We start from the raw sequence: 115,343 nt of genomic DNA on the forward strand, positions 1-115,343 counted from the left end.
GCCATTTAGATCTTATGTGGTTAAAAATGTAGGTGGTAATCGTATTGCTGTGATTGGTCAAGCCTTTCCAAGGACTTCAAATGCTAATCCGAAAAAATATTTCTTTCCAGATTGGTCTTTTGGTTTGCGTGAAGATGAGATGAGTGAGTTAGTTACTGATATTCGTAAAAATGAAAAACCAGATGCTATTATTGTGATTTCTCATAATGGCATGGATGTTGATATTAAAATGGCATCACGTATTAGCGGCATTGATGCAATTTTTGGTGGTCATACGCATGATGGTATACCCAAGCCAATTGAAGTAAATAACGCAGGTGGTGTTACTGTTGTAACTAATGCTGGTTGTTCAGGTAAATATGTTGGGGTAATGGATTTAAATATTAAAGATCATAAAGTTATGGGTTATGAATATAAAATGCTACCTATTTTGACTAACCTTATTAAGCCTGATATTAATATGATGTCGTTTATTAATCAAATGCGTACTACTAAATATGATAAGAACGTAGTTGAAGCTCGTAGTGATAAAATGTCAAACAACCCTGATCGTATCGGTAAGACTTACGATGCAATTTTGACAGAAAAATTATGTACTACTGAGCAAACACTTTATCGTCGTGGTAATTTTATGGGAACTTGGGATCAAGTTCTAGTTAATTCGCTACGTGAAGAATATAATGCAGATTTTTCAATGTCAGCAGGTGTGCGTTGGGGTACAAGTGTTCCAGCAGGGCATGATGTGACTATGGAAGATTTGATGACTAACACCTCAATGACTTATGGTGAGACTTATGTGAATGAGATGAAAGGCTCTCAACTGAAAGAAATTTTGGAAGGTATTGCAGAGAATTTATTTGTACAAGACCCATATTTACAGTCAGGTGGTGATATGGTGCGTATGGGGGGTATGGATTATACAATTGATCCAGTAGCAAGTCTTGGTAAGCGTATTAGTAATATGAAAGATAATGAAGGAACAGCTATTGATCAAAATAAATCTTATAGAGTGTCAGGATGGGCGCAGGTTGATAGTGTTGGTAATGGTCGTTTAATGTGGGATGTAGCAGCAGATTATTTACGCAAACATAAGCATCTTAATTTGACTAAAATAAATCATCCAATTATTAAGGGTGTGAATAATAATCCAGGTATTGAAAACTATGGCGGTAAACTAATTTAAATTTTTTAATAAAAATTATTTTGATTGTAACGTGTTAGATAATCTAAAAGATACTATTAAAAATCTTTGGTTTCGAAATCTAGGAGAAGAGGTTATATACATTAATAATAATGTTGTTCGTGTTCGTGCTGGTATTTTACTTATTATTCCAATTTATATGATTTTCACCTTAATTGAAGTAGTGTATGGTTCAACGTGGAGTGTAGTACTTAATACTACCTCAGTGGATACTTTTGAGACTGATTGGAATGATCATATTATTTATCAAGTAGAGGCAATAAAAAAAGTGTTTGAATATTCTTTTCAAACAAAATTATTAGTTTATATTCTGTTTGAAATGTTACTAGGAATGTCAATTATTGGTGCACGATTTTCTCCTACAATTTTATTATCAAGTTTTTTAGTTTTAGGTAGGAAGCCTGAATGGAATCCTATTGGTCCAAAACGTTGTGCTTGGATATTGGGAGCGACCTTTATCTCTGTATGTATTGTCTTTTTTAATCCAGATATAGTCGCATTTTGGATTAATGGCTTATTAGGCACTAGTATTCCTATTGATAAAAATTATGTACCTTCTTGGTTGGCATTGAATTTGGTGTGGATATGTTTGTTATTTATGTGGCTAGAATCAATTTTAGGTTTTTGCGTAGGATGTAAAATATATATATTTTTGGTAAAACTAGGCATTGTTAATCGCTATTGTGAAGTTTGTGAAAACATTGATATGGGTGAAAATTTTAAGAAATAATAGTTCGTTTATATAAGAAAAATAAATGCTATATTTTATGTTAGAGGTAGTTAAGCCTTTTTATAGAAAAATCAATTTATTCTAATAAAAATTAAAAGTTATAATTGATTCAATTTTTTAATCTTGATTAATGTTCAGCATAATATAATACATTTATATTTGTAGGGGTAACTAAGCTGATTTTTTAAGTTATATTCTATTGATTTTTAATGGAATATTAACATTTAAAATCTATTTAAGGAAAAATTAATATAGCGTGCTATAAGATAGTTCTATTAACTTATTCAATTAAGTTTAGTAAATGATTAAAAATCCTTATATTGGTAATATAATAGTGCATTATGTTGAACTTATAACTTGATAAATAAAAAATATTGTGCCATTAGATTAGGATCATATTTTATTTATTAGCGTTACTTAGTTAACATAAATTATGTAGTGTTAACTTTACTTTTTATAAAATCATTAAATATGGATTATAAAAAATAGTCATTATTTTAATTTTAATACTCATTTCTTTCATTGAAGTTTGGTGGGGTATAGAGTGATTCACGGGTTAAATAATTTTTGCTTGCATTAGAGTGTGGGTATTAATAGCGCCAAGGATTTGGTTATTATCATCAACTACTGGTAATGAGTTTATATTAAACTTATCCATCATTTGTACTGCTACTATGGCTGGTTTATTTGCTGAAATTGATCGGCAATTATGTGTCATAACTTCACCAACGGTTAAGTTTTGAATATTGGGATGTGTTTTAAGAACTCGCCTTAAATCGCCATCCGTAAAAATACCTTTTAGTGTGTTATTGTCGGTAATTAATACCATACCTAAGGTTTTTTGACTCATTACCAATAAAGCATTTAGTAATTTAATATCAGCACTAACTATAGGTATATCATTACCTGTTTTCATAATGGTACTAACAAAAGTTAACAGGCGACGACCTAGCGCACCTGATGGATGTGATCGGGCAAAATCATCCACACTAAAACCTTTATTAGTTAACAAACTAATTGCTAATGCATCTCCCATTACTAATGCTACTGTAGTTGAAGAGGTTGGGGCTAGGTTATGTGGGCAAGCTTCTTTTTCAACATTTACATCAAGATGTACGTCGCTAATTTTACTAATTGAGGAGTTTACATTTCCTGTCATGCCGATGATAAATACACCAAGGTGCTTAATAATGGGTATTAAGGTCATAATTTCGTTAGATTCACCAGAATAAGAAATGGTAATTACAATATCTTCTTGTGTAATCATTCCTAAATCTCCATGTCCTGCTTCACCAGGATGAACAGCAAAAGCTGGCGTGCCTGTGGAGGCAAGTGTTGCTGCAATTTTTCTTGCAATGTGTCCAGATTTACCCATGCCTATTAATACTACTTTTCCAATACAATTTTGGATTAATTGGCAAGCATCAATAAAGTTTTGATCAAGACTATCAGCTAACATTGTTACGGCTTTGGCTTCAGCTAGAATTATATTTTTTGCAGATTGTAATAATGAGTTAGACATGATTAATGAATACATTTGATATAATATATCAATGATTTTATCAATACATATGACTTGTTAGTAAAGAGAAAATAAATTTTATTTGTTGGTATAATATTTTTAGCTTGCTAATGTAAGTCCTTTTAGGTTATAAGTGCAGAAATTCTATGTTAGATGTTTGTTTGAAGTGGATTTTTTTGATATTTATTCTTATTATAATTAGTGAACAACAGATTTTCTCAAAATTAGTCGTTGAAAAATATCATGTTAATTAATCTACTCAACGAGTGGAATAAGTATATGATTAGTGGTTTTTTATTAAAAAAGCTTGTTACATATTCTCTGTAAATCTTGTTGACATAGTTACTTCTAACAAAGTATAATGCCTGGCTTTGTTGTCTTTAAGAAAAATCATAAAGACGATCAATAGCTTAAATATAATTATAAACTTTAGAGAAATTTGGAGGAATCGCAACATGTCAACAATTAACCAATTGGTACGTAACCCACGTAAAAAGAAAGTTATTAAAAGTGGCGTTCCGGCATTAGATAGTTGTCCTCAAAAACGCGGGGTCTGTACTCGTGTATATACGACGACTCCTAAAAAGCCTAATTCAGCACTTAGGAAAGTCGCTCGTGTTAGATTAACCAACGCTAATGAGGTAACGACTTATATTGGCGGTGAGGGTCATAATTTACAAGAACATTCGGTGATTCTTATTCGTGGTGGACGTGTGAAAGATTTACCTGGTGTTCGTTATCACACAGTTCGTGGCGCATTAGATACAACAGGTGTTGATAGCAGAATGCAAGGTCGCTCTAAATACGGTACTAAAAAGCCAAAAAATAAGTAATTACAATAATTAAAATAAGAGAAATAAAATGAGAAGAAGATCTGCACCTAAAAGAGAAATTTTACCAGACCCTAAATTTGGCGATTTGGTATTGGCTAAGTTTATTAATATTTTAATGTTTGATGGTAAGAAATCAGTTGCAGAAAAAATTGTATATGAAGCTTTAGATACCATTGAAGCTAAGGGTAATGCACAACCAATTGAAGTATTTAAGCAAGCATTAGATAATATTGGTCCTCAAGTTGAAATTAAATCTCGTCGTGTTGGTGGCTCTACTTATCAAGTGCCAATTGAAGTGAGAACTGAGCGTAAGAGTGCTTTAGCAATGCGTTGGATTATTGAAGCATCACGTAAACGTGGTGCAAAAAGTATGAAGCTTAGACTAGCAGGTGAAATTTTAGATGCTATACAAAATCGTGGTAATGCATTTAAAAAGAAAGAAGACTCTCATAGAATGGCAGAAGCAAACAAAGCATTTGCTCATTTTCGCTGGTAGTAATATACATAGGATACAATAAGAATGGCAAGAATAACCCCACTTGATCGTTATCGTAATGTTGGCATTATGGCTCATATTGATGCTGGTAAGACAACCACTACAGAACGCATCTTATTGTATACTGGCCGTACTCATAGAATTGGTGAAGTGCATGATGGTAGTGCAACTATGGATTGGATGGAGCAAGAGCAAGAGCGTGGTATTACTATTACTTCTGCGGCAACTACTTGTTTTTGGAAAGGTATGGATGGTCAATTTGAGGATCATCGTGTGAATATTATTGATACTCCAGGCCACGTTGATTTTACTATTGAGGTTGAGCGTTCATTGAAAGTGTTAGATAGTGCTTGTGCTGTATTTTGTGCAGTTGGTGGTGTAGAACCTCAGTCAGAAACAGTTTGGCGTCAAGCCAATAAATATAATGTACCAAGAATTGGTTTTGTTAATAAAATGGATCGTTCTGGTGCGGATTTTTTACGTGTTTGTGAACAAATTAAAACACGTTTAGGCGGTAATCCAGTGCCAATGCAAATTGCAATTGGCGCAGAAGAAAGTTTTGAAGGTGTGATAGATTTAATCAGTATGAAAGCTATTTTTTGGAATGAAGTTGACCAAGGTGCAACTTATGAAACAAGAGATATTCCTATAGAACTACAAGATTTAGCAAAAGAACAATATGAATTTATGGTTGAATCTGCTGCTGAGGCTAATGATGAGTTAATGGAAAAATATCTTGAAGATAGTAAGCTTAGTAACCATGATATTAAAAAAGGTATTCGTTTACGAGCTATTAAAAGTGAAATTATTCCAATGTTTTGTGGTTCTGCTTTTAAGAATAAAGGCGTACAAGCTGTGTTAGATGCTATGATTATGTATATGCCATCACCATTAGATGTGGATGCTATAACAGGTATATCAGATGACAAAGATGAGACAGTCGTTCCCAGAAAAGCCGATGATAATGAACCTTTTGCTGCATTAGCATTTAAGATTGCTACTGATCCATTTGTGGGTAACTTAACTTTTTTTCGCGTATATTCAGGTGTATTAGAAGCAGGTGATTTTGTATACAACTCATCTAAAGGAAAAAAAGAACGTATTGGTCGTATGGTACAAATGCATTCCAATGAGCGTGATGAAATTAAAGAGGTTCGTGCAGGCGATATTGCAGCAGCAATTGGTCTTAAAGATGTAACGACAGGCGATACCTTGTGTGATATGAAAGAAAAAATCATTCTTGAAAGAATGGAATTTCCTGAGCCGGTTATTGCATTAGCAGTAGAGCCTAAAACTAAAGCAGATCAAGAAAAAATGGGCATTGCTCTTGGTAAATTGGCTGCTGAAGATCCTTCTTTTCGTGTGTCAACTGATGAAGAATCAGGCCAAACTATTATTGCAGGTATGGGTGAGCTTCATTTAGATATTATTGTTGATCGTATGGTTCGTGAATTTGATGTTGAATGTAATGTGGGTGCACCACAAGTTTCTTATCGTGAAGCTATTACAACTATGGTTGAGCATCAACATAAATTCGTCAAACAATCTGGTGGTCGTGGTCAATATGGTCATGTGTATTTGCGGATTGAACCGCAAGAACCAGGCACTGGTTATGAATTTGTGGATGAAATTAAAGGTGGTGTTATTCCTAAAGAGTATATGCCTGCAGTAAATAAAGGTGTTCAAGAACAAATGGAAAATGGCGTATTGGCCGGTTTTCCTTTAGTTGATATTAAAGTAACCGTTTATGATGGTTCTTATCATGATGTTGATTCAAATGAAATTGCATTTAAAATTGCAGCTAGTAAGTGTTTAAGTGAAGGTGTTAAGATGGCCAATCCACAATTACTTGAGCCTATGATGGCAGTAGAGGTTTTAACACCTGAAGACTATATGGGTGATGTAATGGGAGATATTAATAGACGTCGTGGTATTGTTAGTGCGATGGAAGATATGCCTGCAGGTAAGCAAGTCAAGGCAGAAGTTCCACTAGCGGAAATGTTTGGCTATTCTAATGATTTGCGCTCAATTACGCAAGGTCGAGCAAATTATTCTATGGAATTTGCAAAATATACAGCAGCACCAAAAAATGTAGCTGATGAAATAATTGAGAAATTAATTAAGTAAGGAACATACAATGTCAAAAGAAAAATTTGAACGAACCAAGCCACACGTTAATGTTGGCACGATTGGTCATGTTGATCATGGTAAAACTACACTTACTTCTGCCATAACTAAAGTAATGGCAGAAGTTCGTGGTGGAGAATTCAAAGATTATACAGATATTGATAATGCTCCTGAAGAAAGAGAACGCGGTATTACCATTTCAACAGCTCATGTAGAGTATGAAAGTGAGATGCGTCACTACGCACATGTTGACTGTCCAGGACATGCTGATTACATTAAAAACATGATTACAGGCGCTGCCCAAATGGATGGAGCTATTATTGTAATTGCTGCTACAGATGGTCCAATGGCTCAAACCCGTGAGCATATTTTGTTATCTAAACAAGTAGGTGTGCCTTATATAGTTGTTTATATGAATAAAGCTGATATGGTTGACGATGAGGAGTTGGTTGAATTAGTTGAAATGGAAATTCGTGAGCTATTAGATGAATATGATTTTCCAGGTGATGATACGCCAGTTATTTTTGGCTCAGCACTTAAAGCCTTAGAAGGTGATACTTCCGACATTGGTGTTCCTTCTATCTTAAAGCTAGTTGACGCATTAGACTCTTATATCCCAACTCCTAAGCGTGATACGGATAAATCCTTCATTATGCCAATTGAGGATGTATTTTCAATTTCAGGTCGTGGTACTGTGGTAACAGGTCGTATTGAGGCAGGTGTTGTTAATATTGGCGATGAGCTAGAAATTGTTGGTATTAAAGATACTAAAACCACTACTTGTACTGGTGTTGAAATGTTTAGAAAATTACTTGCTTCAGGTGAGGCTGGTGATAACGTTGGTGTCTTGCTTCGTGGTACAAAACGTGAAGAAGTTGAACGTGGTCAAGTATTATCTAAGCCAGGGTCAATCAAACCACATTCAAAGTTTGAAGCAGAAATTTATATTTTAAGCAAAGATGAAGGTGGTCGTCATACACCATTTTTTAACAATTATCGTCCACAGTTCTATTTTAGAACTACAGATGTTACAGGTGCTTGTCAGTTGCCTGATGGTATAGAGATGGTTATGCCAGGTGATAATGTGAAAATGAAAGTAGAGTTATTATCACTAATAGCCATGGAAGATGGTTTAAGATTTGCTATTAGAGAAGGTGGTCGTACAGTAGGCGCTGGTATAGTTTCTAAAGTGATGGATTAAGTTAATTAAAGCGGTAAGATTTATTGTATAATTTTACGTTTTTTATTTGATAAATTTGCAACGCAAATTAGACAGGATATAAAGATACATGAGTAATCAAAATATTAGAATTAAATTAAAAGCATTTGATCATCGTTTAATCGATAAATCAGCGGTTGAAATTGTAGAAACAGCTAAGCGTACAGGGGCTAGTGTTAGAGGTCCAATTCCTTTACCAACTAAGAAGGAACGTTTCACTGTCTTGACTTCTCCTCATGTTAATAAGAAAGCAAGAGATCAATACGAATTAAGAACCTACGTTAGATTAATGGATGTTATTAGCCCAACAGACAAGACAGTAGATGCGTTAATGAAGTTAGATTTAGCAGCAGGTGTTGATGTTGCGATTAAGCTTAATTAAGCAACAAAGCAAGTACTACATAATTTAGGAAAAAATCATGGCAATCGATTTAGTAGGACAAAAAATAGGAATGACACGCTTGATAAGCGATGATGGTTCTATCATGCCAGTAAGTGTGATTAAAATTGAACCTAATCGTATCGTTCAAACAAGAACGATTGATATAGATGGTTATAGGGCTATTCAAGTAACAACAGGAAAGAAAGTAAATAAAAAAGGCGAAGCTAAAGTGCGTCGTGTTTCTGCTGCGATTAAAGGTCATTACGCTAAAGCTTCTCAAGAAATTGGTTTAGGGCTTTGGGAGTTTAAACTGGAAGGTAATGAAACAACTAATGAAACAAGTATTGATATTTCGTTATTTGGCGCTGGTCATTATGTTGATGTTATAGGTAAATCTAAAGGTAAAGGGTTCCAAGGTGGTGTAAAGCTCCATAATTTCCAAATGCAAGATGCTACTCATGGTAATTCAGTTTCTCACCGCGCTATTGGTTCTACAGGACAATGTCAGGATCCAGGTCGTGTATTTAAAGGTAAGAAAATGGCTGCTCATATGGGTAATGAGCAAGTAACACAAGAATGTCTTAAGGTTGTCAAAGTAGATAGTGAGAAAAGGGTTATTCTTGTTAAAGGCTCAATTCCTGGAGCGATTAAGGGTTTTGTTAAGGTTTCATTGTCACCTAAGAAAGATAAGATTAATAAAGAAGTTAGCAAAAATATTCAAAATCAAGTAACTAATGAAGTTGACCAGACTAGGCAAATGTAAGTAAGGGTTTAAGATGGAATTAAAAGTATTAAATATAAGTTTAAATAGTTTAGATACCATTGAGGTGGATGCTACTATTTTTGCAAGAGATTTTAATCAAGCATTGGTCCATCAAGTGACTACAGCTTATATGTCTAGATCTCGTCAAGGTTCTAAGGCACAAAAAAATCGTTCTGCTGTTAGTGGCGGTGGTAAGAGGCCTTGGGCGCAAAAAGGTACGGGTCGTGCCCGTGCTGGTACTACTCGTGGTCCTATTTGGCGTTCAGGTGGTGTTACGTTTGCTACACAACCAAGAAATTATGCACAAAAAGTGAATAAGAAAATGTACAAGGGTGCAATTAGTATTATTTTTTCTGAACTAGTTCGTTCTGAACGTTTAAAAGTAGTGAAAGAATTTGATATTAAAAAAGCTAAAACTAAAAATATTATCGCATTACTTAAAGTGCTTAACGTTAAAGATGCTTTACTGATAACAGATGAGTTAGATGAGAATCTCTATTTATCTTCTCGTAATTTATACCATGTTGGTGTTTGTGATACACAAAGTATTGATCCAGTTAGTTTGATTGGTTATGACAATGTTGTGGTAACTGAGCAGGCATTGAAAAAAATTGAGGTAATGCTATGAATCAAGAAAAGCTATTAAAAACCTTATTAATGCCTATCGTTTCTGAGAAAATAACCACGTTATCAGCGCATAATCAATATGCATTTAAGGTTCGTATGGATAGCTCTAAAAGAGAAATTAAAGCTGCAGTTGAAATATTGTTGGGTGTTAATGTTGAAAATGTAACAACTTTAATTGTTAAAGGTAAGAAAAAAATATTTAAGGGCAGGATTGGGTCGCGTCCAAATTGGAAAAAGGCAATGGTAAAAGTGTCTGCAGGCCAAATAATTGATGTTAGCAGTACTTAAAGAGATTATTATGGCACAAGTAATTAAAAGAAAACCAACCTCACCAGGTAGAAGATTTGTTGTTAACATTGTAGATAAAGAGTTATATAAAGGTAAATCTTATGCACCGTTAACGCAGAATAAAAATAGAATTAACGGTCGTAATAACGCAGGTCGTATTACTATGCGACATAAAGGTGGGGGGCATAAGCGTCGTTATCGTGTTATTGATTTTAAGCGTAATAAAGATGATATTACTGCACGTGTTGAACGTTTAGAGTATGACCCAAATCGTAGTGCTAATATTGCCTTGGTTCTATATGCTGATGGCAAACGCCATTACATTATAGCACCTCGTGGTTTAAGTGTTGGTGATATGATTGTGTCAGGTAATTCTGTTGCCATTCAAGTAGGTAATGTTATGCCATTAAGTAATATACCATTAGGCAGTGTAGTTCATTGTATTGAATTAAGACCTATGAAAGGTGCACAAATTGCTCGTAGTGCCGGTACTTCTGCACAGTTAATTTCTAAAAGAGGTAATTATGTTACTTTAAGACTTCGTTCTGGTGAGGTGCGTAAGGTTTTGACAGATTGTCGTGCAACTATTGGTGAGGTTTCTAGGTCTGAACACAGTTTAAGAAAATTAGGTAAAGCGGGCGCTACTCGTTGGCATGGTATTCGTCCAACTGTTCGTGGCGTTGTTATGAATTCAGTTGATCATCCGCATGGTGGTGGTGAAGGTAAAACCAGTGGTGGTAGGCATCCAGTCTCTCCTTGGGGTACCCCCACTAAGGGTTATAAAACACGTAGTAATAAACGTACAGATAAGTTTATCTTGCGTCATAGAAATAAGGATTAATTATATGGCTAGATCATTAAGAAAAGGACCATTTGTAGATGAGCACTTAATTAAAAAGGTGTTAGCGGCTCAAGATAATAATGACAGAAAACCAATCAAAACATGGTCCCGTCGTAGTGTTGTTGTGCCTGAAATGATTGGACTTACTATTGCAGTTCATAATGGTAGAGTGCATGTTCCTGTGTCTATCAATGAAAATATGGTTGGTCATAAGTTAGGCGAATTTGCTATTACTAGAACTTTCAAAGGTCACTTTGGTGATCGCAAGGCTTAAATAAAGGCTTAAATATAGGTAGGTAATGATGAAAGAAGTTAAAGCAGTACATAAATATGCAAAGACATCCGCTTTTAAGGCAAGATTAGTGGCAGATCAAATTCGTCTTAAATCGGTAGAAGAAGCATTAAATATTTTATCATTTAGCAATAAAAAAGCAGCAGTCTTAGTTAAAAAAGTACTGAATTCAGTTATTTCTAATGCCGAGCATAATGATGGATTAGACATTGATGAATTATTTGTTACTAGTATTTATATTGATGAAGGTTCAACCATGAAGAGAATTCGCCCAAGAGCAAAAGGAAGAGCAAATAGGATTTTAAAAAGAACAAGCCACATTACAGTTGGCATAGGCAAGTAGGTTTAGTATGGGTCAAAAAGTAAATCCAAAAGGTATTAGATTAGGTATTGTTAAGGATTGGGATTCTAAATGGTACGCTAGTTCTAAAGATTATTCTAAGTACTTATTATCTGATATTAAAGTTAGAAACTATCTATTTAAGAAATTAATAAACGCTTCTGTTAGCCGTGTCCAGATTGGGCGTTTGGTAAATAATGCTAAAGTTACTATTTATACTGCACGCCCAGGTATTGTTATTGGCAAGAAAGGTGCTGATATTGAGCAGTTAAAGTTAATTATTTCAAAAATGATGGGTATTCCTGTTCATATTAATATTGAAGAAATTAAAAAACCCGAGCTTGACGCACGTTTGGTGGCTGAGAATATTGCCCAACAGTTAGAAAAACGTGTGATGTATCGTCGTGCTGTTAAACGTGTGCTGGGTAATGCAATTCGTTTAGGTGCTCAAGGTATTAAGGTCATGGTTAGTGGTCGTTTAAATGGTGCAGAAATTGCACGTTCTGAGTGGTATCGTGAAGGTCGAGTGCCATTACATACTTTTAGAGCTGATGTTGATTATGCTTCTTATGGTGCAAAAACACAGTATGGTGTTATTGGTATTAAGGTTTGGATTTTCAAGGGTGAAATTTTAGATCATAAAAAAGGCACACTAGATGAGGTTGCTCATCGTGGTGCAATAAATCAAATCGCTAAAAAATAAAGTGAAGGATTAATAAATGTTACAACCTAAGAGAACAAAATTTAGAAAAATGATGAAAGGCCGTAATCGGGGTCTTGCAACGGGCCATAAGGTTAGTTTTGGTGAAATTGGACTCCAAGCTATGGGTAGATGTCGTATGTCTGCTAGACAGATTGAATCTGCACGTCGTGCAATGACACGTCATGTTAAACGTCAAGGAAAAATTTGGATTCGTGTTTTTCCAGACAAGCCTGTTACTAAGAAACCATTAGAGGTTAGGATGGGAAAAGGTAAGGGTAGTGTTGAATATTGGGTTGCAAAGATTAAGCCTGGCCAAATGTTATTTGAAATGCAAGGCGTTGAAGAAACAGTTGCTATAGAGGCATTTGCATTAGCATCAGGGAAATTGCCAGTTAAAACAACAATCATTAAAAGGACGATAATGTAATGGATGTTAAAGAATTAAGAAATCAATCAGTTTCAGCGCTTAATGAAACGCTTATTAAACTTCTAAAAGAACATTTTGAGTTTCGTATGCAACATAAAAGTTCACAATTAGATAATTTTTCGAAGTTGGGAAGAACAAAGAAATCAATTGCACAAATTAAAACTATTATTAGGCAAAAACAAGAATGAGTGACAAAAAAGTAGAATGCGTATTAACAGGAACTGTTGTGAGTAGCAGTCGTGACAAAACTATTACTGTTTTAATTGAACGTAAAGTAAGACATCCTATTTACAAAAAATATATCAAACGTAGCACTAAAGTGCATGTACATGATGATAATAATGAATGTATATGTGGTGATTTGGTTCGAGTAGTTGAAGCAAAACCATTTTCAAAAACTAAGCATTGGGCATTATTGGAAGTGGTTGAGAGATTAGTTTCTGTTGATTAATGTTAAATTTATTTAAAGAGAGTAAGTCATGATTCAAGTGCAAACAAGACTTAAGGTCGCAGATAATAGTGGCGGCATTAAAGCAATGTGTATTAAGGTAATAGGCGGCTCTAAGCGTCGTTATGCTAATATTGGTGATGTCATTAAAGTTAGTATTAAAGAGGTTGTACCGCGTGGTAAAGTTAAAAAAGGTGACGTGTATGATGCGGTTGTTGTGCGTACCGCTCATGGTGTTCGCCGTAGTGATGGGTCTCGTATTCGTTTTGATAACAATGCGATTGTACTTTTAAATACGAAACTTGAACCAATTGGTACTCGTATTTTTGGCCCAGTGACCCGTGAATTGCGTAGTGCACAATTTATGAAAATTGTTTCACTTGCACCAGAGGTTTTATAATGCAAAAAATTAAATTAAATGATGAAATTATTATTATTGCTGGCAAGGATAAAGGTTCTATAGGTATAGTTACTAAGATGGTAGATTCTAAGGTTCTAGTTGAAGGGTTAAATCTTGCTAAGAAACATGTGAAGCCTAATCCAAATAAGGGTGTTACAGGTGGCATCACAGAGATAGAAATGCCTTTGTCGATTTCTAATGTTGCTGTTTATAATCCAACAACTAAGAAAGCTGATAGAGTTGGAATTCGTACTAGTAAAAAAGGCATTAAAGAAAGATTTTTTAAATCAAATGATAAGTCAATAGCTTGATAAGGTATAAGGAAATATAAATATGTCTAGATTACAAGAGCAATACAAGAATAAAATCTCACTAATTTTACAAAAAAAATTAGGTATGTCTAATCCTATGCAAACACCTAAGATTGAAAAAATTACGATTAATATGGGACTAGGTAATGCGTTAGGTGATAAAAAAATATTGCAAAATGGTTTAGAAGAAATGAGTCTTATTTCTGGTCAGAAACCATTAATTTGTAATGCACGTAAATCGGTAGCAAGTTTTAAATTAAGAGAGGGAAATCCAATTGGTTGTAAAGTTACTTTACGTAAGAAAAAGATGTATGAATTTCTTGATCGTTTAGTTAATATTACCATTCCTCGTATTCGAGATTTTCGTGGTTTAAAAACTACTGCATTTGATGGTCGTGGTAATTACAATATGGGTATTACTGAACAAATTACGTTTCCTGAAATTGATTTTGAAAAAGTAACAAAAATACGTGGGATGGATATTGCTATTACCACCACTGCAAAAAGTGATGAAGATGCTAAAAAACTATTAGCAATGTTTAAATTTCCATTTAAAGGGTAAGAAAATGGCTAAAAAGTCTATGATGAATAGAGATATTAAGCGCACAAAGATAGTTAGAAAATATAAAGCAAAACGTCTTGAGCTTAAGAAAATTATTAAGAGTATTAACGTATCTGATGAAGAGCGTTTCCAAGCAACTATTAAGTTGCAAGCTCTTCCACGTAATGCTTCGCCCACACGCCAACGTAGTCGTTGTAGTTTGACTGGTCGTCCGCATGGTTTTTATCGTAAGTTTGGTCTTGCTAGAAATAAACTTAGAGAATGCACTATGAATGGTGAAGTTCCAGGTTTATCTAAAGCGAGCTGGTAAGGAGAAATTATATGAGTATGTCTGATCCTATTGCTGACATGTTAACACGTATTCGCAACGCACAATTAGTTAAGAAAAAAGAAGTTAATGTTCCAGCATCGAATTTAAAATCTGCTATTGCAGGCGTGATGAAACAAGAGGGCTATATTGAATCTTTTAGTGTTAATGGCGTTGTTGCTAGTAAAATATTAAAAATCAAGTTAAAATATTATGATAATAAACCAGTCATTGAAAAATTGCAGCGTGTATCAAAGCCTAGCTTAAGAGTTTATGTCGGTAATTCAAAGATACCAAGTGTAATGAATGGGTTAGGTATTGTTATTATTTCTACACCTAAAGGCTTGATGACTGGACAAGTTGCGCTTGATCAAAATGTTGGTGGCGAAGTGTTGTGTAGCATTTACTAATATTGGAGAATTAGAATGTCTAGAGTTGCAAAATCATCAATTACTATACCAACTAGTGTTGAAGTTATTATTACTGGTAATTTAATGTCTGTCAAAGGTAGATTAGGACAGTTAAACATGAGTATTCATCCTTGCGTGGCGATTGTAAATAATAATAGTAAACTTAGTTTTAATATTATTTCCATTGAAAAGAAAGAACAAAAGAAAGCTTGGGCTCAGGCTGGCACAGCAAGGGCTAATACTGCGAATCTTATTCGAGGTGTAACAGATGGTTGGAAAAAAAAGTTAACCTTAATTGGTGTTGGTTATCGTGCTAAAGTAATGGGTAAAATATTGGATCTTACATTGGGTTTTTCACATCCAATTAATTATAAATTTCCAGAAGATATTATAGTTGAAACCCCTTCTCAAACAGAAATTATTATTAAAGGCATGGACAAGCAAAAAGTAGGCCAAGTGGCTTCAGAAATTAGATCCTATCGTCCACCAGAACCTTATAAAGGTAAAGGTATTCGTTATATTGATGAACAAGTTATTCACAAAGAAACTAAGAAGAAATAATTGACTGAGGTATTAATATGAAACTTTTTAAAAAACAAGCCCGTTTGAGAAGAGCAACTAAATTTAGAGCCAAGCATGCTAAAAAAGATATTGAACGCTTGTGTATTCATAAAACTGCACAGCATATCTATGCTCAGATTATTAGTTCTTGTGGTACTAAAATTTTGGCTTCTGCTTCAACATTAAAATCTAAGCTTAAAAATGGTGGAAATGTAGATGCAGCAGCTAAAGTTGGTGAGGCAATTGCTAAAGCTGCTACTAGTGCAAAAGTAAAAAAGGTAGCTTTTGATCGGTCCGGATTTAAATATCATGGTCGTGTTAAAGCATTAGCCGATGCAGCAAGAGAAGGCGGTTTGGACTTCTAAGTTATTAATAAAATTAATTAAAAAAATAAAAAGGCGTAAATAATGGCTGGATATAAGGAAAATAACATTATTGATAATAATTATATTGAAAAGTTAGTTAATATTCGTCGTGTTGTAAAAGTAGTTAAAGGTGGTCGTATATTTGGTTTTTCAGCGTTAGTTGTTGTCGGTGATGGTAATGGTAAAGTTGGCTATGGAACAGGAAAAGCTCGTGAAGTTCCTGTTGCTATTCAAAAAGCAATGGATAAAGCTCGTAAGGCAATGAAGAGTGTTCCACTGGTAAATGGCACACTTTATTATTCAATTATCTCAAATGTTGGTGCGGCGAAAGTTTATATGCAACCAGCTTCAGAAGGTACAGGTGTAATTGCTGGCGGCCCAATGCGTAGTGTATTGGAAGCGGTTGGCGTACATAATATCTTGGCGAAATGTAATGGTACTCGTAATCCAATTAGTGTGGTACGTGCTACTGTCGAAGGTTTGACTTCTATGTTATCCCCACAATTGGTTGCTAATAAGCGTGGTATGACTGTTGATCAAATTACTGGAGAGGAATGATGGCTGAAGAAAATAGAACAGTTAAAAAAGTAACAACTATCCAAAAGCCGCAAGTATCTAATAAGCATAACACAGTTAGTGTTACCTTGGTTAAAAGTTTTTATGGTCGCTTACCATCTCATCGTAAAACCATTGTAGGGCTTGGTTTAAAGCGCATTAACCATACAAAAGAGTTTAAAGATACTCCTGAAATTAGAGGTATGATTAATAAAGTGGCTTACTTACTAAAAGTAGAGGATTAGGAAAAATGAATTTAATGCAATTAAATACATTATCACCTGCACAAGGTGAAAAGAAATCAAGAAAACGCGTGGGGCGCGGTATTGGTAGCGGTTTTGGTAAAACTTGTGGTAGTGGTCATAAGGGTCAAAAATCACGCTCTGGTGGTTTTAATAAGATTGGTTTTGAGGGTGGTCAAATGCCTTTGCAACGTCGCCTTCCTAAGGTTGGATTTTCATCAAGAATATCTATTATCACCTCTCAAGTAACACTATCTGAAATTAATAGATTAACTGAGATTGATATTACTATTGAGGTTTTCAAAGCGCATAATTTAATTAATAAAAATATTAAGCATGTAAAAGTTATACTTTCTGGTAAAATAACTAGGCCAGTTATATTGACTGGAATTAAAGTAACTAAAGGTGCAAAGTTGGCTATTGAAGCTGTTAAAGGTTCAGTGAGCGAGTAATTGATGAACCAACCTTTAGGCTTTTCTCAAGATTTATCAAAGCGTATACTTTTTTTATTGAGCGCATTAATTATTTTTAGGTTGGGTACACATATTACCATTCCATTTATTTCAAGTGTAGCATTAGCTTCTCTCGTACAAAATCAGCAAGGCACTATTTTAGATATGTTTAATATGTTTTCAGGTGGTGCACTAGAAAGATTGTCTATTTTTACTTTAGGTATTATGCCTTATATCTCGGCATCTATTATTATTCAGTTGATGACCTCTGTTGTTCCAAAATTAGAGCAATTAAAGAAAGAAGGCGAAACAGGTAAACGTAGAATTACACAATATACACGTATAGGTACAGTGATATTAGCGGTATTTCAATCTTATGGTATTTCTATTGCCTTACAAGAACAAAGTTCTAGTGGTGTTGCTTTAGTGACTCAAGGTGGTTTTACTTTTAGTATGGTTACTGTAGTAACATTAACTACAGGAACTTTATTTTTAATGTGGCTAGGTGAACAAATTACAGAAAAAGGTATTGGTAATGGCATTTCAATGATTATTTTTGCTGGTATTGTTTCAGGCTTGCCTTCGGCATTTGGTTCAACTTTATCGTTAGTATCTACAGGCGAGTTAAGTATTATTTTGGTAGTAATTTTATTAATCATGACATCATTAGTAATAGCTTTTGTAGTCTTTATGGAGCGAGGTCAACGTCGTATTACAGTTAATTATGCTAAACGTCAGCGAGGTCGTAAAATGATTGGCGCTCAAAGTTCATATTTACCATTAAAAATTAATATGGCAGGTGTTATTCCACCAATTTTTGCTTCATCAATTATTTTATTTCCAGCAACATTAGGAGGCTGGTTTTCGAGAAGTGAAGGTATGGGTTGGTTGGCAGATATAACTGCAAGTATTTCTCCAGGACAACCTTTGTATGTTTTATTTTATGGATTGGCTATTGTGTTTTTTACTTTTTTTTATACGGCATTAACATTTGATTCAAAAGATACAGCTGATAATTTACGTAAGTCAGGTGGTTTTATTCCAGGTATTAGACCAGGTAAACATTCAGCAGATTATATTGATTCGGTTATGTCTAGGCTAACAGCATCTGGTGCGGTTTATATTACAGCTGTTTGTTTGTTGCCAGAGTTTTTAATTTTATACTGGAATGTGCCGTTTTATTTTGGTGGTACTAGTTTATTAATCATCGTTGTTGTGGTGATGGATTTTATTGCACAAGCCCAATCTCATTTGATGTCTAATCAGTATGGATCATTAATGAAGAAGGCGGGTTTAAATTAAAAAGGTAATCATTATGAAGGTAAGAGCATCAGTTAAGAGAATTTGCAATAATTGTAAAATTATTAAGCGTCATGGAGTTGTTCGTGTTATTTGTAAAGAACCCCGTCATAAGCAAAGACAAGGTTAATTAGAATTGATATTGAAAATTGTAAGAGTAGAATAATGGTTTTTTTAAATTTAGTATTGTACGTTACTATAATAAAAAGTTACATTATGATAGATAAAAATATAAAAATATAAAAATATAAAAATATAAGGAATAAGCTTATGAGACAGATATGCGTTAGAGGTACAATATAGATGGCTAGAATTGCAGGAATAAATATTCCAACACATAAACATATTGTGATTGGCTTACAGTCAATTTTTGGTATAGGTGATACAAGAGCAAGAGAAATTTGTATTACTCTAAAATTAGACCCAGTTACTAAAGTTGCCAACATTACTGAAGATCAATTGGAATTAATTCGTACAGAAATTGCTAAGTATAAAGTTGAAGGTGATCTTCGTCGTCAACTTGCTATGGATATCAAACGTCTTAAAGATTTAGGCTGTTATCGTGGTGTTCGTCATAGAAAATCATTACCATTACGTGGTCAAAGGACAAAAACAAACGCAAGAACTCGTAAGGGTCCTCGTCGTCTAATTAAATAATTATAGGTAAATATTATTATGATATCTAAATCATCTTCAAAAAAGAAATCTAAAAAAGTAATAACTGATGGTATTGCTCATATTCACGCGACTTTTAATAATACCATTGTGATGATTACAGATCGTCATGGTAATACGGTTTGTTGGGCAACCTCAGGCGGTTCTGGTTTTAGAGGCTCAAGAAAGTCCACCCCATTTGCTGCACAAGTGGCTGCAGGTAGTTGTGGTGAGAAAGCATTGGCTTTTGGCATGAAAAATTTAGAAGTTCATGTTAAAGGCCCGGGTCCTGGTAGAGATTCAGCAATTCGCGGTCTTAATGCGCAGGGTTTAAAAATTCAATCAATCACAGATGTGACACCAATCCCTCATAATGGTTGTCGTCCTTCTAAGAAACGTAGAGTATAAGGATAAATTATGGCTAGATATATTGGACCTACTTGTAAATTAGCACGTCGAGAAGGCGCTGACTTATTTCTTAAAAGTGGTATTAGATCGTTGGATTCTAAGTGTAAGGTTACTCAACTTCCTGGTATGCACGGTGCTAACGCCCGTCGTCAAAAAGGCACAGAGTATGGTTTACAATTACGTGAAAAACAAAAAATAAGACGTATTTATGGCATTTTAGAAAAGCAATTTCGTCTATATTATAAAAAAGCTTCACAGAAGAAAGGTTCTACAGGTGAAAATTTATTATCACTGCTTGAGTGTCGGTTGGATAATGTTGTTTATCGTATGGGGTTTTCCTCCACACGTGCCGAGGCACGACAATTAGTTTCGCATAAGTCTATTATGGTTAATGGGTTGGTTGTTAATATTCCTTCTTATCAAGTAAGTGTTAATGATAAAATTTCAATTAGAGATAAAGCTAAAAAGCAAAGTCGTATTCAATTGGCACTTGAGTTGGCTATACAATCAACTCAACCACAATGGCTTGATGTTGATAACAAGACCCTTAAAGGTGTGTTTAAAAATGTTCCTTCTCGTGATGAATTACCATCAGACATTCAAGAACATTTAATTGTTGAACTGTATTCTAAATAAGGAATGAATTATGCAAGGTAGTGCAAGAGATTTTTTAAAGCCAAAGCTAGTTGAGTCTTCTCAAACTGGTGTTAATGAATTCAAAGTCATTCTTGAGCCTCTTGAACGGGGTTTTGGTCATACTTTAGGCAATGCTATAAGAAGAACGTTGTTGTCTTCTATGACTGGCTTTGCTGTGACTGAAGTTGTAATTGATGGTGTTATGCATGAATTTTCTACAATTGATGGAGTTCAAGAAGATGTATTAGATATTTTACTTAATCTTAAAGAGGTTTCAGTTGTATTAAATACAACTGAAACCGCACAAGTTATTATTGATAAGAAAGGTCCATGTGAAATTACGGTAGCTGATATTGAGACTAATGGTATTGATATTACGACATTTAATCCTGATAAGGTTATTGCAACAATTAATGATGAAGGTCATATGCGTATGACACTTAAAATTACTACTGGTATTGGTTATGATGCTGCTGCGTCACGTACTGATGAAGCATCAAGTATTGGTGGTATGCAGTTGGATGCAAGTTTTTCTCCTATTAAACGCGTTAGTTTTACGGTAGATGCGGCACGTGTTAAGCAGAAAGTTAATCTTGATAAATTAAATATTATGATTGAGACTAATGGCTCAGTTAATGCGGAAGTTGCTATTAAACGTGTAGCAACAATTTTACAAGAACAATTGTCTTCATTTGTTGAGTTAGAGCTGGTCGAGGAAGAAGAATCATTACCAACATCAGAAGATTTTGATCCACAGTTATTAGCAGCAGTAGATGAGTTAGAATTAACCGTACGTAGTGCGAATTGCTTAAAGGCAGAACAGATATATTATATTGGTGATTTAATCCAAAAATCTGAGCAAGATTTACTAAGAACTCCTAATTTAGGCCGTAAATCACTTAATGAAATTAAAGAAGTATTAACTGAAAAAGGGCTTTCTTTAGGTACAAATATTGAAAATTGGCCACCAGTTGATTTAATGAGTGAATAAGGAATAAAGTATGAGACATAGAAAATCAGGTAGACAATTAAATCGTAATGCATCTCACCGTAAGGCAATGTTTAAAAATATGGCAAATTCATTGTTGTTATATAAGACTATTAGAACGACTTTACCTAAAGCAAAAGAGCTTAGACGCATTGTTGAACCATTAATTACTAAAGCTAAAATTGACAGTGTTGCTAATCGTCGTAATGTGTCCTCAAAATTACGTGATAGTTTAATAGTTGCTAAGTTGTTTACTGAATTAGCACCATTCTATAAAGATCGTCCTGGTGGTTATACTCGTATTTTAAAAGCTGGTTTTCGCACTGGCGATAAAGCAGCAATGGCAATTATTCAATTGATTGACCTTGAAACTATGACAGATACAATTGCTGGAACTACTATTTCATAAAGGAAAAATATATGCCCTCAATTAAAGTAAGAGAAAATGAACCTTTTGATATTGCACTTAGACGTTTTCGTCGTATCTGTGACAGGGCTGGTGTTATTACTGATGTAAGAAAGAAGGAATTCTTTGAAAAGCCAACTTGGATTAGTAAACGTATGAAAGCAGCTGCTGTTAAAAGAACACACAAAGAGATGGCTAAAAATCGGGTTCATCGTAAGCGTATGTATTAGAAGTATATTTTAAATACTACAACTATATATATGATTTGATAAATATAAAATCAGTAATAAAGACGAAAGATAAATCCGATCTCTTAATATAATACGAATCATTAGGCTAAAAACAAGTAATAATATTACTTGTTTTTATATTAGTTACAGTACGATAATAATCCAAAAATTTTTAATTTTGGGCTAAATTAAAATGAGTTACTCATGATGGCGATGATAGTACTTATAGTACTAAATATTAATAATCAGGTTTTTAATTAAGGTGATTGGTACTTATGAAGTACTTTTTAGGTATTATTTTTAATAAAAATTATCAATACAATTATTAGATATAATAATAGAATGGATATGATATAAGGTATGGTTAATATGATTGTCAATAGAGCTTAAAATAAATAAGCTGGTTGATTATTTTGTAAGGTGTTAATATTAAGACTGATTAGAGTTTTAAATGTGTCTACTAAAATTTATTGATATATGCTATGATTGTATAGGGTTAGACCTTATATCTAAAATAGAAATAATGCGTATCAGTAAACTTTAAATGCAAATTTTTAATTTTGTAGTTTTACATATAATTAATATTTTGATTTTGTTTGTTAAAATATGTATTCATAGGTTAGTATATTAGCTTGATATATGTCTCTCTATTTCTTATCGATCAAGGAAGTGATGTCAGCAATACCTAGGTTAATACAATAGCGATTAATTTAAAATTCTTAGAGCTTAAAAAATTAAATCAATCTGTCCCTAATCTACCCATAAGTTAAAGATGTGAGGCGAAAATAATACTTTTTGTAAAAATTGTTTTCTAGTAGTGTCTAATTTTTCGTAATTATAAATTGTTTTTAAGGATAATTTATCTAATTCTATTCGTGTATTATATGCGAATTAATAAATTTTTACTATTAAGAATGAAAATTTATTTAGTTGGTGGTGCAGTACGTGATCGCTTGTTGGGAATTGCAGATGAAAATACTGAAAAAGATTGGGTTGTAGTTGGTTCATCTAGTACTGAAATGTTGGGTTTAGGCTATCGCCAAGTTGGTAAAGATTTTCCTGTATTTTTACATCCAGGTACACAAGAAGAATATGCCTTAGCAAGGGTAGAACGAAAAGTAGGTATTGGATATAAAAAGTTTGAATTTGATGTTTCAAGCTCAGTCACGTTAGAGCAAGATTTGTCACGTCGTGATTTGACAATTAATGCAATTGCACAAAAAGACGATGAGTTATTTGACCCATTTAATGGTCAAGAAGATCTAAATAATGGTATTTTACGCCATGTATCTAATGATTTTAGTGACGATCCAGTGCGTGTGTTACGTGTGGCTAGATTTGCAGCATATTTTAAAAATTTTGGCTTTGAAGTAGAACAGGAAACTTACCAATTAATGAGACAAATGGTTGCTTCAGGTGAAGTTGATTCTCTAACTCCTGAGCGTGTATTTAAAGAGCTTAATAAAGCTTTATCATATAGAACTCCATCAGCTTTTTTTAAAGTATTAACTGCTTGTGGCGCTTATCAAAAAGTTTTTCCTAGTCTTAATAATCACATATATCAAAATTATAGTAACTCTTTTGAATTTCTAGATAATCTTAATACTAATAAGGCGCATATTAAATTTTCTATTTGGCTTAAAGATGAGAATAAGTACAACATTAAATGTCCTAAACAGTATCAACAATTATCCGAACTTACTAGCCAGTTTTATCAATTTTCAAAGGATTTTATTAATAAATCCAGTAGAGAAATATTTGATTTTTTCACTCAAACTGATGCTCTTAGACGCCAAGATAGATTTGAAGATTTACTTACTGTATTTAAATTATTGGAGATTGATATTGTGCCTATTAAACATTTAAAAAATTTACTTAAAAATATTGATATATCTAGACTAGATAAATTAGATTTTGGTAAATCTATTCAAATAGAGAAAAGATTAATTATTGATTTATTTATTAGAAGAACAAAGAAATAATATTACAATAATGTATTATTGTAATTTAGTAAAAATTTTTTTCTAAATTTTAATCTTAATTACCTCTATAATTTTCTATCTTTTACACTAATTAAACGATTTCTTTATAAAACTATTAAATATAATTTAATTTTTTTATGTGTTTTTATAGTGCTTGGAATAGCATATTTTTAAAATAGAACTGTTAATTAGTTGGAATAACAACCTTATACGATATACAACTATAGTATTATTTGGAGTAGTGATTCTGTTAGTATTGAAGTTTGTAGTTATTAATAATGTAACTTTATGTACCCCTAAAATAAAAGTGTGATATTATTCTACACTAGTATGGTTTTCTAGTTACTAGATTGATTACTAGATCAGTAATAATAATTTTATATTCTATATAATGGCCTTAGTGATTATTTAATTTTAGAATTATATCAATTTGATATATTTATGTTTTAGAACTCCTTATCTTGATTATTTTGTTATTTGTAATAATTGGATTACTCAGATCTTTCTTTATTAAAAATTTATTTATATAAATATGATATCTTTTGACAAAGATTAAATTTGTATTTAATAGTAGATTACTTTTGTAAAATAATTGTTATTTGTATAATTTAGTAAATATAAAAATAAATTCAATTATTCAATTATGGAATTAGCTTATGATTAAAGTTGTAATTAGGGATTAAATGATTATTTTTTGACACGACAAAACAAGTAAAACTTACAATAATTACAGGCATTTTTGTTAGGTAAGACGGCGGCATTACCATTTTGAAAATCAAAACTAGCAGTGTTTAGTATATGTTTCCAGATTTTAAGTTGTTTGTCCCAGCTTTGGCATTTTCCTTTATATTTGGATTGTTTAGGTAGGGAGTTTGAGTCTTCTGACAATCCTTTGAAATTTATTTTGTGTGAGGTTAGTTCAATAAAAGCCGCACCTTGAACATTGTTAGTAACAGCGTAAATAGGGAGTTGCGGCTTACTAATAGCATTATCACACCAATTGTAAATTGAAGTGGAACTTGTTTTGTAATCGAAGATTATTTTATCGCCATTATTCATTTGATCAAGCCTATCTAGGCGGATTTTGAATTCTAAATTGGCAATATTAATAGTAATACTTTGTTCAGTTTTTAGTATATAAAAATCTTCTCTGAGTTTATCAACTGCAATGAAATTATGAATAAGACGAGAAAGTCTGAGTTTTTCTATTTTTTTAAAACTAGAGCTTGGATAGTGTCTTAGTGCGGCTTTTATTGTGTTAAGAATAAGTTTGTCAAGCTCTTTAGTGCTAAGTGCTAAAAGCTGTTTCTTTGAAGTAATTTTTTGATAAATATATTGTAAGGTGTTGTGAATAATATATCCTTGCTCTAATCGATTTATACCGATATGTGGTGCATTAAAATTTGGGATATTCAATCGATGTACGAAGCCTTTGAAAGCACAAGCCATTTGGTCTTTTAAAATACGAACACCTGATTTTACTTGGGTTTTTTCTAAATGAGTAGTGTTGGTATCATTAATAGATTCTAGCGCAATGGGAAATATTTTTCGAATATGGTTTGTATTAATTAATGGGTCAAATTTTACCAGTGGCGAAGGTAATTGTTCACTGCCAAGGTGTGTTACTGCATAGGAAAAAATGACCTTACCGGCAATTGAATTTAAGCTTGCCAGTGTTTTTTTAGCATCAGTTGCAATTAGTTTGTAATCTGTGTGTGGGATATGGTGTTTTATGCTAATATCATACGTAATAAAGCGTGGTAATTTGAGTCGTGTAGGTAGAAACTGATTAGTCATACCTAGCACCCAAGCTTCGTCAAAATATAAGCCATAAGCTTCTGAAACACTTAGAATTTGAATGTTGGTTTTACTTGTTTGTGCTTGAAAAAGTATTTGTGTGGTTAAATTATTTAATTGTTTAATAGCAGATTGAGTGCTAATTTTGTCGTAATAAGATGAAAGCCGATTTAGCTCTAAACTAGTTTCTAAGTATTTTTTAAATATTTGATATTCGGTGTTGCTGAGATTTCTATCAGTAGCAAATCCCCAAGTTTTAAGTGTGTTGTTAAAGGCTAAAAGGTGTGATTCTAATGTGTCATTTGTTGGTTGTATACATTTGATGTTATTAATAATAGTTTTTAATATTGGGCATTTAGATAGAGCTTCATCAATTTTATCTAAATTAAATTTATCAGTCAATAAAGACAAAACTTGGTTTTTTAACAAATTTCTATCTGATCTTTCTTTTTGGTAGCCAAATACATAAACGCAAGTAATAACTTGGTTAAATAACGTGCTTCTAATTTTATTGTGTTGTATTTGAGCGGATAGTGTTAATATTGATAATAAATCTTGAATTATTGGGTATTGATTTAAACGTAATCTTAAAGGTATGGTATAGGATTTTTCTTTAATTTCAGTGAGTAAATCACCAAAAACTTGATTAAAAATAGAACTTAACTGATACTGTATATCATTAGATCTTGGATTTACAATAGCAATTGACTTGTTAGGGTTGATGTCAAAGTGTGTTTTTGCCCACTTAGCGGCTTCGAAGATTTCGCTTGTAACGGTATCAAAAGTGAAAGCTGATACATTGTGAGTGTTGATAGCGTTAATTTGTTGGTATCCAATTATATCAAATAAGAGTTGTTGTTGAGGAGTTAAAGTTTTAAATCCATATATATGAGGTTTTGTGATTGATATTTTAGCTTTAATAATTAACTTTGGCAGGTCTTGTAAATCGATTAAATCTAAGTTTGATTTAGTATCCTGATAGGTGTTAATCCAAATGCTAAATAATTTGGATGAGTGTATTTTTGAACGATATAACTCAGATAAATCAATTAAATAATTGGTGTAATAATTATAATTTTTAATCACTTCATCTAATAGGTGCTGGTTAGTTTTTTTCCCTAATTTTTGTATAGATTGTTTGATAAGATATCTTGATTCAATCTGTTCAATAAAGCGTAAGCTTGAGTTAGGATTAATTTTGTGCCAAGTGTGGAGTAAGTACTGTTTCCAAGATAAGATTATTGGTAATTGGGCGTTGCCATGTTGAATGTTGAATGTTTTTTTAAAAGCCACTACTTGTTGGTTATTGGCTAAAATAATAATATTTTTAGCATTAAGTTTGGTTAAATCGACATTAATCAACATAACCAAAAAAAGTATCTAATCGAGTCCACAATCTTTTTAAGCCTTGTTTTTTTAGGCTAGAGAATAACTGTACATCAACATAAGAGTATTTTTTGATTTGATCAAGGACTTTAAAATACGTATTGCTGGCAGCGCTTTTTTTGAGTTTGTCAGACTTGGTTAGTATGATTTGTGTGGGTAAATGAATATTATGACACCACTCAAGCATCATTTGGTCAAATGGTTTAAGTGGATGGCGAACATCCATAACTAGTACTGCACCGCGAAGACAATCGCGCTGATTAAAGTACTCATTCATGTTTTTATACCATTGCATTTTAATATGTTTTGGTGCTTTAGCGTAGCCATAACCAGGTAAATCAGCTAAGCGACGATCTTTGTCAATTTCAAAAAAAACCAAGTGTTGAGTTCTGCCAGGCGTACGTGATACCTTAGCAAGTTTATTTTGTAGTGTTAGTGTATTAATGGCACTTGATTTGCCTGCATTCGATCTACCAGCAAAAATAACTTCATATCCTTGGTCTGGTGGACAATCTTTTAAAGAAGGACAGGAGAGCAGAAATTTAGCTTGGTGATAGTGTTTGCACATTGTTAAAATGTAATGTATAATAAAATTCTGCTGAATTATTTATTATTAATTTTACTATAAATATGGAGAAAGTAATGAAAAGAATTTTATTAGTGGCAGTTATAGTTACATTTACAATAGGGTTTGTTCAGGCAGACGGCGCAGCAGATTATGCTAACAGTGGTTGTGGTAGTTGTCATGGTTCTACAGGTATATCAGTCGTTCCAATATATCCTAATCTTGCTGGACAAAATGCGGCTTATACTGTTAAGCAATTAAAAGCTTTTCAATCAGGTATACGCAAGGATATAACTATGAACGCAATGGCATCAATAATTGTTGGTAAAGAACAATCAATTGCTGATTTTTTGGCAACACAAAAATAACCCTTTATGAATAGTTAATTGATGATTAGTTTACCTAAATTATAAAATTTTAATAAAACAAGGTTAATGTATAATTCTGGCTTATTTGTTTCAAAAATACATTTTCTTATGAATAAATTAGCCTCAATTTTTATTATTGTAATTGCTTTTACATCAATCAATGTTTTTGCATCTGCTGATGTTGATAAAGGAGAGGCTCTTGCGATAACTTGTATTTCTTGTCATGGTGTTCATGGTAATTCAGTAGTAGCTGCATTTCCTAAATTAGCTGGACAAGGCGAAGGCTATTTATTAAAACAGTTGCAGGATTTTAAATCAAATACTCGTCAAGATGCAATTATGAAAGGCATTGTTGCATCATTAACTGATAATGATATGGAGAATTTAGCTGCTTATTTTTCTAAGCAAACTATCACGCAAGGCATTACTGTTAAAAGTGTTAATATTGATTTAGGTAAGAAACTTTATAGAGGTGGAAATAAGAGCAAAAGTATAACAGCTTGTATTGCTTGTCATGGACCTACAGGTTCTGGCATTCCTTCTGCTAAATTTCCAGCCTTGACCTATCAGAATGCAACTTATATAGCTAAACAACTTATTAATTTTCGTCAATATGCATATAATACTCAAATGGATACTAGTGCACCTGAACGTAGTAATGATTATGAAGGTATGATGAGAAACATCACTAAACATTTAAGTAATGCAGAAATTGAGGCAGTTTCTCAGTATATTAGTAGGCTGAATTAAAGATGAGCTAAGACTGAGAACAAACAAAACAGTCTTGATTAATAAATAAAGGGTAGTTATACTGCCCTTTTTCATTGTCTGTGTTTTAGGTATAATTGGTTTTTTCAAGTATAAGAAACGGATTTAAACGTAATGAAAACTTCATTAGAAACATTAAAAGGTCTATTTAGATCATTAACAATAGATCTTCCTATTGATATTTTTAATCAAAAAATGGATAAAATTCTACAAAAAATGGCATTGAGAGTGAATATTGATGGTTTTAGAAAAGGTAAGGTTCCTATTTCTATCGTACGTAAGCGTTTTGGTAATAATGCCAATTCAGATGCAATTAATGAGATTGTGAATGAGACTTTGACTGATGCATTAGCACAGGTCAAGTTAACACCTGTTGCACAACCAGTTATCACTAAAGTTGACTCGAAAGGTAATAAGAATTTTTCTTATACAGTAGAGTTTGAAGTATTTCCTAAGATTAAAGTAGCTAATTTTTCAAATCTTTTAATTGAGCAAACTAAGGTCAATATTACCAAAGCTGATGAGCAAAAAACATTAGATGGATTAAAAGATCGATTGACTGAATATGAAGCTGTTAAATGTAAATCTAAAATAGGTGATAGATTATCGATTGATTTTAAAGGCTTAATTAATGGTGAAACATTTGATGGTGGTGAGGCTAAAGATTTTAAAATAGTGTTAGGTAAAGGTTCAATGATTAAAGGTTTTGAAGATGGTTTAATAGATGTAACTTATAGTAGTAGAGTTGTGTTGGATTTAACATTTCCAAAAGAATATTATATGGATAAACTAGCAAGTAAGAATGTTACTTTTGAAATAAATATTAATGAAGTAGCTTCACCTAAAGAACTAAAATTAGATGAAACATTTGCTAAGAAGTTTGGTGAAAAAAATATGAATACTTTGCTTATTAGTATGAAAGAGCAAATGAGGGTTGAAATTGATGTACGTATTGATCATCTAAATAAAAACGCTATTTTTGATAAACTTACCACAGCAAATACGTTTGATGTACCACAACATAGTATTGATAATGAAGCACAAAACTTGTTTAAAGCAATGCAAGATCGTATGCAACATCAAGGTTTACCAACACAAGGTGAAATGCCTGTTACTGCCTTTAATGATGAAGCGCAACGTCGTGTTAAGTTAGGTCTATTAGTTAATCAAATTTCTAGAGACTACAAATTAAGTGCCAGTATGAAACAAATTGATGAAAAATTAAAAGAGATATCTCAGACGTATGGTGAAAATGCTCAACAAATGATTGATTTTTATAACCAAGATCCAACAAGAAAATCAAGTATTGAGTTATTAGTAGTTGAAAAAATGGTACAAAATTTAATTTTAGATAAGGCTCAAGTAACTTTCAAGCAGAAAAAATTCCAAGAAATTACACAGTAGTTAAATGAATATTGAAAATTTAAATCAGATCCCAATAGTGGTAGAACAGTCTGCTAGAGGTGAAAGAGCTTATGATATTTATTCGCGTCTTTTAAAAGAACGTATTATTTTTTTAGTGGGTCCAGTTGAAGATTACATGGCGAATGTGGTTGTTGCACAATTACTTTTTTTAGAGTCTGAAAATCCTGATAAAGATATTCATTTATATATTAACTCTCCTGGAGGATCAGTTTCTGCAGGTTTGGCAATTTATGATACCATGCAATTTGTCAAATCTGATATATCTACCTTATGTATTGGTCAGGCAGCAAGTATGGGTGCTTTGTTACTAACAGCAGGCACTAAAGGGAAACGTTTCGCATTGCCTAATGTTAGGTGTATGATTCACCAACCTTTAGGAGGGTTTTCTGGTCAAGCTAGTGATGTTGACATTCATGCACAAGAGATTCTAAAAGTGAGGTCAAATCTCAATCAAATTTTCAAATTTCATACAGGCCAAGTGATTAAGACTATTCAAAAGGATACTGATAGGGATAATTTTATGTCAGCTGATGAAGCTACTAAATATGGGTTAATTGATAAAGTATTGGTAAAGCGCTAAATTTATGAAAGATGATAATCAAGAATTAGTTTGTTCATTTTGCGGTAAAAGTAAATCTAAGGTTGAACGTTTAATTGCTGGTCCTGGTGTTTATATTTGTAATGAATGTATTGAATCGTGCCATAATTTAATTGAAAAACAAGCATTACAAGAAGTAATTGATGAATTTAAGAACTGGGATTACACACCTAAACAGTTAACCAGTTTCCTAAATGATTATGTAATTGGCCAAGAACATGCTAAGAAAGTGCTATCTGTTGCAGTTTATAATCATTACAAACGTCTCCAAAATAATCATATATCTAATGAAGTAGAATTGGATAAATCTAATATTTTAATGATTGGCCCTACAGGTTCGGGAAAAACATTACTGGCACAAACATTGGCACGTATTTTAGATATTCCTTTCACAGTAGCTGATGCTACCACATTAACCGAAGCAGGTTATGTAGGTGATGACGTTGAAAATGTAGTTAAGAATCTATTATCAAAATGTGATTTTGATCCAGATCGCGCTCAACGTGGTATTATTTTTATTGATGAAATTGATAAGATTTCTCGTCGTTCCGACTCACCTTCTATTACTCGTGATGTTTCAGGTGAAGGGGTACAACAAGCTATGCTTAAATTGATTGAAGGTACTATTGCAAACGTACCTCCTCAAGGGGGACGCAAGCATCCTAATCAAGAAACTATTGATGTAGACACCTCAAATATTTTATTTATTTGTGGTGGTGCTTTTGATGGTCTTGATAAAATTATTAACAGACGTGTTAAAAAAGTTACAGGTATAGGTTTTTTTGTAGATGTGAAAGAGCAAAATGAAGAGAAAGCATTGAGCGATTTATTTGCATTAATTCAACCAGAAGATTTAATTAAGTTTGGTTTAATTCCAGAGCTTGTTGGACGTTTACCAGTACAAACAGTACTAAGTGAGTTAGATGAAACTGCTTTAGTGAAAATTTTAATAGAGCCAAAAAATTCAGTGATTAAACAGTTTCAAGAAATATTTTCCATGGAGGGTGTTAAATTGATTTTTAAAAAACCATCTTTACTTGCTATTGCAAAATTGGCAATTAAACGTAAAACAGGCGCTAGAGGATTACGTTCTATTTTAGAAGATTTGTTATTAGATACAATGTTTGAATTACCATCACTTCTTGATGTGACTGAAGTGGTGATTGACAAGACAGTGGTAGAAAGGAAGAAAAAACCACTGATTATCTATCAATCTCAAAAACGTGTAAATAACTCTAAAAAGGTTGGTTAGATTGAGGGTTATAAAATGTTTTTGGCAAATAAGAAAGAATATCTTAGTATATGTTAAGTTTCCAACTAGTCCTAGTGAAACTTAGTTGGAAACTAATAAATGATTATTATTAGTAGGAAGTTTGATATTACTTGATCATGTATAGATTTAGAAGAAACTTGGTTTGCTATATTTTATTACATAGAGATTGGTACAAGTAATATCATTATTTATTGAGCTTGTCTTTTATTACAAATAGAAAAAATGTTAATTTTATTCATCAAGCTTTGGCTAACCATCTTAATGGTATGATGACTTGTGCAAATAGATATATTGATTATGAAAAAGTAAATGATTCTATGATTTGGGTACTTGAAATCTTTGTTACTAAGCACTATCTATCTAAATTACTAAACTTCAAAGGCGTTAGATTGTTATGGAAACAGAACTCACCAACGAACAAATTGATTTAAGTAAGGGTAATATTCCATTATTACCATTGAGAGATGTGGTGGTTTTTCCACATACTGTTATGCCGTTATTTGTTGGTAGAGAAACCTCTGTTAATGCAATTACTCGGGCAATGGCTACGAATAAATATATTTTTTTAGTTACTCAGAAAGATGATCAAGTGGAAAACCCTACTGGTGATGACTTGCATCAAGTTGGAACATTAGCAACTATCTTGCAAATGTTAAAATTGCCAGATGGTACTATTAAGGTCTTGGTTGAAGGAGTTAGGCGCGCTAAAATTGAACAGATTGTACAAACTGATGGTTTTCTTGAAGTGAGTTTAAGTGAATTTAGTTTACAGTCTAATGATGATACTGAAATAAAAGCCATGATGCGTTTAGCATTAGATAGTTTTGAGAGCTATATCAAGTTAAATAAAAGAGTGCCAGAAGAGGTGCTTAAAATGTTACAAGAAGTTAGTAATGTTGAACGTTTTAGTGATGTGATTATTGCTAATTTAAATCTTAAAGTATCTGAAAAACAAGCTTTATTAAGTGATGATAAGGCTCAAGATAGGCTTGATAAGATTTTATCGGTGATTCAAGGTGAAATTGACATGCTGGGAACCGAAAAGAAAATTCAATCACGCGTACGCAAGCAGATGGAGTCTAACCAACGTGATTATTATTTAAATGAACAAATGAAATCCATTCAAAAAGAGCTAGGTCAGGCTGAAGATGAAAATGAAATTGAAGAGTTACAAGTTGGTATTAATAAGGCCAAGATGTCAAAGGAAGCTAAGGAAAAAGCACAAAATGAGTTAAAGAAACTTTCACGTATGTCATCACATTCGTCTGATGCATCTATTATTCGTACTTATATTGAGAATTTGTGTGATGTTCCATGGAGGAAGAAAACCGTTATTAATAAAGATCTTAATAAAGCGCAAAAAATTCTTGATGATGATCATTATGGTTTGAATAAAGTTAAAGAGCGTATATTAGAACACCTTGCAGTGCAAACACGTGTTACTCATAACAAGGCAAATATTTTATGTTTGGTTGGTCCTCCAGGAGTGGGAAAAACATCTTTAGGTGAATCAATCGCTAGAGCGGTGAATCGTAAATACGTTCGCATGGCACTTGGCGGTGTTAGAGATGAAGCAGAAATTCGGGGTCATAGGCGTACCTATATTGGCGCCATGCCAGGTTCAATTGTACAAAAAATGCAGAAAGTGAAAGTTAAAAATCCACTTTTCTTATTAGATGAGATTGAAAAAATGGCAAGTGATTATCGTGGAGACCCTTCTTCGGCTATGTTAGAAGTATTAGATCCAGAACAAAATCATACCTTTAATGATCATTATTTAGAAGTTGATTATGATTTATCTCAAGTAATGTTTGTTGCCACTGCTAACTCACTTGATTTACCACAACCCCTGTTAGATAGAATGGAAATTATTGAATTATCTGGCTATACTGAAGATGAAAAAGTTGAAATTGCTAAACGCCACTTAATTAAAAAAGCAATGAATGGTAATGGTGTTAAGGATAGTGAAATTAAATTTCAAGATGATGCTATTCTAGATATAATTCGTTATTACACACGTGAAGCAGGTGTACGTGGTCTCAGTAGAACAATTAGTACTATTTGTCGAAAAGTGGTTAAAGAAGTAATTTTAAAGAAGTGTGAAACTAAGGCTTATATTAATGCTAAGAGTTTAGAAAAGTATCTAGGTGTGAGAAAGTTTCGTTTTGGGCTAGCTGAGCAAAATAATCAAATAGGAGAAGTAACAGGACTCGCTTGGACTTCAGTGGGTGGAGATCTGTTAACTATTGAAGCTACTGCCTATAAAGGCAAAGGTAAACTTAATTATACAGGTCAATTGGGTGATGTAATGCAAGAGTCAATTCAGGCAGCAAAATCTGTGGTTAGGAGCATGGTTAAAAAATTTGGCATTGATGAGAATTTTGATGAAAAATTGGATATTCACATTCATGTTCCTGATGGTGCAACACCAAAAGATGGCCCTAGTGCAGGCGCGGCTATGACTACAGCATTAGTATCAGTACTCACAAGTAGAAAGGTTAAAGCCGATGTTGCCATGACAGGAGAGATTACTCTTAGAGGTGAAGTTACCCCAATTGGAGGGTTAAAGGAAAAAATGTTAGCTGCATTACGTGGTGGTATTAAAACGGTTATTATTCCTGATGATAATGAACGAGAGTTGTCTGAAGTGCCTGATAAAATTAAAGGAAAACTTAAGGTTATTCAAGTGAAATGGATTGATGAAGTGCTAGATATTGCTTTAGAAAAATAAAATTACTTAGGGCCTAATGTAAGAATAGTCTTGTTGTTGTAAGTCTCCAATACGAACTACACCAGAAGTTACAATATTAACCCCTTCTACTAGTGTTGGAAATTTACCTTTTTTGCGTTTAATAGCTTTCATAGTGTTGCGACAAGCACTAAAGGTAATGTTATTCATTATCATGGATTCAACACGATCAGAATTTTTATTGCTTTGAGTTAATATGCTTAAACCGGGACCGTAAGCTACAATTTCAACATCAACATTATCAATACCATAGTATTTTTGTAAGTTGATAGCATTATTTAGAACAATTTTTTGTGTTCTAATATCATCTGTGCTGATTTGAATCACATATTTTTGATTTATTGCTTGAGCGTTTAGTGTTAATAGTATAAGTGTTGTAATACTAAATAATATTTTTTTCATCTTTTTTTCGTTATAATTAAAAAGCATTTCTTTTTGTATAAAAACATCAATTATCTTACGCTATTTTTATGATTTTAGAGTAATAATAGTCAGTAAAATTATTTACTGACTATCAATATTTTAATCTAGTTCTATTTGTGATTTATTTAATATTAGCTACTTAAAGCTATTGTTAACATGGTAATACAGAAGTATTTATTTAAGATGCTATGTATTTATGTATTTTGATTCTTGTGAGTTGTTCTAAATACAATGATTTAGTATCATATTGATTGTCGTACTGTAAAGTATGAAATTAAGTTATAGTTCTTTGAACTAAGTTGAGATATGTGTGGATGTAATAAGTTTATTTAAGTAGATTTTTCTAGGTTAAATATTTTATTTATCATTAAAGTTTATAGTGCTATAGTGGGTTTTTAGATAAAATACTTTTTTATTGTCATTGATAACTGTTCAAATTAAGAGAATAATGTATTGTGGATAGTCATGGGTGTTTGTGTGTTATTTTTTTTTAAATTTGCTTTAAAGTTGTTAGAATAATCTTGTTGAATTAATTAGACTTTGCTATTTGTTGGCGTGAGTTTTCTAGTTATTATTATCAATAGCGCTGGTCTAGGTTAAATATAATGATTAATTAGATAATGTAATTTTATTAATCTTACCTTTTAGGTAAAATACCTAATATTATAGTTTTTAATAAGGTATTGAGATGAAGTTTACATTGATTAATGAAAAAATTCAACATTTTAAGGGCGATGCTGTGGTCGTATTTTCTAAATCTAATAGGGTTTTTAATGATGATAATATTCAACAATTAATTAAACTTAATCATTTTGATTCTAAACCCGGGAAAGTGTTATTATTAAATTTGGTTTCTGGTTTTAAATCCAAACAAATTATTGTTTCCGGAATTGGTGATGCACCTATAAGCGCTAAAAACTATGTTAAAGCGTTGAATGCTGTGATTGTTATACTTGTTGAAATTAAAGCTAAAAACTTAATGGTTCAACATATTGGAATTAAAGGTTTTAATGAACTTTGGGTGCATGAAACAACTGCTAAGGTAATGTATAATGCAACTTATAAAGTACAAAAAGTAGGTAGTCATAAAAAGCAAAATAGTGGTATTGAGTGTATTACTATTCAATCAACTATGGATAGTGCATATGGCTTAATTAAAGGCCAAGCAATTGCTGATGGTATGTCTTTAACGCGGCATTTGGGGGATTTACCATCTAATATATGTACACCTAGCTATTTGGCAGATACCGCTATGTCTTTAGCTCAAGAATTTAATCTTGAGTGTGAAGTCCTGGAAAAAGTGGACATGGAGAAACTTGGTATGGGTTCGTTATTGGCAGTTTCTAAAGGCTCGAGCGAGCCACCCAAACTTATTAGTTTGAGTTATCAAGGCAATGGAAAGGAAAAACCGATTGTACTTGTAGGTAAAGGTGTTACATTTGATAGTGGTGGTATTTCATTGAAGCCTGGTACGGGTATGGATGAGATGAAATATGATATGTGTGGCGCAGCTTCTGTATTAGGTGTAATGCGTGTTATTGCACAAATTAAGCCAAATATTAATTTAGTTGTTGTGTTGCCAACAGTTGAGAATATGCCAGCACATAATGCCTATAAACCTGGTGATGTTGTTAAATCTATGTCGGGTAAAACGATTGAAATTTTAAATACAGATGCAGAAGGGCGTTTGATTTTGTGTGATGCACTTACTTATGTTAATAGGTTTAATCCAGAAGTGGTTATTGATGTTGCTACACTTACAGGTGCAGTAGTTATTGCACTAGGTAAGCATAATTCAGGACTTATGAGTAATGATAAAGATTTGGCTAATGATATCATTAGTGCTTCTAAGGCTTCACTTGATGGTGTATGGCAATTACCTATTGAAGATGAGTATGATGAATTGCTGCAATCAAACTTTGCCGATATGGCAAATATTGGAGGGAATGAAGCTGGTTCTATTACTGCTGGGTGTTTTTTGTCTAGATTTACTCAAAATTATCGTTGGGCACACTTAGATATTGCAGGTACAGCCTGGGTAAGTGGTGATAAAAAAGGCGCTACAGGTCGTCCAGTATCTTTATTAACACAATTTATTATGGATCAAGTTCAAAAGAGATTGTGATGTTAGATATATAAAAATATAACTGTTGTTTAAGTGACTAATGATCTATCTTGATGGAAGGAGTTAGATTACATGGGTTTATTAATACCAGTAAAAAGATATTAAGAGTATGATGAGGTTAGGTAATTATGAGTAGTGAAAACCTAGATCAAAACATTGTTTAAAGAATAATTCACCATAAACTTGAATAACTTCTTGTACTTAGTTTTGATGAGTCGACTAAATAATCTGTATATATAGATTATTTAGTGAATGCTTAATAAGTTCGCTTTTGCGTGATTAGTAAAGTTTGGATCTGGGAGATAAAATCCTGCTGTATTAATAAAATCTTTCAATGAAATAATTAGCTGTAAAATTTTTGCGTATATGTTGTTTATTAATACAAGTGATACTAGAGTATAGTTTATATCAAATAGATTATATTCAAAAACCCGTATAAATAAGGTTTTTGAATATTTTTTTAAAAGTCACCTTTTGCGCCATTATTCTGAATTACAGTCATTGCTCTTTGAATAACTAAAGCCTTTTCAAGTAAGTAATTAGGCAATGGTGAACCACCATAAATCATAGCATTCATGTTTAACATGTATAGCCATCTTTGTCCAGATTTATCTTCAATAAGTGCTAGTCTACAAGGTAAGTATGCTGAAAATGCATCTGAATAATCAACCATTGTCATTGCTGTTCGTGGTGAACAATATTGATAAATTTTTAAGAATCTTTGCTTGTCGCTAGTTTGTAATTCAACCATTTCTGATAAGGGTAACATACCTACAGAACGAATACCTTTAGCAGTTGCAATACTTTCCATTGCCTCTTCAACATCTTCATTTGAAACATCGTCAGCTACTTTTACGCGCACAACAGAAGCCATAGCAATATCACCTGTATCAAGCAGAGTGTTGATCATTGGCATGTACACCTTAGACATAGACTTTGGGTGTAGTTTTGGTGAAATTATTTCACCAATTACTTTTCCAATTATACCATCGTATTTGATTTGTAGTGATACAGTATAATAAATTGTAATAGCGCCAATAATAATTAATAACCATTTGATTAGATTGATAATTCCACTCATTTATTTTTCCTGTTATGCAATATATAAAATATTTCTGCATTCTAGCAGGTTAAAAAAAAATAGTTAATCTATCACTATATCCTAATTTTCTAATATTTTTTGTTATACAATCCTTAAACTATTAAAGACAATGCTAGTTAAGCTAACCATGCCAACAATCTTACCATTATCTAAAACTGGGCAACGAGACAGATTAAATTTTGTTAATAGTTTTGCACAATAACAAATATTCATATTAGGATGGACTGAAATAGCTGGTTTGTTCATAATTTCATATACATTAACTCGATCAAGTGCTCGGTCTTTGGCAATGACTTTGGAGGCAATGTCAGAAATTAGCACTACCCCGTATTCATCATATACATGAGATTTGTCAACTAAAAGCATTTTTGTTTTCTTATGTTGCATATCATTAAGTGCATTTTGCACTGTGCATTTTGAATTAACAATATCAACCTGTTTCCACATGACATCTTTTACTAGGGTTGTTGTTGTATTATTAGTCATTATATTTTTTCCTTTATAGTGTGTTCTAGTGCATTAATTTGATGCATAACGCCAACAGCATCCTCTACATCAACTTGGAAAGCAATTCCTTCTTTTGGGTTGGATTCAAAATTACCTGTATCAGCAATTGTTTCTAATATATCCCTAGAAAGATGTTGTTCTACTAGTAACAACAAAACATCTCTAGGAGTTTCAATATTGAGTCCTAAAAATGTTTTGTTGTGTTTGAGACCTTCTCCTCGAGCTTGAGAAATAATAGTCGATCCTGTAGCACCTTTTGTTCTAGCGGCCTCAAGTATATTATCAGTTCTATCAGAATCAACAAAAGCAATAATTAATTTAAAGTGCATAGTGTCTCCTATTTTTTATTTTGTTCTAAAAATTTCATAATTTGTACATAAGTCATCACACTCATAATAGGAAATAATGAGGCAAAAGCTATTAAACCAAAACCATCAACAAGTGTAGAACGTCCATCGATTGTACCCGCAAGTCCAAGTCCAAGAGCTGCAACTAATGGTACGGTTACGGTAGATGTTGTTACACCGCCAGAATCATAGGCAAGTGCAATAATATTTTTAGGTGCAAAGTAGGTTTGTATAAGTACGATAACATAGCCAGAAATAATAAAGTAATATAATGGTAATCCAGTTATAATACGAAAGCTTCCGATAGTAATACCGACAGCCACACCAATAGCAACTACAATTCTTAGAGGCCATACCTTGATAAAACCGCCAGATACTTGATTGGCTTTAATGGCAATTGCTAGTAAAGCTGGTTCAGCAATGGTTGTGGCAAAGCCAATGCTGGCTGCAAAAATATAAATCCAGTAATAATCTTTCCAGCTAAGTGTGTCATTACCGATAAAATCACTTGATGTTAGTTGCTGTGCCATTAGCTTTCCTAAAGGAAATAGTGCTTTTTCTAATCCAACAATAAATAAAGTGAGCCCTATCCAAACTAAAATAAATCCTGCAATAATTTTCTTTAAATATGGTATCTTTTGTTTAAGGATAATTATCTGAAAACCAAGTAATACCACTGCAATAGGCATAATATCCCAGAACATATTTATAAAATTATCTATTAAATTCATTGTAATATACCAAATAACATTACTGCAATAATAGGTAGAAGTGAGGCAATGGCAATCATTCCAAAACCATCTGTTAAAGGATTTCTGCCACTAATTGAACTAGCAAGGCCTACACCAAGTGCAGTGAGTAATGGTACAGTAATGGTACTTGTAGTTACACCGCCTGAATCATAAGCTAAGCCTATGATAAAATCTGGCGCAAAGAAAGTAGTAGCAATTACTAGAAGATAGCCGCTAATAATTAAATATTGTATTGGCCAACCTTTTAAAATTCTTAGTACACCAATTACTACAGCTAAACCTACAGAAATAGCTACAGTAAAACGTAAGGTTTTTGCATAATTATTAATTTCTGTTTGTGTATTGACAATACCACCCAGTTTTGCAATTTTAGCTGCTTCATTAGTAATTGCTATGAGAGCGGGTTCGGCTACTGTAGTACCAAATCCTAAGGCAAATGAAAATAAGAGTAGCCAAAAAATTGAACCTTTTTTAACAAAACCATAGGCTAATGCTTCACCAATAGGAAATAATCCTAGTTTGAGCCCGTATACAAATAAAGTCAAACCTAATAAAACAAATCCTGTCCCCATGATAATATCCATCAAGTTTGGTATGCTTTGTTGAAGTACAATAATTTGGAAAAAACTAACTACGCCTATTATAGGAGCTAAATCTTTAGAACTATCAATTAGATTGTTAATAAACTGTTTAATAGTTTTTTTCATAAAGACTTTAAGATTTGTGTTATTTTTTTTGATTAAAATATTGATCTAATAATAAAAATTTATCTTCAGGTAACAATATTATTTAGAATTATAATACCATTTCATGGTTACTATTTTATTAATTAACGGGAAAAAACAAACTAAACTTAGTATATTTAATCGTTTAGTGCAATTTGGCGATGGTTTGTTTGAAACTTGTTTAATTGAAGATTCTAGATTGTTATTTTGGTCTAAGCACTTTTTAAGACTAGAAAAAGGTTGTGATAAGTTAAGAATTCATAAAGTAAATGAGGATATTTGGCTTAAAGAAGTTGCTAAAGCATTTGCTCTTTCTAGATTAAACCAAGCAGTGGTTAAAATTATTCTTTCTCGCGGTGAAAGTATAAGAGGTTATGGTTATGAGAAAAACATTAAGTCAACCCGTATTATAATTATTTATCCTATGCTTGACTTACCTTGGAAATATGAGTTAGGTGTGTGTTCTAGCGGTTATTTTGGTAATCAATTGTTATCTGAAATTAAACATTGTAATCGTTTAGAACAAATTTTTGCAAGGTCAGAATTACAAAAGCAAGAGTGTATTATGTTAGATGAAAATGCTTTAGTTATTTCAGTTACTCAGGGTAATATTTTTGCTATTCGTAATCAAGTAATTCTTACTCCTAGTTTGATTAATTGTGGTATTGAGGGTACTAGAAGGTCTGTAGTTTTTGATTTAGCAAAAGAATTAGAATTGCAATTTAAGATTTGTTCTTTATCATTACTTGAGTTGCTTGAAACAGATGAAGTATTTATTACCAATAGTGTAATTGGTATTAAACCTGTGTCTAAAATTAATCATAAATTATTTAATAATCATCAAATTACGGATCAATTAATTAGTGCTTTTGTATGCTCCAAGAATAATCATTCATTGTCAGTTCTACTTAAATCAAAACCATCTTATTTTAAGTTTATCTTTATATTGATTGATATTTTTTTTACTATTCTGGATGTATTTGGAAAATGGTATCAAAATATCTCAAGACGTTAGTTTTTATTTGATTGTAAATAATTTAGAGTGTTTAGTTTATATCAATTCTAGTATTATATATGTGATTGCTTGCTAAATCATTCAAAATAAGATTTAAAAATTAAATTATATTATTATGATAATAATGTGAATATAAATGTTGTTGATTGTTATAAATTATTTTATTGCTATGAAAGTAAAAATTAGAAGTATTTTTCTAATTGATAAAAATACTATTATTGTTTTTATTAATAATTAGATTAATATAAAAGTACTAAAATATATACATAATCTATATAAAATATTCGGTATGCAAAGAGGAAAATTTATCACTATTGATGGTGTTGAAGGTGCTGGGAAGAGTACACAAATTGATTTTATTTGTAGTTATTTAGCTAAAAAAAATATTAATGTTGTTTTAACGCGTGAACCAGGCGGTACTAAACTGGGCGAGAAAATAAGAGCATTATTATTAAGTATTGATACCCAGTTAATGGACAATAATACTGAGTTGTTATTAATGTTTGCTGCTAGAAATGAGCATATTAAGACTAAAATTATTCCGGCGCTTAATAAGGGAGATTGGGTATTAAGCGATCGTTTTACGGATGCTTCGTATGCTTATCAAGGTGATGGTAGAGGTTTGAGTATTGAACGTATTGCACTTTTGGAGCGATGGGTATTGCAAGATTTTTCTCCTGATGTAACTTTATTATTAGATGTGCCAGTTGTATTGGGTATGTTACGGATTAAATCTAGAAGCCGTAAGGATAGAATTGAACTTGAGACTAATGATTTTTTTAATCGTGTGAGAGCCGGCTATATTAAAAGATCTAAGCAATTTCCTGAACGTATTAAGCTTATTGATGCCTCACAAACACTTAAGGAAACAACTCAGCAAATTAAAGTTATTTTACAAGCGTTATGATGAACCTTCCTTGGCACAAAAATGCATGGTCTAAATTACAAAATATGATTGATCAAGATTGCCTACCACATGCATTGTTAATAACAGGTGTTGAAAGGATTGGTAAATTTGAACTTATGCAACAATTAGTTAGCGTTTTGTTAAAGGATGATATTATCATTAGAAAAGATAATATTAGATCTAATTTAGATTATCCCGTGTTAATTAGGCGCTCAAATTATCCTAATATGGTTTATTGTCGTGCAGAAGAAATAGTTGAAAAAAATAAAAACAGATCTATGGATATTCGTATTGATCAAGTACGTGTATTTTGTGATGCTTTGAATAAAACTGCCGATGAATTACAAATTGGAGTTATTTTTTACGGAGATCAAATGAATATAGGTGCTGCCAATGGTTTGTTAAAAACTCTTGAGGAACCTAGAAAAAATACGTTAATTATTATTTTAGCGCATCATGTTGAAAACATGCCAATTACTATTGTATCAAGGTGTCAGAATATACATATTGCTCCGACGTATAGTCAACAAACTTGTCAGTGGCTAATTGAACATATTGGCAAAACTCAAAAAAAAGATTATAATATTAAACAGCTATTAGAGAGTACGCATGGTGTTCCGTTTAAAGTATTGTCTGATTTGTCTGATGGTAGTTTTATTCATTATCAGAATTATCAAAACCAGTTGCTTAATATTGTTGCTAATCCATTAATGATAGTACAATTTAAAGATTTTAAGGGTAATGAATTGGTTATTTTAAATTGTTTGCAAAATATTATTATTGAAGTAATTAGATTAAAAACTGTACATCAAGAAAGTGCTATTACTGAACTTTATCAAGTTATTATAACAGTTAAATTTGAATTTTTATTCAAATTTCTTGATGATATTTATCATGCTATTAAACTATTAAAAACCACTGTTAATATTAGCTTATTAATGGATAATATTTTAACCGTTTGGTCACATATTGTTCATTTAAAAAAATATCCACAAATTATAAACATGTAAAGATTATTTTTTAATAAAATAGGAGGAGATATGAATCAATCAGAAGTTTTATTCGCACAAGCAAAAACTGTTATTTCTGGTGGAGTGAATTCACCAGTTAGGGCATTTAATGGCGTAGGCGGTAATCCTATTTTCTTTACTCGTGGTGAAGGTGCTTATCTTTTTGATGTGGATGATAATAAGTATATTGATTATGTTGCTTCTTGGGGTTCAATGATTTTAGGTCACGCTAATCAAGAGGTTATGAATGCTATTAGAACTAACTTGGAAAATGGTCTTGGTTTTGGCGCCCCTACTCACATTGAAACAATATTGGCAGAAAAGATATGTGAACTAATGCCTTCAATTGAATTGGTTCGTATGGTAAGTTCAGGTACGGAAGCAACTATGAGCGCTATTCGTTTGGCGCGTGGTTATACTGGTAGAGATAAAATTATTAAATTTGAAGGTTGTTATCATGGACATTCTGATTCATTATTAGTCAAAGCAGGCTCTGCTACTTTAACGTTGGGTGTACCTACTTCACTTGGTGTACCTAAAGATTTTGCAAAGCACACACTGACTTTGGAATACAATAATATTGATCAAGTATATGAAATACTCAATGAAGTAGGTACTGAAGTGGCTTGTATTATTGTTGAACCTGTGGCAGGTAATATGAATTGTATTCCACCTATTGATGGTTTTTTGCAGGGTTTACGCAAGTTGTGTGACGAGTATGGGATTATTTTAATTTTTGATGAAGTTATGACAGGTTTTCGTGTTGCCCTTGGAGGGGCACAAGAATTGTATAACGTAAAACCTGATTTAACAACACTAGGTAAGATTATTGGCGGTGGTTTACCAGTGGGTATATTCGGTGGTAAGTGTGAAATTATGAAATTTATTGCACCACTAGGACCTATTTATCAAGCAGGAACGCTTTCAGGTAACCCAATATCAATGTCAGCAGGATTGGCAATGTTAAACGTATTATCAAAAGACAAAAATTTTTATACTACTTTAAATATTAAGGTTAAAAAATTAACAAAAGGTTTTTTAGCTAAGGCTAAGGAAAATAATATTGGTATGACTGCTAATGTTGTGGGCGGTATGTTTGGTTTATTTTTTACGGATGCTAAATCAGTGACTAATTTTAAAGAAGTCTCTCAGTGTAATGTTAAATTGTTTAAAAGATTCTATCACCTAATGTTGAAAGAGGGAGTGTATATGACACCTTCTGCTTATGAAGCAGATTTTGTTTCTAGTGCTCATAGCGACATGGACATTCAAAATACTATTGATGCAGCTGGATGTGTATTTGCAAAATTGGTATAAATTCTTATGAAGATTGATGTAGTTGAGTTTTAATTGATTAATACTACTAAGTTATTGGTTAATTTTAGTAACAATATTACTATTTTTAGCTTCGTAAGAAATAACATGACTTAATAAAAAGTTTATTCATTTAGTGAATTATTATCTAATGATAGAATATTAAGTTATGATATTGATATTATACAAGTTGTAAATTAGGTTATTTTAAGGATAAATTAATAAGTAAATTACCTAATGAATAATATTTAAACCTATATTTAAATGAGTGGCTACACTATTTGAGTATCTTTTTGATACTAAAAGTAGTCTTGATTAGATATGAAGATACTTGTATATTTTTCCTTGTTGTGGTTTTAGTATATTTGACGAGTTAATAGGAGTATTAATATTAGTGTGAATAAAAAAAGATAAATGTATTAAAATTTTATTGCTAGGTATATTATTTTGATTAGCAGTCATTGCTGGTTTAAAACACTTATATAGTTGGTTGTACTGATCAACAAGATTTAATCCTATTTTGTCTTATGTATGTGAGATAGTAAAAATACTAAGTAGTGTTATGGAGAATGTAATGGCGCTTGCAATTTTTGATTTAGACAGAACTCTAATTAAGGGTGACAGTGACTTTCTTTGGGGGGAATTTTTAAGTGAAATTGGTGCTGTTGATGTAAATATTTATCAAAGTAAAAATCAGTATTTTTTTGATCAATATATGCTTAGAAAATTAGATATTCATGAGTATTTAGAATTTTGTTTAGAACCTTTATCTCAATACTCTATGGAAATATTAAATCAATGGCATCAGCAGTTTATGAATCAAAAAATTGATCAAATTTTATTACCTAAAGCTCAATTAGTGGTCGATGGACATAAAGAAAAAGGTGACATATTGATGGTGATTACGTCTACCAATCGCTTTGTTACTGAACCGATTGTGGCTAGATATGGAATTAAGCAGCTACTAGCTACTAATCCTGAAATAAAAGAAGGTCAATATACAGGTAAAGTTAAGGGTGAACCTTGTTTCCAATTTGGAAAAATTAATCATCTTAATAAGTGGTTAGAAAAAACCGGTGTAAGTATTAAAGGTGCAAGTTTTTATTCAGACTCTTATAATGATTTACCAATGTTGGAATTAGTAGATTACCCTATTGTTGTTCATGGTGATGATAAACTTAATGTCATTGCAATTGAGAGAGGTTGGAGATGTTTAGATTGGACATAATGTTTTTGTTTTTATAAAAATTACGAACTTTGTATTTATTTTAGAAAGCACAAAAGCCTCCTTTCGGAGGCTTTTGTTGATGGGTAAACATGAGTTATTACATATAAAGGTTATGGTTTGAGTCATTACATTCATCAAAGTAAGTGGCTGCACCTGCAAACTCCACTCCATCAATAAAGTCATTTTTGTTGTAACCAAATAAATCAACCGTCATTTCACAAGCGATAAATTTAACATCAAATTCCTGACATATGGAACGTAGTTCATCAAGCGTTGCAACCCCGTTTTTCTTCATAGTTTTCTTCATTAAATAAGTGGCTAAATATTCTGTAAATGGCAATAACCAAAATATATTTGGGATTTTAGGGCTAAAATCAATTTTTTGTAACCATTCCGGTCCTATAGGTAGTTTCATTGGCATGGCTGGATTACCTATAGGAGATATACGTAATTTAGAAGTGTCTTTTAATAAAAGATTAAGCCCGTAAAAGGTAAAGAATATGGTAACTTCTTTATCCATTGCAACTCCAGTAGAAGCAATAATGAAAGGTGGAAAGGCCCAATCAAAAGTTCCTTTAGTGGCGATAATAGTCATTTTTTTATTATCTGACATAATAATTCTCCTGTAAAATGTTTAGTGTTTAAGTCTTTTCAATGGTGAAGATATATTTACCGCTTTCTTCAACAGAGGACATAAGTTTATTACCTGTTTGATTGCAAAAAGCTTCAATATCTTTTACTGAACCAGCATCAGTTGAAATTACGTCTAAAATCTTGCCTATATCCATTTTAGATAATACTTTTTTAGTTTTTAAGATTGGTAATGGGCAGTTTAAGCCTGATGCATCTAAAGTTTCGTCAGCCATTTGTGGACTCCTTATATTTTTTAAAGTTTAAAATAATATACATATTAGAAATAACTAATAAGATTAGACTATTTTAGTCGTCCATCAGTAAAGAGTCAAATATAATAAGTATATGATTAAATATTTAGTAATGTATGTATTGATAATTTTATCCACGTTTAGATTAGATATGTCTTAGTCGTCCTTTTTAAGTTGTTATAAGAGTAATAAGTTTTTATATATTATTTGAGACAGCAATTTTGTAGTATCTGTTATTGAAACTCAAGTTTATTTAAAAAAATTAGGATATGAACTTTTTGTTTATAGTGAGAATTCATCTAAGAGTTTTGATGTTCTACATGTTGATAGTGTTAATCTTGTTTTTGATTATAAATGGAGGAAGATCTAATAGATACTAAGATAGTATCAAGATCTGGTTTTAGTCCTAAAAATATATCATATTTTTTGAAAAATTTAAAGATAATTTATATGTAAATTTTTTCCGTACTTATTATATATTAGCATTAATAGAATTTTTGCTTGTATTGTTATTAATATAAGATTTTATATTGGAAATAAAGTACTTAACTATGATGTTTTGGGGAAATAAAAAGTATCAAAATGATAAAACATATTTGATTAACTTTTGTTATTAATACGTAACAATTTAACATAGGTATTTACTATCCTCATGAATTATGTAATAGATCTTATAACGACAAGGTAAGTGAGTGTTATTTGTTATCAGTAAGTAAAGATTATTATTCTAGATCGAAAGATTAATATGATACCTAATAAAGGTATCATAGATTGTTTAGAAAAATTGATAGAGTTATTTAAGTGGTTATTACTTTTACGCCATTTGGCGTTCCTAGTAATAAAATATTTGCACCACGATTAGCAAAGAGCCCATTGGTTACTACACCAATAATGCTGTTTAATTTTGTTTCCATTGCTTTTGGATTAGTGATTTTTAAGTTCTTAATATCAAGAATAAAATTACCATTATCAGTTATAAAGTTTTTTCTAACTTCAGGCATACCACCAATTTCTTGGCTTATCTGATTTTTAACATAATTAGTTGCCATTGGAATAACCTCAACAGGTAGTGGAAAACTACCCATAATCGAAACTAATTTTGATTCATCGGCAATGCAAATAAATTGATGAGCTACTGCTGCAATAATTTTTTCTCGTGTTAGTGCACCACCACCACCTTTGATAAGGTTTAAATCGTTGTCTGATTCATCAGCACCATCAATGTAAGTTGAAATAGTTTCTACCTTATTAAGGTCAAATACTTTAATACCATGATTTTCTAAACGTTGTGCAGTTGCTTTAGAACTTGCAACAGTTCCCTTAATGTTGTTTTTTATAGTGGATAGGGCATCAATAAAAAAATTAGTAGTAGAGCCGGTTCCTACGCCTATAATGGTATTTTTTATTACGTACTTGAGCGCTGTTTGTGCCACAGTGAATTTCATTTCGTCTTGAGTCATAATGAGTTCCATGGAATCTAAATATTAGGCTAAATTATACACTATGAAAGAGATTATTCTTGCTAGCAATAACCAAGGCAAAATCAAAGAGTTTAACACTATGTTAAGAGGTATTTATAATGTTATATCAATGAAGGATAGGCAGATTAAAGAGGTTCCAGAAATAGGACTAACCTTTGTTGAAAATGCACTGATTAAAGCACGAAATTCTAGTGAACAGTCTGGGTTACCAGCATTGGCTGATGATTCAGGTATTGTAATTGATGCATTAGGTGGTAATCCTGGTATTTATTCTGCACGTTATGCGAATTGTCATAGGGATGATGAGGCAAATATTCAAAAAGTATTAATTGATATGAAGGACATAGCAGATGGTGAGAGAACTGGACGATTTTGGTGTGCGATTGTTTTTGTTGAACATGCTAGTGATCCAACGCCTATTATAATTCAACAAAAATGGGAAGGCGAGATATTACGTGAAAAAAGAGGTAATAATGGTTTTGGTTATGACCCAATTTTTTATATACCAATCCATAATTGCACTTCTGCCGAGCTTTCATCTGTAACAAAAAATAAAATTTCTCACCGAGGAAAGGCTTTATCGACGTTGCTTAAAGTACTCAAAAAAAAATAGTGGGTTGTATATTAGAATTACCGCCATTATCGTTATATATTCATTATCCATGGTGTGTTAAAAAATGTCCTTATTGTGATTTTAATTCTCATGATTGTGATCAACGAAGTGGCTATATTGAGTCATTATTAGAAGATCTTAATGAGGACTTAGATTATATTCAAGGTCGTACTATTCAATCTATTTTTTTAGGTGGCGGTACACCTAGTTTAATGAGTGAGCAAGAACTTTTTAAGTTATTTACTGGTTTAAAAAAGAGGTTGAAATTTGCAAATAATATTGAAATTACGTTAGAAACTAATCCTGGTATTTTTGAGACTGAAAAGTTTAAATTATTTAAGCATATTGGTATTAATAGGCTTTCAATTGGTGTGCAGTCTTTTAATGATAAACATCTGAAATCATTGGGTCGTATTCATAATGCTGATGAAGCGATTTATGCCTGTGAACAAGCTAATCAGGTTGATTTTAAATGTTTTAATATTGATATTATGTATGGATTAGAGAGACAAACATTAGATGAATGTTTGTCTGATGTTCATCAAGCTATTAATTTAAAACCTGACCATATTTCTTTTTATCAATTAACTATTGAGCCTAATACTTATTTTGCTAAATATACACCGATTTTGCCAAGTGATGAGGTTATTTGGCAGATGGGTAATATAGGTGTAAGTTTATTAGAAAGAAATGGTTATACTCGCTACGAGGTGTCTGCTTTTGGAAAAACACCTTCAAAGCATAATTTAAATTATTGGCAATTTGGTGATTATATTGGTATAGGTGCTGGTGCTCATGGTAAAATTACTTTACTAAAGGAGTTTTTACCGTTTAGAACGATAAAGGCACGTTTGCCAAATGACTATCTAGAAAACAGACAAAAACAAGTTAATCAGATTAAAAATTTAAGTTTTGATTTTATGCTTAATGCACTGAGGTTAAAACATGGATTTGATTTGAAATTGTTTGAGCTAAGAACAAGGCAACCAATACAAGTAATTGAGTATCAATTAAATAAGGCCAAAGCACTTGGCTTGTTTGAATTAGATGGCAAGCTGGCGAAACCTAGTAAAAAAGGTTTTGATTTCTTGAATGATTTACAAGCTATTTTTTTATGATGTGTTTTTTGGCATTATTATTCATTTGATTTTAATTATTATTCATTTGATTTTATCTAGTAAATGCTTAAGTTTATCCAAAATATATATTGGATATATATTCTATGATACAGGTTAATACAATAGTATTGTCATTAAATTAATATACATGTTGGATATTACTTTATGATTTTTATGATAATTTAGGATAAACATCCAGTTTATAATGTCTAACTCTCATATTTATGTTTTATATATATAATTTTTGTTAATGAACCTATTATGATATTTTTCTCTAATCGTTTGATTTTTCTTTAGATAATCAAGTCTAAAGTAATAAATTTTATGGTGTCTGCTACTGTTTGGTTTATTATTAGATAAATTTTGAATTTTAGAAGGTTTTAAATAAAGAAATAACACTTCTCATTGAGAAAATAAGTTTGATTATAAATATGTATTTTGTAGAAAGAATATTAGTTAAAAAAGTATTGGTGATGAGATTATAATTAGAACTATTTAGTAAAACTAGTTTTTTGTTTATTTTTATTTGTATTAATAAAAATATAGTATTTTCTTATATGGTTGAATATAGTGCTTAAATCTCAAAGTTTACCTATCAAATTTAAACTTTATAAGAATTTTGATTCAATTAATATGGCAAAGAGTGAAAGAATAAATATATAATTAATATGAATTCTGTAATAGTTATCGAATATTGATTATATTTTGAATATAAAATCTAGTGTCTTCCGGTGTTTTACATCTTTTATTTGGCATACTATTTAATTCAATGATTTTAGGTGCAGTAATCTCAATGTTATTATTCACTGTGATTTAATAATGCTAATAGATTAAGGTATATCAAAATTAGTGTTCATTTTTGTAAATATTTGGGGTTTTGTTTGTCAAAAAAATCAGATTTTTGCTATAAACATTAAGTAAAATATTATTTTAATAAATTTTTATGTTGCATAATATGTCTAATAATATACACAATATTGCAAGCGTTTTAACGGAAAGCTTATCTTATTTTCAAAAATTCCAAGGTAAAACTATTGTCATTAAATATGGTGGTAATGCTATGGTTGATGAAGCATTAAAATCTAGTTTTGCTCGTGATATTGTGCTGATGAAATCTGTTGGAATGAATCCAATCGTGGTGCATGGTGGCGGCCCACAAATTGGTAAGACATTAGAGAAGATTGGTAAACAAAGTCAATTTGTTGATGGCATGCGTGTTACTGATTCAGAAACTATGGATGTAGTTGAAATGGTGTTAGGCGGTTTGGTTAATAAAGAAATTGTCAATCTTATTCATCAGCATGGTGGTCATTCCATTGGCTTAACTGGTAAAGATGGTAGCTTAATTTCTGCTAAGAAATTAAAAAGTGATGTTAAACCTGAACTAACGTCTGAAATTATTGATCTTGGTCATGTTGGAGAGGTAGATAAAATTGATATTTCAGTTATTAATTTACTATTAAAAGGAGATTTTATTCCAGTTATTGCACCTATTGGTGTGGGCAATGATGGTTTTTCTTATAATATTAACGCAGATTTAGTTGCAGGTTCAATTGCTCAAGCGCTAAATGCTGAAAAGTTAATATTATTAACCAACACATCTGGTTTATTAGGTGCAAATGGTGAATTATTAACTGGTCTTGACATCAATATTATTGATAGTCTTATTGAAGATGGAACAATTTATGGTGGTATGTTGCCAAAAATTGATTGTGCTTTATCATCTGTTAGAAATGGGGTAAAATCTACGCATATTATTGATGGACGAGTTGCACATGCTGTATTGCTAGAAATCTTTACAGATAATGGTGTTGGTACCTTGATTACCTGTAATGAATCTGGTACCTTGATTACCTGTAATGAGTAAGGCTAACATTCATAAAATTAAGGTTTGTGATTGTCAAATTTTGTTACATTCTAGGTTTGAAAATGAACAATATATTTTAACTTTAGCATCAAGTATTATCGCTCAACAGAGCAAACCAGGGCAATTTGTACATCTTAGAGTTTCTGATTATTTAGCAATGAGACGGCCTATTTCAATCATGTCGGTTGATTCTGAAAAGGGTACCTTTGACTTGCTTTACAAGGTAGTTGGTAAAGGCACTCGTCAATTAGCTAAGCAAAAAGTAGGTGATATGCTATCAATTGTTGGTCCTATTGGTAATAGTTTTGAGTTAACCAATAAAAAATTACCACTACTAATTGGGGGGGGTGTGGGTATGCCGCCTATGATCGCTTTTGCACAACAAATAAAAAATAGTGATTATAAACCTTTTGCAATTTTAGGCTCTGAAGTGCCATTCCCATTTTCTGCTAAGTTAGCTGATAATGGGAAAGATTATCAGGGTGCAACGCACACTATGACAGAGTTAGAGGATTGGGGTATTGAGTGTCGATTAACCAGTTTTCAAGGTTTTGATGGCGTATTTAAGGGTTTTGTAACTGATTTAGCAAAAGTATATTTAGACAGTCTAACAGTTGATGAAAGAATGCAAGTTGAGGTGTATGCTTGTGGTCCACATTCTATGCTAGTGACAGTGGCTAATTTGATTAAAGAGCATGACTTGCCTTGTCAGGTTTCATTAGAGGAAAATATGGCCTGTGCTGTTGGTGGTTGTGCAGGATGTGTAGTTGAAGTTAAAACTGAACAAGGTATTTCTATGCAGCGTATTTGTGTTGATGGTCCAGTTTTTGATGCCTATCAAGTATTTTGATTAAAGATAATTTAATAAAAGTCCAGTTAAGAATTAATCAGGTTAATCATACTCAGTCTGTTACTTTAGTTGCGGTGAGTAAAACTAGATCAGTATATGAGTTACAACAAGCAATTGATGTAGGACAACAGCATTTCGCTGAAAACTATCTTCAAGAAGCACTTATAAAAATTAATCATCTAAAAGGCCAAAACTTAATTTGGCATTTTATTGGGCCTATTCAGTCAAATAAAACCTTAAAAATTGCCAAAAATTTTGACTGGGTAGATAGTATAGGCCGATTAAAAATTGCACAAAGACTTAACGATCAACGCCCAAAAAACTTACCTAAATTAAAGGTACTTTTACAAATTAACATTGATAATGAACCTACTAAATCAGGTGTATTAGTTAGACAAATTGATGAACTAATTACTCATTTTGAAAGTCTAAAAAATCTCACTTTAAGAGGTTTTATGTGTGTTCCAAGTCCTTTTAGCTCAGCACAAAGTTTTTCTAGAATGGAAAATATTATTAAGAAATATTCTAATTTAGATGTTTTATCGATGGGTATGAGTCATGATTTAGAATTAGCTATTGAGAATGGTGCTACTTCTGTACGTATTGGTGCAGATATTTTTGGAAAAAGAACTTGAATATAATCATTTTTATTGTTAAATGAAGTACTTTATAACTGATTTTAGAAAAGGAATATGGTTAAAATTTAATGTTTTAGTTTTTATAGAAACACCTAAATTATATTGTAAATGTAGAGTTTTTAAGAATAATTTTTTATTTCTATAAATAAACATATTAGATAGATTGTCTTTTTTCTTTTGAAGAATATAAATTTACCTTATTATATTTAAGTTTAAACAAAGTATGATTTTATCATGAGAATCAAATTATTAATTACTGGCGGTACAATTGATAAAGTTTATGATGAATTGATTGGTAAGTTAGTGTTTCAACAAACTTATCTTATTGATATGCTTAATCGGTCTAGGTCGATGGTCGATACTTTATCTGAGGTGTTGTTTTTAAAAGATAGTTTAGATATGAGCGATATTGATCGAGCGTTAATTGTGAAAAAGTGTCAGGAAAGTGACACAAGACATATTTTAATTACTCATGGTACTGATTCTATGGTTAGAACTGCAAAATTATTAGCCAAAGAGGTTAATAATAAAACTATTGTTTTATTTGGATCCATGATCCCTTATTCTATTAATTATTCTGATGCACTGTTTAATTTAGGTGTAGCTTTAAGTGCAGTACAAATCAAAGAATATGGTGTTTATATTACTATGAATGGGCAAGTGTTTGATTTTGACAAGGTAAAAAAAAATAAAGAGATAGGTATTTTTACATTGCTATAGCATTTCGAATGTAATTAATGGTATTTATTTTATCGTATATTCAGATGACTACTTTTAGCCAATTATGTGAATAAATCTATACAAGTACTTTTTGGTAACGTCAAATCATTTTTTAAATATATTTTATATATATGTTTAATTGTTTAATTGAATAATTAGAAAACGTATTAACGTAAATAATAAGACATATACATTATTATAATTGACGTTAAACTTTTAAGTATATGGTTTTTCTTATATTTTTAATATGGTTTTGTATCAATATCAATAAATAACTTATTTGTAAAAATAAGTTATAATTTCCCAAGGTCGGTGTTATATTGAGAATACATTGATAAGTTTAATAATGATTAAAAGAACACTTTATGGCGGTATTAAAGTATTAAAAATAAGCACTTGGGTTAGTGTTATTTTTTCGCTCATTATTGTACTAGTAGTGTTATTTTTTGTGACATTTCCAATATTATTAAAAGCGCCGATTGAAAACCAATTATCAAGTTTAACTGGTCTTGATGTTCGACTATCTAAAATTACATTTTATTTTGAAAATATAGGAATCGCTTTAAAAGTACATGATATTGCTATCTTATCAAATAAAAATCAGCAGAAAATAGCTATTATTAAGAAATTATCTTGGCATGTGAATTTATTAAATTTGTTTGATAATATTTATCATCCTAGCAAAATTTATATTGATACTTTAATGCTTTATTCTAATCCTAATGGTGCTAATATAAATAATATTAACAATATAGCTTCACTTGACATGTTAGAAAAGCTATATTTCTTTGAATCTTTACATATCAATAAAATAATTATTAAGCATGCAATTAAAATGGCACCTTTGACTCTTGAAAGAGATGGAGTACAGCTCTTATTAACAATTCCTAAACAGGGTCTTGTAACTCAATATTTTAATGTTACAATTTTCTTATCTAATGTTCAAGTAAGTTGTGATGGTTGTTTAACATGGCTAATTACTGTGAGTAATGATGACTTTAAACTTGTATTAAGACTTAAGTTATATAACCATAAAAATGATGATTTTATCCAGATTACTGGCCTTATCAAACGTATGAATGTAGTTAAAATTAGTGATTATTTACCCTTAGTATTAATAGGTAGTGCAACTTATCAATGGATCGAACAAGCTTTTCGATCAGGTACGATAGATAATATTAATATTAATATTAAGAAGAATCTTTCAAAGGAATTGCCAGCAAAGATAAAACTTGATGCACACCTAACTAATACCGAGTTATTGTTTAATGCCGATTGGCATAATCTTAAACAGTTAGATGCAGATATTTATATTGATGATAAGCAAATTACAGTTACAGTTAATCACGCTACGTTAAATGAAATGTTTTTGCAAGGTATTAAAATTCAAATGCTGTATATGAGTAAAGATGAATTAGAAGTTAGTGTAGTTGGTAAAATTAACACCTATAGCGAAGTGTTGATTCGCTTTTTAAAAGAGGCACCACTAGATAGTAATGTGAATAATGTACTAAAACATTTTAGTTTATCTGGTAAGGTATTTGCTGATGTGGAGTTAACAATACCACTAAATAAAACAGATCCGGCATTAGATATTGATTTGAATATCAAAGACAATCGTTTGACTATATTGGGAGGTTCAATTGTTGTTAAGAACTATAATGCACATTTGGTATTACATAATAATCAAATTATTTCATATGGTATGGGTAATATTCGAGGTAAGTCGTTTAATATTCATATGAATTCTAATAATCAAGATAGCGGTTTAGATGCATTATTTGCCATAGTACTTACCAATAGTAGTGATAATTTTGAGTTTTACTTAGCTAAATATTTAAATCAATCATGGCAGGTAAATATTAAGTCTGATGCTTTAAAAATTGATGCAAATATTATACTAAATAATGGTGTTTTACCTGAGGTAAAATTAACAAATCTTCAAATAACAGGACTAGATAAAATAAAAGGTAATTGGGATATTAGGGTAAAAGATATCCCTAGTATGCATTTAAGTATACAAGACATTCAAGTAGGTGAAAGAAAGATACCTAATTTTCATGCTACGTTTAAATCACAAGATAAAATGCTAAAAATTATTAATTTAGAGTTTTCAGGTGTTGGTTTTGGTACTCAAAATCTGAGTTTTAATGGTGTTTGGATTAATGGTAGAACTAAGCTTTTTGCTAAAGTAAAAGGTAATAAATTGAGCGAATTTCTTGATAAACTAAATATTAAAGGGAAGGTTCGTGGTGGTCAATTTGAGTTTGATGTACGTCTATTCTGTAATTGTGCTCCGTGGAACATGAGTTCTGAAGATATCAGTGGTTTGATTAAAGTTAAAGTTAAAGAGGGTGTATTTACTAATGAAGACCTTAATATTGGATTAGTTTTATCATTGCTCAATATTAAATCTATTGCTAAGCGTTTGGAACTAAATATCACTGATTTGATTAGTAAAGGGTTTGCCTATGATACAATTGATGCACAAATTTATATTAACAATTCTATGGCGACTATTGTTCATTTTGAACTCAACTCAAGCTCAAGTATAATTACTTTAACAGGTTCAAGTAAATTTGTTGAACAAACCTATCATTTAGAAGCAAAGGTATTGCCTGCTATTGGTGATGCTGTGCCGATTGCTACTTATTTAGCTGGCGGTGGTTTAGCAGGTTTGGGAGTTTGGTTAACAGATAGGATGTTATTTAAAGGAGAACTGATTAATAATATTGTTGATAAAGTTGTTGAATTTAAATATAAAATAACGGGTCCATGGAATAAGCCTGTTATTGAGAAGATATCAACTGTATTATGATTGAACAACTATTAGATGATCATCATTTAAATCAAGAAATAATAACCACTTTACTATCCTCTTTAGCAGCTAAAGGTATTGATTATGCAGATTTATATTTTCAACATTCAGCGGTTGAATCTTGGTTTTTGGAAGAAAGTATTGTTAAGTCTGGCACCTATCATATTAGCCATGGCGTAGGTGCTAGAGCTGTAAGTTTTGATCAAACTGGTTTTGCTTATTCAAATGATTTAAACCTAAGATCGATTGAAAAAGCCATTAATTTTGCCAAGGGTGTATCAATGTATCAGACTACTGTAGGAAAAATTCAGGATTTTCAATCTATTCCACAAGTTGCTAAATATAGTGGTTTAAACCCGCTTAATAGTTTTAGCTCACAAGAAAAGGTTGATTTTCTAAATAGAATTGATAAGATTGCTAGAAAGGAGTCTAAGGTTATACAAGTTAGTGCTTCTATTTCTGGCGGGTTTAGTGAGATATTAATTACTTCAACTGATGGTGTATTTGCTAAAGATTATCGCCCAATGGTACGTGTTAGTGTAAATGTTATTGTTGAGTGTAATGGCAGAATTGAATCTGCCTCAAGCGGTGGTGGTGGTCGGTATGATTATCAATACTTTGTTAATCATGCTTTGGATGAAATTTATGTTAATGAAGCTATTAGACAGGCATTATTAGCGTTGGAGTCAAAGAACGCACCTGCTGGAAACATGCCCGTGATACTAGGTTCTGGCTGGCCAGGGGTATTGTTGCATGAGGCTATTGGCCATGGCTTGGAAGGTGATTTTAATCGTAAAAAATCATCAGTATTTACTAATAGAATTGGTGAGCAAGTAGCTAGTGACAAATGTACTATTGTTGATAATGGTACTTTGGTAAATAGACGTGGTAGCTTGACAATTGATGATGAAGGTACACCAACACAAAATACTTTATTAATTGAAAATGGTATTTTAAAAGGTTATCTATTTGACAAAATTAATGCTAAATTAATGGATACTGTATCAACTGGTAATGGTAGACGTGAGTCTTATGCTCATATTCCTATGCCAAGAATGACTAATACTTATATGTTAAATGGACAAGATTCTTTAGATGATATGATTGCTTCTGTTGATTATGGTATTTATGCTATTAATTTTGATGGTGGTCAAGTTGATATTACTTCAGGTAAATTTGTTTTTAGTGCTAATGAGGCTTATTTGATTAAAAATGGAAAAATTATGCACCCTGTTAAAGGCGTAACATTGACAGGTTCTGGCGATAAGGTATTAAAAAAAATATCTATGGTGGCGAATGATTTAAAACTTGATAATGGTGTTGGTATATGTGGCAAAGATGGCCAAAATGTTCCTGTTGGAGTGGGTCAACCTAGTCTAAAAATAGACCAGTTGACCGTAGGTGGCACTGAAGTTAATGTATAATTCAACCTCTAAAAATGTATTTGTTGGTTATAGGTAGATTTGTCAATTTAATTAGATATAATACTTAGAAGTCTATTTTTTAGTTGGGAGAAATTAGGTGTTAGAAAACTATTTACCTATTGTTGTATTTATATTTTTAGGACTTTTTTTTGGTATTGGGCCAATGTTAATTGGCTATTTACTAGGTCCGAGTAAACCAAATGAAGAAAAAAATACTCAATTTGAATGTGGTTTTCCTGCCTTTAATGATTCGCGTACGTATTTTAATGTACGTTATTATTTAGTAGCTATTCTATTTATTTTGTTTGATTTAGAAGTTGCCTTTGTTTTTCCATGGGCGGTAGTTCAGTCCCAACTTGGTTGGTTTGGTTTTGTTGTAATGAGTATTTTCTTATTTTTATTGATAGTGGGTTTTGTTTTTGAATGGAAAAACGGCGCACTTGAATGGGAATAACTAATGGCAATTGAGGGTTTAATAAAACAAGGTTTTATAACCATGTCGCTTGACAAAGTCATTAACTGGGCACGAACAGGTTCGCTTTGGCCAATGACTTTTGGCTTAGCTTGTTGTGCGGTAGAGATGATGGAAGCAGGGTCTTCTCGTTATGATTTAGATCGTTTTGGTATTGTTTTTAGGCCTACGCCACGTCAATCAGATTTAATGATTGTAGCGGGTACACTTACTAATAAAATGGCTCCAGCTTTACGTAAAGTTTATGACCAAATGCCTGAGCCAAAGTGGGTTATTTCTATGGGTTCATGTGCAAATGGTGGTGGTTATTATCATTACTCTTATGCAGTTATTAGAGGTTGCGATCGTATTGTTCCAGTTGATATTTATGTTCCAGGTTGTCCTCCAACGGCAGAAGCATTGTTATACGGTATTATGCAATTACAAGATAAAATTCGACGCACTAACACTATTGCAATAACATAATGCAAAATTTAAAGACATCATTAATTGAGGTTTTTGGAAAGACCCATTTAGTTGAAGCTTTTGATGAGTTAACTTTAACAGTTAGTTCTCAGAATATTATTAAAACCTGTTTGAAATTAAGAGATTTTTTTTCTTTTGATACGTTAATAGATTTATGTGGTGTTGATTATTTAACTTATGGACAATCAGATTGGAATGGCAATGCCAGTGCTTCTGGTTTTTCTAGAGGACGTAATCATCAAGGTGTAAAAGATATACATGAAAAACGTTTTGCTGTGGTATATCATCTGTTATCTGTCAGTAAAAACAAACGTATTAGAGTAAAATCATTTGTCGATGAAGTAGAGCCTATTATCAAGTCAGTCACTGATATCTGGGCATCTGCTGATTGGTATGAACGAGAAGCCTTTGATTTAATGGGTATCTTGTTTGAAAATCATACAGATTTACGTCGAATTTTGACTGATTATGGCTTTACAGGTCATCCATTACGTAAAGATTTTCCCATGATTGGTGAAGTTGAAATGCGTTATGATGAGGATTTGGGTCGGGTGATTTATGAAAAAGTAAGCATTGAACCAAATATTAATGTACCAAGAGTAATTAGGAAATAAAATGGCTGAAATTCGTAACTATACTCTTAATTTTGGTCCTCAACATCCTGCAGCTCATGGTGTACTCCGCCTTATTTTAGAAATTGATGGTGAGGTTATTGAACGGGCTGATCCGCATATTGGCTTGTTACACCGTGGTACAGAAAAATTGGTAGAATCCAAGCCATATAATCAATCAATTGGTTATATGGATAGGCTTGATTATGTTTCGATGATGTGTAATGAACATGCTTATGTAATGGCAATTGAAGCTATGTTGAATTTAAAGGTACCTGAACGTGCTCAGTACATTCGAGTAATGTTTGACGAAATTACTAGAATTCTTAATCATTTAATGTGGTTAGGTACGCATGGGCTTGATGTTGGAGCTATGAGTATTTTTTTATACGCATTTCGTGAACGTGAAAAATTGATTGATTGTTATGAGGCGGTATCAGGTTCACGCATGCATGCAACTTATTATCGTCCAGGTGGTGTTTATCGAGATTTGCCAGATAAAATGCCTCAGTATTTAGCTTCAGATTTCCGAACAAGTAAAGAGTTAGAAACTATGAACGAAAATCGTCAAGGCTCATTATTAGATTTTATTGCTGATTTTGTTAAAGAGTTTCCTAAAAGTATCAAGCAATATGATGATTTATTAACGGATAATCGTATTTGGAAACAGCGTTTGGTGAATATTGGCGTTGTTTCTGCAAATCGCGCTAAACAGTTAGGATTTACAGGACCTATGCTTAGAGGCTCTGGTGTGGAGTGGGATTTGAGAAAAAATCAACCTTATGCAATTTATGATCAATTAAAGTTTGATATACCAATAGGTATGACAGGTGATAGTTATGATCGTTACTTAGTACGTATGGAAGAAATGCGTCAATCAAACCACATTATTAAACAATGTGTTAAGTGGTTACGAGAAAATCCAGGTGCAGTTATGAGTGATGATCACAAGGTATCACAACCCAAACGTACTAATATGAAAAATGACATGGAATCTTTAATTCATCACTTTAAATTATTTACTGAAGGCTATTGTTTGCCAGAGGGTGAGGTTTATCGTGCTGTTGAGCACCCAAAGGGTGAATTTGGGGTGTATCTCATTTCTGATGGAGCTAATAAGCCTTATAGAGTTAAAATTAGAGCGCCTGGTTTTTCTCATTTGGCTTCTATGAATGAAATGACAAGAGGACATATGTTGTCAGATGTTGTGACTATTATTGGTACACAAGATGTTGTATTTGGTGAAATAGATAGATGATTTCAATTAGAGCAAAAAATCAAATTGATGTCTGGATTGCAAAATATCCAAAAGATAGACAAAGTTCTGCCGTTATGCAAGCTTTAAAAATTGTTCAAGCAGAAAATGAAAATATATTAAGTGCTAGTATTATCCAAGAAGTGGCTGATTATTTAGATATGCCAGGTATGGCTGTTCAAGAAGTAGCTACTTTTTATGAAAATTACAATTATAAAAAAGTTGGCAAGCATGTAATTCGTTTTTGTCATAATATTTCATGTATGTTAAATGGCGCTGATGATTTAATTAAGCATCTAGAAAATAAACTAGGTGTTAAAACAGGTGAAGTAACCTTAGATGGTTTAATAAGTGTTAAAAAAGTTGAGTGTTTAGGGTCTTGTGTGGGTGCTCCAATGTTTCAGATTAATGAAAAGTATTTTGAAAATCTTACTATTGATAAGATTGATAAGATTGTGGATAATCTCAAATGAACGAAGTTTGCTTTAAAAATCTGACAAAAGATCAATGTTGGTCATTTAAAGTTTATGAAGCCAGTGGTGGTTATTTAGTATGGCGTAAAATCCTCAAAGGTGAATTGACACCTGATCAAATCGTTGACGAATTAAAGTTGTCAGGTTTACGTGGTCGGGGTGGTGCTGGATTTCCTACTGGACTTAAATGGAGTTTTATGCCACGTCATTCTGATGGACAAAAATACGTAGTTTGTAATTCAGATGAAGGAGAACCAGGTACTTGTAAAGATAGAGATATTTTAAGATTTAATCCTCATGCAGTGATTGAAGGTATGGCAATTGGTGGTTTTGTTATGAACGCCAGTGTTGGTTATAACTATATTCGTGGGGAATTTATGGAGCCTTTCAAACGTTTTGAAGGTGCGTTAAAAGAGGCTTATAAGGCAGGATTGTTAGGTCAAAATATTAATAACAGTTCTATTAATTTTGATTTATATACACACCTAGGTGCAGGTGCTTATATTTGCGGTGAAGAAACTGCTTTATTAGAATCCATTGAAGGCAAAAAAGGTCAGCCTAGATTTAAGCCACCATTTCCTGCTAATGTAGGATTATTTGGTAAACCCACTACGATTAATAATACTGAAAGTTTTGCAAGCGTACCTGAGATTTTAAGATGTGGCGGTCAATGGTTTGCAGATATTGGTGTTAAAAACTCTGGAGGTTGTAAATTATTTTCAGTCTCAGGACATGTTGTAAATCCAGCAAATTTTGAAGTGCCTATGGGTATATCTTTTAAAGATTTACTTGAGATGGCAGGTGGTATGCGTGACGACACTAAGTTAAAAGCCGTGATTCCAGGAGGTTCATCAACCCCGGTATTAACTGCAGAAATTGTAATGAATATGACTATGGATTATGATGGTATTGAAAAAGCAGGTTCAATGCTTGGTGCAGGTTCAGTGATTATTATGAATGAATCAACTTGTATGGTAAAAGTATTAACAAGGTTGGCGCATTTCTATTATGATGAATCTTGCGGGCAATGCACTCCTTGTCGTGAAGGAACGGGTTGGTTGTATAGAGTATTAAAGCGTATTCTTGATGGTAATGGTAGGAAGGGAGATATTGACTTATTATTGAGCATACAAAATAAAATTATGGGAAATACTATTTGTGCATTAGGTGACGCTGCAGCAATGCCTGTTGAGAGTTTTTTACGTAATTTTCGTGAGGAATTTGAGTATTATATTAAACATGGAAAGTCAATGGTAAGGGGTAGTCGATGACTGATATTGAAATTGACATTAATGGTAATATTGTGAGTGCTAAAGCAGGTGAAATGCTAATCGTTGTCACTGATAGAGAAAATATTAGCGTGCCAAGATTTTGTTATCATAAAAAACTCTCAGTAGTTTCTTCTTGTCGGATATGTTTGGTGGATATTGAGGGTGCTCTTAAGTCGCAACCAGCTTGCTCAACCCCAGTTGTACAAGGTATGAAAGTCCAGACACGGAATGTAAAAACTAAGAATAGTCAAAAATCAGTGATGGAATTTTTACTCATTAATCATCCGCTTGACTGTCCAGTTTGTGATCAAGGTGGTGAGTGTGAATTACAAGATGTGGCCGTTGAATATGGCTCAGATATTTCTTCTTTTTCAGAAGGTAAACGTATTGTGACAGATAGTGATATTGGTGTGTTGATTCAAACAGATATGACACGTTGTATTCATTGTACACGTTGTGTACGTTTTGGTGTTGAAATTGCTGGTATAATGGAAATGGGTGGAACTGGGAGAGGCGAAAATTTAAAGATTGAACCATTTTTAGAGCAAGGTATTCAGTCTGAATTATCAGGTAATATGATTGATATATGTCCAGTAGGAGCACTTACTTCTAAGCCATTTAAATATGAATTAAGATCATGGCAAATGAACTCAATTCCTAGTATCGCAAGACATGATTTAGTGGGTTCAAATTTATTGGTACAATCCTACAAGGGTAAGGTAAAGCGGGTTGTATCTGCTGATAATGATTTGGTTAACGAAATTTGGATTTCTGATCGTGATCGCTTCTCGTATGAAAGTCTAACGCATGAAAATAGATTGTTACAACCTCAAATTAAAGTACAAGGAGGGTGGAATCAAGTAAGCTGGGAAGTGGCATTGGATTATGCTGTAAAAGGACTTAATAGTCATATTTTAAAGCATCAAAGAGCCGATCAATTAGGCGGATTAGTATCAAATACAGCGACTATGGAAGAGTTTTATTTATTTAAAAAGATTCTAACAGAAGTTGGTTGCGACAATATTGACTATCGTTTAAATGTTAAGAACTTAGATAATACCATTATACTTGATTCTAATATCAAACTAGACGAACTAGAAGAGATAGATTATGCCTTAATTATAGGGGCTAACATTCGATTAGAACAACCAATGATTAATCATTGGTTGCGTAAAGCTACAAAAAAAGGTGCAGATATCGATGTGTTAAATGTAATGGTATTTGATTTTAATTATTCGCTTCATACCGAAAATATTATTGCACCAAATAAAATAGCATTTACATTAGCAGGTGTTCTTAAGTTAATCATGATTAACAATATTCAAGAATTACCTGACTACTTGATAGCTATTGATGTTGATGAAGTGGCTAATAATATAGCTTATAAAATGTTAAATTCTGATAGTTCAGTTATTATTTTAGGTGAACATATTATTAATAATGTAGATGCTTCTACTATTGCTAATTTAGTTACTAAAATTTCTCAAAGTACCAATAGTAGAACACTAAATTTGAGTATAACGGCAAATACTATAGCAGCTGATTTAGTTGGATGTGTACCCCAAAACTCTGGTATGAATGTTAATACGATGCTTGCGTCTGATATGCGAGGCTTTATTTTGTTAGACATTTATCCACAGTATAATTTTCATAATTTAGGAGCGGCTATTAAAGCTTTTGAAAAAGATAATACTTTTGTTATTTCTTTAAATAGTTTTAAAGACGATATTGTTGTTGGTTATTCAGATGTTATTTTGCCGATCGCCAGTATTTATGAAACCTCAGGAACGCATTTAAATATTAACAATGATATTCAATCCTATACAGCTGCAGTTAAAGCACCAAATGAGGTTAAACCTGCTTGGAAAGTTTTAAAAGTCATAGCTGATTTATTAGAATTACCAGGATTTAATTATGAAGATTCCACTCAAGTTTTGGCTGAAATATCTTATCAATCACATGCAATTCAAACTCATGATATAAATGGCAATCTCGCCAGTCATCATAATGGTATTAGTGTAATTTGGCAAAACTCACCTTATAGTATTGACGCTGTATTAAGACACAGTGGAACATTACAAAAAACTAAAATAGGACAGATGAATAATGCTTATATGAATCAAACAACCGCTAAAATATTAAAAGTATCAGTTGGTGATAAATATTTAGGTGTACTTGTGATAATTACTGACACAGTAGCAGATGGTTGTGTATTTATCAATACTAATCAAACAACTAATATTCAGGGACAAGCATAATGGAACTTTGGCAAACTTTTGTGAAAATGGTACATGCACTTGTTCCATGGTTTGACGGTACAGTAGCTATTATTTTAATAATTTTTATTAAAGCAATGGCTTTGCTAATACCACTAATGCTAGTGGCAGCCTATTTTACCTATGCTGAACGTAAAGTGATTGGTTATATACAATTACGTATCGGCCCTAATCGTGTTGGTCCAAAAGGTTGGTTACAACCTATCGCCGATGCTTTAAAATTAATGACTAAGGAAATTATTTTTCCTACTAAAGCAAATATTTATTTATTTTTATTAGCGCCTGTATTAGCTATTGCACCTGCTATTGCAGTATGGGCAGTGATTCCATTTGACGAGAGTATTTATATTACTAATTTAGATATTAGCTTATTGTATGTTTTAGCGATTGGTTCTATCGGTGTTTACGGTATTATTTTAGCAGGTTGGGCGTCTAATTCAAAATATCCATTATTAGGCGCACTTAGAAGTGCAGCATTGCTAGTTTCGTACGAAATTGTTATTGGTTTTGCACTAGTAACAGTTGTTATGATTGCTGGTAGTGTAAACTTAAACACTATTGTTCAAGCACAGCAAGGCGGGATTATCTATTGGTATTTTATTCCTTTATTTCCCATAATGGTTATCTTTTTTATTTCATCTCTTGTAGAAACAAATCGTGCACCTTTTGATGTTGTAGAGGGTGAATCAGAGATTGTTGGAGGTACGCATGTTGAATACTCAGGTATGACGTTTGCAGTATTCTTTTTAGCAGAATATTCTAATATGATTTTAATGGCAGTTCTTTCTGTGATAATGTTCTTTGGTGGTTGGCATTCTCCTTTTGAGGCTATTCCTTATCTTGAAAATATATTTTCTTGGATACCTGGTATAATTTGGTTACTAGCAAAAACGACTTTTTTTATGTTTTTATACTTATGGGTACGTGCTACCTTTCCACGTTTTAGATATGATCAAATTATGCGTTTATCTTGGAAGGTATTTTTACCAATTACTATTATTTGGATATTTGTTGTGGCATTGATGACCCAATTACAACTTAGTCCGTGGTTTTAAGTTAACATATCTTATGATTAAAAAATTAAATAAGTTAATTAAGGATTTTACCCTAAATGATTTACGAATTGGGCTAAAGATTACTGCTAAAGAGTTGGTTAACAAAAAAATTACCGTACAATTTCCAGAAGAAAGAACTCCAATATCGTCACGTTTTAGAGGATTACATGCGTTACGTCGCTATCCAAATGGTGAGGAGCGCTGTATTGCTTGTAAATTGTGTGAAGCTGTTTGTCCTGCTAATGCTATTACCATTGAATCTGAGATGCGTGATGATGGCACACGTCGAACCACCCAATACGATATCGATTTATTTAAGTGTATTTTTTGCGGATTTTGCGAAGAAGCCTGTCCCGTTGATGCGATTGTTGAGACACAAATTTTTGATTATGTGTTTGAGTCAAGGCAAGGTAGTATTATGACTAAAGAGCGTCTTTTGGAAGTAGGTAGTCAACATGAGCAAGTCATTAATCAAACTAAGCTTGAAGATGCTAAGTATAAATAAAAGTAGATAATGGGATTCGAACAAATAATATTTTATATATTTTCATTTTGGTTTGTTGTTAGCTCTTTGGCGATGATTTTTTCACGTAATGCAGCAAAGTCGGTTTTATTTTTAGTTTTGGCATTTTTTAGTGCTGCTAGCATTTGGATTTTGCTTGAGGCTGAATTTTTAGCTATTATTTTGATTTTGGTTTATGTTGGTGCGGTTATGGTATTATTTTTATTCGTAATCAAGATGCTTAATATTGATAAATCAACAATCAATGCAAGATTCACTGGATATTTACCGTTACGGCTTATTGTTGCTATTATTATTATTGCTGAGATGAGTTTAGTGCTAGGTTCTAATCAATTTGGGTTAGATGTATTTAGTGTTCCAGAGCGTCACAGTGAAGGTTATAGTAATATTACTGTATTGGCAATACAATTTTATACCACTTATGTTTATCCATTTGAACTTGCGGCAGTTTTGTTACTTATTGCAATCATTGCTGCTATTACATTAGTACATAGAAATGATACAAGCCGCAAAAAACAATCTATTTCTGAACAAGTAAATGTTCAAGCCAAAGATAGAGTAAAACTTGTCTCAATTATTTTACCTGATAAGAAGGAGAAATAAATGGTTAGTCTAAGTGAATATTTAATACTAAGTAGTACTATTTTTTGTATTGGATTAGTGGGTATTTTTATTAATCGTACTAATATTATTACATTATTAATGTGTGTAGAGTTAATTCTGGTTGCTGTCAATACTAATTTTGTTGCTTTTTCGCATTTTTTAGGAGATGAAGCAGGACAAATTTTTGTTTTCTTTATTTTGACAGTAGCAGCATCTGAAGTTGCTATTGGTCTAGCTATTTTAACCTTGTTATTTAGAGGTAGTGGGTCTATTAGTGTTGATGTTACTAACAGTTTAAAGGGTTAGTAATGGAAAAAATTTACTTAACAATTGCACTTTCACCTTTAGTAGGAGCTGTTATTGCAGGATTTTTTGGTACCATGCTTGGTAAAACAGCAACACATAGGTTGACTATTTTAGGTTTATTAATTTCAACTGTATTATCCCTATATGTGTTTAATTATCATATTTTAGAGCGGGGTGAAGTGTTTAATCAAAATCTTTATACCTGGATACAAATTAATAATTTAAATATTAGTGTTGGTTTTTTAATTGATAATTTAACAGCAGTGATGCTAGTAGTTGTATCTTTTATCTCATTTATGGTACATATTTATACTATTGGTTATATGTATAATGATGCAGGTTATACTAAGTTTTTTAGTTACATTTCATTGTTTACATTTTCAATGTTCATGCTGATAATGAGTAATAATTTTATGCAGCTTTTTTTTGGTTGGGAAGCAGTTGGATTAGTTTCATACTTATTAATTGGCTTTTGGCATCATAAAGAAAGAGCGGTGCAAGCAAATTTGAAAGCTTTTTTAGTTAATCGCGTTGGTGATTTTGGCTTTTTATTAGGAATTAGTTTGGTATTGGTATTTAGTGGCTCATTGGATTATACGGAGGTATTTTTGAGTCTTGAAAAGACGATAGGCCAACAGCTTTGGGGGTTAGATCTTATTACTGTTATTTGTTTATTGCTATTTGTCGGTGCAATGGGAAAGTCTGCACAAGTACCACTACATGTTTGGCTACCAGGATCAATGGAAGGTCCTACACCGATTTCAGCTCTAATTCATGCAGCTACTATGGTAACTGCAGGTATTTTCATGGTATCACGTATGTCACCTATGTTTGAACTAAGTGATACTGCTTTAACAGTAGTTATGATTGTAGGTGCAATTACTGCTTTATTTATGGGATTACTCGGTATTGTACAAAATGATATTAAAAAAGTGGTAGCTTATTCAACTTTGTCACAATTGGGTTATATGACAGTTGCTTTAGGAGTTAGTGCTTATTCAGTTGCTATTTTTCATCTAATGACACACGCATTTTTTAAAGCATTATTATTTTTAGTTGCGGGTTCAGTTATTGTTGCTATGAATCATCAGCAGGATATTCGTAAGATGGGTGGATTGCGTAAAAAAATGCCAATTACTTATTGGACTGCACTTATTGGCACATTGGCCCTGGTTGGCTTTCCAGGTTTTTCAGGCTTTTATTCAAAAGATATGATTATTGAAGCGGTGTATTTTTCATCATTATCGTATTCAAGTTGGGTTTATGTTGCAGTAGTAGTAGGTGTATTTATTACTTCTTTTTATTCATTAAGAATGTTTTTCTTGGTATTTCATGGAGAGTCTAGGATAGATGTACATACTTCTACTCATCTGCATGAGTCTGCATCTTCAATTATTTTTCCATTAATTATATTGGCTATTCCATCTTTAATGATTGGATATTTGACGATTGAATTTATGTTGTTTAATGGTTGGTTAGATAATGCCATTACTGTTGCTTCAAGCCATATTTCTATGGCTAAATTGAAACATGAATTTCACAGTGCAGCTTCAATGATTCCTCATGCGATACAAACTTTACCATTTTGGATGATGATAAGTGGTATTGCCATTGCCTGGTTGTTTTCAATTTATAAAGTACAGTGGGCTGGCTGGGTACAAAAGAAATATTACCGTACTAACTATGTTCTTGAATCTTTGTATGGTTTTGATCGTTTTAATGATCTTATTTTTGTTAGTGGGGCTAAGAAACTAGGAAACTTCTTATATAAGGTGTCAGATACTAGTTTAATTGATAAGTTACTAGTTAATGGTAGTACCAAACTCATTGTCTTATTTGGTAAAATTTTACGTCTCATTCAAACAGGTTATGTTTATCACTACGCTTTTTTGATGATTTTTAGTTTATTAATTATTTTAACTTGGTTGCTGTTTACGGGTGAAAGCCCATTAATTGAGCTTTAATTATGGGGATTTCGTTACTTAGTTTACTAATTTGGTTGCCAATTTTTTCTGGCGTATTAGTTATATTTATTGGTAACGATCGTGCTAATATAGCACGTTGGGTAAGTTTGATACTTTCAATTCTTATTTTCGTTATATCATTAAGTCTTTATACATCTTTTGATTCCTCAACACATTTAATGCAGTTTGTTGAAAAATCGTCTTGGATATCACAATTTAATATAAATTATCATATTGGCGTAGATGGTATCTCTGTACCACTTATTATCCTTACAACCTTTTCAACAATTTTAGTTATTATTGCAGGTTGGGAAGTAGTTACTAAAAGATGCTCTCACTATATGGCGGCATTTCTAATGATGGAGGGTTTTATTATTGGTGTATTTTCTTCATTAGATGCTATTTTGTTCTATGTATTTTGGGAAGCATCATTAATTCCTATGTTGTTGATTATTGGTGTTTGGGGTGGTGTTAATCGTGTGTACGCATCTATTAAGTTTTTCCTATATACATTCTTTGGTTCAGTATTTATGTTATTATCTGTAATTTATATGTATAACAAAGGTGGCTCATTTGCAATCATTGATATGCATAACTTAAAATTAAGTTTTACGGAACAAAGCTATATTTTTTGGGCATTTTTTATGGCATTTGCTGTCAAAGTACCTATGTTTCCTATGCATACTTGGTTACCAGATGCGCACGTACAAGCACCAACAGGTGGTTCTGTTATTTTAGCTGCAATTATGCTTAAAATGGGTGGTTATGGTTTTTTTCGTTTTTCCCTTCCTATTATACCTGATGCTTCATTAGAATTTTCAGAAATCATAATTATATTGTCACTTATTGCCATTGTTTATATTGGTTTTATTGCACTTGTGCAACGTGATATAAAAAAGCTTATAGCTTATTCTTCAATCTCTCATATGGGTTTTGTAACATTAGGAATATTTACCTTATTCTTGAGTTATAAGCAAGACATAATAGAAGGATCATTATTAGGTCTTGAAGGTGCTATGGTACAAATGATTTCACATGGTTTTATCTCAGCTGCTATGTTTTTGGTAGTTGGTGTATTGTATGATAGGTTGCATTCAAGAGAGATATCAACCTATGGAGGTGTGATTAACACTATGCCTAAATTCACAGGATTCGTTATATTATTTGCAATGGCCAATGTGGGATTGCCAGGTACTTCAGGATTTGTAGGGGAATTTATGGTTATTTTAGGTGCTATTCAAGCAAATATCTGGTATGGTGTGTTATCGGCAAGCACATTGATTATAGGCGCAGCATATACATTATGGATGGTAAAAAGAGTATTTTTTGGAGTTATTACTAATCCTGCTGTATCAATGTTAAAAGATATTAATGCTCGTGAGTTTTCAATTTTTGCAATTTTGGCAATAGTAGTATTAGTTATTGGCTTATATCCACAACCAGTGATTGAGTTAATGCACATTTCAATTGAACATTTATTACACCAAGCTTTAACGTCTAAACTTTAAATATTAACTTATGCATAATTTTATCGAATTTGACACATCATCTTTATGGGTTGTGTTACCAGAAATATTTTTACTCAGTGCAATTGTAGTAATTTTATTATTAGATTTATTTTTAAATAAATATTCTCAACAAGTTACATATTACCTAACCCAACTAAGTTTATTAATTAGTGGATTACTAGCATTCAATTTAATTGATCATCCTCAGGTAATTATTTTTAGTGGCTCATTCATATTAGATAATATGGCATCAGTATTTAAAGTATTTATGATGATTGCTACTATGATTGCTATGGTTTACTCACGTCATTATTTAAGGGCACACTTACTTTTTAGGAGTGAGTATTTTATTCTGGTTTTATTATCAATACTAGGTATGATGGTAATGGTGTCTGGATATAGTTTATTAACACTATATCTAGGGTTAGAAATCCTATCTTTGTCATTATACGCATTAATTGCTATTGCACATGAAAGGGTATATGCTATTGAAGCTGCACTTAAGTACTTTATATTAGGCGCAATTGCATCTGCTTTGTTATTGTATGGTATGAGTATGATTTATGGTATTAGCGGCAGTCTTAATATTAACGAAATTGCTAATTTTGTATCTAATACAAATCTTACTTCAAGAAAAACTCTGATTATTAATTTTGGCTTAGTGTTCTTAGTTATTGGTATTGCTTTTAAATTAGGTTCTGTTCCTTTTCATATGTGGGTACCAGATGTATATCAAGGCGCACCTACTTCAGTCACACTTTTTATCTCAACCGTACCTAAAATTGCAGCGATTTCTATATTGATACGTATTTTAGTTAATGGCCTAGGTAGTATGCACTCCTATTGGTCAGATTTATTTATGGTATTGTCTATTTTATCCATTACACTAGGTTCTGTAGTTGCGCTTATGCAAACAAATATCAAACGTATGTTAGCTTATTCAACAATTTCACATGTTGGTTTTATCATGCTTGGTTTTGTAACTGGAACATTAACTGGTTATAGTGCAGCAATATTTTATACGTTGGTATATATATTAATGAGTTTGGCAGCCTTTGGTATGATTATTCTATTGAATAAACAAGGTTTTGAAGTAGATCAAATTTCTGATTTTAAAGGTCTTAGTAAACATTCACCATGGTTTGCACTAATGATGTTAATTGTCATGCTATCTATGGCAGGTATTCCTCCATTTCTTGGTTTTTATTCAAAATTCTTTATTCTCCAACAAATAGTATCATCCGGCTTTATAACTATTGCGATTTTTGCTGTTATTTTTGCTGTTATTAGTACCTACTATTATTTACAAATTATTAAATTTATGTATTTTGATGAAATTGATAACAATATAACTATTAATGCATCAATGGATATACAATTAGTTTTATCAATGAATGTCATTTTAATACTTGTAGTTGGTTTGTTTCCAGATTTATTGATACAATTAGTATTGTCACTATTCTAAACTACTACCATAAAGTTTTATTGCATATAGTGATAATTTTATCTAAATTACTAGTTAGTAAAGGTGAATATATTTTAGAAAAAACATATACTATTACTTAATTAGCTTAATTATTTTTTATTGGTTTTTAAGAGTAATATTACTTGTTTATTTCCATGCATGTCCATAAATTACTTCATAAGTGACTGGTAATTTTCCATTATTTTTGTAAGATTCATACATTTTAATCATTAGTTGGAACTTATTTTTACCAGTTAGTGATTTTGAACGTTTGATAACTGTTTGAGCGCCAATGGCTTTAAGATCATGTAATAAGTCAATGACTGTTTGATAAGTTAGTGTCCAAGTTTCCATTTCCATTACAGGATTTTTGAATCTATTTAATAACATTTGATCACCAATATCATGCATATCAATAAAAGTATTGACATGCATTTTATCATCCACAACTGACCAACTGTTTTTTAATTCTTTTAGTGTATCTGGTCCAAAGGTAGAGAATAAAAATAATCCATCATTTTTAAGCACACGAAAACATTCTGAGAATAAAATATTAAGATCTGGACACCATTGCATCATCAAATTAGAAGTAATTATATCAATACTATTGTTTAGGAGTGGTAAATAATTAGCATTAGCACAAATCTTGTTACTAGATGGGTTGTATTTTAAGGATTTCTGAGAAAAGTCTATGCAAATAATTTTTGATTTTAAAAAGCACTTAGTTAACTGTTTGCTGAGTAAACCAGTACCAGCACCAAGATCAAGAATGATATCAGCTTTGGATGAAATAGTATTAAGTTTTTTATCTAACCTAATAGCAATTTCTTTTTGTAAAAATGCGTGATTATCGTAATTATTTGAGGCTTTATTAAATGAGAGTCTTATTTTAGACATTGAATAACTTTATTGGTAATATTATGCATCAGTTTAAAATAATTATTATATTTTTGTTGAATATTAAAACCTATAATATCAATATTTACTGAATTTATATTTAAATCTTTAATCAGTGTATTGGTTCGTTTTTCTGATACTTCTATGGTAGAAAGTAAACATTTTGTTTGTGTATTTTTCATTATTTTTTTAGCTTTAAGTATTTTAGATATACTTAATCTTTCTCCGTGGTAATTCGTAATATTAATTGATTTTTTTAACTGATTAGCATTAATAAAATAATCAAAGGTATTAGAATAACTTGCAAGAATTTTAGACTTGTAAAAAAATAATTTTTGATTAATATCTTTTTTAAGTTTATTTAAATTTTTTTTAAGTTTGTTTAAATTATTTGTGTAGTTTAACTGGTTATTGGGGTCAATTTTAATCAATTTTTTAATTAATTCTTTTGCAAATATTTGCATATTATTTATGTCTAGCCAAAGATGATAGTTAGTTGTTTTTTGATGTTCATCAAGTCCGTACTCATTGTATTCTTTATTATGTATAAGATGAATATCTTTTATGTTACCAATAATTAGTTTTTTACTATCACTAAGATTATTTAATATTTTTTTAAGCCCATTTTCAAGGTTAGGATGAATAAAAATAGCTAAGTCTGCATGATTTAATAACGATAACTGGGATGGTTTTAGATGAGTATGATGCGCTGATTGATTGGTTGTTAGTAATAATTTTGGCGTTGTTATTCCTTGAGTTAAGCTACTAACAATAGAGTGAATAGGTTTAATACTAACTACAATATTTGGCTCTGCAAAGATATTTATAGAAAATAATAGCGTTGTTAAGAGAAAACGAGGAATCATAATTATTTTTTAAAAAAAGGAAATAATTATACTGCTCAATTTGTTCTTAACAAACAAAAATTATATGTTTAATTGTTGTAAATCTGGTTATTATTCTGGAACTTGAAAAATTTCTCAAGAGGTTGTGTTTTATCGTTTTTACTTAGGTATATTTTTAATTATATCTAGGAACTTAATGTTTTTAACATTCTGTATTTTCAAACTAAACATGTAGCGTTTTTTTAATGATAAGAAATAAATATTTCGAATTTTATCATAGTATTCTTGGGGCTATTCTTTAACTCTTTTCTAATCAGTAATAAGTGTGTCTAGAGGTATTTTATATTTGGATTAACTGATATTTACTAATTTTTTAAATACAATCTTGGTTTTTGGTGATATAAAACACCTGTAAAACATACTGTGTTAAAAAAATATTTTTTATTTTTTATTCTAGAAATAATGGCAATAATGAATGCATTTGTTGGATTGTTAATTAATGTGTAAATAACTTGAGAATAATAATTAAAATAATAAGAACGATTCATTACTTGTGTAATTTTAGTATGCGGTATAGTAGTAAAGATAGATATTTCATTATGATAGGTTACATTAAGCACAGATTTATTTTTTAAGTGTCTGCCACGGTGAACTATCAATATGATTGGGTATTATGCTAAATAATGGGTTATATTAGCGATTTTTATAAGGCGAAATAATTAATTTTATGAGAATTAATATTCAAATAAGGTATTATATTTTCAAGAATGTTTATATTTTAGATTATAATAATCTTGTTTTTACTATTGTTGTTTACATATGAATGTACAGGGTAAATAAGTTGAAGATTAAATTTAATTGTATTGATATAGTACATTTGTAAAAATTACTCATCATAAATTCATGTAAGAATGGTTATTCTATAATAAGTAGTTTAAAATAAAGGTTCAAAAAATGTGGATAAGTTAATTTATTGAATAATTTGGAGGTATAAAATGATAAGTAAAATACTTAGTTTTGCTATAATATTTATATTAGTAGGGGGTGTAATAGCTGGTGGAGATGGTCATAATATTGGGCTTATTGAACCGATTTTTAATAAAATTGTAGTAAATAGTGAGTACAATCTTGATACAATGCCGCTAATTGAAACTTCTAGAGTAGTTGGACAACAAACTGTAGTTGATTCTTCAGGGGTATTAGTAGTACATGAAGCTTGTAAGAATAGATTTAATTTGCCCAATGATAACATAAAAAGATTTGAACAAGCGTTAGCTAGTGGTATTTTGTACAATACAGGTCCAATTGATGAAATTGGTACATTATTTTCTCCTAATAGATGGGAAGATTATTTTATTTGTATAGAAAATTACCAAAATTAATGTTTATTAGTCAATAAGACGAGCTTTTTATTGACTAATCATTTTTAATGCTATATATAGATTAAATTTCTAGTAAAGAATCTTCTTTTTTATTAAGGTTAATCTCTATTTTTTTAATATATTCGTCAGTAATTTTTTGAATATCGTATTCTGCTTTTCTAGCCTTATCTTTTGATATTTCTTTTTCTTTTAATAATTCTTTAAAATTAGAATTGGCATCACGACGAATATTGCGAATAGCAATTTTGGCTTTTTCTGCTTCATCTTTGACGACTTTTACTAGTTCACCTCGACGCTCTTGAGTAAGTGGTGGTAAATGAATACGTATCACTTGACCTATGGTTTGTGGGTTAAGTCCTAAATCTGATGTCATAATAGCTTTTTCAATTACAGATACCATATCCTTTTCCCATGGGGATGCCTTAAGTGTTCGTGAATCCTCTGTACTGATATTAGCTACTTGAGATAGTGGTACCATAGAACCATAATAATTTATATGAATTTGTTCAAGTAATGACGGGTGTGCACGACTAGCTCTAATTTTACTAAAAGCATTTCCAAGTGAGTTGATACTTTTATTCATTTTATTTTGGGCATTTTGTTGTATTTCATTTAACATAGTTTATTTCCTTACAATAGTGCCTAAAAGTTTTCCTTTTAATAAGTCTGACAATGTGTTGGTGTTTTCTAGTATGCTAAATACACAAATTTCTAAATCATGTTTGCGGCATAGTGCAAATGCAGATACGTCCATAATTTGAAGATTTTTTTCAATTGCTTCATCAAAACTTAATGAATTATAACGTCTTGCATTTGGATTTTTAACAGGGTCATCGGTATAAATACCATCTACTTTAGTGGCTTTAAATACAGCATCTGCACCAATTTCAATAGCGCGTAACGCTGCACCAGTGTCAGTAGTAAAGCATGGATTGCCTGTACCTGCACAAAAAATAATGACTTTGCCTTTTTTTAACGCTTGTTTAGCATGTGTATGATTAATCGAATTACATACACCACCACCTATTGACAAGCCTGACATAACCAATGTATCAACCTTATTTTTTTGACAAGTATCTGCAATAGCAAGTGCATTGATGACAGTTGATAACATTCCAATATGATCACTAGTAATTAGATTTATGCCAGTTTTTGTAAGTGTCTCACCTCTAAAAATATTACCACCACCAATAACAATTGCTATTTCAACATTTTGATTAAGTACTGATTTTATTATATCAACTATTTTATTTAGTGTTATTGGGTCAATTATATTTGTAGTGCTAGCCAGGGCTTCACCACTAAGTTTTAATAAGATACGTTTGTATTTACTCATTACTGTGTGCTGAAAATCATAATATTGAGATAATTTTACCTATCCTTATGGGTATAATAAATATTTGTCTGATATATTTTATATATGAATCATATTAGTATTCGTGGTGCTAGAGTCCACAATTTAAAAAATATTGACATTGATATTCCTAGAAACAAATTGATTGTAATTACTGGACTATCTGGATCAGGTAAATCTTCATTAGCTTTTGATACTATTTATGCAGAAGGACATCGTCGTTATGTAGAGTCTTTATCAGCTTATGCACGTCAATTTTTATCACTCATGGAAAAACCTGATGTTGATTATATTGAAGGGTTATCTCCAGCTATCTCTATTGAGCAAAAATCCACTTCACATAATCCACGTTCAACAGTTGGTACGATTACTGAAATTTATGACTATTTAAGATTATTATTTGCACGTATTGGTATTCCAATTTGTCCAAAACACAAAATTAATCTTGAATCTAAAACTATTCCTCAAATGGTTGATAGTATTGTTAAATTGCTAATGGGTAGAAAAATTATGTTGTTAGCACCTGTTGTTCAGAACCGCAAAGGTAGCCATGTACAATTATTAAAAGAGTTAAATCAGCAAGGGTTTTTAATAGCTAGAATTGATGGTGTAGTTGTGTATATAGATGAAATGGAAGTACTGAATAGTAAGGTTAACCATAGTATTGAAATTGTAGTTGATCGTTTAAAAATACGAGAAGATATGATTTCACGTTTATCTGAATCATTGGAAACTGCACTTAATTTAAGTGCAGGTTTGGTACGCATTGCACCTATGAAAGATGAATCATCCTTGCAAGAAAAGGTATTTTCCGCTAAGTTTTCTTGTATTGAATGTGGTTACTCATTAAGTGAATTAGAACCTAGACTTTTCTCATTTAATAATCCAGTTGGTGCTTGTCAAACTTGTGATGGACTGGGTGTGAAAGATACGTTTGATGAACAAAAAGTTATAGCTAGTCCTAGTATGAGTTTAGCAGATGGAGCAGTTTATGGTTGGGGACGCTCAAATGCTTATTTTTATCAAATATTAATTTTGGTAGGTAAGTATTACGGCTTTAGTATTGAAACACCTTATGAACAATTAAGTGATAAACACAAAAAAATTGTCCTTTATGGGAGTGGCACAGATGACATTGACTTTTCAAGAATCAAAGGACGTAAGGGTTGGTCTAATAAAGCCAAGCCATTTGAGGGTATTATTCCAAGAATGATGCGTCGTTATGAAACAAGTGAGATTCATAGTGTTAGAGAAGAACTTTCTAGTTATATTGTTAGTAAGGATTGCACTGAATGTCATGGCGATAGATTAAATGAATCAGCTAGGAGTGTGTTTATTGATGAAAAAAATTTATCAAATATTGCTAAGCTTTCTATTGTTGATATTTATAGTTTTTTAAAAGAGTTAAAGCTGGAAGGGGTTCGTGGTCAAATTGCAGAAAAAATTTTAAAAGAAATTATTCAACGTTTAGAATTTTTAATTAATGTGGGGTTGGAGTATTTAAGTCTTGATCGTAGAGCAAATAGTTTATCAGGTGGTGAAGCACAACGTATTCGCTTAGCTAGTCAGATTGGCACAGGATTGATGGGTGTCTTGTATGTGCTTGATGAGCCATCAATAGGCTTACATCAAAGAGATAATCAAAAGCTATTAAACACACTTGCCTATTTGCGTGATATTGGCAATACAGTGATTATGATAGAACATGATGAAGAAGCAATTAAACAGGCCGATTATGTAATTGATATTGGTCCTGGTGCTGGCGTACATGGAGGTGAAATAGTTGCCATTGGCATACCTGAAGATGTTGAAAACAATCCTAACTCTTTAACAGGTGATTATCTAAGTGGTCGTCAAAGTATTAAAATTCCTACTAAACGAAAAAGCGCCAATCAATGGATTCGTATTAAAGGAGCTAATGGTAATAGCCTTAATAATGTTGATTTGTCTATTCCTATAGGTGTATTAACTTGTGTGACAGGCGTATCTGGCTCTGGAAAATCAACCTTAATTAATGATACCTTGTATGCTTTGGCAGCAAGGGAGCTTCATTGTGCACAAATAACACCTGCTGAATATGAATCAGTTGAAGGATTAAATTATCTTGATAAAATTGTTAATATTGATCAAAGTCCAATTGGACGTACGCCACGCTCTAATCCAGCTACTTATACAGGTGTATTTTCGTTAGTGCGTGATTTATTTTCACAAACTTTAGAGGCAAGGTTACGTGGTTATAAAGCAGGTCGTTTTAGTTTTAATGTTAAAGGAGGTAGGTGTGAAGCATGCAAGGGTGATGGATTGATTAAGGTAGAAATGCATTTTCTGCCAGATATTTATGTATCATGTGATGTATGTCAAGGTCAGCGTTATAATCAACAAACTTTAGAAGTGTTTTATAAAGGAAAGAGTATTTCACAGGTACTTGGTATGACTGTAGAACAGGCAGTTAAGTTTTTCCAATCTATGCCTAAAATTAAACAAAAACTACAAACTCTAATGGAGGTTGGACTCTCTTATATTACTCTTGGGCAAAATGCAACTACTTTATCTGGTGGTGAAGCACAACGTATTAAATTAGCAAAAGAATTGTCAAGAATGGATACTGGACAAACACTTTATATTTTTGATGAGCCGACAACGGGTTTGCATTTTCATGATATTAAACTTTTGTTATCAGTTATTAATAGATTATGCGAGCGTAATAATACCATTGTTATTATTGAACATAACCTTGATGTTATTAAAACTGCAGATTGGATTATTGATTTAGGGCCTGAAGGGGGCAATAATGGTGGGCAGATTATTGCATTTGGTACACCAGAAGAAGTGGCACAAGTTAAGGAATCCTATACAGGAGAATATTTGAAAACTTACGTGTAATTTATCTTTGACTTCAGATTTTTAATCTGGAACTAGGTTAGTATGTATGTGGTTTATACTTGTTAGTACAGATTGTGTGTAAAAAAAAGATTTTATTGGGATTACTCTGTTAACTTTGATAGTTTAATAAAAATAAATTAGTTTGTATTATACTTCAAATGATTTTTCTAATTTTTGTCTAAGTCATGGTATGGTGAGAATAGATGCAACATCATGGTCATCAACTTGATGATTTGACTAAAAAGTAGACCCTTCTGTTTTTATAAAGGCTAAAAGTATATAAGTCATAGCTTTATTGACGTGATAATATATATTTTAGAGTTAAATAGTGTCATATCTTATAGAGTACTCTATAAGATATGAATGATTCTAAAATAGATAAGAAAGTTAGAATATTACATAAACTAATTTGATAAAATTGTTCCATCTAATGTAGCTTGATTTCCTTTAAGTTTTAGCCTGCCTTGTGTAAACCAATGAATGACTTTTGGGAATAATTTATGTTCCTCAAGTAGAACGCGTTTTGCTAAAGTTTCCTTTGTATCTGTATCAATAATATTAATACTAGTTTGGGCAATAATAGGACCTCCATCAAGCTGTCCAGTCACAAAGTGAATGCTCACCCCATGCTGTTTCTCCTTAGCATCTATCGCTCTTTGGTGGGTATTTAGTCCTTTGAATTTTGGTAATAATGAGGGATGAGTATTAAGTATTTTTCCTGAATATTGATGTGTAAATTCATCACTTAGTATATGCATAAAGCCAGCAAGAATAATAATTTCAGGATTGTATTGATTAATAATATTGCTTAACGCTTGGTCAAATTTTTCTCTAGATGAAAAATTTTTATGACTTATGGCATGAGTAGGAATATTTTCATGTTCAGAGAGTTTAAGACCATAAGCATTGGTGTGATTGCTAATAACTGCTCTAATTTTTAAATTAATAGCAATAGAATGATTAATAATTGATTGTAAATTCGAACCATTGCCAGAAATTAAAACAACACCGTTCATGTTTAATATGCGAGTTAAATAATAACTTGATTACCTTGATTATTCTTAATTTCACCTACTAACCAAGCTTGTTCACCCATTTCGTTTAAATATTCAATGGCATCAGCGCTTTGTTCTTCTGGTACAATAATAATCATACCTATGCCACAGTTAAATACTCGATACATTTCCATCATGTCAATATTACCACTATCTTGTAAAAATTGAAAAATACTAGGTAGTTGCCAAGAATTAACGTCAAGTTTTGCACTCAAGTTTTTAGGAAATACTCTAGGGATATTTTCCAATAAACCACCACCTGTAATATGTGAAATAGCATGTACTGAGAATTTTTTAATCAATGATAGGATTGATTTCACATAGATTTTAGTAGGTTTAATTAGTGCATTTAATTGTTCATCAGTTGGGTTTGATTGGGCTAGTACTTTATGTATTAGTGAGTAACCATTAGAATGTGGTCCTGAAGATGCTAGAGCAATGATGTGGTTACCTATAGTGACTTTTGTACCATTAATTATCTTATTTTTATCAGCAATACCTACACAAAAACCAACAAGGTCGTATTCTTCACCTTGATACATGCCTGGCATTTCAGCTGTTTCACCTCCAATTAGAGCACAACCTGATTGTTTACAACCTTCACCAATACCGTAAATAACTGATGTAGCTAGTTTAGTATTTAATTTACTTGTTGCATAATAATCTAGGAAAAATAATGGTTCGGCCCCTTGAACAATTAAGTCATTTACGCACATAGCAACTAAATCGATACCAATTGTATCGTGTTTATTTAATATTTGTGCTATTTTAAGTTTGGTACCAACGCCATCTGTGCTTGAAATTAGGACTGGATGTTTGTATTTATTAAAAGATAATTCAAACATTGCGCCAAAGCCACCAAGACCAGCTAACACCTCAGGTCTAGTGGTTGATTTAGCAATTGGTTTGATTTGTTCAATAAGCGCATTACCTTTGGTAATGTTAACGCCTGAGTCAAGGTATGAGAGTGATAACATGATAGTTCTTCCGTATAATTAGTTTTCTTAATTTTTTTATAGTAAATAAAAAATGAGTTTTTCTTCATTACCTAATTTGCTTTCGATTTTACGCATTATTTTAACAGTGCCAGTTGTTATGACTTTGTTAGATCGTCAATATTTTTTAGCAATGGTACTGTTTTTTATTGCAGGTATTACTGATGCGCTAGATGGATGGATTGCTAAACGTTATTCCTTTCAAACTAGATTAGGCTCTATTTTAGATCCGATAGCAGATAAGTTATTACTGGTTAGTAGTTTTATGGCTTTATATGTGATTAAATTAATACCATTATGGTTATTGATATTGGTTTTTTTACGTGATTTTATGATTATCTCAGGTACAGTTGGGTGTTTTATTGGCTCAGGCGCCTCTAAAAATGATTTATTATCACCTTCAAAACTTTCAAAAATTAATACTGTATTACAAATTATTTTGGTTTTATTTTTGGTAATAGTACAGATTTATCCAGTCCCGGTACAATATAGTACTATTGTCTTTATTATTATAGCCACTTCAACTATGCTTAGCGGTGCAGATTATGCATGGATTTGGATTGAACAAATTATTTTGCAAGAGAAGAAAAATCCTCAATGAATCAACTTGGATTACCATTTTTATTGAATATCAAAGATATTATTATCTAATTTATCGGTAATAAAAATCAGCAAGTTTTAGACTTTGTTAACAGGCTGTTTACTCAAAAAAGATCAGCTGTTGTTTTTATTTCAGGCATTAAATCTAGTGGTAAAACACACGTGTTACAAGGTTCTACTTTTAGCGCTATAGATAAGAAATTATATGTTGTTTATATTGACATAAAGCAAGAGTTACCAAAAGGAATAATAAGTGACTTAGATTCTGTTGATTGGATTTGTATTGATAATGTTGATTGTTCAAGTATTACTCAACAACAATCGTTATTTGATTTATATAATAGAAATAAGCTAACTAGTGCTAAGTTAATTATTGCCGTAAGCAGTTCACCTAATGAATTGAACTTGTTAAAGGATGTGAAAACACGTTTGTCTTTAGTAGTTACTTTTATATTGTAAGTGCTTAATGATGAACAAAAAATTCTTATTATTGAGCGTAAAATTAGGGATAGGAATATCAATATAAATAGCAAATAATATCATTATTTGTTTAAAGTTTTTTTATGTGATTTGAATGATATTCTAAATGTAATTAGTGTTTTAGAAGAAGCTTCATTGCAACAAAAGAGTAATATTTCTATTCCTTTTATCAAACAAACATTAGGTATTTAAGATTTTTCTCTAAATCTAAATTGTGCAATTTTAGGCATGAGTTTTGAAAAATTAATTTTTTTAAAATCTATATATTTTTTTTGATATCTTTTACTAGATTAGAAATATCTTTGATTTGATTGCTATTGTCAATATTAAGTATTTCTTGCAAAGCCAGCAAACCACCCATTTTAATTTTTAATTGTTGTCCGGTTAATAAATTATTTTGATGGTGTATATTTAAGACAAAATTGCTATTATCACGCAAATTAGTATATAATAATTGACATTGGTTGGAAGATGAGTTATCCAAACAAGCACCAAACTCTTTTTCTGCTATACAATCTTTTGCACTAAACTTACAACCACATTTACCGCTAAGTATTAGTTTGTCGAAAGGACAAGTATAATGTTTGTTTGACATAATAATAAACGTTTTGTGTTTATATGGATATATTAAAACATTATAATATAAGCTTTTATTTTATTTTGTGCTAATTCATTAGTAGCGCTAAACATTACATGAATTATCTACCTATTTTTATTGATATTAAACAAAAGCCTTGTTTAGTTGTTGGTGGGGGGTCTATTGCTTATCGTAAAATTAATCTTTTGTTAAAAGCTTATGGTCAGGTAACTTGTATTGCAAAAAGTAGTTGTAAAAATGTAGCTAAATTAGTTAATGACGAAAAAATCATTTACATTGAAAGAAGTTTTGAGCCGTCTGACGTTAATGGACAAGTTTTGATTATCTCAGCTACAAATAACACTACTCTTAATAAGAAAGTATCTGAGCTGGCTAGTCAAAATAATATTCCTGTAAATGTAATTGATTCCCCGGATTTATGCAGGTTTATTATGCCTTCAATTGTGGATAGATCTCCTATTTTGATTGCCATTTCATCAGCAGGAAAAGCGCCAGTATTAGCACGTATAATTCGCGCAAAGTTAGAAAGTACACTGCCACATGCATATGGTAAATTAGCAGAATTAGCGGGTAATTTTAGAGACCAAGTGAAGGAAAAGTTTAGCAAAATTGAAGATAAAAGATACTTTTGGGAAAAAGTCTTTTCTGGTATTATTGCTGAGAAGGTGTTTTCAGGAAAAATTCAGGAAGCCAAAGCAGATTTGCAAGCACAACTTAATAATACTGTTGAATCTCAAGTAGGTGCAGTTTATTTAGTAGGCGGTGGTCCTGGTGATCCTGATTTATTAACTTTTAGGGCTTTACGCCTTATGCAACAGGCAGATGTAGTTTTATATGACCGATTAGTTTCAGATAGAGTAATGGAGCTAGTTAGACGTGATGCACAGCTGATTTATGTTGGTAAAGAATGCGATAATCATGCCGTTCCACAAGGCGATATTAATCAATTGTTAGTAGATTTAGCTAAAGAAGGTAGGAGAGTCTGTCGTCTTAAAGGAGGAGATCCTTTTATCTTTGGTCGGGGCGGTGAAGAGATTGAAACGTTGGCTGAAAATGGTATACCATTTCAAGTAGTACCTGGTATTACAGCAGCTTCTGGTTGTTCCACTTATTCAGGTATTCCATTAACACATAGAGATTATTCACAATCTTGCCGTTTTGTGACAGGACATTTAAAAGATGGTAGTATGAATTTGCCTTGGCATGAGTTAGCGATTGAACAACAAACCATTGTATTTTATATGGCGCTTAATAGCGTAGAGTATTTATCAGAGCAGTTGATCATACATAATATGCGTCCAGATATGCCAGTAGCATTGATTGAAAAAGGGACTACACCTGAGCAAAAGGTTTACACAACAACTTTGAAAGAATTGCCAAATTTAGTAGAAAATAAAACCATACATGCTCCTACCTTAATTATTATTGGAGAGGTAGTGAAATTAAGAGAAAAATTAAACTGGTTTGACGCTAAACCTATATCATCTAAAAAATAACAAAAATTGTAAATAAAAAATAACAAAAATTGTAAACCTTTTCGTCTAGACGAAAAGGTTATTTAGCACCAAGTTTTTTTGCAATGATTGCCGCTGGACAAAACCCTGTGAATGCTGATTGTAACAGATTAAAACCAACAAATACAGTTAACCATAACCAGTTGGAATTATAAGCAAATGGGCTAATTTCTTGCGCACCTAGTAGTAATGAGATAATAATAACGACACCAGCTATTGCTGATACAATATTATTGATTGTCATACATCTTTCTCCATAATGGTTTATATTCTATTATTATAACATTAATTATAGGTATAATTTCGAACCTTTAAACACTCTTAGTGTTAGATTTAAATGCGGGAGTGGTGGAATTGGTAGACACGCTGGATTTAGGTTCCAGTGTTGAAAGACATGAGAGTTCGAGTCTCTCCTTCCGTACCAATATTGGGTTATTAATTTGAGCATGACAATTATTATTCAACATAGTTTAGATGAAAATATTGCTAAGAAAATTTCAAGCAAATTTCAAGTTTTTAATACTCATATCCGTCATAAAATAGTATCAGCTAATCTTGATGATTTAAGACAACAATATCAAATTGATTTTAACTATTTGCCTAAGCTTGACCTTTCTAGTATTAAATTGTTTGTTAGCGACATGGATTCCACCCTGATTAATATTGAATGTATTGATGAAATTGCTGATTTTGCTAATATTAAGCAAGAGGTAAGCGTTATTACTGAACTTACTATGCAAGGTAAATTGGATTTTAGTAGTTCTTTATTTAAGCGTGTTTCCTTGTTAAAAGGAGTTAGTGTTGATGTGTTAGACAAGGTGTATACTCAGCGTTTATCAGTCAGTTTTGGGGGTAGATCGCTTATCTCGTTTTTTAAAACTAAATTTATTAAAACCGCTATTGTATCAGGTGGTTTTACTTATTTTACTAATCGTTTGGTTAAAGATTTAGCTTTAGATTATGCATGTGCTAATGTGTTATCAATTAAAAATAATCAATTAACTGGTGTTACAGAGGGTTTGATAATTAATGCACAAGCTAAGTCAAATTTTGTTAAAGCATTGTGCGATAAACAAGGTTGGTCATATAGTCAGGTTATTGTGGTGGGTGATGGTGTTAACGATTTAGACATGATGAATATTGCTGGTTTAAGTGTTGCTTATCATGCCAAGCCTAGTATCATAAAACATGTTGATATTATCATTAACTTTGGCGGTTTAGATAAAATAATAGATTTATTCAATCAATAATCTCTTATGTTAATTGAAATTGGACATTTTGCATTGGTACTTGCATTGGTGTTTGCAATGCTACAAGTGGTTTTACCAACTATAGGTATGATTAAGTGCGATGTTATACTTTCTGGCTTATCTAGACCTTTGTTATGGATGCAATTCTTTTGGATCCTGATTGCTTTTGTTATTCTCGTTAACGCTTTTGTTGTAGATGATTTCTCTGTTAGATACGTGGCAAGTAATTCAAATACTCAATTGCCTAATATTTTTAAAATGTCAGCTATTTGGGGTGCGCATGAGGGATCTTTGTTATTATGGGCTTTAATTTTAGCTGCTTGGAGTGTAGCAGTATCTGTATTTTCTAGACGTTTACCTGTTGAAGTATTAAACCATATTTTAATTATTCTTGGTTTAATTAGTATTGGGTTTTTGTTGTTTTTGTTATTAACTTCTAATCCTTTTGAGCGTTTAGATATTGTACCATTACAAGGGCGAGAACTTAACCCTTTGCTACAAGATTTTGGTTTAATTATTCATCCACCTATGTTGTATATGGGTTATGTGGGAATGGCTATACCCTTTGCTTTTGTTGTATCATCACTGATTCGTGGACAGTTAGATTCTACTTGGCTTAGGTGGTCACGTCCTTGGACGTTAATAGCATGGGCATTCTTAACGCTTGGCATCACGCTTGGCTCTTGGTGGGCGTATTATGAACTTGGTTGGGGTGGTTGGTGGTTCTGGGATCCAGTAGAAAATGCTTCATTTATGCCATGGTTAGTGGCAACAGCATTGGTGCATTCTTTAAGTGTGAGTGAAAAGCGTAGTGCATTCAAACACTGGACTGTTCTATTGGCTATTTCTAGTTTTTCGTTAAGTTTATTAGGTACTTTTTTAGTCAGATCTGGTATCCTTACTTCAGTGCATTCATTTGCTACTGACCCTGATAGGGGTTTGTTTGTTTTGATATTTTTAGTGATTGTGATTGGTGGTTCGTTGGCATTATATGCTTGGCGTGCTACTTTACTAATGCAAAGTAGTAATACTTTTTCTCTTTTATCAAGAGAAAGCGGTTTACTAGTTAACAATATATTATTAGTAGCGTCAATGCTAAGTGTTTTTTTAGGCACATTCTATCCACTACTATTAGACGCATTAGGTTTAGGTAAAATTTCAGTAGGCGCACCTTATTTTGACTCAGTGTTTGTGCCTATTATGATTTTGGCAGTATTGCTTATGGCTATTATCCCCTTTTTACGTTGGAAGGCAGATATTACACAAAGGGTGATTGGCTTACTAAAGTGGGTTTGGATAGGTGTAGGTTTTTTGTTTGTGATTAGTGTATTTTTAATCGATAATATTTTAGTTCTACTAGCCGTTTTCTTGTTTATTTGGATAGTCTCACATTCATTAGTACTTTTGTTTCAAAGATTAGGCCAAAAAGGTAGTATAAATCTTGCTTTTATTGGCATGATCTTTGCTCATATTGGTATTGCCGTATTCTTACTTGGTGCTACGGTTACAACCCAATATGGCGTTGAAAAAGATATACAAATGGAAATTGACAAACCAATAACTATGAAAGGTTATGATTTCATTTTTAAGGGTGTGACACGTTTATTTGGCCAAAATTATCAAGGAAATAAAGGTCATGTAGAAGTTTATTTTGAGGATGAAAAAATAGCAGATTTAAGACCTGAAAAACGCCAATATACTACAGGTATGCCAATGACTGAAGCGAGTATTGATTCATCATTATATCGTGATATTTATGTTGCATTGGGTGAATCCTTAGAAGATGACTCATGGAGTTTAAGAATTTATTATAAGCCTTTTGTACGCTGGATTTGGTTGGGAGGATTATTGATTTCATTAGGTGCATTACTAAGTGCATTTGATAGAAGATATCGATTGAGAATAAAAGAATGAGTTTATATTTATGGTTTGCTTTAATGTTGATTGCTTCTTTTATTTGGATAATATGGTTTTTGTATCGACCGATTAAATCTAATAAATTTAATCTAGAAAGTTCTAATATTTCTTTAGGCAAACAAAAATTATTAGAACTTGAGCAAGATTTACATCAAAATTTGATTGATAAAAAGCAATTCAATCAGGCTAAAGAAGAGATTTCAATAACATTAGCTATTGAACTAAAACAAGCGAATAGTATTCAAAATAATATTAGTAATAACATATTAATATTAATATTAATATTAATATTAATATTGTTACCTGTTATGTCCATTGGTTTTTATCAATATCTGACTTCAAAAAATAACATAAACCAATTATTTCAAAATACAGAAAAATCATTAAATTTAGAACAAAGTGTTAACAAAATTGTACAGTATTTGCAAACTAATAGAGATAATGCTGAGGCTTGGAGAATGCTTGGATTGACCTATTTTGAATTAGGAGATTTAGACTTATCAATCAATGCTTATGAGAAATCTTTTCAAATTAATCCTAAAGATCCAAGATTATTAGTTGAATATGCATCTATAATGATTAGTGCTAATGATAATCAATTTTCAGATAAGTCTATTAAGTTAATCAAACAAGCTTTGGAGATTGACCCAAATTCATCAGATTCACTATATTTAGCTGGTATGTTTGCCGCAAGGCAAGAAGATTTAGATTTAGCTAAAGGACTATGGCAACGTGCACTTAATGTTTTACCAAAAGATAGTATTAATAGAGTAGCTTTAGATAATATTTTAGCTGAGTTAAAAGTACTTGAATCAAGTAAGGATATGTCTAAACATTTTATTAGTGTACGTGTTGATGTGTCTGATGAAATACTAAAGTTTAGATCTAGTGAAGATTTTATAATGATTTATGTTAAAGCAGCTAAGGGTAGATCTATACCAATTGCGATTAAAAAAATAAAGTTAAAAGTTTTTACAGGAGAAGTAGTTTTAACTGACCAAGATTCCGTCATACAAGGTAATCAACTATCAACTCATAATCAAGTAATTGTGGTAGTACGTATTAGTACAACTGGTTCTGCTATACGCAGTATAGATGATATACAAGTGCTAAGTAAAGTTATTAATGTGGCTGATGATCCATTTGTTCATTTGAATATGAAATAATCTGATGAGTAAAACCTTAACATTAGCAAAAAAGCTAGTTAGTATAGATTCTATTACTCCGCAAGATAAAGGTTGTCAGTCCATTATGATCAGTCATTTAAATGATCTTAATTTTGAGATTACCGATTTAAAATTTGGAGAGGTTGATAATTTTTGGGCAATTCGTGGTCAACAATCTCCTGTGTTTGTATTTGCAGGGCATACTGATGTTGTGCCTGTAGGTAATGAATCAGAATGGCACATTCCACCTTTTTCTGCTAAAGTTAAAAATGGTATGTTGTATGGTCGTGGAACAGCCGATATGAAAGGCTCTTTGGCAGCCATGCTCAGTGCAACTGATAGATTTGTTAAAGATCATTCTAATCATAAAGGTTCAATTGGTTATTTAATCACTTCTGATGAAGAAGGTCCTGCTATTAATGGCACTGTTAAAGTTGCTCAATATTTAAAAAAAATAAATCAAACAGTTGATTATTGTTTAGTGGGTGAGCCATCATCCACTCATGAGTTAGGAGATTTTATTAAAAATGGCCGTCGTGGTTCTTTAAATGGTTCTTTTAAAATTATTGGGAAACAAGGGCATATTGCCTATCCGCATTTGGCAAATAATCCTATTCATTTAGTCATACCAGCGTTAAATGATTTGTGCAATGAAGTTTGGGATGAAGGTAATGAGTATTTTCCAGCTACTAGTTTTCAAATTTCTAATATCCACTCAGGAACAGGAGTAACCAATGTTATTTCAAGTGAAAGCAATATTGTTTTTAATTTTCGTTATTCCACACAATGTACTCAAGAGCAATTACAAAGTCGAGTTTGTGAAATTCTAGATAAACGTAATTTTGAATATCAAATCACTTGGGAACATTCTGGTTATCCATTTTTAACTCCCAAGGGTAAATTGGTTAATGCTTGTGTTAATGCCATTAAAACGGTAAAAAATATAAATACTAAATTGTCTACTTCTGGCGGTACTTCAGATGGACGTTTTATTGCCCCAATTTTAAAGACTAGAGTTATAGAATTAGGTCCTTTAAATGCAACTATTCATCAAGTTAATGAGTGCGTATCCATCCAAGATTTAGAAGATTTAAGTGATATTTATTATCATATTCTAAAAAATATACTTACCTAGTTCATGCGTTTTGATGTTATTACTTTATTTCCTAATATGTTTAATATCATTAAGAATGAAGGCGTTATCGCTAGAGCTATCAAAAAATCACAACTCTCAGTTCATATTTGGCAACTTAGAGATTTTAGCAATAACAAATATAAAAATATTGACGATAAACCTTATGGTGGTGGTGGAGGTATGGTAATGAAAGTCAAACCTATTCGTGACTGTATTCACAAAATCAAACAATCAAGTCCAAAAACTAAGATCATTTATCTATCACCACAGGGTCAGCCACTTAAGCATAAATTAACTAAAGAATTGTCCATGTTTGATGCAATTACTTTGTTATGTGGACGTTATGAAGGTGTGGATGAACGCATTATTAATCACGATATTGATATGGAAATATCTATTGGTGATTATATTATTAGCGGTGGCGAATTAGCAGCTATGGTTCTTATTGATACGGTTAGTCGGCAAATTCCAAATGTACTTGGTAATATTGACTCATTAAATGATTCCTTTACAAATAACTTGTTAGATTACCCAAATTATACGCGCCCTAAAATTATTGACAACCAAAAAGTTCCTGAAGTATTATTAAGTGGACATCAAGCTAATATTAATACTTGGAGAATAGAGCAATCCATTAAAACAACCAAAAGAAAACGTAAGGACCTTTTAAAAAATTAGTTTTATTTTGTTAGAAACAATAGTATGGTTATAGAATTAAGTTATTAGATACTATAGATTGTTGTTTATTTGGTAAATAATTTTTATAATCAGACGATATAATGCAATTTAATTACGATAAAAAGGAGAGAAATATGAAGTTTGTGACAGCAATTCTAAGACCGCATAAGTTAGACAGCGTTAGAGAGGCGTTATCTGAAGTTGGTGTATCTGGAGTAACAGTGACTGAAGTGAAAGGTTTTGGTCGTCAAAAAGGACATACTGAATTATATCGAGGAACAGAGTATCAAATTGATTTTTTGCCTAAAATTAAATTAGAAATTGCAATTGAGGCGAAAAAACTTGATGAAGTGATTGAAATGATTAGTAGTGTGACTAATTCTGGTAAGGTAGGCGATGGAAAAATTTTTGTTTCTAATTTAGATAAAGTGGTTCGTATTCGTACGGGCGAGACAGATAAAAACGCACTTTAAGAGGTTAGTAGTGAAGAAATTATTAGTAATATTGGCATACTTACCAATGAGTGTGTTTTCACAGGATATTAATGGTGCTGATACAGCCTGGATAATGACATCAACAGCCTTGGTGTTATTGATGACATTGCCAGGTTTGGCGTTATTTTATGGTGGTTTAGTTCGCACTAAAAACATTTTATCAGTGCTTATGCAATGTTTTACTATTGCAGGTATTGTGAGTATTTTGTGGTTTGTGGTAGGTTATTCGATTGCTTTTTCAGGTGATAGTCCTTACTTTGGTGATTTTTCTAATATATTTTTAATGAAAGTTAGCATAAACATGGTTAATAACTCAATTCCAGAATCTTTGTTTGTGATGTTTCAAATGACATTTGCTATTATTACACCTGCTTTGATTATTGGCGGTTATGCAGAAAGAATGAAATTTTCAGCTGTATTGTTGTTTAGTTCTATTTGGCTTTTAGTGGTTTATGCACCTATTACACATTGGGTGTGGGGCGGTGGTTGGTTAGGTAATATGCTTGATTATGCCGGGGGTACAGTTGTTCATATTACTGCGGGTATTGCTGCACTAGTAGCAGCTATTGTTTTAGGACCTAGAAAAGGTTTTTTAAAAAGACCTATACCACCCCATAATATGACTATGACTATTACAGGCGCAGCAATGCTTTGGGTTGGTTGGTTTGGATTTAATGGTGGTTCTGCTTTAGCAGTAGGAGGGGATGCAGCTATGGCTATTTTAGTAACACATATCTCGGCAGCAACAGGGGCGATTACGTGGATGTTTTACGAATGGATTAAGTTTGGTAGACCAACTGTATTAGGTACGGTAACAGGTATGGTTGCAGGTTTGGGAACAATTACACCAGCCTCTGGGTTTGTAGGCCCAGTAGGTGCTTTAGTCATTGGTTTTATTGCTGGTATTGTGTGTTTTAATGCGGTGATTATCATCAAACAAAAATTTAAAATTGACGATTCATTAGATGTATTTCCAGTACATGGTGTTGGTGGCATTATGGGCACTTTAATGGTAGGCTTTTTTGCTTCTAAAGAGTTGGGTATTTTTTCTGGACAAGGTGGTTGGGATCATGAAGCAGTTTTAATTTATGAGCAATTACAAATCCAATTTATAGGCGTGGTAGCAACGGTTATTTATACGGCTATTGCTACTTATATTATTCTTAAAATGGTGAATGTTATAACAGGCTTGAGAGTAAGTGAGGAGGAAGAACAACAAGGCTTAGATATTATTTCTCATGAAGAAAAAGGGTACGACTTATAAGTTAAGTTTGGTTTAATTAAACCTGCTAATTATTAAATCATTAGCAGGTTTTTATGTTGATAAAAACGGATTCGTATATAATTCACATTAATTAGTTTTATTAAATAGTTAAAGTGCATATAAATCATCCACTAACCGGCTCAATGGTTGCCTTAATTACCCCGATGTTTAATGATGGATCGATAGATTTTAGCGCGCTAAAATCATTGGTAGCATTTCATATTAATGCTGGTACTAAGGCGATTATTTCAATGGGAACTACAGGAGAAAGCGCAACACTTAATCAGGATGAGCATATTGAGGTGATACGAGCAACAGTTGAATTTGCAAACTCATGTATTCCAATAATTGCTGGTACTGGTGCAAATTCTACTTCTGAAGCTATTAAGCTTACTAGAGTGGCTAAAGAAATTGGTGCTGATGCTTGTCTTTTAGTTACGCCGTATTACAATAAGCCGACTCAAGAGGGATTGTATCAACATTATAAGTTGATTGCTGAAACGGTAGATATTTATCAAATTTTATATAATGTACCTAGTAGAACAGCAGTTGATCTTTCTGTAGAAACGGTAATTCGCTTATCCAATATTGATAATATCATTGGTATTAAAGATGCTACGGGTAATTTGAGCATCGCACAATCATTAATTGAGCAATGCTCGGATGACTTTTTGCTTTATAGTGGTGATGATGCAACAGCAGTTGAATTTATTTTGATGGGTGGGCATGGTGGTATTTCTGTAACTGCTAATGTTGCACCAAAGCAGGTGGCTTCTGCTTATCAATTTGCACTTGAGAATAAAAGAGAATTAGCAGAATTAACTAATGAGTCACTAATTGATTTACATCAACATTTATTTATTGAATCTAACCCAATACCTGTTAAGTGGGCAATGCATAAAATGGGAAAGTGTAATAATGGTATTCGTTTACCTTTAATGATGTTATCAAAACAAGCCAAAATAATATTAGAAAAAGATTTATCTAATTTAGGGATTTTATAATAATGGTAAATAGAGAATTAATAGTATTATTTTTGGTATTTTCTTTAGGTGGTTGTTTTTCTGTCGGTAATAAAGAAGGGCAAAAACAGAATGTAATAGGTGAGAGAGATGTTGAATATTATTCAAAGAAAATATTAACTTCTTTAGAGGTTCCGCCAGATTTAACCAAACCTAGTACTAAAAATTCTCTAAAGTTAAGCCAGTATGTTTCTAATTTTCAAGAAGATTTGGTTAATTTTCCTAAAAAAGATAGTTCAATTAAAAAGGTTTCAAATATTTTAAAAATACCTACTAATATTAAGGTGATTAAGTCTAATAGTCTTCGTTGGTTGGTGGTTGATAAAGAACCAGATGTAGTGTGGGAATTAGCTAAAAGTTTTTTTCAATTTCATGGTTTTGTTATTAAGAAGGCTAGTAAAAAGACTGGAATTATGGAGACTAATTTTTTAGAAAGCCATCCAGAAATTTCTAATAAATCTTTGGGATTTATTCGTTCTATGTTTAGAAAAGTAACAAAAATTAAATATACATTGCCAGTTGCTGATAAATATCGACTTCGTATTGAGCCGATTGATGATAATAAATCTGAAGTTTATCTATCATTAAGTTCAATGAAAGAAGTGCTGACTAATAAAGGAGGTGATGATGAAAATACCATTTGGCAGGCTCAATCTAAAGATCCAATATTAGAAACAGAAATGCTTTATAGATTAATGATTTTTTTAGGTAGTGACCATGTTCTTGCTAAAAAAAAAATTATTGCTGCTAGAGAGCAACAAAGATTAACTGTTGCAGTTGCTAAAGGCGTTGGTGGTTATGCTAAGTTGGTTTTTCCATTAACCCAATATGAAACTTGGAGTAGTGTAAGTTGGGCTTTAGATCAAATTGGGGCTGATATTGAAGATAAAGATATTAAAGAGGGTAGTTTCTATATTAATTTTGCTAAAGAAGAAGATAAAAGTATATTGTCACGATTATTTAGTAAAAGTGTAATTATAGAATCTTTTCAAATTATTGTTAGACAAGTTGATAGTAATATAACAGAAGTTTATTTTAATGATTTATCTGAAGAAAACAAACAAACAATAATTGACTTTAGTTATCAATTTTTAGGCGATATTGCCAAACAGTTTTAGTTAAACGATGATGCTGTCACAAAATATTATTGATAAGCTTATTCGACAAGATATATTGGTAGATGAGTTGTTAGATGAAGAATTAGCTCTATTTTGTCAAATAGCTAATCTAGCTTATCGATCTGGAAAGCCTATTATTAGCAACGAAGATTATGATTTTATTTATCTTGCTACTCTTAAAAATAAAGAACCTAATAATCCGTTACTTAAATCTATAGAACCAGAAGGACGGGCTTTTGCTGAGGAAAAAGTTTTATTACCAGAGTTAATGCTTTCTATTGATAAAGCATATTCATGGAATGAAATGAGTAAATGGATAGAACGATTAGAAAAATCAGCTATGCTGATTGGATTGAATTTGAATACTATTCAAATTAAAGCCACTCCTAAATTGGACGGTTTTGCTGGATTTGATGATGGCAATCGACTTTACACACGTGGCGATGGTAAAAAAGGTAGTGATATTTCCAGAGTATTCAAGCGAGGCTTGTGTGTTTTTAATGATTCTGGGCGTGGACTTGGTGCGGGTGAAATTGTGGTTAAGAAAAGTTATTTTGAAAAATATTTAGCGCATAGTTTTGAATATCCACGTAACTTTCAATCTAGTCTTATTAAAGAAAAAGCTTTAGATGAACAAGCTCAAAAGGCTATTATCGACAAAGGGGCTTTATTTGTTCCGTTTATTAAGTTGCCTATTTGGTCAGGTTCTGTAACTGAATTGCTTGCTAAATTTGAAGAAATTGTTACCCAAGTATTGATAATGGTAGATTTTGATGTAGATGGTGTAGTTTTTGAAGTGATTAATATTGATTTAAAAATACAAATGGGCGCTAATCGAAAATTTCATCGCTGGCAAATTGCTTTTAAGGAAAATAAAGATATTGTACAAGTTAAGGTTCTTAGTGTGATACCTCAAGTGGGACGTAGTGGAAAAATCACTCCAGTTGCAGAGGTAGAACCTACTTTATTAAGTGGTGCAACCATTGTACGTGTAACAGGTCATCATTATGGGTTGGTTAAAGAACAAGGTTTGGGTATAGGTAGTGTAGTTGAGTTAACACGTTCTGGGTTGGTTATTCCTAAAATTATATCCGTGTTAAAGCCAATGCCTGTTGATATTCCTGATAATTGTCTAAGTTGTGGTAGCCCACTTGTTTGGGAGTCAGATTTTTTAGTATGTGTTAATCATAAAAATTGTCCCGCTCAAATTATTGGAAGAATTACCTATTTTTTTAAAGTATTAGCTAATAATGATGGTTTTGGCATTGCTACTATTGAAAAACTATATGCACATAATATTAGGTTAGTTTCACAAATTTATACTCTAAATGTAGAACGTTTAATGGCAATAGGATTTGGTGAAAAAATCAGTATAAATCTTATTAGTCAGCTAAGTCGTTCTATTAGCGAGAAAATTGAAGACTGGCGTTTTTTAGCAGCATTTGGCATGCATAGAATGGGCTTGGGTAATTGTGAAAATCTTTTAAAGTCCTATCGGTTGAATGATATTTTTGATTTAACTTTAGAGCAAATAACCAATATAGATGGTTTTGCTGAATTAACAGCAAAAGTTATTATACAAGAATTAGCTTCTATTGTTGATGAATATAATCAAATATATCAGTATCACTTTAATTTAGATACAACTAAATTTACTAAAGATTTACAAACATTAATACATGAATTATTTGATAAAAGAATTGTATTCACTGGTAAGATGAGCATATCAAGATATGAAATGAAAAAGTATGCTAAATCAGTTGGTATTAAAGTTTCAACTACTATTAATACCAAAATAGATTATTTGGTTATTGGAAAGAGAGTTGGGCAAAAGAAAATACAAGATGCTGAAAATTTAGGTATAGTAGTTATAACTGAAGCTGATTATTTATCTAAAATAACCATGCAACAATAAGTATGAGCAGTTTTTATGATATGATTTTGTTATTTTTAATAAAGAATTTTTCTTTTTATGGTTGTAATTGTTGTAGTTAATGTCTAAAGACGGTGTTTAATAAAGGAAACAGGCATCTATTTAGATTTCTTGTAAAATGAATTTTAGATAGACGTCTTTTTGTCAGTTTAATTATGTAGTTGAAAGACATTTATGTTAATCATTCAGTTTGTATTGTTTATAAGCATAATGACTAGATTTTTTCGTTTTTAAAAAAAGGAGAAATTAAATGAAAATGGTAACAGCAATTATTAAACCATTTAAGCTTGAAAATGTTAGAGAAGCACTTTCTGAAATTGGTATTTCAGGCATCACAGCTACAGAAGTAAAAGGATTTGGTCGCCAGAAAGGACATACTGAACTTTACCGTGGTGCAGAATATACTGTAGATTTTTTACCCAAAGTTAAACTAGAAATTGCTATTGTAGCAGATCAAGTGGATAGTGTAGTTAAGGTTATTAGTACCGCTGCTAAATCAGGAGATGAAGGCAAGATTGGTGATGGAAAAATATTTGTTTCATCATTAGAGCAAGTACTTCGTATTCGTACGGGTGAAACTGGTTCAATAGCATTATAAGAAGGAAGGATTGAAATTACATTAATAATGTAATTTAGTTGTATAGATAGCTGATGATTTTTTGATATTATAAATATGATTAATTTGTAGTAAAAATATTTTTCTATTTACAATTGATTTGTATGATTATATCTAATACCTTACTAGAAGGTATTAGAATTTTTACTTTCAGGTTTTATGGTTTTTAGTAATATTACTAACCAATAATAACGTGTATTTGAGTGTTTAGAATGAAATTAATGTTTAAATGAGTGATGGATACTCGAAAGTTTTTAAAGAGTAAAATTTGTTATATGGTTAATGTTTCAGAATTTGTTTTATAGTTACATTCTATTTTTTTACAAAATAAAAGTAACAAATAACGCAAATAAAATAATCGATTTTAGTTTTTATTTTATTAAATTAAAACGAGGAAAGATATGAAAATATAATAATAATAATATTATTATTATTAATTTCAATATTTAATTCAGTGTCTTTATCTGAAGCTAAAATTCAATCAGTAGTCAGTGCTAATATTACTATTGCTAATGATTATGTTTGGCGTGGTAAAATTCAAACCAATGATAATAAATTTGTTCAGATTGGTTTTAATTATGATGTTGTCAACAGTGAGGTATTAGGTATTTTGAGTTCTAATGTTATAAACGGTGCTGAGGTTAATTACTATATTTCTTATTTAGGTGAGGTAGTAGATATTGATTATAGTTATTCAGAAGATACTATTTTAACTGTTTGAACTTCGATGAAATTTATATTGGATTGTTCTATAGTGATTTAGGCTTCACTTATTATGTATGTAATGGTAAAAATACTTAAAGTAGGTAATTACGTTGAAGCTAGTTATAATAATAACAGTATTAATAATATAGATTATTCATTGACTGTTGGCAAGTATCTTGAAGTAGTGACAGACGATAGTAATGATTATAGGGTATATGGAATTAGTCTTGGAAGATCTTATAAAGAATTAGAATTTACAATTAAGAGTTGCTAAGAATATTTTTCTCATAATATCTTTAATGAGAAAAGTACAGCATTTAGTATCAGTAAGTTACTTTAAATTCCACTTTTACTCTAAAAATACCAATTTTAGTTATGATTGGTTGTTTTTAACGGTAGAATACAATCTTTTTGATTAAGGATAATTGTTATGCAAGTTCAAGATATTATGTCAACAAATGTAAAAACAGTTACTCCTGATCAGCTAGTCAAAGATATTGCTATTATCATGGTAATGGATCACATTAGTGGCGCACCAGTGGTAGATGTTAATAATACTTTAGTTGGTATTATTTCTGAAAAAGATATTTTACAACATATGTTTCCAAAATTAGATGAGGTGATGAGTGATACGCACTTTGATTTCGAAAATATGGAGCATAATTACAAAGACACAATGAATGTTAGGGTAGGTGAATTAATGACTAAAGAGGTTGCTAGTATTGATTTAAATATGCCTTGTCTTAAGGCTGCATCAACTATGTGGCTTAAAAATTTTAGAAGAATCCCTATAACTCATAATAATAAATTAGTTGGTATTGTTAGTATTGGTGATGTGCATAGGGCTATTTTTAAATCACGTATTAAGTGAATATTGCTTTAAAAATTATCTTAGTTGATAAAAATACAGGGCGTTCAGCTATGTTGCGTAGAGCCTTACAAGATAAAGGTCACGAAGTGATTTGTCGTATGAGTGATAGTTCGAATTTACAAGATAGCAATGAAATGACGCATGCAGATGTGTTAATTGTTAATGCAGATATTCCTGATGAACAAGTATTTGCAAATTTGATAGATATTAATAAAACAAAACCTAAGCCTATCGTGATGTTTACCAAGGAATCAAACTCTGAGATGGCTAATTCTGCTATCAAATCTGGTGTAAATGCTTATATTGTTGATGGACTTGAAGAGAATAGGGTGCAGCCTATTATTGATGTAGCAATTGCTAGATTTAGAGAGTTCCAAGCACTTAAAGATGAGTTAGATGCTACTCGTAATCAACTTTCAGAGAGAAAGAAAGTTGAGAAAGCTAAAGGCTTGTTAATGCAACATAATAAGGATATTAATGAAGGTGAAGCTTATCAATCGTTACGTAAAATGGCTATGAATAAAAATAAGCGTATTGTTGATGTGGCTGAAAGCGTGATTAATGCTTTTGAATTGTTAGAGTAAAGTTATATTAACTTTTATTTAGTTTTTATTTCAATCGTTATTATCTGATACTTTTTCTTATTTTGAATTGATTTTGTTAGAATTTTTAGGATAGTTAATAGATACTTCTTGTTTGTTTTTGTTTAAATAAAGGGGAAAAAATAAGACCTGCTTCAAATAATAACCAAATTGGAATGGCGATTAAAGTTTGAGAGATGATATCAGGAGGTGTTAACAACATGCCTAGAATAAAAGCACCAATAATGATATAAGGACGGTTGTTTTTTAATTTTTCAACTGTTGTTATTTCAAATATGATAAGAAGAATTGTAGCAATTGGTACTTCAAAGGCTACACCAAAAGCAAAAGAAACTTTGAGAACAAAGTCTAGATAGTATTGAATATCTGGGGTAAAGTCGACAATATTGGGTCCTATGCTAGATAGGAAACCAAATATAACAGGAAAAACAATATAAAAAGAAAATAACAATCCTGCATAAAACAAAATAGTTGTGGAGACAACTAATGGCAAAATCATTTGTCTTTCGTGTTTGTAAAGTGCAGGTGCAATAAATGACCACATTTTGTATAAAAGATAGGGCATAGCTACATAGACAGATATAATAAGAGACATTTTTAATGGTGTTAAAAATGGTGATATAATACCGATAGCAATAATATTAGTATCTTGAGGTAAAACTCGAATAATAGGCGCTGCAATAAAGCTATAAACCTCATTAGCAAATGGGAAAATACTCATAAAAATAACTAAAATAACAATAACTGAGTGCAATAGAATATTTCGAAGTTCAACTAAATGTTGAACAAAAGTCATTTCTTTATTGATCATTATTTTTGATCAATGTTGTTTTTAATGTCATTTAAAGTATTTTTTGTGTCATCAAGAACTTCTAAAATATTAGATTTTTTATCCATAGAGTCCAAGTGTTTTTTTAGTTTTTCTATTTCAAGTTCATCACTAATATCATCTTGAATATTGATAATAAAACGCTTTACTTTGCCAATATAAGTGCCTACTTCTTTAGCAATTTCAGGCATGCGTTTTGGACCAACTATAATTAATGTAATAATACCAATTAAGGAAAACTCCCAAAAGCCAACATCAAACATATTTTATTTTTCTTGTTTTATTTCTTTTTTAATGATTTTAGCTTCAACAATATCGTCTTTTTCGTTAATACTATCTGTTGATTCCTTCATGGCTTTTTTAAATCCTTTAATTGCATTACCTAAATCACCACCAATATCTTTTAATCGTTTCCCACCAAAAAGAAGTAGTACGATTACTAAAATGATAATCAATTCAAATGGCCCTGGCATCATAGTTTTCTCCCATTATTCAGTTGTTTCTGTTGGCTTTTTCTTTCAAACCAGACAAGCCAAATCGTCTGGATAATTCATTTGTTATTTTCTCTACTTTTATTTGTTTAAAACGCAATAATACTAAAGTATGAAACCAAAGATCAGCTATTTCGTAAATGATTTTATCATTTGAACCATCTTTAGTTGCCATAATTACCTCATCAGATTCTTCAGAAATTTTTTTTAAAATTTCATATATGCCTTTATTATATAAAGATGCAACATAAGATTCGTCTGATTTAGCAGACTTTCTTTGCTCTAAAATTTGCTCTAATTTTATTAGTATTTCATTCATAAATATCTCTTGGATTTTTTATCATATTAGTTATTATTTTCCAATTTTTTTTATCCAGTTGTTGAAAGAAACATGACATTCTACCTGTATGGCAAGAAATACCTCCAACTTGTTCAATTTTGAGTAGAATAACATCATTATCACAATCTGTAAAAATTTCTTTAATATGTTGTACATGCCCAGACTCTTCGCCTTTGAACCAAATTTTTTGACGTGATCTAGAATAATAAACCGCCTGTTGTTTCTTAATAGTTAGCCTTAAAGACTCTTGATTCATCCAAGCAAGCATTAAAACTTCTCCTGTTTTAAAATCTTGAGAAATGGCAGGTATTAAACCTTTTTCGTTAAATTTTATTTGCTTTAATTCGCTCATTCTTTGAGAATCTCAAATATTATTCCACTTAATTTTACTGCTAGATGATAGTCTTTGTATAAGATAATTTATTTTATGTTTTTATTAAGTATTGAGAAATTTGCAAATTTAGATAATTTTTTATAATCTCATAGTGACTAATTCTTCTGCGCTAGTAGGATGGATAGCGATTGTATCATCAAATTGAGTTTTAGTTGCACCCATCTTGATAGCTACTGCGAATCCTTGTAGCATTTCATCAATACCGTGACCCATTAGATGACAACCAACAATTTTCTCATCATTATCCACACAGACTAATTTTAAAACTGTTGTGGTTTGATGATTAAGTAGGGCATCAGACATTGGAATAAACTCTGACTTATAAATTTTTACTTTGTTAAATTTTTTATTAGCTTGTGTTTCAGTTAAGCCAATTGTACCAATTGGTGGATGTGAAAATACTACTGTAGCAATATTATTATAGTCTAGATGTCTATTGATCATATTGTTGTAAAGTCTATCAGATAGTCTTCTACCAGCTGCGATTGCTACGGGCGTAAGTGGTGTTTGAGGTGTGGCATCACCAAGTGCAAAGATAGTATCAATATTTGTAGCTTGGAATTTATTTGTTGGAATGAATCCTTTTTGGTCGTATTTCACGCCTACATTGTCTAGACCTAAATATTTTGTTATTGGATTTCTACCAACCGCCCAAATAATAGTGTCAAATCCAGAAAATCCACCTTTATTGGTAATAATAGTTTTATCTTTTAAAATTTTTTTAATTTGAGTGTTATGATGAATAGTGATCCCATGGTTTAAATAATCTTTATTAAGTGCATTTTGAATCATGTGGTCAAAACCCCGTAATAATTTATCTGCTCTATTGAAAATAGCTACTTTACTGCCTAGTGAATTTAGCATGCCAGCTAGTTCAATTCCAATATAACCACTACCGATTACAGCTACTTTTTTTGGTAATTCTTCTAGTGTAAAAAAACCATTAGAAGTAATTCCATATTTAGCACCTTCAATATTGGGTACAGATGGTTCTCCGCCAGGGGAAAGTACGATATGATGAGCTGTGTATTGTTTGTCATTAACAGATATTGTATTTTTGTTAACTAATTTTCCAAAGCCATGAATATAATCAATTCCTAGCTTTTCTAAATGCTCTTTATACCAATTAGTGATACTTTCGATGTAATTATCTCGTTTTGTCTTGAGTTTTTTCCAAGAAAATCCTTTCTGTTCAACATCAAATCCAAAACCTTCGGAATTTTTAATGATTGTTCCAGTATTTGCAGCAAACCACATGATTTTTTTAGGTACGCAACCTGTGTTAACACAGGTACCACCAATCGTTTTTACTTCAATAACTAGGCATTTTTTTCCATATTCTGCTGCACGTTCTATAACAGATAGTCCACCACTACCAGCACCAATGACAATCATATCATAATCTTTATTCATTATTATCCTTTAAGTAGAGACTGCATTTTTTATTAAATTTTTAGAGTGTAATAGGTTTTGAATAAACAAATATCATTATTAATTCTTTATCAAAATCCATAATTATTCGCTTAATTCATTCTAATGCTATTATAGCATGTTCTTTATTGCTCATTGTTGAGTACCGAAATGGCTGATAATTCATTATCTTGATGTTGATTATACCTAATCTATTGACCTTAATTATTCCACAAAATATATAATTACTTTGCGCATAGCCTTAGTTTCTTGGCAGTAATTCTAAAGTTATTTTAGTTTTTCTGCTATTATTAATGAATAGATTATGTAGCCTATTGATAGATTTTTAGTTATTTGTTAGTTAAATAATTTAATAAGCCATTTAGTTGTCTTTTGGTATTAATAGTTGTTATTAGTAATATTTTATTTTTTCTCTTGTGAATTAGATAATGAAATTAACTTCAACTGTTATATTTTCTGGACCTTTTAAAAATATTTGTTTAGTATTTAAATCAGGTATAAATTTTTCATAAAAACTAATTTCTAACTTATTAACATGTTTGATGAAAATTGGATAATCATCTCTGACTAAAGCAATATGATCAAGTAAGTTATTGTAATTGTTAGTTCTTAGTGATAATTTATCCTTTTTACTAAGAATATGAATAATTGCTTCTTGCTTGTTTTTTGGTGAATATAACCAATAACCTGGAAAGATAAAATATGGTCTAAATCCTTTTTCTAGACCAATAACTTCTGTAAAGAAAATAGAAACAGTATTAATATTGTTACATCTTAGGGCAATATGGCTAAATTTTATATTCATCTTTTTGATATCTAGTTTTTAATAAAAACCCATGTTACATATATAAAATATGTTATTGTCAACTAGATATATAATTAAACTGTAAGGGCTAACGGTTAATGGAAAAAATTATTTTCTTGTTAGAAAAATAAATAAAGTTATAATCTAGATTTTAAACTAGCTTCCATAAATTTGTCTAAATTACCCTCTAAAATATTTTGTGTATTGGAAGATTCGATACCAGTACGTAAGTCCTTAACTCTTGATTGGTCTAGTATATAAGAGCGAATTTGATGTCCCCAACTTATGTCAGACTTGCTTTGTTCTAAACTTTGTTTTTCAGTATTACGTTTTTGTATTTCTAATTTGTACAGTTTAGATTGTAATTGTTTAATAGCTTGGTTTTTATTAGCATGTTGCGAGCGTCCATTTTGACATTGTACAACGGTATTGGTGGGTAAATGTGTAATACGTACAGCTGATTCAGTTTTATTAACGTGTTGACCCCCTGCACCACTTGCACGATAAGTGTCAATACGTAAATCTGATGGGTTGATATCGATGTCAATATTATTATCTATTTCAGGGGAGACAAATACGGAGCAAAATGAAGTATGCCGTTTCCCGTTAGCATTAAAAGGGGATTTTCTAACTAAGCGGTGTATGCCAATTTCTGTGCGTAACCAGCCAAATGCATATTCACCTTTAAAGTGAATAGTTGCGGATTTAATCCCAGCAACTTCTCCTGCTGATATTTCCATGATTTTAATCTTGAAGTTGTGTTTCTCACCCCAGCGTAGGTACATACGTAACACCATTTCTGCCCAATCTTGGGCCTCTGTCCCGCCTGATCCAGATTGAATGTCTAAGTAGGCAGAATTGACATCTAAATCGCCACTAAACATACGTTTAAATTCAAGTTTTTCAATTGAAGATTGGACGGTATCTAAATCATTAATGATGCCATTTGCCGTTTCAGTATCATTTTCTATTTGAGCTAAGTTTAGTAGTTCTTTTGCATCTTCTAAAATATCATTCATCTGTTCAAAGGTTTGGCAAATTGATATTAATTTCGATTTTTCTTGTCCTAAAGATTGTGCCTGATTAGGATTTTTCCAGATATTTGGATCTTCCATTTCCAGTAAAATCTCTTCTAGGCGATATTGTTTCTTTTTTAGATTTAAATGTATAGATAGAGTACTTGAACATTTCTTCAAATCTTCAATTCTTTGATAGGTTGGTGATAACTCCATGGAGGTATTGATTTAGCAGATATAAAAAATCCTTAAATTTGGAGGACTTACATTCTGTAAGTATTATTACATTATTTTCTAAGTCCTAGATGGGAAATTAATTTTGAATAAGCAGTTTTGTTATTACTTCTAAGGTAGGTTAGTAATTTTTTGCGTTGAGAGACTAAATGTAGAAGTCCTCTTCTTGAATGGTGATCTTTTTTATGAGTTTTAAAATGCTTAGTTAGATGTTTAATGCGAGCTGTTAATAAGGCGACTTGTACATTGGTTGAACCAGTATCACCAATTTTACTCTGATATTCTTTAATAATTTTTTGGAAATTAATCGACATAATAAAAATTTTTAAAATAAGAAATAAAGAGTAATTATACACTTTTTTAAAAAAGTTAATAAAAAGATGACTCATTATTTGGCTTGGTTTTAAAGCGCCTGTGAATCCATAAATACTGCTCTGGTGCTTTTAAAATTTGTTGTTGTAATATTTGATTAGTTAATTGTGCATTTTGTTGGCTATTAGTGATAGGATAATTTGTCAAGGCAGGAGAAAACTCTAGTGTATAAGTTGTGTATTGACGAGTAAAGGATAAAGGAATAACAACCGTATTATCAATACTGGCTAGTTTTTCTGTGGCTTTTATGGTAGCGGTTTGTATATTAAAAAAAGGCGCAAATATGCTAATTTTAATGCCTAAATCTTGGTCATGTGTGTACCAAATTGGCAAGCCTGATTTTAAGACTCGTATTAAAGTTTTTGTATCTTTTGCTTTAATCATAGTGCTACCATGTCGGGTGAATATTTTTTGCATTTGGTTGTCAAATAAAGCATTATTTTGTGGACGGTAAACATCTGCAAAATCAAAGTTTTGCAGCAATATTCTACCAGCAAGCATCATTGTCGTAAAATGTCCTACGAGTAAAATAATATTTTGTTGTTGATCTAGGGCATTTTGCAAAATTTTAGCACCTTTAATATGATAGCATTGCTTGAGTTTTTTATCGTTTAAATAAAAGCAATTTGCGGTTTCAAATAAACCAATACCAAGTGCTTCAAAGTGTTGTTTGACTAGTTTTTTTACTTGATCTTTGTTTTTCTCAGGAAAACATTTTGTGAGATTAATAAAAGCAATTTTTCTAAATCTACTTAGAAGTGAATATAGATTTTTACCTATTATTTTGCCTATTGCTAACTGAATTTTAAGTGGTAATTTAGCGCTTAATTTCATCAAACCAATTAAAGTCCAAGTTGGTATAAATTTAGGATGAAAAAATTTTGTCTTTGTCATTAAAATATAACTTTAAATTTTGATTATGAAAAATGCCATTTATTAACGCAGATTTTAAAGATGATCTACCTAGTCGTGTAGATATTGTTGACATAATTAATCAACGTGTTCCACTTAAAAAGGTTGGTAAAGATTACAAGGCATGTTGCCCATTTCATAATGAAAAAACTCCATCATTTATTGTCTCAGCTGAGAAACAAATATACAAATGTTTTGGTTGTGGAGATGTCAATGGCGTTATTGGCTTTGTTATGAAGTTTGATAATTTAGGTCTAGTTGAGGCGATAGAGACCATTGCTAGCGAGTCAGGTATTAGTGTAGTGTATGACAATAATGTCAAACCGATAGATACAAGATTAATTCGTTATTTCGACTTAATGCAACGAGTTAGCCAGTTTTATATTCAGCAATTAAAGCAATCTCTTGCAAAAAATAAGGCAGTTAGTTATGTTAAATATAGAGGTATTAGCGGTAAAATTGCCAAGCGTTTTGAGTTGGGTTTTGCACCACCCAATAGTAATTTACTATTTGGATTTGATAAAGGTTCTCAAGATATTACTGATTTAAAAGTGATGGGATTGTTAGGTGATAACCAATATCGTTCAGGAAGATACTATGATCTTTTTACAGATCGTCTTATGTTTCCTATTCATAATAATAAAGGCAATATTATTGCTTTTGGTGGTCGTTCGTGTAATAACAACTTTAAGGCAAAATATTTAAATTCACCTGAAACACCTATTTTTTCAAAATCAAAAGAACTTTATGGTTTGTATCATATGCGTAAATATTCACGTTCAATTGATTATATTTTAGTAGTAGAGGGTTATATGGATGTGATCTCTCTTCATCAAGCGGGTATATCACAAGTAGTTGCTACTTTAGGTACAGTAACTACGGTAGAACATTTAAATATTCTATTTCGCACAACAAATACTATTATTTTTTGTTTTGATGGCGATAAGGCAGGGGAAAAAGCTGCTTGGCGAGCATTAAATATTACTTTGCCAGTAATTAAGGCAGGTATAACTGTTAAATTTTTATTTTTACCAGATAAAGAAGATCCAGATACTTTGGTTAAAAAAGAATCAAGCCAAGCGTTTATAAAACGTATTGAGAATGCTCAATTTTTGAGTAAATTTTTGTTTAGCCATATCAAGACAGAAGTGGATTTTAATACGATTGAAGGAAAAACCTTATTTTTAGAAAGAGTATCAATATTACTTGGAAAAATAAATTATGAAACTTACCAGCATCAGTTGTTAGAAGGTTTGGCAGGTGAAGTTAATCAAAGCGTTGAACAAATTAAATCTATATTAGAGCGACAAGATATGTCAATTAAACCAAATATATTTGACATATCGAAAAATTATGAAGCACCACCTATATCTGATTTTTATGATAGTTATGAAAAGTACCCAGCACTAATGTCAGCTCCCTTGATAAGTAATAACTCATTAATAGATCAAATGATTGGTTTATTATTAAATTATCCAACCATTGTTGATAAAACGGTAATGTTAAGAGTGAGAAAAATTAATAATGCAGATATATTGCAAAAGTTAGCTAGCTTGGTTTTATTACAAGAAGACATTACTTTGGAGACTATGGTAGAACAATTTCCACAGAAAGAACAACAATTGCTTAATTTATATTATAAGAAAAGAGTTTTGAAAAATTATGATTATAAGGATGAATTTTTGGATGCTTTGCTAAAGATTGAGGAAAGACAAAAAGATAAAATTGCTTTATTAATTACAAATGAAGCAGAATATACAAAAAGTTTACAAGCAAGAAAAGGCAAACTTAAAAGTTAGTTTTTCATGTTTAATTTGATTGATTCGTTATTGGTTAAAATATATTCCATTTTATCTGTAAATACTATATCTGCTGAAATTTGATCCTTTTAACTCCTATTATTGAAGATTAGGTATAACATATTGAGATAATATATTTTGGATTTTAACAGTTATAAAAATACTAAAAATACTTAACAAAACCTTGTTTTTGCTAATAATTTTGTACCTATACTAGTATTAATATTTTATAGAGTTTTGAATTTAATCTCACTACTACTATTTGTTTATGTAAAGCAATTAATTGATGATTTTTTTGCTTTTATGCGCTTTAACCGATTATATAAGAAGTATATGATATGTACTAATAAATGGTTAAAATATTAATATAACTATTCTTAGCATTTGTATAATATCAAGTTAGTTTTTACTTGCTACTCGTAAAACTGCACTACGAGCGCGTTTATTATTTTTAATTTCTACTTTGCTGGTAAGGTATTTGCCTAAATCTTTTAGATAAGTTTTTTTAATTTCATGTTCAACAATAGGCAAACCTTTTGGCAAAGTTTTTTGTCGTGAATTTTTTTGAATAAAACGTTTAACAATACGATCTTCAATTGAGTGAAAACTAATAATAGACAGTCTTCCATTTTTGCTTAGAATGTCTTTGGATTGTTCCAATGCACTTATAAGTTGTTCAAGCTCTTGGTTGATGAAAATACGTATAGCTTGGAAAGTACGTGTAGCAGGATGCTTGTTTTTTTGCTTTTTGACCACTTTACTAACAATATTTGCAAGTTCTAAAGTAGTTTCTAATACGTGATTTTTCTGGTATTTTTTTATTTTACTAGCAATATGACGTGATTTTCTTTCATTGCTAAATTGATAAATAACATTAGCAATTTCTTCTTCATTGGCTGATCTTAGCCATTGAGTAGCACTCATTCCCGTAGTTTGATTCATTCGCATATCTAGTGGACCATCAATTCTAAAACTAAAACCACGTTGTGCATTTTCTAACTGAGGGGATGAAACCCCAAGATCAATTAAAATACCGTCAATCCTACCTATTAATCCTTGCTTGGTTATGATAGATAGCATTTTAGAAAATGCACTATGGATAAGAGTGAGACGATTATCAGTTAAATTTTTATTAGCATATTCAATGGCATTAATGTCTTGGTCAAAGGCAATTAATCTTCCTTTTTTACTTAATCTGTTCAATATACCCTGAGCATGACCCCCTCGCCCAAAAGTTGCATCAATATAAATACCATCTATTTTTATATTAAGCGCACACATTGACTCACTGAACATCACAGATTGGTGATGTTCAGGCATTATTGTGATAATTGGGTAATTTTATTGGATTTTTTCATTAAGTGTATTAAAACAATCAAATTGTTTATTCCAAGTATTTTTATTCCTATACCTGCCAAATCTTTTAATGGATATAACAACCAATATCTTGATTGAATCAATTTTGTCAATTTGTATTTGGTGATGCATTGGTATTTTTACCTTTTTTAGCATCAACTTATATTTTTTTATTTATTTGTCTAATATATTAGACATACTGGTCTTTTCTATTATAAAGCAACATTCTTAATTATATTAGGTAATATTGTATATTATATTATTTTTAGATACTATCTGTTTATATTTTGATATTGTTAAGCCAATAATTTAAACTTTTAAGTCTTTTTCTGTGGATGATATTTTGTTAAATCTGTAAAATAATTGAGTTCTTATTCATGGTTTATAATAAAAACAAATCAAACGATTTTTATGTTTTGAGGTTTTTGCTAAATTTATACTAGGTGAGATATAAGCGCTTTTAATTTTATCTTTTGACTATAAAGAGTTGAATTAAAATACATTATTATATTGTATCTATCTTTAGTGTTATCAAATGAATCAAATTAACTTTGAACAACAAAGTATTGCCCAGTTTAGTGAGCGTGCTTATCTTGATTATTCAATGTATGTTATTCTTGACCGTGCATTGCCTTTTATTGGAGATGGTTTAAAACCAGTACAAAGACGTATTATTTATGCGATGAGTGAACTTGGTTTGAAATCTACAGCAAACTTTAAAAAATCAGCCCGTACAGTCGGTGATGTTCTTGGTAAATTTCATCCACATGGCGATAGTGCTTGTTATGAGTCAATGGTGTTGATGGCACAAAAGTTTTCTTATCGTTATCCATTTATTGACGGGCAGGGAAATTGGGGGGCACCAGATGACCCTAAATCATTTGCGGCAATGCGCTATACTGAATCAAAATTGTCTCGTTATGCGGATCTATTATTATTAGAAATTAATCAAGGTACGGTTAATTGGATGGATAATTTTGATGGTTCGCTTCAAGAACCTAAAAATTTGCCTGCACAAGTACCTAACTTGTTACTAAATGGTGCTTCTGGTATTGCTGTAGGTATGGCAACTGATATACCACCACATAATTTAATCGAAGTAGTAAGTGCCTGTATTGTCCTATTAGATAAGCCATTTATTGATTTAGATGATATCATGCAGATTATTAAAGCGCCTGATTATCCTACTAATGCTGATATTATATCCTCATCTGCAGATCTTAGACAGATTTATGATACAGGATATGGATCGGTTAAAATGCGTGCTGTTTATCAAAAAGAAAAAGGTAGTGTTGTTATTGAGGCATTGCCTTTTCAAATATCTGGTGCTAAGGTAATTGCACAAATTGTAGTACAAATGCGTGCAAAAAAACTGCCTTTAGTGAATGATATTAGAGATGAATCAGACCATAAAAATCCAACGCGTATTGTCATTATTTTACGTTCTAGTCGAGTTGATGTTGATGTATTAATGTTACACTTGTTCGCTACAACTGAGCTTGAGAAAAATTATCGTGTTAATATGAATGTGATTGGTTTGGATGGTAAGCCGCGTGTTCTACCACTAATTCCTATGCTTAAAGAATGGTTAAGATACAGAATACAAGTTGTGACTAATCGGTTAACCTGTCGTTTTGATAAAATTATTGTGCGGTTACATATTTTAAAAGGTTTGTTAATTGCTTTTTTAAATATTAACGAAGTAATTACTGTTATTCGTGAGTATGATAAGCCTAAACCAGTGTTAATCAATCATTTTAAATTGAATACTATTCAAGCAGAGGCAATTTTAGAGCTAAAATTACGCCATCTTGCAAAATTAGAAGAAGTTAGGATTCGAACTGAACAACAAGAGTTAGTATTAGAAAGAAAACAATTAAAGTTATTACTTTCAAGTAATTCACGTCTTAAGAGTTTGATTAAAAAAGAACTAAAGATCATTATTAAAGATTTTGGCGATGAGCGTAGATCTAACATTAAAAGTAATGTAAACGTTGCTCAAGCTTTTAGTGAGGATAATTTAGTGCTTGCTGAGAATGTCACTGTTGTTCTTAGTAATAAAGGTTGGGTACGTCGTATGAAAGGTCATGATATCGATCCAACCACACTTAATTATAAGGCAGGCGATAGTTATTTGACTAGTGTGAAAGGTAAAAGTAACAAGATGGTAATTTTTATTGATTCAACAGGTAGATCATATTCATTACTTGCTCATTCATTATCTAGTACACGAGGACAAGGAGAGCCATTAACAGGAAAATTGAGCCCCCCTTCAGGGGCTCAATTTGTTGATATTATTATGGGTAAAACGAGTCAAAATATTTTGTTGTCTTCTGATATAGGGTATGGTTTTATTGCTACTATTGATGATTTACTGTCTTCAAGACAAACCGGAAAAGTTTTTCTTTCTTTGTCTAAAGGCGCGCAATTGATGCGGGTTATTAATGTAGATGATGTAGATAATCAGTTGGTTGCATTAGCAACCAATCGAGGGCGTTTATTAGTATTCTCAATATCTGAATTGCCTATACTATCCAAAGGTAAAGGAAACAAGTTAATTCAAATTCCTGTCAATAGTGCTAAGACTATACAAGAATTTGTGGTAAGTGTTTGCACTTTGTTTGAAACTCAACAATTAAGAGTTAATGCAGGCAAGCATTATTTAACCATTAAGTCTCAAATTTTAAATAATTATATAAGCAATAGAGCGCGTCGTGGAAAGCTTTTGCCAAAAGGTTATCAGAATGTTTCCTCCATTAAGGTAATTGATTAAATCAAAATATTTTGTATAAGTTAATAATTTCCCTATCAATCGAGTGTGTAATTATCAGCAGATAATAGGTATAATCATTGTTTTTACCAATTTTTCCGAAAATGTTCGTCCTAAAAATTGTTACCGATTTTGCATCAGCTCATTCACTTAGGAATTATCAGGGTGATTGTTCGCGTCTGCATGGTCATAATTGGCAAGTTGAAGTAATGGTCGGTTCTAAAGAATTGAATAACAATGGTATTGTTATTGATTTTAGAGATATTAAAAAACAAACTAAGATTGTTGTGAAACGTCTAGATCATCAATATTTGAATAAGATAGTTCCTTTTGATAAACTCAATCCTACTTCAGAAAACTTAGCAAAATATTTCTTTGATGAAGTAGGGCTACTAATTAATATGAATGATGTCAAGGTCAAGGCAGTGACTATTTGGGAAACATCTAGAGTATCTGCCACTTATTCCCAAGGAGATTTATGAGCGCAACTCATTTACCTGATACACAAAGTAATGCCGATACTCGTCATATTATTATTGACAAAGTTGGCATTAAAGATATTATTCATCCTATTACTTATATTGATTGTGATGGCAATAAAATGCCTACAATAGGCATGTTTACTATGACAGTATCTTTACCAGAACACGTTAAAGGTACGCATATGTCGCGTTTTATTGAGATTTTAAATGAAAGTTCTTGTGAGTTTAGTGCACATAATTTTGATCAAATTATTGACAAAGTAAGAGAAAAACTTGAGTCAGATACTGCACACATTACGCTCAACTTTCCTTTTTTTAGGAAGAAAGAAGCTCCGTCTTCAGGAGTTAAGTCAATGATGGATTATCAAGTGACTTTATATGGTACGTTAAATAAAGGTGAGGTACAAGTAATGATAAAAGTTGTGGTGCCTGTCACCAGTTTATGTCCTTGTTCAAAGAGTATTTCTAAATATGGAGCGCATAATCAACGTTCACATATTACTATTAAAGCTAAAGTTTCTAAAGGAAGCACTTTACATATAGAAGATTTAATTGATTTGGCTGAGCGAAAAGCTTCGTGTGAACTTTATGCACTTCTTAAAAGAGATGATGAAAAAATGGTAACTGAAAGAGCATATGATAACCCTGCATTTGTTGAGGATTTAGTACGTGATATTGCAGTTGATTTAAATGCAGATGACAAAATTAGTTATTATTGCCTTGAGTCGGAAAATTTTGAATCGATTCATAACCATTCAGCTTATGCACTTATTGAAAATCTAAAATGCTAAAAAGAATCTTAACTAAAATTAGTAATATTCGCATCACTAAAGCGGAATCTATTACACCGCCGATAGGATTTATTAAAAAATATCCAGTCAAGAAGTCACAATCTAATTTTATTATCGACTCAAGAAAAACTATCGCCAATATTATCTCTGGTAAGGATAAGCGTTTATTGGTTGTGGTTGGACCTTGTTCCATTCATGACTCAAAAGCTGCTCGAGATTATGCATATCGATTATTAGAAATAAAAAAAGAATTAGATCGGGATTTATTTATTATCATGCGTGTTTATTTTGAAAAACCACGTACTACGATTGGTTGGAAAGGACTCATATATGACCCTGATTTAAACAATAGTTTTGATATGGAAAAGGGTTTTGATTTAGCTCGAAGCCTGTTATTAGATTTGTCAAAAATAGGCATGCCAAGCGCAACAGAATATCTTGATTTAATTACCCCACAATATATATCTGATTTAATTTCATGGGGTGCAATTGGTGCACGAACAACCGAAAGTCAAACCCACCGAGAATTAGCGTCTGGTTTATCTTGTCCAGTAGGATTTAAAAATGGTACAAACGGTAACATACAAATTGCCATTGATGCAATTATATCGGCTTCAAGTACACATATGTTTTGGTCAATTAATAAGAAAGGAGTGGCAAATCGCTACACTACTATGGGTAATTTAAATTGTCATATTATCCTTCGTGGTGCTGCTGATGGACCTAACTATAGTAAGCAGAGTATTGATAACGCCACTAAACAATTAATAAATGATGGATTATTAGGCAGAGTTATGATTGATTTTTCTCATGCTAATAGTAAGAAAAATTTTAAAAATCAGATGCTAGTGGGTGATGAAATTGCTAAGCAATTGAGTTCAGGTTCAAATAAGATT

General features: G+C 31.5%; 127 protein-coding genes and 1 tRNA gene (2 of these 128 only partly in view). 97 read left to right on the forward strand and 31 right to left on the reverse strand.

Annotated features, from left to right (window positions below; translation table 11 throughout):
* Both HUW60_RS00790 and HUW60_RS00795 read left to right on the forward strand, forming a co-directional pair.
* Positions 1 to 1,183: the 3' portion of a 5'-nucleotidase C-terminal domain-containing protein gene (locus HUW60_RS00790; RefSeq protein ID WP_190600553.1), read on the forward strand. It extends 713 nt beyond the left edge of the window; 1,183 of the gene's 1,896 nt are visible here — the last part of the coding sequence; the start codon falls outside the window, past its left edge; its stop codon occupies positions 1,181 to 1,183.
* 31 nt (positions 1,184 to 1,214) lie between these two features.
* Complete coding sequence (locus tag HUW60_RS00795; RefSeq protein ID WP_190600554.1) at positions 1,215 to 1,931, forward strand: DUF4395 domain-containing protein; 717 nt, start codon at positions 1,215 to 1,217, stop codon at positions 1,929 to 1,931.
* A gap of 556 nt (positions 1,932 to 2,487) precedes the next feature.
* On the opposite strand, the gene HUW60_RS00800 is transcribed toward HUW60_RS00795, so the two are convergent.
* Entirely contained in the window at positions 2,488 to 3,453 is a 966-nt protein-coding gene (locus HUW60_RS00800) for a KpsF/GutQ family sugar-phosphate isomerase (RefSeq protein ID WP_238924496.1), read from the reverse strand.
* Between the two features lie 455 nt (positions 3,454 to 3,908).
* On the opposite strand from HUW60_RS00800, the gene rpsL reads away from it, so the two are divergent.
* From rpsL to HUW60_RS00970, 34 genes are all read left to right on the forward strand, one after another.
* On the forward strand, positions 3,909 to 4,286 hold the full coding sequence (gene rpsL, locus HUW60_RS00805) for a 30S ribosomal protein S12 (RefSeq protein ID WP_190600556.1): 378 nt from the start codon (positions 3,909 to 3,911) through the stop codon (positions 4,284 to 4,286).
* 28 nt (positions 4,287 to 4,314) lie between these two features.
* A complete protein-coding gene (gene rpsG / locus HUW60_RS00810; RefSeq protein ID WP_190600557.1) occupies positions 4,315 to 4,782 on the forward strand; it encodes a 30S ribosomal protein S7 in 468 nt (155 codons plus the stop codon).
* 24 nt (positions 4,783 to 4,806) lie between these two features.
* A complete protein-coding gene (gene fusA / locus HUW60_RS00815) occupies positions 4,807 to 6,909 on the forward strand; it encodes an elongation factor G (protein ID WP_190600558.1) in 2,103 nt (700 codons plus the stop codon).
* Positions 6,910 to 6,919: 10 nt separating this feature from the next.
* Positions 6,920 to 8,110 carry an elongation factor Tu gene (gene tuf, locus HUW60_RS00820; RefSeq protein WP_190600559.1) on the forward strand — a complete coding sequence of 397 codons (1,191 nt, stop codon included), beginning with the start codon at positions 6,920 to 6,922 and terminating at the stop codon, positions 8,108 to 8,110.
* Between the two features lie 88 nt (positions 8,111 to 8,198).
* The gene (gene rpsJ, locus HUW60_RS00825; protein WP_011929568.1) at positions 8,199 to 8,510 is read left to right on the forward strand and encodes a 30S ribosomal protein S10; all 312 of its coding nucleotides are present in this window, start codon (positions 8,199 to 8,201) and stop codon (positions 8,508 to 8,510) included.
* Positions 8,511 to 8,547: 37 nt separating this feature from the next.
* The gene (gene rplC / locus HUW60_RS00830) at positions 8,548 to 9,273 is read left to right on the forward strand and encodes a 50S ribosomal protein L3 (RefSeq protein ID WP_190600560.1); all 726 of its coding nucleotides are present in this window, start codon (positions 8,548 to 8,550) and stop codon (positions 9,271 to 9,273) included.
* Positions 9,274 to 9,286: 13 nt separating this feature from the next.
* Positions 9,287 to 9,901 (forward strand): 50S ribosomal protein L4, encoded by a 615-nt coding sequence (rplD, locus tag HUW60_RS00835; RefSeq protein WP_190600561.1) that lies wholly within the window; start codon positions 9,287 to 9,289, stop codon positions 9,899 to 9,901.
* A complete protein-coding gene (gene rplW / locus HUW60_RS00840) occupies positions 9,898 to 10,188 on the forward strand; it encodes a 50S ribosomal protein L23 (RefSeq protein WP_190600562.1) in 291 nt (96 codons plus the stop codon). Before rplD ends, rplW begins: the two co-directional genes overlap by 4 nt.
* 10 nt (positions 10,189 to 10,198) lie before the next feature.
* Positions 10,199 to 11,029: a 50S ribosomal protein L2 gene (gene rplB, locus HUW60_RS00845; RefSeq protein ID WP_190600563.1), complete on the forward strand. Its 831-nt coding sequence runs from the start codon at positions 10,199 to 10,201 to the stop codon at positions 11,027 to 11,029.
* A gap of 4 nt (positions 11,030 to 11,033) precedes the next feature.
* Positions 11,034 to 11,303, forward strand: coding sequence for a 30S ribosomal protein S19 (rpsS, locus tag HUW60_RS00850; RefSeq protein WP_190600564.1), 270 nt, complete (start codon positions 11,034 to 11,036; stop codon positions 11,301 to 11,303).
* 28 nt (positions 11,304 to 11,331) lie between these two features.
* Entirely contained in the window at positions 11,332 to 11,664 is a 333-nt protein-coding gene (rplV, locus tag HUW60_RS00855; RefSeq protein WP_011929574.1) for a 50S ribosomal protein L22, read from the forward strand.
* A gap of 7 nt (positions 11,665 to 11,671) precedes the next feature.
* Positions 11,672 to 12,364: a 30S ribosomal protein S3 gene (gene rpsC / locus HUW60_RS00860; protein WP_190600565.1), complete on the forward strand. Its 693-nt coding sequence runs from the start codon at positions 11,672 to 11,674 to the stop codon at positions 12,362 to 12,364.
* Between the two features lie 16 nt (positions 12,365 to 12,380).
* Positions 12,381 to 12,791, forward strand: coding sequence for a 50S ribosomal protein L16 (gene rplP / locus HUW60_RS00865; RefSeq protein ID WP_190600566.1), 411 nt, complete (start codon positions 12,381 to 12,383; stop codon positions 12,789 to 12,791).
* Positions 12,791 to 12,979, forward strand: a complete 189-nt coding sequence (rpmC, locus tag HUW60_RS00870; RefSeq protein WP_190600567.1) for a 50S ribosomal protein L29 — start codon at positions 12,791 to 12,793, stop codon at positions 12,977 to 12,979. Before rplP ends, rpmC begins: the two co-directional genes overlap by 1 nt.
* Entirely contained in the window at positions 12,976 to 13,242 is a 267-nt protein-coding gene (gene rpsQ, locus HUW60_RS00875) for a 30S ribosomal protein S17 (RefSeq protein WP_190600568.1), read from the forward strand. Before rpmC ends, rpsQ begins: the two co-directional genes overlap by 4 nt.
* Before the next feature lie 28 nt (positions 13,243 to 13,270).
* Positions 13,271 to 13,639 (forward strand): 50S ribosomal protein L14, encoded by a 369-nt coding sequence (rplN, locus tag HUW60_RS00880; protein ID WP_190600569.1) that lies wholly within the window; start codon positions 13,271 to 13,273, stop codon positions 13,637 to 13,639.
* Positions 13,639 to 13,950 (forward strand): 50S ribosomal protein L24, encoded by a 312-nt coding sequence (gene rplX / locus HUW60_RS00885; protein ID WP_190600570.1) that lies wholly within the window; start codon positions 13,639 to 13,641, stop codon positions 13,948 to 13,950. Before rplN ends, rplX begins: the two co-directional genes overlap by 1 nt.
* A gap of 22 nt (positions 13,951 to 13,972) precedes the next feature.
* A complete protein-coding gene (gene rplE, locus HUW60_RS00890; RefSeq protein WP_190600571.1) occupies positions 13,973 to 14,512 on the forward strand; it encodes a 50S ribosomal protein L5 in 540 nt (179 codons plus the stop codon).
* Positions 14,513 to 14,516: 4 nt separating this feature from the next.
* Positions 14,517 to 14,822 carry a 30S ribosomal protein S14 gene (rpsN, locus tag HUW60_RS00895; protein ID WP_190600572.1) on the forward strand — a complete coding sequence of 102 codons (306 nt, stop codon included), beginning with the start codon at positions 14,517 to 14,519 and terminating at the stop codon, positions 14,820 to 14,822.
* Between the two features lie 11 nt (positions 14,823 to 14,833).
* On the forward strand, positions 14,834 to 15,229 hold the full coding sequence (gene rpsH, locus HUW60_RS00900) for a 30S ribosomal protein S8 (RefSeq protein ID WP_190600573.1): 396 nt from the start codon (positions 14,834 to 14,836) through the stop codon (positions 15,227 to 15,229).
* A gap of 15 nt (positions 15,230 to 15,244) precedes the next feature.
* Entirely contained in the window at positions 15,245 to 15,790 is a 546-nt protein-coding gene (gene rplF / locus HUW60_RS00905; protein WP_190600574.1) for a 50S ribosomal protein L6, read from the forward strand.
* 17 nt (positions 15,791 to 15,807) lie between these two features.
* Positions 15,808 to 16,155 (forward strand): 50S ribosomal protein L18, encoded by a 348-nt coding sequence (gene rplR / locus HUW60_RS00910; RefSeq protein WP_190600575.1) that lies wholly within the window; start codon positions 15,808 to 15,810, stop codon positions 16,153 to 16,155.
* A gap of 42 nt (positions 16,156 to 16,197) precedes the next feature.
* Positions 16,198 to 16,713 (forward strand): 30S ribosomal protein S5, encoded by a 516-nt coding sequence (gene rpsE / locus HUW60_RS00915; RefSeq protein WP_190600576.1) that lies wholly within the window; start codon positions 16,198 to 16,200, stop codon positions 16,711 to 16,713.
* Positions 16,713 to 16,955, forward strand: coding sequence for a 50S ribosomal protein L30 (gene rpmD / locus HUW60_RS00920; RefSeq protein ID WP_190600577.1), 243 nt, complete (start codon positions 16,713 to 16,715; stop codon positions 16,953 to 16,955). Before rpsE ends, rpmD begins: the two co-directional genes overlap by 1 nt.
* Before the next feature lie 14 nt (positions 16,956 to 16,969).
* Positions 16,970 to 17,404, forward strand: a complete 435-nt coding sequence (rplO, locus tag HUW60_RS00925) for a 50S ribosomal protein L15 (protein ID WP_190600857.1) — start codon at positions 16,970 to 16,972, stop codon at positions 17,402 to 17,404.
* A gap of 3 nt (positions 17,405 to 17,407) precedes the next feature.
* On the forward strand, positions 17,408 to 18,706 hold the full coding sequence (gene secY, locus HUW60_RS00930; protein WP_190600578.1) for a preprotein translocase subunit SecY: 1,299 nt from the start codon (positions 17,408 to 17,410) through the stop codon (positions 18,704 to 18,706).
* 13 nt (positions 18,707 to 18,719) lie between these two features.
* Positions 18,720 to 18,833 (forward strand): 50S ribosomal protein L36, encoded by a 114-nt coding sequence (rpmJ, locus tag HUW60_RS00935; RefSeq protein ID WP_011929590.1) that lies wholly within the window; start codon positions 18,720 to 18,722, stop codon positions 18,831 to 18,833.
* 173 nt (positions 18,834 to 19,006) lie between these two features.
* A complete protein-coding gene (gene rpsM, locus HUW60_RS00940; RefSeq protein ID WP_190600579.1) occupies positions 19,007 to 19,360 on the forward strand; it encodes a 30S ribosomal protein S13 in 354 nt (117 codons plus the stop codon).
* 18 nt (positions 19,361 to 19,378) lie between these two features.
* A complete protein-coding gene (rpsK, locus tag HUW60_RS00945; RefSeq protein WP_190600580.1) occupies positions 19,379 to 19,765 on the forward strand; it encodes a 30S ribosomal protein S11 in 387 nt (128 codons plus the stop codon).
* A 9-nt stretch (positions 19,766 to 19,774) separates the two neighbouring features.
* Positions 19,775 to 20,401 (forward strand): 30S ribosomal protein S4, encoded by a 627-nt coding sequence (gene rpsD / locus HUW60_RS00950; RefSeq protein ID WP_190600581.1) that lies wholly within the window; start codon positions 19,775 to 19,777, stop codon positions 20,399 to 20,401.
* A 10-nt stretch (positions 20,402 to 20,411) separates the two neighbouring features.
* A complete protein-coding gene (locus HUW60_RS00955; RefSeq protein ID WP_190600582.1) occupies positions 20,412 to 21,392 on the forward strand; it encodes a DNA-directed RNA polymerase subunit alpha in 981 nt (326 codons plus the stop codon).
* 10 nt (positions 21,393 to 21,402) lie between these two features.
* Positions 21,403 to 21,798, forward strand: coding sequence for a 50S ribosomal protein L17 (gene rplQ / locus HUW60_RS00960; RefSeq protein WP_190600583.1), 396 nt, complete (start codon positions 21,403 to 21,405; stop codon positions 21,796 to 21,798).
* A gap of 11 nt (positions 21,799 to 21,809) precedes the next feature.
* Positions 21,810 to 22,025, forward strand: a complete 216-nt coding sequence (rpsU, locus tag HUW60_RS00965; RefSeq protein ID WP_190600584.1) for a 30S ribosomal protein S21 — start codon at positions 21,810 to 21,812, stop codon at positions 22,023 to 22,025.
* 914 nt (positions 22,026 to 22,939) lie between these two features.
* A complete protein-coding gene (locus tag HUW60_RS00970) occupies positions 22,940 to 24,007 on the forward strand; it encodes a tRNA nucleotidyltransferase/poly(A) polymerase-related protein (protein ID WP_190600585.1) in 1,068 nt (355 codons plus the stop codon).
* A gap of 687 nt (positions 24,008 to 24,694) precedes the next feature.
* Here HUW60_RS00970 and HUW60_RS00975 read toward each other — a convergent pair.
* Together HUW60_RS00975 and yihA are read right to left on the reverse strand one after the other, a co-directional pair.
* Positions 24,695 to 27,169 carry a PD-(D/E)XK nuclease family protein gene (locus HUW60_RS00975; protein ID WP_190600586.1) on the reverse strand — a complete coding sequence of 825 codons (2,475 nt, stop codon included), beginning with the start codon at positions 27,167 to 27,169 and terminating at the stop codon, positions 24,695 to 24,697.
* Entirely contained in the window at positions 27,159 to 27,758 is a 600-nt protein-coding gene (gene yihA / locus HUW60_RS00980; RefSeq protein ID WP_190600587.1) for a ribosome biogenesis GTP-binding protein YihA/YsxC, read from the reverse strand. The genes HUW60_RS00975 and yihA overlap by 11 nt, the downstream gene beginning before the upstream one ends.
* A 74-nt stretch (positions 27,759 to 27,832) precedes the next feature.
* Here yihA and HUW60_RS00985 point away from each other — a divergent pair, with 74 nt between their 5' ends.
* The 7 genes from HUW60_RS00985 to lon all read left to right on the forward strand — a co-directional run bounded on the left by HUW60_RS00985 (position 27,833) and on the right by lon (position 34,918).
* A complete protein-coding gene (locus HUW60_RS00985; protein ID WP_190600588.1) occupies positions 27,833 to 28,123 on the forward strand; it encodes a c-type cytochrome in 291 nt (96 codons plus the stop codon).
* Positions 28,124 to 28,231: 108 nt separating this feature from the next.
* The gene (locus HUW60_RS00990) at positions 28,232 to 28,873 is read left to right on the forward strand and encodes a c-type cytochrome (RefSeq protein ID WP_190600589.1); all 642 of its coding nucleotides are present in this window, start codon (positions 28,232 to 28,234) and stop codon (positions 28,871 to 28,873) included.
* 132 nt (positions 28,874 to 29,005) lie between these two features.
* The gene (gene tig / locus HUW60_RS00995; RefSeq protein ID WP_190600590.1) at positions 29,006 to 30,295 is read left to right on the forward strand and encodes a trigger factor; all 1,290 of its coding nucleotides are present in this window, start codon (positions 29,006 to 29,008) and stop codon (positions 30,293 to 30,295) included.
* A 4-nt stretch (positions 30,296 to 30,299) separates the two neighbouring features.
* Positions 30,300 to 30,896 carry an ATP-dependent Clp endopeptidase proteolytic subunit ClpP gene (gene clpP / locus HUW60_RS01000; RefSeq protein ID WP_190600591.1) on the forward strand — a complete coding sequence of 199 codons (597 nt, stop codon included), beginning with the start codon at positions 30,300 to 30,302 and terminating at the stop codon, positions 30,894 to 30,896.
* Between the two features lie 4 nt (positions 30,897 to 30,900).
* Positions 30,901 to 32,166, forward strand: a complete 1,266-nt coding sequence (gene clpX, locus HUW60_RS01005) for an ATP-dependent Clp protease ATP-binding subunit ClpX (RefSeq protein ID WP_190600592.1) — start codon at positions 30,901 to 30,903, stop codon at positions 32,164 to 32,166.
* Between the two features lie 218 nt (positions 32,167 to 32,384).
* Positions 32,385 to 32,618 carry a hypothetical protein gene (locus tag HUW60_RS01010; protein WP_190600593.1) on the forward strand — a complete coding sequence of 78 codons (234 nt, stop codon included), beginning with the start codon at positions 32,385 to 32,387 and terminating at the stop codon, positions 32,616 to 32,618.
* A complete protein-coding gene (gene lon, locus HUW60_RS01015) occupies positions 32,582 to 34,918 on the forward strand; it encodes an endopeptidase La (protein ID WP_190600594.1) in 2,337 nt (778 codons plus the stop codon). Before HUW60_RS01010 ends, lon begins: the two co-directional genes overlap by 37 nt.
* Positions 34,919 to 34,924: 6 nt before the next feature.
* Here lon and HUW60_RS01020 read toward each other — a convergent pair whose 3' ends face one another.
* Positions 34,925 to 35,338 carry a DsrE family protein gene (locus HUW60_RS01020; RefSeq protein WP_190600595.1) on the reverse strand — a complete coding sequence of 138 codons (414 nt, stop codon included), beginning with the start codon at positions 35,336 to 35,338 and terminating at the stop codon, positions 34,925 to 34,927.
* Positions 35,339 to 36,047: 709 nt separating this feature from the next.
* Between HUW60_RS01020 and HUW60_RS01025 the strand changes: the two genes are divergently transcribed.
* Entirely contained in the window at positions 36,048 to 37,484 is a 1,437-nt protein-coding gene (locus HUW60_RS01025; RefSeq protein WP_190600596.1) for a leucyl aminopeptidase, read from the forward strand.
* 460 nt (positions 37,485 to 37,944) lie between these two features.
* On the opposite strand, the gene HUW60_RS01030 is transcribed toward HUW60_RS01025, so the two are convergent.
* The 5 genes from HUW60_RS01030 to HUW60_RS01050 all read right to left on the reverse strand — a co-directional run bounded on the left by HUW60_RS01030 (position 37,945) and on the right by HUW60_RS01050 (position 40,899).
* Positions 37,945 to 38,565: a DUF302 domain-containing protein gene (locus tag HUW60_RS01030; RefSeq protein ID WP_190600597.1), complete on the reverse strand. Its 621-nt coding sequence runs from the start codon at positions 38,563 to 38,565 to the stop codon at positions 37,945 to 37,947.
* A 102-nt stretch (positions 38,566 to 38,667) separates the two neighbouring features.
* Positions 38,668 to 39,072 (reverse strand): CBS domain-containing protein, encoded by a 405-nt coding sequence (locus tag HUW60_RS01035; protein ID WP_190600598.1) that lies wholly within the window; start codon positions 39,070 to 39,072, stop codon positions 38,668 to 38,670.
* Entirely contained in the window at positions 39,072 to 39,422 is a 351-nt protein-coding gene (locus tag HUW60_RS01040; protein ID WP_190600599.1) for a P-II family nitrogen regulator, read from the reverse strand. The genes HUW60_RS01035 and HUW60_RS01040 overlap by 1 nt, the downstream gene beginning before the upstream one ends.
* A gap of 8 nt (positions 39,423 to 39,430) precedes the next feature.
* A complete protein-coding gene (locus tag HUW60_RS01045) occupies positions 39,431 to 40,171 on the reverse strand; it encodes a DUF1538 domain-containing protein (protein ID WP_190600600.1) in 741 nt (246 codons plus the stop codon).
* Positions 40,168 to 40,899 (reverse strand): DUF1538 domain-containing protein, encoded by a 732-nt coding sequence (locus HUW60_RS01050; protein WP_190600601.1) that lies wholly within the window; start codon positions 40,897 to 40,899, stop codon positions 40,168 to 40,170. The genes HUW60_RS01045 and HUW60_RS01050 overlap by 4 nt, the downstream gene beginning before the upstream one ends.
* A gap of 103 nt (positions 40,900 to 41,002) precedes the next feature.
* On the opposite strand from HUW60_RS01050, the gene pabC reads away from it, so the two are divergent.
* The 5 genes from pabC to HUW60_RS01075 all read left to right on the forward strand — a co-directional run bounded on the left by pabC (position 41,003) and on the right by HUW60_RS01075 (position 46,391).
* The gene (gene pabC / locus HUW60_RS01055) at positions 41,003 to 41,932 is read left to right on the forward strand and encodes an aminodeoxychorismate lyase (protein WP_190600602.1); all 930 of its coding nucleotides are present in this window, start codon (positions 41,003 to 41,005) and stop codon (positions 41,930 to 41,932) included.
* A gap of 289 nt (positions 41,933 to 42,221) precedes the next feature.
* Entirely contained in the window at positions 42,222 to 42,839 is a 618-nt protein-coding gene (tmk, locus tag HUW60_RS01060; protein WP_190600603.1) for a dTMP kinase, read from the forward strand.
* A complete protein-coding gene (locus tag HUW60_RS01065) occupies positions 42,839 to 43,849 on the forward strand; it encodes a DNA polymerase III delta subunit-related protein (protein WP_190600604.1) in 1,011 nt (336 codons plus the stop codon). Before tmk ends, HUW60_RS01065 begins: the two co-directional genes overlap by 1 nt.
* Positions 43,850 to 43,879: 30 nt before the next feature.
* On the forward strand, positions 43,880 to 45,166 hold the full coding sequence (gene hemL, locus HUW60_RS01070) for a glutamate-1-semialdehyde 2,1-aminomutase (protein WP_190600605.1): 1,287 nt from the start codon (positions 43,880 to 43,882) through the stop codon (positions 45,164 to 45,166).
* A 571-nt stretch (positions 45,167 to 45,737) separates the two neighbouring features.
* A complete protein-coding gene (locus HUW60_RS01075; protein ID WP_190600606.1) occupies positions 45,738 to 46,391 on the forward strand; it encodes a histidinol-phosphatase in 654 nt (217 codons plus the stop codon).
* 97 nt (positions 46,392 to 46,488) lie between these two features.
* Here the strand turns inward: HUW60_RS01075 and HUW60_RS01080 are convergent, their stop codons facing one another.
* The 3 genes from HUW60_RS01080 to rpiA form a co-directional block, all read right to left on the reverse strand.
* Positions 46,489 to 47,004, reverse strand: coding sequence for a DsrE/DsrF/DrsH-like family protein (locus HUW60_RS01080; RefSeq protein WP_190600607.1), 516 nt, complete (start codon positions 47,002 to 47,004; stop codon positions 46,489 to 46,491).
* 28 nt (positions 47,005 to 47,032) lie between these two features.
* Positions 47,033 to 47,257, reverse strand: coding sequence for a sulfurtransferase TusA family protein (locus tag HUW60_RS01085; RefSeq protein WP_190600608.1), 225 nt, complete (start codon positions 47,255 to 47,257; stop codon positions 47,033 to 47,035).
* 815 nt (positions 47,258 to 48,072) lie between these two features.
* Positions 48,073 to 48,735, reverse strand: coding sequence for a ribose-5-phosphate isomerase RpiA (gene rpiA / locus HUW60_RS01090; RefSeq protein WP_190600609.1), 663 nt, complete (start codon positions 48,733 to 48,735; stop codon positions 48,073 to 48,075).
* Between the two features lie 43 nt (positions 48,736 to 48,778).
* On the opposite strand from rpiA, the gene rdgB reads away from it, so the two are divergent.
* The 22 genes from rdgB to nuoN all read left to right on the forward strand — a co-directional run bounded on the left by rdgB (position 48,779) and on the right by nuoN (position 73,051).
* Complete coding sequence (gene rdgB, locus HUW60_RS01095; RefSeq protein ID WP_190600610.1) at positions 48,779 to 49,369, forward strand: RdgB/HAM1 family non-canonical purine NTP pyrophosphatase; 591 nt, start codon at positions 48,779 to 48,781, stop codon at positions 49,367 to 49,369.
* Entirely contained in the window at positions 49,369 to 50,487 is a 1,119-nt protein-coding gene (gene hemW / locus HUW60_RS01100) for a radical SAM family heme chaperone HemW (protein ID WP_190600611.1), read from the forward strand. The genes rdgB and hemW overlap by 1 nt, the downstream gene beginning before the upstream one ends.
* Before the next feature lie 943 nt (positions 50,488 to 51,430).
* Positions 51,431 to 52,354, forward strand: coding sequence for an acetylglutamate kinase (argB, locus tag HUW60_RS01105; RefSeq protein WP_190600612.1), 924 nt, complete (start codon positions 51,431 to 51,433; stop codon positions 52,352 to 52,354).
* Complete coding sequence (locus HUW60_RS01110) at positions 52,347 to 53,204, forward strand: dihydroorotate dehydrogenase electron transfer subunit (RefSeq protein WP_190600613.1); 858 nt, start codon at positions 52,347 to 52,349, stop codon at positions 53,202 to 53,204. The genes argB and HUW60_RS01110 overlap by 8 nt, the downstream gene beginning before the upstream one ends.
* Positions 53,201 to 53,839, forward strand: coding sequence for a YggS family pyridoxal phosphate-dependent enzyme (locus tag HUW60_RS01115; protein ID WP_190600614.1), 639 nt, complete (start codon positions 53,201 to 53,203; stop codon positions 53,837 to 53,839). The genes HUW60_RS01110 and HUW60_RS01115 overlap by 4 nt, the downstream gene beginning before the upstream one ends.
* Before the next feature lie 237 nt (positions 53,840 to 54,076).
* Positions 54,077 to 54,562: an asparaginase domain-containing protein gene (locus HUW60_RS01120; protein WP_190600615.1), complete on the forward strand. Its 486-nt coding sequence runs from the start codon at positions 54,077 to 54,079 to the stop codon at positions 54,560 to 54,562.
* A 346-nt stretch (positions 54,563 to 54,908) separates the two neighbouring features.
* Positions 54,909 to 57,380 carry a YhdP family protein gene (locus HUW60_RS01125; RefSeq protein WP_238924497.1) on the forward strand — a complete coding sequence of 824 codons (2,472 nt, stop codon included), beginning with the start codon at positions 54,909 to 54,911 and terminating at the stop codon, positions 57,378 to 57,380.
* Positions 57,377 to 58,804 (forward strand): metalloprotease TldD, encoded by a 1,428-nt coding sequence (gene tldD / locus HUW60_RS01130; RefSeq protein WP_190600616.1) that lies wholly within the window; start codon positions 57,377 to 57,379, stop codon positions 58,802 to 58,804. The genes HUW60_RS01125 and tldD overlap by 4 nt, the downstream gene beginning before the upstream one ends.
* Positions 58,805 to 58,901: 97 nt before the next feature.
* The gene (locus tag HUW60_RS01135; protein ID WP_190600617.1) at positions 58,902 to 59,258 is read left to right on the forward strand and encodes an NADH-quinone oxidoreductase subunit A; all 357 of its coding nucleotides are present in this window, start codon (positions 58,902 to 58,904) and stop codon (positions 59,256 to 59,258) included.
* 3 nt (positions 59,259 to 59,261) lie between these two features.
* Positions 59,262 to 59,741: a NuoB/complex I 20 kDa subunit family protein gene (locus HUW60_RS01140; RefSeq protein ID WP_190600618.1), complete on the forward strand. Its 480-nt coding sequence runs from the start codon at positions 59,262 to 59,264 to the stop codon at positions 59,739 to 59,741.
* Complete coding sequence (locus HUW60_RS01145) at positions 59,741 to 60,355, forward strand: NADH-quinone oxidoreductase subunit C (protein WP_190600619.1); 615 nt, start codon at positions 59,741 to 59,743, stop codon at positions 60,353 to 60,355. The genes HUW60_RS01140 and HUW60_RS01145 overlap by 1 nt, the downstream gene beginning before the upstream one ends.
* Position 60,356: 1 nt before the next feature.
* Complete coding sequence (locus tag HUW60_RS01150; protein WP_190600620.1) at positions 60,357 to 61,610, forward strand: NADH-quinone oxidoreductase subunit D; 1,254 nt, start codon at positions 60,357 to 60,359, stop codon at positions 61,608 to 61,610.
* Entirely contained in the window at positions 61,607 to 62,080 is a 474-nt protein-coding gene (nuoE, locus tag HUW60_RS01155) for an NADH-quinone oxidoreductase subunit NuoE (RefSeq protein WP_190600621.1), read from the forward strand. Before HUW60_RS01150 ends, nuoE begins: the two co-directional genes overlap by 4 nt.
* The gene (nuoF, locus tag HUW60_RS01160) at positions 62,077 to 63,351 is read left to right on the forward strand and encodes an NADH-quinone oxidoreductase subunit NuoF (protein WP_190600622.1); all 1,275 of its coding nucleotides are present in this window, start codon (positions 62,077 to 62,079) and stop codon (positions 63,349 to 63,351) included. The genes nuoE and nuoF overlap by 4 nt, the downstream gene beginning before the upstream one ends.
* The gene (nuoG, locus tag HUW60_RS01165; protein ID WP_190600623.1) at positions 63,348 to 65,609 is read left to right on the forward strand and encodes an NADH-quinone oxidoreductase subunit NuoG; all 2,262 of its coding nucleotides are present in this window, start codon (positions 63,348 to 63,350) and stop codon (positions 65,607 to 65,609) included. Before nuoF ends, nuoG begins: the two co-directional genes overlap by 4 nt.
* Complete coding sequence (gene nuoH / locus HUW60_RS01170) at positions 65,609 to 66,682, forward strand: NADH-quinone oxidoreductase subunit NuoH (RefSeq protein ID WP_190600624.1); 1,074 nt, start codon at positions 65,609 to 65,611, stop codon at positions 66,680 to 66,682. The genes nuoG and nuoH overlap by 1 nt, the downstream gene beginning before the upstream one ends.
* Before the next feature lie 13 nt (positions 66,683 to 66,695).
* Positions 66,696 to 67,187 (forward strand): NADH-quinone oxidoreductase subunit NuoI, encoded by a 492-nt coding sequence (nuoI, locus tag HUW60_RS01175; RefSeq protein WP_190600625.1) that lies wholly within the window; start codon positions 66,696 to 66,698, stop codon positions 67,185 to 67,187.
* 9 nt (positions 67,188 to 67,196) lie between these two features.
* The gene (locus HUW60_RS01180) at positions 67,197 to 67,808 is read left to right on the forward strand and encodes an NADH-quinone oxidoreductase subunit J (RefSeq protein WP_190600626.1); all 612 of its coding nucleotides are present in this window, start codon (positions 67,197 to 67,199) and stop codon (positions 67,806 to 67,808) included.
* Entirely contained in the window at positions 67,809 to 68,114 is a 306-nt protein-coding gene (gene nuoK, locus HUW60_RS01185) for an NADH-quinone oxidoreductase subunit NuoK (protein ID WP_190600627.1), read from the forward strand.
* Between the two features lie 2 nt (positions 68,115 to 68,116).
* The gene (nuoL, locus tag HUW60_RS01190; RefSeq protein ID WP_190600628.1) at positions 68,117 to 70,078 is read left to right on the forward strand and encodes an NADH-quinone oxidoreductase subunit L; all 1,962 of its coding nucleotides are present in this window, start codon (positions 68,117 to 68,119) and stop codon (positions 70,076 to 70,078) included.
* 2 nt (positions 70,079 to 70,080) lie between these two features.
* On the forward strand, positions 70,081 to 71,586 hold the full coding sequence (locus HUW60_RS01195) for an NADH-quinone oxidoreductase subunit M (RefSeq protein ID WP_190600629.1): 1,506 nt from the start codon (positions 70,081 to 70,083) through the stop codon (positions 71,584 to 71,586).
* A gap of 10 nt (positions 71,587 to 71,596) precedes the next feature.
* Positions 71,597 to 73,051, forward strand: a complete 1,455-nt coding sequence (gene nuoN / locus HUW60_RS01200) for an NADH-quinone oxidoreductase subunit NuoN (RefSeq protein WP_190600630.1) — start codon at positions 71,597 to 71,599, stop codon at positions 73,049 to 73,051.
* A 147-nt stretch (positions 73,052 to 73,198) separates the two neighbouring features.
* Here nuoN and bioC read toward each other — a convergent pair whose 3' ends face one another.
* Positions 73,199 to 73,948, reverse strand: coding sequence for a malonyl-ACP O-methyltransferase BioC (gene bioC, locus HUW60_RS01205; RefSeq protein WP_190600631.1), 750 nt, complete (start codon positions 73,946 to 73,948; stop codon positions 73,199 to 73,201).
* Positions 73,936 to 74,814: a metal ABC transporter solute-binding protein, Zn/Mn family gene (locus tag HUW60_RS01210; RefSeq protein WP_190600632.1), complete on the reverse strand. Its 879-nt coding sequence runs from the start codon at positions 74,812 to 74,814 to the stop codon at positions 73,936 to 73,938. Before HUW60_RS01210 ends, bioC begins: the two co-directional genes overlap by 13 nt.
* 974 nt (positions 74,815 to 75,788) lie before the next feature.
* Between HUW60_RS01210 and HUW60_RS01215 the strand changes: the two genes are divergently transcribed.
* On the forward strand, positions 75,789 to 76,175 hold the full coding sequence (locus HUW60_RS01215) for a hypothetical protein (protein ID WP_190600633.1): 387 nt from the start codon (positions 75,789 to 75,791) through the stop codon (positions 76,173 to 76,175).
* 61 nt (positions 76,176 to 76,236) lie between these two features.
* Here the strand turns inward: HUW60_RS01215 and frr are convergent, their stop codons facing one another.
* Together frr and pyrH are read right to left on the reverse strand one after the other, a co-directional pair.
* The gene (frr, locus tag HUW60_RS01220) at positions 76,237 to 76,794 is read right to left on the reverse strand and encodes a ribosome recycling factor (protein WP_190600634.1); all 558 of its coding nucleotides are present in this window, start codon (positions 76,792 to 76,794) and stop codon (positions 76,237 to 76,239) included.
* Positions 76,795 to 76,797: 3 nt separating this feature from the next.
* Positions 76,798 to 77,511 carry a UMP kinase gene (gene pyrH / locus HUW60_RS01225; protein WP_190600635.1) on the reverse strand — a complete coding sequence of 238 codons (714 nt, stop codon included), beginning with the start codon at positions 77,509 to 77,511 and terminating at the stop codon, positions 76,798 to 76,800.
* 84 nt (positions 77,512 to 77,595) lie between these two features.
* Between pyrH and uvrA the strand changes: the two genes are divergently transcribed.
* Complete coding sequence (uvrA, locus tag HUW60_RS01230) at positions 77,596 to 80,412, forward strand: excinuclease ABC subunit UvrA (protein ID WP_190600636.1); 2,817 nt, start codon at positions 77,596 to 77,598, stop codon at positions 80,410 to 80,412.
* A gap of 404 nt (positions 80,413 to 80,816) precedes the next feature.
* On the opposite strand, the gene purN is transcribed toward uvrA, so the two are convergent.
* Both purN and purM read right to left on the reverse strand, forming a co-directional pair.
* Positions 80,817 to 81,428, reverse strand: coding sequence for a phosphoribosylglycinamide formyltransferase (gene purN, locus HUW60_RS01235; protein ID WP_190600637.1), 612 nt, complete (start codon positions 81,426 to 81,428; stop codon positions 80,817 to 80,819).
* Between the two features lie 14 nt (positions 81,429 to 81,442).
* Entirely contained in the window at positions 81,443 to 82,444 is a 1,002-nt protein-coding gene (gene purM / locus HUW60_RS01240; protein ID WP_190600638.1) for a phosphoribosylformylglycinamidine cyclo-ligase, read from the reverse strand.
* Positions 82,445 to 82,496: 52 nt separating this feature from the next.
* Here purM and HUW60_RS01245 point away from each other — a divergent pair, with 52 nt between their 5' ends.
* The 3 genes from HUW60_RS01245 to HUW60_RS05075 all read left to right on the forward strand — a co-directional run bounded on the left by HUW60_RS01245 (position 82,497) and on the right by HUW60_RS05075 (position 83,734).
* Positions 82,497 to 83,063, forward strand: coding sequence for a CDP-alcohol phosphatidyltransferase family protein (locus tag HUW60_RS01245; RefSeq protein WP_190600639.1), 567 nt, complete (start codon positions 82,497 to 82,499; stop codon positions 83,061 to 83,063).
* 161 nt (positions 83,064 to 83,224) lie between these two features.
* On the forward strand, positions 83,225 to 83,521 hold the full coding sequence (locus HUW60_RS04955; RefSeq protein ID WP_238924499.1) for a hypothetical protein: 297 nt from the start codon (positions 83,225 to 83,227) through the stop codon (positions 83,519 to 83,521).
* Positions 83,522 to 83,608: 87 nt separating this feature from the next.
* Positions 83,609 to 83,734, forward strand: coding sequence for an HdaA/DnaA family protein (locus tag HUW60_RS05075; protein ID WP_432759304.1), 126 nt, complete (start codon positions 83,609 to 83,611; stop codon positions 83,732 to 83,734).
* 67 nt (positions 83,735 to 83,801) lie between these two features.
* Here the strand turns inward: HUW60_RS05075 and HUW60_RS01255 are convergent, their stop codons facing one another.
* The gene (locus HUW60_RS01255) at positions 83,802 to 84,137 is read right to left on the reverse strand and encodes a hypothetical protein (protein ID WP_238924501.1); all 336 of its coding nucleotides are present in this window, start codon (positions 84,135 to 84,137) and stop codon (positions 83,802 to 83,804) included.
* Between the two features lie 98 nt (positions 84,138 to 84,235).
* Between HUW60_RS01255 and cysG the strand changes: the two genes are divergently transcribed.
* Positions 84,236 to 85,636, forward strand: coding sequence for a siroheme synthase CysG (gene cysG, locus HUW60_RS01260; RefSeq protein ID WP_190600640.1), 1,401 nt, complete (start codon positions 84,236 to 84,238; stop codon positions 85,634 to 85,636).
* A gap of 58 nt (positions 85,637 to 85,694) precedes the next feature.
* On the opposite strand, the gene HUW60_RS01265 is transcribed toward cysG, so the two are convergent.
* Entirely contained in the window at positions 85,695 to 85,898 is a 204-nt protein-coding gene (locus tag HUW60_RS01265; RefSeq protein ID WP_190600641.1) for a YgaP family membrane protein, read from the reverse strand.
* A gap of 95 nt (positions 85,899 to 85,993) precedes the next feature.
* On the opposite strand from HUW60_RS01265, the gene HUW60_RS01270 reads away from it, so the two are divergent.
* The 15 genes from HUW60_RS01270 to HUW60_RS01340 all read left to right on the forward strand — a co-directional run bounded on the left by HUW60_RS01270 (position 85,994) and on the right by HUW60_RS01340 (position 100,407).
* A tRNA-Leu gene (locus tag HUW60_RS01270) sits at positions 85,994 to 86,078 on the forward strand.
* A gap of 22 nt (positions 86,079 to 86,100) precedes the next feature.
* Positions 86,101 to 86,904, forward strand: a complete 804-nt coding sequence (gene serB / locus HUW60_RS01275) for a phosphoserine phosphatase SerB (protein ID WP_238924503.1) — start codon at positions 86,101 to 86,103, stop codon at positions 86,902 to 86,904.
* 6 nt (positions 86,905 to 86,910) lie between these two features.
* The gene (locus HUW60_RS01280; RefSeq protein WP_190600643.1) at positions 86,911 to 88,818 is read left to right on the forward strand and encodes a heme lyase CcmF/NrfE family subunit; all 1,908 of its coding nucleotides are present in this window, start codon (positions 86,911 to 86,913) and stop codon (positions 88,816 to 88,818) included.
* Complete coding sequence (ccmI, locus tag HUW60_RS01285; protein ID WP_190600644.1) at positions 88,815 to 89,987, forward strand: c-type cytochrome biogenesis protein CcmI; 1,173 nt, start codon at positions 88,815 to 88,817, stop codon at positions 89,985 to 89,987. The genes HUW60_RS01280 and ccmI overlap by 4 nt, the downstream gene beginning before the upstream one ends.
* 4 nt (positions 89,988 to 89,991) lie before the next feature.
* Entirely contained in the window at positions 89,992 to 91,122 is a 1,131-nt protein-coding gene (dapE, locus tag HUW60_RS01290; protein ID WP_190600645.1) for a succinyl-diaminopimelate desuccinylase, read from the forward strand.
* A gap of 3 nt (positions 91,123 to 91,125) precedes the next feature.
* A complete protein-coding gene (trmD, locus tag HUW60_RS01295) occupies positions 91,126 to 91,800 on the forward strand; it encodes a tRNA (guanosine(37)-N1)-methyltransferase TrmD (RefSeq protein WP_190600646.1) in 675 nt (224 codons plus the stop codon).
* 134 nt (positions 91,801 to 91,934) lie between these two features.
* Positions 91,935 to 92,273 carry a P-II family nitrogen regulator gene (locus HUW60_RS01300; protein WP_011929661.1) on the forward strand — a complete coding sequence of 113 codons (339 nt, stop codon included), beginning with the start codon at positions 91,935 to 91,937 and terminating at the stop codon, positions 92,271 to 92,273.
* 46 nt (positions 92,274 to 92,319) lie between these two features.
* On the forward strand, positions 92,320 to 93,558 hold the full coding sequence (locus HUW60_RS01305) for an ammonium transporter (RefSeq protein ID WP_190600859.1): 1,239 nt from the start codon (positions 92,320 to 92,322) through the stop codon (positions 93,556 to 93,558).
* A gap of 113 nt (positions 93,559 to 93,671) precedes the next feature.
* Complete coding sequence (gene dapA, locus HUW60_RS01310) at positions 93,672 to 94,562, forward strand: 4-hydroxy-tetrahydrodipicolinate synthase (RefSeq protein WP_190600647.1); 891 nt, start codon at positions 93,672 to 93,674, stop codon at positions 94,560 to 94,562.
* A 2-nt stretch (positions 94,563 to 94,564) separates the two neighbouring features.
* Positions 94,565 to 95,698 carry an NlpB/DapX family lipoprotein gene (gene bamC, locus HUW60_RS01315; RefSeq protein WP_190600648.1) on the forward strand — a complete coding sequence of 378 codons (1,134 nt, stop codon included), beginning with the start codon at positions 94,565 to 94,567 and terminating at the stop codon, positions 95,696 to 95,698.
* Between the two features lie 10 nt (positions 95,699 to 95,708).
* Entirely contained in the window at positions 95,709 to 97,613 is a 1,905-nt protein-coding gene (locus HUW60_RS01320; protein WP_190600649.1) for a helix-hairpin-helix domain-containing protein, read from the forward strand.
* Between the two features lie 268 nt (positions 97,614 to 97,881).
* Positions 97,882 to 98,229 carry a P-II family nitrogen regulator gene (locus HUW60_RS01325; RefSeq protein WP_190600650.1) on the forward strand — a complete coding sequence of 116 codons (348 nt, stop codon included), beginning with the start codon at positions 97,882 to 97,884 and terminating at the stop codon, positions 98,227 to 98,229.
* A 472-nt stretch (positions 98,230 to 98,701) separates the two neighbouring features.
* A complete protein-coding gene (locus HUW60_RS04960; RefSeq protein ID WP_238924504.1) occupies positions 98,702 to 98,968 on the forward strand; it encodes a TorF family putative porin in 267 nt (88 codons plus the stop codon).
* A 414-nt stretch (positions 98,969 to 99,382) separates the two neighbouring features.
* On the forward strand, positions 99,383 to 99,823 hold the full coding sequence (locus HUW60_RS01335) for a CBS domain-containing protein (RefSeq protein WP_190600651.1): 441 nt from the start codon (positions 99,383 to 99,385) through the stop codon (positions 99,821 to 99,823).
* Entirely contained in the window at positions 99,820 to 100,407 is a 588-nt protein-coding gene (locus HUW60_RS01340; protein WP_190600652.1) for an ANTAR domain-containing response regulator, read from the forward strand. The genes HUW60_RS01335 and HUW60_RS01340 overlap by 4 nt, the downstream gene beginning before the upstream one ends.
* 94 nt (positions 100,408 to 100,501) lie before the next feature.
* Here the strand turns inward: HUW60_RS01340 and tatC are convergent, their stop codons facing one another.
* The 10 genes from tatC to HUW60_RS01390 all read right to left on the reverse strand — a co-directional run bounded on the left by tatC (position 100,502) and on the right by HUW60_RS01390 (position 107,231).
* Entirely contained in the window at positions 100,502 to 101,236 is a 735-nt protein-coding gene (gene tatC, locus HUW60_RS01345) for a twin-arginine translocase subunit TatC (protein WP_238924505.1), read from the reverse strand.
* Positions 101,236 to 101,517, reverse strand: a complete 282-nt coding sequence (gene tatB, locus HUW60_RS01350) for a Sec-independent protein translocase protein TatB (RefSeq protein WP_190600653.1) — start codon at positions 101,515 to 101,517, stop codon at positions 101,236 to 101,238. Before tatB ends, tatC begins: the two co-directional genes overlap by 1 nt.
* Before the next feature lie 3 nt (positions 101,518 to 101,520).
* Positions 101,521 to 101,730: a twin-arginine translocase TatA/TatE family subunit gene (gene tatA / locus HUW60_RS01355; protein WP_190600654.1), complete on the reverse strand. Its 210-nt coding sequence runs from the start codon at positions 101,728 to 101,730 to the stop codon at positions 101,521 to 101,523.
* 16 nt (positions 101,731 to 101,746) lie between these two features.
* Complete coding sequence (locus tag HUW60_RS01360; protein ID WP_190600655.1) at positions 101,747 to 102,064, reverse strand: phosphoribosyl-ATP diphosphatase; 318 nt, start codon at positions 102,062 to 102,064, stop codon at positions 101,747 to 101,749.
* Positions 102,057 to 102,437, reverse strand: a complete 381-nt coding sequence (gene hisI / locus HUW60_RS01365) for a phosphoribosyl-AMP cyclohydrolase (RefSeq protein WP_190600656.1) — start codon at positions 102,435 to 102,437, stop codon at positions 102,057 to 102,059. Before hisI ends, HUW60_RS01360 begins: the two co-directional genes overlap by 8 nt.
* Positions 102,438 to 102,557: 120 nt before the next feature.
* Positions 102,558 to 103,892 carry a glutathione-disulfide reductase gene (gene gorA / locus HUW60_RS01370; protein WP_190600657.1) on the reverse strand — a complete coding sequence of 445 codons (1,335 nt, stop codon included), beginning with the start codon at positions 103,890 to 103,892 and terminating at the stop codon, positions 102,558 to 102,560.
* 439 nt (positions 103,893 to 104,331) lie between these two features.
* A complete protein-coding gene (locus HUW60_RS01375; RefSeq protein WP_190600658.1) occupies positions 104,332 to 104,715 on the reverse strand; it encodes a VOC family protein in 384 nt (127 codons plus the stop codon).
* A gap of 137 nt (positions 104,716 to 104,852) precedes the next feature.
* Entirely contained in the window at positions 104,853 to 105,947 is a 1,095-nt protein-coding gene (gene prfB / locus HUW60_RS01380) for a peptide chain release factor 2 (protein WP_190600659.1), read from the reverse strand.
* A gap of 71 nt (positions 105,948 to 106,018) precedes the next feature.
* Positions 106,019 to 106,279, reverse strand: a complete 261-nt coding sequence (rpsO, locus tag HUW60_RS01385) for a 30S ribosomal protein S15 (RefSeq protein WP_190600660.1) — start codon at positions 106,277 to 106,279, stop codon at positions 106,019 to 106,021.
* Positions 106,280 to 106,334: 55 nt separating this feature from the next.
* Entirely contained in the window at positions 106,335 to 107,231 is an 897-nt protein-coding gene (locus HUW60_RS01390; protein ID WP_190600661.1) for an LpxL/LpxP family acyltransferase, read from the reverse strand.
* Between the two features lie 32 nt (positions 107,232 to 107,263).
* On the opposite strand from HUW60_RS01390, the gene dnaG reads away from it, so the two are divergent.
* Complete coding sequence (gene dnaG, locus HUW60_RS01395; RefSeq protein WP_190600662.1) at positions 107,264 to 109,048, forward strand: DNA primase; 1,785 nt, start codon at positions 107,264 to 107,266, stop codon at positions 109,046 to 109,048.
* Between the two features lie 399 nt (positions 109,049 to 109,447).
* Here the strand turns inward: dnaG and rsmH are convergent, their stop codons facing one another.
* Entirely contained in the window at positions 109,448 to 110,371 is a 924-nt protein-coding gene (gene rsmH / locus HUW60_RS01400) for a 16S rRNA (cytosine(1402)-N(4))-methyltransferase RsmH (RefSeq protein WP_190600861.1), read from the reverse strand.
* A gap of 568 nt (positions 110,372 to 110,939) precedes the next feature.
* On the opposite strand from rsmH, the gene parC reads away from it, so the two are divergent.
* From parC to HUW60_RS01420, 4 genes are all read left to right on the forward strand, one after another.
* Complete coding sequence (gene parC / locus HUW60_RS01405; RefSeq protein WP_190600663.1) at positions 110,940 to 113,177, forward strand: DNA topoisomerase IV subunit A; 2,238 nt, start codon at positions 110,940 to 110,942, stop codon at positions 113,175 to 113,177.
* A gap of 101 nt (positions 113,178 to 113,278) precedes the next feature.
* Entirely contained in the window at positions 113,279 to 113,656 is a 378-nt protein-coding gene (gene queD, locus HUW60_RS01410) for a 6-carboxytetrahydropterin synthase QueD (protein WP_190600664.1), read from the forward strand.
* On the forward strand, positions 113,653 to 114,447 hold the full coding sequence (folE2, locus tag HUW60_RS01415) for a GTP cyclohydrolase FolE2 (protein ID WP_190600665.1): 795 nt from the start codon (positions 113,653 to 113,655) through the stop codon (positions 114,445 to 114,447). The genes queD and folE2 overlap by 4 nt, the downstream gene beginning before the upstream one ends.
* Positions 114,441 to 115,343: the 5' portion of a 3-deoxy-7-phosphoheptulonate synthase gene (locus HUW60_RS01420; RefSeq protein WP_190600666.1), read on the forward strand. It continues 165 nt past the right edge of the window; only the first 903 of its 1,068 coding nucleotides appear in the window; the start codon lies at positions 114,441 to 114,443; its stop codon lies off the right edge, out of view. Before folE2 ends, HUW60_RS01420 begins: the two co-directional genes overlap by 7 nt.

The sequence above is a fragment of the Candidatus Vesicomyosocius sp. SY067_SCS001 genome (assembly GCF_014706615.1).
In the GTDB taxonomy this organism is placed as follows: domain Bacteria; phylum Pseudomonadota; class Gammaproteobacteria; order PS1; family Pseudothioglobaceae; genus Ruthia.

Coding starts and splice junctions, on each gene's coding strand:
- nuoN (WP_190600630.1), top strand. CDS start 71,597: ATGCATAATTTTATCGAATTTGACACATCATCTTTATGGGTTGTGTTA.
- lon (WP_190600594.1), top strand. CDS start 32,582: ATGGAAACAGAACTCACCAACGAACAAATTGATTTAAGTAAGGGTAAT.
- HUW60_RS01215 (WP_190600633.1), top strand. CDS start 75,789: ATGATAAGTAAAATACTTAGTTTTGCTATAATATTTATATTAGTAGGG.
- rpsM (WP_190600579.1), top strand. CDS start 19,007: ATGGCTAGAATTGCAGGAATAAATATTCCAACACATAAACATATTGTG.
- rpsU (WP_190600584.1), top strand. CDS start 21,810: ATGCCCTCAATTAAAGTAAGAGAAAATGAACCTTTTGATATTGCACTT.
- HUW60_RS01050 (WP_190600601.1), bottom strand. CDS start 40,899: ATGAAAAAAACTATTAAACAGTTTATTAACAATCTAATTGATAGTTCT.
- parC (WP_190600663.1), top strand. CDS start 110,940: ATGAATCAAATTAACTTTGAACAACAAAGTATTGCCCAGTTTAGTGAG.
- HUW60_RS00800 (WP_238924496.1), bottom strand. CDS start 3,453: ATGTCTAACTCATTATTACAATCTGCAAAAAATATAATTCTAGCTGAA.
- rpmJ (WP_011929590.1), top strand. CDS start 18,720: ATGAAGGTAAGAGCATCAGTTAAGAGAATTTGCAATAATTGTAAAATT.
- HUW60_RS01120 (WP_190600615.1), top strand. CDS start 54,077: ATGAGAATCAAATTATTAATTACTGGCGGTACAATTGATAAAGTTTAT.
- HUW60_RS01195 (WP_190600629.1), top strand. CDS start 70,081: ATGGGGATTTCGTTACTTAGTTTACTAATTTGGTTGCCAATTTTTTCT.
- rplD (WP_190600561.1), top strand. CDS start 9,287: ATGGAATTAAAAGTATTAAATATAAGTTTAAATAGTTTAGATACCATT.
- queD (WP_190600664.1), top strand. CDS start 113,279: ATGTTCGTCCTAAAAATTGTTACCGATTTTGCATCAGCTCATTCACTT.
- gorA (WP_190600657.1), bottom strand. CDS start 103,892: ATGAATAAAGATTATGATATGATTGTCATTGGTGCTGGTAGTGGTGGA.
- HUW60_RS01080 (WP_190600607.1), bottom strand. CDS start 47,004: ATGTCAGATAATAAAAAAATGACTATTATCGCCACTAAAGGAACTTTT.
- HUW60_RS01110 (WP_190600613.1), top strand. CDS start 52,347: ATGAGTAAGGCTAACATTCATAAAATTAAGGTTTGTGATTGTCAAATT.
- rpmD (WP_190600577.1), top strand. CDS start 16,713: ATGGCTGAAGAAAATAGAACAGTTAAAAAAGTAACAACTATCCAAAAG.
- nuoL (WP_190600628.1), top strand. CDS start 68,117: ATGGAAAAAATTTACTTAACAATTGCACTTTCACCTTTAGTAGGAGCT.
- bamC (WP_190600648.1), top strand. CDS start 94,565: ATGGTAAATAGAGAATTAATAGTATTATTTTTGGTATTTTCTTTAGGT.
- HUW60_RS01335 (WP_190600651.1), top strand. CDS start 99,383: ATGCAAGTTCAAGATATTATGTCAACAAATGTAAAAACAGTTACTCCT.
- HUW60_RS01035 (WP_190600598.1), bottom strand. CDS start 39,072: ATGACTAATAATACAACAACAACCCTAGTAAAAGATGTCATGTGGAAA.
- nuoF (WP_190600622.1), top strand. CDS start 62,077: ATGAACGAAGTTTGCTTTAAAAATCTGACAAAAGATCAATGTTGGTCA.
- rpsG (WP_190600557.1), top strand. CDS start 4,315: ATGAGAAGAAGATCTGCACCTAAAAGAGAAATTTTACCAGACCCTAAA.
- tmk (WP_190600603.1), top strand. CDS start 42,222: ATGCAAAGAGGAAAATTTATCACTATTGATGGTGTTGAAGGTGCTGGG.
- rplC (WP_190600560.1), top strand. CDS start 8,548: ATGGCAATCGATTTAGTAGGACAAAAAATAGGAATGACACGCTTGATA.
- HUW60_RS00955 (WP_190600582.1), top strand. CDS start 20,412: ATGCAAGGTAGTGCAAGAGATTTTTTAAAGCCAAAGCTAGTTGAGTCT.
- rplE (WP_190600571.1), top strand. CDS start 13,973: ATGTCTAGATTACAAGAGCAATACAAGAATAAAATCTCACTAATTTTA.
- HUW60_RS01320 (WP_190600649.1), top strand. CDS start 95,709: ATGCTGTCACAAAATATTATTGATAAGCTTATTCGACAAGATATATTG.
- purM (WP_190600638.1), bottom strand. CDS start 82,444: ATGTTATCACTCTCATACCTTGACTCAGGCGTTAACATTACCAAAGGT.
- HUW60_RS01150 (WP_190600620.1), top strand. CDS start 60,357: ATGGCTGAAATTCGTAACTATACTCTTAATTTTGGTCCTCAACATCCT.
- secY (WP_190600578.1), top strand. CDS start 17,408: ATGAACCAACCTTTAGGCTTTTCTCAAGATTTATCAAAGCGTATACTT.
- nuoE (WP_190600621.1), top strand. CDS start 61,607: ATGATTTCAATTAGAGCAAAAAATCAAATTGATGTCTGGATTGCAAAA.
- clpX (WP_190600592.1), top strand. CDS start 30,901: ATGAAAGATGATAATCAAGAATTAGTTTGTTCATTTTGCGGTAAAAGT.
- dapE (WP_190600645.1), top strand. CDS start 89,992: ATGAGTAAAACCTTAACATTAGCAAAAAAGCTAGTTAGTATAGATTCT.
- rplQ (WP_190600583.1), top strand. CDS start 21,403: ATGAGACATAGAAAATCAGGTAGACAATTAAATCGTAATGCATCTCAC.
- HUW60_RS00975 (WP_190600586.1), bottom strand. CDS start 27,169: ATGTTGATTAATGTCGATTTAACCAAACTTAATGCTAAAAATATTATT.
- rpsK (WP_190600580.1), top strand. CDS start 19,379: ATGATATCTAAATCATCTTCAAAAAAGAAATCTAAAAAAGTAATAACT.
- HUW60_RS00985 (WP_190600588.1), top strand. CDS start 27,833: ATGAAAAGAATTTTATTAGTGGCAGTTATAGTTACATTTACAATAGGG.
- nuoH (WP_190600624.1), top strand. CDS start 65,609: ATGGAACTTTGGCAAACTTTTGTGAAAATGGTACATGCACTTGTTCCA.
- hisI (WP_190600656.1), bottom strand. CDS start 102,437: ATGAGCGAATTAAAGCAAATAAAATTTAACGAAAAAGGTTTAATACCT.
- pabC (WP_190600602.1), top strand. CDS start 41,003: ATGGTTACTATTTTATTAATTAACGGGAAAAAACAAACTAAACTTAGT.
- prfB (WP_190600659.1), bottom strand. CDS start 105,947: ATGGAGTTATCACCAACCTATCAAAGAATTGAAGATTTGAAGAAATGT.
- tatB (WP_190600653.1), bottom strand. CDS start 101,517: ATGTTTGATGTTGGCTTTTGGGAGTTTTCCTTAATTGGTATTATTACA.
- rpsQ (WP_190600568.1), top strand. CDS start 12,976: ATGAGTGACAAAAAAGTAGAATGCGTATTAACAGGAACTGTTGTGAGT.
- folE2 (WP_190600665.1), top strand. CDS start 113,653: ATGAGCGCAACTCATTTACCTGATACACAAAGTAATGCCGATACTCGT.
- hemL (WP_190600605.1), top strand. CDS start 43,880: ATGAATCAATCAGAAGTTTTATTCGCACAAGCAAAAACTGTTATTTCT.
- HUW60_RS01075 (WP_190600606.1), top strand. CDS start 45,738: ATGGCGCTTGCAATTTTTGATTTAGACAGAACTCTAATTAAGGGTGAC.
- nuoG (WP_190600623.1), top strand. CDS start 63,348: ATGACTGATATTGAAATTGACATTAATGGTAATATTGTGAGTGCTAAA.
- HUW60_RS01040 (WP_190600599.1), bottom strand. CDS start 39,422: ATGCACTTTAAATTAATTATTGCTTTTGTTGATTCTGATAGAACTGAT.
- HUW60_RS01085 (WP_190600608.1), bottom strand. CDS start 47,257: ATGGCTGACGAAACTTTAGATGCATCAGGCTTAAACTGCCCATTACCA.
- rdgB (WP_190600610.1), top strand. CDS start 48,779: ATGAAAGAGATTATTCTTGCTAGCAATAACCAAGGCAAAATCAAAGAG.
- HUW60_RS01325 (WP_190600650.1), top strand. CDS start 97,882: ATGAAAATGGTAACAGCAATTATTAAACCATTTAAGCTTGAAAATGTT.
- rplR (WP_190600575.1), top strand. CDS start 15,808: ATGAAACTTTTTAAAAAACAAGCCCGTTTGAGAAGAGCAACTAAATTT.
- HUW60_RS00970 (WP_190600585.1), top strand. CDS start 22,940: ATGAAAATTTATTTAGTTGGTGGTGCAGTACGTGATCGCTTGTTGGGA.
- rplW (WP_190600562.1), top strand. CDS start 9,898: ATGAATCAAGAAAAGCTATTAAAAACCTTATTAATGCCTATCGTTTCT.
- rpsO (WP_190600660.1), bottom strand. CDS start 106,279: ATGTCGATTAATTTCCAAAAAATTATTAAAGAATATCAGAGTAAAATT.
- pyrH (WP_190600635.1), bottom strand. CDS start 77,511: ATGAGTAAATACAAACGTATCTTATTAAAACTTAGTGGTGAAGCCCTG.
- rpmC (WP_190600567.1), top strand. CDS start 12,791: ATGGATGTTAAAGAATTAAGAAATCAATCAGTTTCAGCGCTTAATGAA.
- HUW60_RS01125 (WP_238924497.1), top strand. CDS start 54,909: ATGATTAAAAGAACACTTTATGGCGGTATTAAAGTATTAAAAATAAGC.
- ccmI (WP_190600644.1), top strand. CDS start 88,815: ATGAGTTTATATTTATGGTTTGCTTTAATGTTGATTGCTTCTTTTATT.
- rplX (WP_190600570.1), top strand. CDS start 13,639: ATGCAAAAAATTAAATTAAATGATGAAATTATTATTATTGCTGGCAAG.
- HUW60_RS01020 (WP_190600595.1), bottom strand. CDS start 35,338: ATGAAAAAAATATTATTTAGTATTACAACACTTATACTATTAACACTA.
- HUW60_RS01145 (WP_190600619.1), top strand. CDS start 59,741: ATGCAAAATTTAAAGACATCATTAATTGAGGTTTTTGGAAAGACCCAT.
- HUW60_RS01300 (WP_011929661.1), top strand. CDS start 91,935: ATGAAGTTTGTGACAGCAATTCTAAGACCGCATAAGTTAGACAGCGTT.
- rpsS (WP_190600564.1), top strand. CDS start 11,034: ATGGCTAGATCATTAAGAAAAGGACCATTTGTAGATGAGCACTTAATT.
- HUW60_RS01245 (WP_190600639.1), top strand. CDS start 82,497: ATGAGTTTTTCTTCATTACCTAATTTGCTTTCGATTTTACGCATTATT.
- rpiA (WP_190600609.1), bottom strand. CDS start 48,735: ATGACTCAAGACGAAATGAAATTCACTGTGGCACAAACAGCGCTCAAG.
- HUW60_RS01025 (WP_190600596.1), top strand. CDS start 36,048: ATGAAGTTTACATTGATTAATGAAAAAATTCAACATTTTAAGGGCGAT.
- HUW60_RS01140 (WP_190600618.1), top strand. CDS start 59,262: ATGGCAATTGAGGGTTTAATAAAACAAGGTTTTATAACCATGTCGCTT.
- HUW60_RS01065 (WP_190600604.1), top strand. CDS start 42,839: ATGAACCTTCCTTGGCACAAAAATGCATGGTCTAAATTACAAAATATG.
- rplO (WP_190600857.1), top strand. CDS start 16,970: ATGCAATTAAATACATTATCACCTGCACAAGGTGAAAAGAAATCAAGA.
- HUW60_RS01280 (WP_190600643.1), top strand. CDS start 86,911: ATGTTAATTGAAATTGGACATTTTGCATTGGTACTTGCATTGGTGTTT.
- fusA (WP_190600558.1), top strand. CDS start 4,807: ATGGCAAGAATAACCCCACTTGATCGTTATCGTAATGTTGGCATTATG.
- purN (WP_190600637.1), bottom strand. CDS start 81,428: ATGAACGGTGTTGTTTTAATTTCTGGCAATGGTTCGAATTTACAATCA.
- tatC (WP_238924505.1), bottom strand. CDS start 101,236: ATGATCAATAAAGAAATGACTTTTGTTCAACATTTAGTTGAACTTCGA.
- rplB (WP_190600563.1), top strand. CDS start 10,199: ATGGCACAAGTAATTAAAAGAAAACCAACCTCACCAGGTAGAAGATTT.
- rpsJ (WP_011929568.1), top strand. CDS start 8,199: ATGAGTAATCAAAATATTAGAATTAAATTAAAAGCATTTGATCATCGT.
- rpsE (WP_190600576.1), top strand. CDS start 16,198: ATGGCTGGATATAAGGAAAATAACATTATTGATAATAATTATATTGAA.
- rplV (WP_011929574.1), top strand. CDS start 11,332: ATGAAAGAAGTTAAAGCAGTACATAAATATGCAAAGACATCCGCTTTT.
- rplF (WP_190600574.1), top strand. CDS start 15,245: ATGTCTAGAGTTGCAAAATCATCAATTACTATACCAACTAGTGTTGAA.
- HUW60_RS01180 (WP_190600626.1), top strand. CDS start 67,197: ATGGGATTCGAACAAATAATATTTTATATATTTTCATTTTGGTTTGTT.
- argB (WP_190600612.1), top strand. CDS start 51,431: ATGTTGCATAATATGTCTAATAATATACACAATATTGCAAGCGTTTTA.
- rpsC (WP_190600565.1), top strand. CDS start 11,672: ATGGGTCAAAAAGTAAATCCAAAAGGTATTAGATTAGGTATTGTTAAG.
- tatA (WP_190600654.1), bottom strand. CDS start 101,730: ATGATGCCAGGGCCATTTGAATTGATTATCATTTTAGTAATCGTACTA.
- clpP (WP_190600591.1), top strand. CDS start 30,300: ATGAATATTGAAAATTTAAATCAGATCCCAATAGTGGTAGAACAGTCT.
- HUW60_RS01255 (WP_238924501.1), bottom strand. CDS start 84,137: ATGTCAAACAAACATTATACTTGTCCTTTCGACAAACTAATACTTAGC.
- tldD (WP_190600616.1), top strand. CDS start 57,377: ATGATTGAACAACTATTAGATGATCATCATTTAAATCAAGAAATAATA.
- HUW60_RS01375 (WP_190600658.1), bottom strand. CDS start 104,715: ATGAATATAAAATTTAGCCATATTGCCCTAAGATGTAACAATATTAAT.
- rplN (WP_190600569.1), top strand. CDS start 13,271: ATGATTCAAGTGCAAACAAGACTTAAGGTCGCAGATAATAGTGGCGGC.
- rpsN (WP_190600572.1), top strand. CDS start 14,517: ATGGCTAAAAAGTCTATGATGAATAGAGATATTAAGCGCACAAAGATA.
- HUW60_RS01210 (WP_190600632.1), bottom strand. CDS start 74,814: ATGATTCCTCGTTTTCTCTTAACAACGCTATTATTTTCTATAAATATC.
- rplP (WP_190600566.1), top strand. CDS start 12,381: ATGTTACAACCTAAGAGAACAAAATTTAGAAAAATGATGAAAGGCCGT.
- yihA (WP_190600587.1), bottom strand. CDS start 27,758: ATGTGCAAACACTATCACCAAGCTAAATTTCTGCTCTCCTGTCCTTCT.
- HUW60_RS01390 (WP_190600661.1), bottom strand. CDS start 107,231: ATGACAAAGACAAAATTTTTTCATCCTAAATTTATACCAACTTGGACT.
- HUW60_RS01305 (WP_190600859.1), top strand. CDS start 92,320: ATGAGTGTGTTTTCACAGGATATTAATGGTGCTGATACAGCCTGGATA.
- tuf (WP_190600559.1), top strand. CDS start 6,920: ATGTCAAAAGAAAAATTTGAACGAACCAAGCCACACGTTAATGTTGGC.
- trmD (WP_190600646.1), top strand. CDS start 91,126: ATGCGTTTTGATGTTATTACTTTATTTCCTAATATGTTTAATATCATT.
- cysG (WP_190600640.1), top strand. CDS start 84,236: ATGAATTATCTACCTATTTTTATTGATATTAAACAAAAGCCTTGTTTA.
- nuoI (WP_190600625.1), top strand. CDS start 66,696: ATGATTAAAAAATTAAATAAGTTAATTAAGGATTTTACCCTAAATGAT.
- tig (WP_190600590.1), top strand. CDS start 29,006: ATGAAAACTTCATTAGAAACATTAAAAGGTCTATTTAGATCATTAACA.
- frr (WP_190600634.1), bottom strand. CDS start 76,794: ATGTTAAATGAAATACAACAAAATGCCCAAAATAAAATGAATAAAAGT.
- HUW60_RS01265 (WP_190600641.1), bottom strand. CDS start 85,898: ATGACAATCAATAATATTGTATCAGCAATAGCTGGTGTCGTTATTATT.
- HUW60_RS01360 (WP_190600655.1), bottom strand. CDS start 102,064: ATGAATGAAATACTAATAAAATTAGAGCAAATTTTAGAGCAAAGAAAG.
- bioC (WP_190600631.1), bottom strand. CDS start 73,948: ATGTCTAAAATAAGACTCTCATTTAATAAAGCCTCAAATAATTACGAT.
- rpsL (WP_190600556.1), top strand. CDS start 3,909: ATGTCAACAATTAACCAATTGGTACGTAACCCACGTAAAAAGAAAGTT.
- HUW60_RS01030 (WP_190600597.1), bottom strand. CDS start 38,565: ATGAGTGGAATTATCAATCTAATCAAATGGTTATTAATTATTATTGGC.
- rpsD (WP_190600581.1), top strand. CDS start 19,775: ATGGCTAGATATATTGGACCTACTTGTAAATTAGCACGTCGAGAAGGC.
- rpsH (WP_190600573.1), top strand. CDS start 14,834: ATGAGTATGTCTGATCCTATTGCTGACATGTTAACACGTATTCGCAAC.
- HUW60_RS01045 (WP_190600600.1), bottom strand. CDS start 40,171: ATGAATTTAATAGATAATTTTATAAATATGTTCTGGGATATTATGCCT.
- uvrA (WP_190600636.1), top strand. CDS start 77,596: ATGAATCATATTAGTATTCGTGGTGCTAGAGTCCACAATTTAAAAAAT.
- serB (WP_238924503.1), top strand. CDS start 86,101: ATGACAATTATTATTCAACATAGTTTAGATGAAAATATTGCTAAGAAA.
- nuoK (WP_190600627.1), top strand. CDS start 67,809: ATGGTTAGTCTAAGTGAATATTTAATACTAAGTAGTACTATTTTTTGT.
- HUW60_RS00990 (WP_190600589.1), top strand. CDS start 28,232: ATGAATAAATTAGCCTCAATTTTTATTATTGTAATTGCTTTTACATCA.
- dnaG (WP_190600662.1), top strand. CDS start 107,264: ATGCCATTTATTAACGCAGATTTTAAAGATGATCTACCTAGTCGTGTA.